Origin of the sequence: Streptomyces sp. NPDC021622, assembly GCF_040640795.1 — a bacterium.
Taxonomy (GTDB): Bacteria; Actinomycetota; Actinomycetes; order Streptomycetales; family Streptomycetaceae; genus Streptomyces.
Genome location: NZ_JBFACK010000014.1, coordinates 1 through 115,343, shown reverse-complemented (window position 1 = coordinate 115,343; position 115,343 = coordinate 1). Strand labels below are relative to the sequence as shown.

Genomic DNA, 115,343 nt, shown 5'->3' with positions numbered 1-115,343 from the left:
TCGCTCGCCGAGATGGACGTCGACACCGTCCGGTACTACCTGGGTCTCATCGACCGGCACTGCCGGAACTTCTACGTCAACAACCCGGTCGGCAAGTACATGGACAAGAGCCTGGACGGCCACGCGCGCGGCGAGCAGGCGATCGCCAGGGCGATGAGCCCGGGCCTCCTGACGGACGTCATCGACGTCAACGACAACCGTGCCGTGGCGGCGAAGGCCCCCGAGTTCACGGCCGCCTACCGCCCCCATGACGGCTGGACGTGCGCAGCCGACACCTGGGCCGTTCCCTACACCTGGTACTGGCAGGCGCTGTTCCAGAAGCAGGAGCCGAAGCACTGAAAGCCGACCGCACAACGGGAGTTGACCGGTGACGAACGAATCGATCGGAGGCGGTATGGAGGCACGTCGGACGACCTGCGCGATAGCGGGTGCCGGGCCTGCCGGGATGATGCTGGGGATGCTGCTTGCCCGGGCCGGTGTGGAGACCGTGGTCCTGGAGAAGCACGCGGACTTCCTGCGGGACTTCCGCGGGGACACCGTGCACGCGTCGACGTGGCGGCTCATGGAGGAGCTCGGACTCCACGACGCGTTCGTGAAGTTGGCGCACCAGCGGATCCATCACATTCAAGTCGAGACCGACGACGGCACCTTCACGCTGATGGACTTCCGCAGGCTGCCGGGCAAATTCAAGTACATCACCTTCCTGCCGCAGTGGGACTTTCTCAACTTCCTTGTGGAAGAAGCGGAGAAGTATCCGAACTTCCGGATCCTGCGCAACAGCGAAGTGACGAGCGTAATCGACGACGGCGACCGGGTCACCGGGCTTCGCTACCGCGATGCCGACGGTGAGCACGAGCTGCTCGCCGACCTCACCGTGGCCGCCGACGGCAGACGGTCCGCGCTGCGCGAGACCGCGAAACTGACGTCACGCGTCTTCGGCTCGGGCATGGACATCCTGTGGTTCCAGCTGTCCAAGAAGCCCGGCGACCCGGGCGGCATGGTGGGCCGGCTCTCCGACGGTCAGCTGGTGGTGCGCATCGAACGGCAGACCCACTGGACGGTCGCGTACACGGTCCGCAAGGACGGATACGACGAGGTGCGCGGGCGCGGTCTGGACTGGTTCCGCAAGAACCTGGCCGAACTCACGCCGTTCCTGGCCGACCGGGTCCACGAAGTGGAGTCCTGGGACGACATCAAGGTGCTCGACGTACAGATCGACCGGCTCGACCGCTGGTGGCGGCCCGGACTGCTCTGCATCGGGGACGCCGCCCACACGATGTCGCCGATCATGGGCGTCGGGATCAACCTCGCCCTGCAGGACGCCGTCGCCGCCGCCAACCGCATCGCCGAGCCGCTGCGCGACGGCAAGCTTAACGACGAGCACCTGGAGAGCGTGCAGAAGCGCCGCACCATGCCGACCGTGGGCACTCAGCGCATGCAGCGCTTTCTGCAGGGCCGCTTCCTGGAGCCGTGGGTCCGCGGCGAAGGAAAGTCCACCACCCCCCTCCTGCTGCGCATCCTCAAGCGCCTGCCCGCCCTCCAGGCGGGACCCGCGCGGACCATGGCGATCGGCATGCGCCCCGAACACCCCATACCGGCGCTCCGCAAGCAGCCGGCCCTTCACCGCCCCACCGCGACGAACGGAGAGTGACACATCGTGCGTGTAATGATGACGATTACCCCTGGTACCGGCCACACCTACCCCATGGTCCCGCTGGCCTGGGCCCTGCAGATGGCGGGCCACGAAGTGCTCGTCGTCTCGTGCGGCCCCGGTCTTGAGATGGGCAACGCCGGTGTGCGCACCGTGGACGTCTCTCCGGGGCTCTCCCTGGGGATGATGCAGGGCAAGCTCGCCGCCAACCACCCCGAACTGGGCGCGAAACTCGCCCAGGAGGCCCTGGACGCCAACTATCTGGACATCATCGGCTCGGCGGTCGCCGCCGCGCTCAGGCTGCAGCCGCAGATGGTCGAAGGGATGATCCGCACCGCCGAACAGTGGCGACCGGACGTCATCGTGCACTCCCCGCTCCTTGCCCCCGGTCTGGTCGCCGCGGCCAAGCTCGGCATCCCCGCGGTGCAGCACGAGTTCGGCTTCGTACGGCCGTCCGGGAAGATCATGCGCAAGGCCTACCCGGACCTCTTCGAGAAGCACGGTGTGGAGCTGCCCGAGGTGCAGGCCACCATCGACATCACACCGCCGAGCATCCAGGCGCCCGAGCCCGACTCCTGGATGATGGGATTCGTCCCGTACAACGGCAGCGGCGCCCTGCCCGAGCCCATCTTCGACTTCCTCACCAACGCGCCCGCCAAGCCGCGTATCGCCATCACGCTCGGCAGCGGACCCGCCCCCGAGGAGGCCGCGCTGATCTTCCGTCAGGTCCTTGAGATGGCACCGAAGACGGACGCCGAGTTCGTGATGGTCGTGCCCACGGTGGACCTGGAGCCGTTCGGGCCGCTGCCCGACAACGTCCGCTCCTTCGGCTGGGCGCCGTACAGCTCGCTGATGGCCCACTGCTCGGCGGTCATCCACCACGGTGGCCCCGGCTCCGCGCTCGGCGCGATCGCCAACGGCGTCCCGCAGGTGATCCCCGACTTCAAGGGCCTGGCCCGGCCGCTCATCGCGGACACGATGGTCCAGCGCGGCCTCGCCCGCGTCGTGCCGCCGGAGGAGATCGGCAAGGAGCTCGTGGAGTCGCTGCTCGCGGACACGAAGCTGCCCGCCGCCACGAACGAGGTGCGCGAGGAGATCAGGAACATGCCGAAGCCGCACGAGGTCGTCGACCGCCTGGCCGCGCTCGTCGAGGCGGGGAAGTAGGGCGCACCGGATGACGATGTACGCGAACGCGACCGAGTGGCAGCGTGCGGTGGAGTCCGCACGCACCATCTACGACATATCGCCGCTGTACGAGGCGATCTATCTGGGCCGCGGCAAGGACTACAAGGGCGAGGCCGACGCCGTCGCCGAGCTCGTCAGGGCCCGCAACCCCGAGGCGCGGGACCTGCTCGACGTGGGCTGCGGGCCCGGCAACCATCTGCAGTACTTCGCCGCGGCGTTCGACCACGTGGAGGGGGCCGACCTCGCCGAGGCCCAGCTCGCCTCCGCGCGCGGCCGGCTTCCGGACGTGCCGGTGCACCGGGCGGACATGCGGAACTTCGACCTGGGCCGCCAGTTCTCGGCGGTGACCTGCCTGTTCAGCGCCATCGGCAACATCAGCGGCACCGACGAACTGCGGGCCGCCGTGCGCAGCATGGCGCGGCATCTGCGGCCCGGCGGCGTCCTGGTGATCGAGCCGTGGTGGTTCCCGGAGACCTTCACCGCGGGGCACATCGGGAGCGACAGCTTCGTGCACGAGGGGACGACGATCTCGCGCGTCTCCCACTCCGTGCGGTGCGGCGACAGCAGCCACATGGAGGTCCACTACGTCTTCGCCCGGCCGGGCGAGGGCATCTGGCACTTCGCCGACGAGCACACCATGGCCCTGTTCCCGCGTACCGAGTACGAGACGGCGTTCGCCGACGCGGGTCTCAAGGCCGAGTTCCTCGACCTGGGCAACTCGGGTCCAGGAGTCTTCGTCGGCACCCTCGAATCCGGCACTCCCGGATCCGGCACCCTCGAAGGGAGCTCCCGTGATGGACGTTCGTGAGCTGAAGATCGCCGGCGCCTTCCACTTCGTGCCGCAGAACTTCGCCGACGCCCGGGGCCATCTGGCCTCGCCGTACCAGGAGGCCGCCTTCAAGGAGGCGACAGGACACACGCTGTTCCCGATCCGCCAGACCAACCACAGCCAGTCACGCCGCGGCGTGGCCCGCGGCGTCCACTTCACGACGACGCCGCCGGGCATGGCCAAGTACGTCCACTGCTCGCAGGGCAGCACCCTCGACATGGTGGTGGACGTGCGGGTCGGCTCCCCGACGTTCGGGCAGTGGGAGTCCATCGTGCTCAACGCCGAGCACCCCAGCGGGATCTATCTCCCCGTCGGCGTCGGGCACGCCTTCGTCGCCCTGGAGGACACGGTCATCACGTACCTGCTGTCCGAGGGATACAAGGCGGAGAACGAGAAGGCGGTCTCGGTGCTCGACCCGCCCCTCGGCCTGCCCGTCTCGGACGACGAGAACCTCATCCTCTCCGAACGGGACCGGGTGGCACCCACGTTGGCCGAGGCCGCGGAGCTGGGACTGCTGCCCGACTACGAGACCTCGCTGAGGGTGGAGAGGTCGCTGTACGAGAAATACGAGAAAGGGGCGGACGCATGAGCGCAGGACACGACGGACAGGCGCAGCAGCGGCCGCTGGTGACCGTGCTCGGCGCGTCGGGCTTCGTCGGCGCGGCGGTAACCCGCGAGTTCGCGCGCCGGCCGGTGCGGCTGCGCCTTGTGTCCAGAAGCCGCGCGGCCGTCCCGCAGGACGCCGTCGCCGACATTGAAGTGCGTACGGGAGATCTGACCGAACAGGCGGCGCTCGCCGACGCGGTCGAGGGATCCGACGTGGTGATCCATCTGCTCGCGCACATGTCGACCGACGCCAACTGGCGGGGCGCGGGCTCCGCGGCCGAGAAGGTCAACGTCGGCACGATGCGCCGGCTCACGGAGATCCTGCGCCCGGGTCCTGACGGCCGTCCGGTCACCGTGATCTACGCGGGGACGGCGAGCCAGGTCGGTCTCTCCGCCACGACCCGCGTCGACGGCTCCGAGCCCGACGAGCCGCAGAGCTCTTACGACCGTCAGAAGCTGGCCGCCCAGCGGGAGTTGGAGGCGGCGACCAGGGCGGGGCACGTGCACGGGTTCACCCTGCGCCTGCCCACCGTGATCGGCTGTGTGCCAGGGCGTGAGGGGTCCAAGGGCGTGGTGGCCGCGATGATCGGGCGTGCGCTCGCGGGCGAGTCGATCACCATGTGGCACGACGGATCCGTACGCCGTGACCTGCTGCACGTCGAGGACGTGGCCCGCGCCTTCGCGGCGGCCGTCGACCACGGACACGAACTGGTCGGCCGCCACTGGATGATCGGCAGCGGGCGCGGCGAGCCGCTCGGCGCGGTTTTCGACCGGGTCGCCAAGCTCGTGTCGGCCCGCACCGGCCAGGAACCGGTGGACGTCCTGACGGTGCCGCCGCCGGAGTACGCCGAACTCGGCGACTTCCACAGCATGGAGATCGACTCATCGGCCTTCCGCGGCGTGACCGGCTGGCTGCCGCGGCTGACCCTGGACGAGGGCCTTGAACGCACGGTCGACGACCTGCACCGGTCGGCGTCGAGCGCGGCCGCGAACAGCGCGGGGGGAAGCGAAGATGCCTGACCGGACCTGGCGGATCGAGGTGGACCGGCGGCTCTGCGCCGGCACCGGGCTCTGCCTGGGCACGGCGTCCGGGCACATGCGCCTTGACCGGGGGCGGGCCCGTCCCGTCGAGGCGCTCGTCGCCCCGGACCAGAGCGTGGCGGACGCCGCCGCGACCTGCCCGATGGAGGCGATCACCCTGCGCGACGCCGCGACCGGCGAGCTTCTCGCCCCGGTGCGTTGATCGCGCGACCCACCGGAGCACGGCGGCCCGGCCGCCGTGCTCCGCACCGCCGGCCACCGATGGCGTCCCGGCGAACACACATCACCGGCCCACAGGGCGAGTGCGGAGGCGAAAACTCATGACCATGTCCGTCTGGGCTTACCAAGACGAGTACGCGGCCGAACGCGACGACATCCTGGAAGCGGTCGACTCGGTGTTCTCGTCCGGGCGTCTGGTGCTCGGCCCGAGCGTGGAGAACTTCGAGGGGGAGTTCGCCGGCTATCACGGCGCCGCGCACTGCGTCGGCGTCGACAACGGAACCAACGCGGTGAAGCTCGCGCTCGAGGCGCTTGCCATCGGGGCGGGCGACGAGGTGATCACCGTGTCCAACACGGCCGCGCCCACCGTCGTCGCGATCGCGAGTACCGGGGCCACCGCGAAGTTCGTGGACATCGACCCGGCGACGTACTTGATGGACACCGCACAGCTCGCGTCGGCGATCACCGAGCGGACGCGGTGCATCGTGCCGGTCCACCTCTACGGGCAGTGCGTGCCGATGGCGCCGGTCAAGGAGATCGCCGCGGCGCACGGCCTGGCGGTCGTGGAGGACTGCGCGCAGGCCCACGGCGCACGCCAGGGCGGCAGGATGGCGGGCACCTTCGGTGACGCCGCCGCGTACTCCTTCTACCCGACGAAGGTCCTCGGCGCGTACGGCGACGGGGGAGCGGTCCTTACCTCACGGGCGGACGTCGACCGCAACCTGCGGCGGCTTCGCTACTACGGGATGGAGGAGCGCTACTACGTCGAGGCGCTGCCCGGCCACAACAGCAGGCTCGACGAGGTGCAGGCGGAGATCCTGCGCCGCAAGCTGCGGCGGCTCGACGGCTACATCGCCGCCCGGCGCGCGGTGGCCGACCGCTATGCCGATGCGCTGGGCGACACCTCGCTGGTCCTGCCGGCCACGGCCGATGGCAACGACCACGTGTACTACGTGTACGTGGTCCGCCACCCCCGGCGCGACCTCGTCATCGAGCGGCTGCGCGAGCACGACATCGAGCTCAACGTGAGCTACCCCTGGCCGGTCCACACCATGGCGGGGTTCGCCGGCACCGAGTCGGCCGACGTCTCGCTGCCGGTCACCGAGCGGTACGCCAAGGAGATCTTCTCGCTCCCGATGTACCCCTCGCTCGGCGTCGAACGGCAGGACCAGGTCATCGACGCCCTGCGCAAGGTCCTCGACGAGGTGGACTCCATCTGATCCCCTGCGCGCGGACGCCCGACGAGCGGGTGCCCTGTTCACCACGGTGAACAGGGCACCCGCTCGCTGTTGTTGGGGGGACGGTCGCGTTACTACACGGCGACGGCCACGTCGTCGGAGCCGTCGAGGGCCTCGAAGTGGCTCGGGCGCCCGTCCCGCTGGACCTCACGGCCGATCTGCTCCGCCGCCGTGCGGTGCATCAGCTCCCAGCCGCCGTCGGCCCTGCGCAGCGGCACCGAATGCCACGGCGTGGTCCACGCGTCGGCCGCGCCGAGCAGCCGGATGCCGAACTTGGCCTCGCCGCGGTTCTGCGGGTGGATGGAGAGACGCACCGTACGCGGGTGGTGCTCGGCGATCAGCTCGCCCCAGGCCCGGCTGCGCCGGATGACCTCGTAGGCACGCTTCCGGGCATCGCGCTGCAGGGCCGACTTGGTGCCCTCCCAGCCGGCGGTGTCCTCGACCATGAAGCGGGTGATGCCGCGATACATCCGCAGCGTCGACTCGTCGACACGGACCTCGGCCCGCAGGTCCTCGATCGTCGGCGCATAGCGGTCGGTGGTGGCCATGCGCTTCTCGTCGTACGACAGCGTGGTGCCGTACACGTCACGCAGATCGAAGGTGGCCAGGTGCTCGGCCATTCCCTCGCTGCTGATCATGTCGCGCAAGGCGTCGCCGTAGGCGTCGATGTGCTCGTCGGGGACGCCGATGACATCGCCGAAGATGTGCCCGTCGGAGCAGATCAGGACGCGGGCGCCCGGTGCGTACACCTTCCCGATCCGGGCGCACAGCGAGTCCAGGAAGCGCAGGGCGAGCAACTCGCCCTGGTCCGGCAGGTGGTTGAAGACCTTCGCGGTGTTGGGAGATTTGCACGGGAAGCCCGGCAGGGTGAACAGCACCGGTTCACCTCGGCCGACGAGCCCCGATATCTGAAGGAGCTGTTCGGGGAACGCGTCGGTGGTGTCGAGCTCGGCGTCGGCCTCGACGGTACGCCGATGCGGAAGCAGCAGGGACAGGATCTCGTGGGTGATCTGCCGGGTCTCGGCGGATTCGGACTCGAAGAGGGAGGAGGAGGCAGAAGGGGACGCAGAAGAGGAGGCAGAGGACACTGTGTGCTCGCTTTCTGGGGCTTGTGTGCTGGCTGAGAGGAGCGGTGCGGATCCGGTCAATGCCGCACCGGGCAGCCGGAGGCGGCGGGCGGCGGATCCTGCGGCCCGTAGGCGACGGGAAGTTCGTTGACGCCGCGCGCCAGTACGGCGGAGATCCAGACCAGCGAGGCGTCGTCGACGGCGAACCGCAGCTGCGGAAGGCGGGTCAGCAACGCCTTGATGGCGATCTGGAGTTCGATACGGGCCAGTGAGGCGCCGGGGCAGAAGTGGATGCCGTGGCCGAAGGCCAGATGCGGGTTGGGGCTGCGGTCGAGGTCGAGGGTGTCGGCGTCGGGGAAGCGCTCCGGGTCGCGGTTGGCGGCGCTCAGCGAGACGATCACCGAGTCGCCGGCCGGGACGCCCGTGCCGTGCAGGTCCGAGTCCTCGGCGAAGAACCGCCAGGTGGTCAGCTCGAACGCGCTGTCGTAGCGGAGGAGTTCCTCGACGGCACGCGCCGGCAGGCCCGGGTCGTCATCCCCCGATCCGTCGAACGCGGCGCGCAGGCGCCGGAGTTGCTCCGGGTGGCGCAGCAGGGCGATGAGCGAGGTGGTGATCTGGTTGGTGACCGGTTCCTGTCCCGCGACCAGGAGCTGGAAGACGATCGAGTCCGTCTCCTCCTTGCTGATCGTGCCCTCGTCGCGCGCCGTGACCAGCGCGGTGAGCAGGTCGTCGCCGGGGTTGCGGAGCTTCTCCTCCGTCACCTCCGCGATATAGGCCTGCAGACCGCGCAGCCGGCCCTCGTAGGCGGGGCGCCCGGGATCGGAAGGACCGACCGGCTGCACGACCTTCCCCCAGTCGCGGTCGAAGCGCCGCGCCAGGTCGGCCGGAAGGCCGATGACCTCGGCGAGCACCCGGAAGGGGAAGTGGGCGGCGAACGCGTCGACCACGTCGACGACACCGCTCACCGGCGCGTCCGCGCCGGGGCGGCCGACCGCCGCGTCGAGCAGCTCCGCCGCGATCTCCTCGATCCGGCCGCGCATCCGCTCCATGGCACGCGGCGCGAAGGCCTCGGTGACCAGGCGCCGCATCACGGTGTGCTTCGGCGGGTCCTGGTGCAGCAGATGAGCCTGGAGCTGCGAGTGCTGCGGCTCGGGCATGATCGCCGCACGCGAGCGCCAGGCGTCGTTGCCGAGGTCGTGGTTCTTGCCCAGACGGTCGTCGTTGAGCGCCTGGTGGGCCGCCGCGTAGCCGGTGACCAGCCATGCGTCGACGCCGCTGGGGAAGTGCACCCGGTGCACGGGTCCCTCGTCGCGCAGCTTGCTGTAAAGCGGATAGGGGTCGGTCTTGTACTCAGGGCCGTACAGGGGCAATGGCTCGGGAAGAGACATGGGTGTGCTGGTTCCTTCCGGGTGGGGTGACCTGCCGCGGACGTGCGGCGGCCGAGACTGTGTGTGGGGGGAAGGAGGGGGGAACAGAGAGGCAGGGAAGGGCAGTTGACGCAGTTTCAGCCGTCGGCGTGCCGCCTGATCTCGTCGAGGAGTTCGGCCTGCCGCAGCGTGCCGATGTCCGGCGTGGTTCCTGAACGCACGGCCGCCACCCACGCGCGCACCGTGGCGGCGACCTGGTCCTCCGCGTCGAGCCGTATCTCTTCGGTGCCGGAGGCGCGCTGCAGACGCACCAGCGGGCGATGGTCCGCGGGCGGGGTGAACGCCTGGTCCAGGACGATGCGGCCCTCGCTGCCCCAGAGTTCGTACGTCGACGCGTACGCCTGCTCCAGGCCGAACGACAGATGGGCGAAGACCCCGGTCGACGTACGCAGCAGCGCGGCACCGGAGGTGTCGACCTCGTACCCGGCGGCCTGCGACAGGGCCGCGCCGCACACCGTAAGACCGTCACCGAGCAGATGCAGCGCGGCACGCACGGGGTACACGCCCACGTCCCACAGCGCCCCGCCCCCCAGGTCCGCCCGGTACCGGATGTCGTCGGCGGGCCGCGGCGGCACGGCGAACACCGCACGCAGGAACCGCGGTTCACCGATGACCCGCTCGGTGTGCACCAGTCCGCGCACCGCCGCGTGCTGGCCGTGGTGGAGGAACATCACGTTCTCCATGAGCACCAGGCGGCGGTCGCGGGCCTCGGCGAGCAGTTGCGCGGTCCGCTGCGCACTCGTGGTCAGCGGCTTCTCCGCGAGGACATGCTTGCCCGCACGCAGCGCCGCGGCGATCCACTCCCCGTGCAGGGCGGCGGGCAGCGGGATGTACACCGCGTCGATGTCGTCGCGGGCGAGCAGCGCCGCGTACCCGTGCACGGGCCGGCAGCCGTGCAGGGCCGCGAACTCCCGTGCGCGGCCCGCGTCCCTGCTGGCGACCGCCGTCAACTCGGTCTCGGGCAGGGCCGCCAGGGCGGGCATCAGACGTCGCCGGGCGACGGAGGCGCAGCCGAGCACACCGACCCGTAGCGGAGCCGCCCCGGTGGGGGCGGCGGTCATGCGGTGGGAGCGATCGTGCGGAGGCAGGCGAGCAGCGTGCGTGCCTGCACGTTGAGGTAGTGCCCGTGCTGCACGAGCGATGCCAGCTGATCGGGCGTCACCCAGTGGAACCCGGCCGGGGGATCCGTCGGCGCCTGGGTCTCGTCGGCGAGGACGACGCGGTAGCGGCTCTCGGCGTTGAGGAACCGTCCGCCCTCCTCGGAGTGCACCGCCTCGTACAGCACATCGGACGCGGTGGCGGTGACGACGGTGCCGAGGAACGCGGGGCGCTGCTCCTCGGGCAGGTGCGCCACGTTGCCGGGGATGCACTGCACCGTGGGCCCGAGCTCGACGGTGTCGAGGAACCCGCCCTCGACGCGGGCCGCGACAAGGACATGCAGCACGCCGTCGAACCGGCGGGCCACGAACGCGATCTCCCCGGTGTCCACGGGCTCGAACAGCGGCTGTGTCCAGCGCGCCACCTCACGGTTGCCGGCCTCCACCGACAGCGCCACCACCCGGAAGAACCGCTGCTCGGCATGGGATATCGCCCACTTTGAGCACTCCCAGCCGGGAACGTCGCGCAGCGCGCCCCGCTCCGCGGTGACGACATGCCGGCTGCGCTCCGAGCAGAACCAGGACATCAGGTCGGCGTCCGGGTGCAGCGCGCTGCTCTCCGCGCCCGCGCCGCCCGGAATGCAGGCGAGCACGGTGCGCGAGTCCATGTTGACGACGTTGTCCCACCGCAGCAGTTCATTGAGCTGGCCGAGGCTGAGCCAGCAGAAGTCCTCGTGGTCCGGGACGTCGCCGATGGCCTCGACGATCACATTGCGGTTGCTCTTGCGGTAGAACCAGGAACCGTGCTCCGACTGCAGCACGTCGGTGAGCACCCGGCCCCGGTCGGGCTGGGTGAAATACTCCAGGTACCGCACGTCCGAACCCTGGTGCACCTTGGTGTAGTTGCTGCGGGTGGCCTGGACGGTGGGGGAGAGCTGGAGCAGGTTCGGGTTGCCCGGCTCCATCTTGGCCTGCATGAGGAAGTGCAGGACCCCGTCGAACTCCTTGGCGAGGATGCCGAGGATGCCGACCTCGGGCTGCCGGATGATCGGCTGGTGCCACTGTTCGGTGCCCGCGTCGCCGGTCACCGTGACGTGCAGCCCTTCCACGCTGAAGAAGCGGCCGCTGCGGTGCACGAGATTGCCCGTACCCTCCTGGAACGTCCAGGCGTCGAGCGCGGCGAACGGGATGCGCTCGGTCCGGAAGGCGTGCGCCGCGCGCCGCCCGCCGAGCCAGTGCGCGAACTCGCCCGTGGGCAGCATGGTGCCCGGCGATGCCGTCGAGAGGGCGAGCCGGCCGGCGAGGGTGTGGTCGATCCGCCGGACCAGGCGCGGGCCGGAAATCTGTAGGGATTGCATGGGGAGGACTCCTGACGTCCCTGGCAGATGGAGCGCGGCATGGAGCCTGCGCGGGTCGCGTGGTCGCGGGTCAGCCGTGCGTCGCGGTGAACTCCCGGATCGACTGGACGACGTACGCGAGCATCTCCTCGGTCAGACCGGGATAGACCCCGATCCAGAACGTCTGCTCGGTGATGATGTCGCTGTTGGTGAGGTCCCCCGAGATGCGGTGCTTGGTGCCGATGTAGGCGGGGTGGCGGGTGAGGTTGCCCGCGAAGAGCCGCCGGGTGCCGATCTTCCGGCCTTCCAGGAAGTCGACCAGCTCGGCACGGCTGTACGGCGCGTCGGGTTCGACGGTGAGGGCAAAGCCGAACCAGCTCGGGTCGGATCCCTCGGTGGCGCGGGGCAGCACCAGATGGGGCACGCCGTCCAGGCCGTCGCGCAGCTGGCGCCAGTTGCGGCGCCGCGCGGCGCAGAACTCGTCGAGCCTGCCGAGCTGGCTGAGACCCAGGGCCGCCTGGAGGTCGGTGCCCTTCAGGTTGTAACCGACGTGCGAGAAAATGTACTTGTGGTCGTAGCCCTCCGGCAGCGTCCCCATCTGGTAGTCGAACCGCTTGAGGCAGCGGTTGGTCTCCCCGGGCTCGCACCAGCAGTCACGTCCCCAGTCGCGCAGTGACTCGACGAGGCGCGCGAGGACGAGGTTCGAGGTCAGTACGCAGCCGCCCTCGCCGGTCGTCAGATGGTGCGCCGGGTAGAAGCTGACGGTGGACAGATCCCCGAAGGTGCCGGTGAGCTGCCCGTGGTGGAGCGAGCCGACCGCGTCGCAGTTGTCCTCGATGAGGAACAGCTCGCGCTCTTCGGCGAGTTGGGCGAGCTCGGCGGCCTCGAAGGGGTTGCCGAGCGCGTGGGCGATGAGGATGGCCCGGGTCCGGGGGCCGATGGCCTGCCGCACCCGGTCCGCCGTGGTGTTGTACGTGCCGAGGTCCACGTCGACGAAGACCGGGACCAGACCGTTCTGCAGGATCGGGTTCACGGTGGTCGGGAAGCCCGCGGCGACCGTGATGACCTCGTCGCCGGGCCGCAGCCGGCTCTCCTCCAGCTGCGGCGACATCAGGGCGGCCACCGACAACAGGTTCGCGGACGAACCGGAGTTGACCAGATGCGCCTTGCGCCGGCCCATCCAACGGGCGAAGGACGACTCGAACTTGCGGGAGCTGCGCCCCGCCGCGATCCGCATCTCCAGCGCGGCCTCCACCAGAGCTTCCCGGTCCTCGGCCGCCAGGACGGCGCCGGACGGCCAGATCTCGGTGACGCCAGGGACGAACGGCTTCAGGTCCTGGGCCTCCTGGTGGTACTTGCGCACCGACTCCAGGATGAGCTCCTTGCGCTGACCCATGGGATCGCCCTCTCCTTGCGTGTGGGCCATGTCAGCGGCCTTCCGGATCGCTGTACTTGGACGCCTTCCACCAGGCCGGGTTCTCGCGGTACCAGTCGACGGTGGCCGCCATGCCCTCCTCGAAGCCGATGCGCGGGGCGTACCCGAGCTCCTCGCGGATCTTGGTGTCGTCCAGGGCGTAGCGGGCGTCGTGGCCCTTGCGGTCCGTGACGTGCCGGATGGCGGAGCGGTCGGCGCCGCACAGGTCGAGCAGCAGGTCGGTGACGGCGAGGTTGGTGCGTTCGTTGCCGCCCCCGACGTTGTAGATCTCGCCGGCCCTGCCGCCCTGAAGCACGAGGTGCACGGCCCGGCAGTGGTCGTCGACGTGCAGCCACTCCCGCACGTTCAGACCGTCCCCGTACACCGGCACCGGCAGGCCCTCCAGGAGATTGGTGACGAAGAGCGGGACGAGTTTCTCCGGATGCTGGTGGGGCCCGAAGTTGTTGGAGCACCGCGTGATGGACAGGTCCAGGCCGTGGGTGTGCCAGTACGCGCGGGCGATCAGGTCGGAGGCCGCCTTCGACGCCGCGTACGGGGAGTTGGGCTGCAAGGGCCACTCCTCGGTCCAGGAGCCCTCGGCGATGGAGCCGTACACCTCGTCGGTCGACACGTGCACGACCCGCTCGACCTTGGTGGCGATGCAGGCCTCGAGGAGGTTCTGGGTGCCGCCCACGTTGGTGCGGACGAACGGGGCGCCGGACTCCACGGAGCGGTCGACGTGCGACTCGGCGGCGAAGTGCACCACCGCGTCATGCCCGGGGAGCACGTCCATCAGGGTGTCCCGGTCGCAGATGTCGCCGTGGACGAAGTCCAGACGCGGGTCGTGCGGGGGGAGGTTGTCGCGGTTTCCCGCATAGGAGAGGGCGTCGAGGGCGGTCACCCGGGCGCCCTCCCAGCCGGCGTAGCCGTCGTTCAGGAGAGTGCGTACGAAGTGCGAGCCGATGAATCCGGCCGCGCCGGTCACCAGGATCCTCATGCCGTCCTGCCTTCTCGAGTGGGTCGTCGTGAGTTCTGCGAAGGCATCAGACGGCCACCTCGACCCCGGCGTGGTCGCCGATGACGATCCGGTGGCGCGGGCCCTTGTCCGCGGCGGTCACCGACGCGGCACGGCCGATCAGCGAACCCCCGATGCCGTGCACGCCGGTGACGCTCGAACCGTCGAGGACGATGGAGTCGCGCAGGCCCGTGTCACGCAGTACGCAGCCGCTGCCGACCGAGGTGCAGGGCCCGATGCTGCTGTCCTCGACGAGGGTGCCCGCGCCGATGACAACGGGTCCCTCGATGCGGGAGCGCACCACGCGGGCGCCGCTCTCCAGGACGACGGCGCCGATCAGTTCGCTGTCGACCACGTCCGCGTCGCCGGTGTCGGGCCGCAGGCCTTCGAGCACCTTGCGGTGGCACTCGAGGACCTCCTCGACGTCGCCGGTGTCCTTCCAGTAGCCGTCGTACTCGATCGCCTGGACCGGGGTGCCGCGCCCGACGAGCTCCTGGACGGCGTCGGTGATCTCCAGCTCGCCGCGCGGGCTCGGCACGATGGCGTCGATCGCGTCATGGATGACGGAGGTGAAGAAGTAGACGCCGATCAGGGCGAGATCGCTGCACGGCTCCTGCGGCTTCTCGACGAGCGCCAACACCCGTCCGTCCTCGTCGAGTTGGGCCACCCCGAAGGCGCGCGGGTCGGGCACCTTGTGGACCAGGATCTGGGCGGCGGGGCGGCGGGCACGGAATCTGGCGGCGGCGTCCGCGATCCCCGACGGCAGCATGTTGTCCCCGAGGTACATCACGAAGTCGTCGTCGCCGAGGAAGTCGCGTGCCGTCGTGACGGCGTGCGCGAGACCCCGGGGCGCGTCCTGGCGCAGATAGGTGATGCGGACGCCGAACCGGGAGCCGTCACCGATGGCCGCGGCTATCTGGTCGCCGCGATCGCCGGTCACGATCCCGATCTCGGTCACGCCCAGATCGCGGATGTTCTCCAGGACATAGGCGAGCACGGGCTTGTTGGCGATGGGGATGAGCTGCTTGGGCATGGAGTGGCTGAACGGCCTGAGGCGAGTCCCGGACCCGCCCGAAAGCACCAGTGCCTTCATGAGAGATTCTCCCGGCTTTCGGCGATCTTGCGTAGGCGGTGGCGCATGCCGCGTCGACCTCGGTGCGGAGGTGGGCGGGAGCGCTGCGGAAGTGTCGGCCGGAGGGTCGGGGCGGCGAACGAAGCGCGTGCCCGCCCGGGATGCCCATGCGGCGTGGAGGCGGGAATGGCCGTCCACGGCTGGGCGCAGATCACCGACGATGGCCGAGTATTCTTGGCGGCCCGCTTTTCCGTCAAGGACGTTCAAGTTCAGCCCTGAGCGGCCCCAACAGCCTTGAACAGCAGGCCAGTTGGTTGTTCGACCTTCATCTTCCCGGGCCGCGGCATTCCCGTAGGGTGATCAACCATGATGGCCGCACGGGGGGGTGCCGTCCGGTTCGGTGTCCTGGGGACGCTCGAGGTGTGGGACGGAGAAGAGAAGCTGCGCCTTGGCGGCCAGCGGTCGCACGGTGTGCTGGCCGCTCTGCTGCTCGAGGCCAACCGGATCGTTCCGATGTCCAGGCTCGTGGACGCCGTATGGGAGTGGGCACCGCCCGCGACGGCGGAGCACCAGATCCGTAAGGTCGTCGCCGACCTGCGCTCCCGCATTCCGGGCGGACAGCACTTCCTGATCACCGAAGGACCCGGATACCGGATCGTCGTCGATGACGATCAGCTCGACCTCACCCGCTTCGACAAGTACCTGGCCCTCGCGCGCCGTTGCGAGGACATCGACGACGAGGTCGCCGTCCTGGAAGCGGCCCTGAGCCTGCACCGGGGGCGCGTGCTCCCGGACAGCCGCACCCCGCTCCTTGAGTCCGCCGCGACCGCGGTGGAGGAGCGGCTCCTCGGCGCACGTGAGCGGCTGCTCGAGCTGCGCGTCGAACAGGGGCGCGCGCACGACGCGGTGGGCGAGCTGCGGAACCTGGTCGCCGAGCATCCGCTGCGGGAGTCCCTGAGCGCTCTGCTGATGGTGGCGCTGTACCGGGTGGGCCGGCAGGCCGACGCACTGCGCGTCTACCACGACCTGCGTACGCTCCTGGCCGAACAGCTCGGCATCGACCCCGGGCCCGAGGCCGACCTGCGTCATCAGCAGATCCTGCGCAACGAGCCGGATCTCTACGATCCGGCGCCCCAGGCCCCGCGGCCGCCGATCTCCGAGGCGCCGCTCAAGGAGCCGCGGTCCCTGCCGCACGACCTGTCCGACTTCACCGGCCGGCAGGCGGAGATGCGGTGGCTGTTCTCCAACGTCCCGGACGGCGTCGACGAGCCCACGAAGGTCATCACCATCGACGGGATGGGCGGCAGCGGCAAGAGCACCCTGGCCGTGCACGCCGGACACCGCCTGGCAGGACGCTTCCCCGACGGCCAGATCTTCCTCGACCTGCACGGCTTCACCCCGGGCTTCGAACCGGTGGCGCCGCGCACCGCCCTCGCCACCCTGCTCCGGGCGATCGGGGTGCCGGGGGAGCGGATCCCGGACGACCTCGCGGACCGGGAGAGCCTGTGGCGCGGCATGACCGCGGGGCGACGCCTGCTGCTCCTGTTCGACAACGCCGCGACCTCGCACCAGGTGCGCCCGCTGATGCCCGGCGGCCCCGGCTGCCTGGTGCTCGTCACCAGCCGCTCCCGCCTCGCCGGGCTCGACGGGGCGGTGCCGCTGCCGCTGCCCCTGCCGACACCGGCCGACGGGCTCGCGCTCCTGAGCGGGGTGCTCGGCCGTGAGCGGGTGCTCGCCGAACCGGAGCCCGCGGCGGAGCTCGTCGCCCTGTGCGGGCAGCTTCCGCTGGCCCTGCGGATCGCCGCGTCCCGGCTGCGCAACCGCCCCCAGTGGACGATCGCCTCCATGGTCGGCCGCCTTGCGGGCGAAGTGCCCCGGCTCGGCGAGCTGGTGGCCGAGCACCGCAGCGTCCGCGCGGTCCTCGAGCTGTCGCGCGCCTCGATGCCCGCACGCCACCAGCAGCTCTTCGGGCTCCTCGGGGTGCACCCGGGCACGGACTTCGACGGACATACGGTGGCAGCGCTCGCCGAACTTCCGCTGGGTTCGGCGGAGTTGCTCCTCGAGGATCTGCTCGACGCCCGGCTGCTCATCCAGCGCACCCCGGGCCGCTATGTCTTCCACGACCTGGTGCGCTCACTGGCCCGCGACGTCGCGCAGGTGGACCCCGCGACGGCCCATCGCGCGCGGACCAGGCTGCTCGACTACTACCTCTGCGCCGCCGACGAGGCCGCTTCGGTGATCCAGCCGGACCGCGAGCGGCTTGGCGTCGAGCTCTCCCGCCGTCCCGATGTGCTGCCGCCGCTGCCGGACCGGGAGGCAGCACTCGCCTGGTTCCAGACGGAACGGGCCAACCTCCTCGCGGCCCTTGTCCACGCGGAGGAGGCCGGTTTCGACGCGCATGTGGCCAGGCTGCCGCAGACGCTCACCCCCTATCTGCGCGTACGCGGCCACGCCGAGGACGAACTGGACGTGCTGCACCGGGCCGTGGCCGCCGCCCGCCGCATGGGCGACGCGGAGCTGGAGGCCGAGGCGCTGACGAACCTGGCAACGCCGTACTGGTACTTGGGGCGCGTCAAGGAAGGCCTGGCGTGCGCGCAGGAGGCGCTGGCCATCGCCGAGCGCCTGGGGGACAGCCTTGCCATCGCGTTCTGCCTCAGCAGGATCAGCCTGTTCCACAACACGATGGGTGAGTACGAGAACGCCATCCTGTTCCTGCACCGGTCCCTGGTGATCTTTAGCCGGGCGGGCGCGCGCAGGGAGGAGGGCGCGGCCCTCGCCTCCCTGGGCGAGGCCCAGTTCGCCCTCGGCCGGCACGGCGAGGCGCTGCAGACCAGCCGGCTGATGATCCTCAACAGCAGGCGGATCGGCGACCCGTACGGCGAGATCGTCGGTCTCACCGGCGAGGCCACCGCGCATGCCGAGGGCGGCGCGTACGAAGTCGCCCTTGAGCGCCTCGCCGAGGCGTCCGTGCTGGCCCGGCGCTATGCGACGCCGTACGGCCAGGCATCGGTCCTCGCCCGGTACGCGGACGTCTACCGCCGCCAGCGCAGGCACGCCGAGGCGCTGGTGGCCGGACATGCCGCGCTCGAACTCCTGCGCAGCCTCAGCCGTCCGGCCGTCACGGCCTTCGTCCACAACGTCATCGGCGCGGTGCACCGCGACCGGGGCGAGTGCGCCCTGGGCGAGGGGCACCACCAGCAGGCCCGGCAGCTCGCCCAACGGATCGGACTGCGGCGGGAGTTGCTCATCGCGCTGGACGGCATCGCGCACGCCAGAGAGGGCGAAGACGGCTTGGATCCGGCCGAGGACGGGGCCGCGGGCGGGCCGAGCAGCGTGCCGGGCCCCAGCAATTTCCCCAGCCGCGCGGGCTGAATCGGCTCGCGTCGTTCAACCGGGTATCAGCCGCAGTCGAACGCGCGACTCGACGGCTATATCGAGGCATCTCCGGCGAGGCGATCCCACGCTCTCTTCATGGTCGAACGCACCGGCGGAAGAAGGTGTCGGGTTAGGGTCGAGACGTTGGTGAGAATGAGTTCTGAGAGGCGGATGACGACCTTAGCCGGGTTCTATCAGCATTTCGCGTCCGGGCCGGGCGGAGTTCCGTACACATCGGCTTCGGCGCCTTCTTCCGGACATTCATTCTCGGTCCGATCACACCCCGGATCCAAAAGCTCCGCCTGAGAATCCGGCGGACATCGGACAGAAGAGCTTGGTGACCTCACATTGTCTTCATTGACGAATACACGCATGCCCGCCCGCAGGGCGGTGGTGGTCGGCGCGGGACCGGTGGGCTGTCTCGCCGCCCAGATCCTCGCGGCACGCGGCTACACCGTCGAGGTGTACGAGAAGCGCCCGCACTACGTGACGAGCGGACTGCGCTACGACGGCCGCACGATCAACCTCTCGCTGTCGCCGAGGGGCGTCGACGCCCTTGACGGCAAGTGCTCCCGTGCCGAACTGGCCGGGCTCGTGGTGCCGATGGACAGCCGCGCGCGGCACGGCCTGGACGGCGAGGTCAGCGTCGCGGGGTACGGACGTGACGACTGGCAGACCCTGTCGATCGACCGCAACGACCTGAACCTGCTGCTTATGAAGAACGCGGACGCCGCGCCCGCGGTCCGGTTCACCTTCGAAACGGAGTGCACGGGGGTCGACTTCGGCGCCCGGCGGGTCTCCTTCGTCGACCGGTCGGGCCGGGCGCGGCACGCCGACTACGACCTGCTCGTCGGCGCCGACGGGACCCACTCCGCGGTCCGCGGGCACCTCGCCGAGCAGGGTCTCACCCAGAGCAGGCAGCAGCAGGTGGGGGCCGAGTACCGGGAGGTCACGATCCTCGCCGAGGGCGGCGAGGGTGCCGAGCCGCGGCCCTCGTCGGCCATCCACATCTGGCCACGCGACGGCTACTTCATGGTGGGCCTGCCGAACCGCGACGGCTCCCTGCGCTGCACGCTCGTACTGCCGCGGGACGGCGCGCTGACCTTCGCCGACCTCGCTACGGACGAGGCGGTGCTCACCCTCCTGCGGCGCGACTTCCCCGACGAGGCCGACCGGATCCGCCTCGCCGAGCCCGATCCTTCGCGGGCGCCGGTGAGTTCGATCTCCGTCGTGACCTGCTCCCCGGTCGTCCACGACGGCTCGGTCCTGCTGCTCGGCGACGCGGCGCACACCGTCGCGCCGTTCCTCGGACAGGGCGTCAACCTCGGCCTGGAGGACTGCGCCGTACTGGAGCGGCTCCTGGAGAAATGGCCGCAGGACCAGGGCGCGGTCCTTGCCGAGTTCCAGCGCGAACGCGTACCGGAGCACGAGGCCGCTTCGGCCCTCTCGCTGGCCAACTACGTGGAGCTGAGCGGCACCGGACCGGCCCCCGGCCGTTCCGACGTGCCCCCGCTGCCCGCCCTGGTCAACTTCGTCAGCCCCAGCTACCAGGAAGCACTCGACATCTACTCAGGCGAACGCCGCGCACCCGGGGCGATCGCACAGCAGCAGCCGACCGGAGGGTGAACCACGACGTGAGCACGACTCAACGCTTCGCGAAGGTGTTCCACTGGCGGGACGACGAGACCGAGGCACAGGGCTGGCTCGTCATCCACAGCCTGGAGGGAGGGGTCTCCGGAGGGGGCCTCTTCATGCACCCGAACGTCACGCTGTCGGAAGTGGCCGACCTCGCGGCCACCATGACCCTGAAGAACACCTTGCAGCGCCCGCAGTTCGGCGGCGGCAAGGGCGGAATCCGGTTCGACCCCACAGCGCCGGAGGCCGAAGGCGTCCTGCGCCGGTTCATGATCGCGCACCGTGACGTCATCGCGGAGGAGTGGAGCACCGGGGCCGACCTCTACACCAGCAGGGAGGCGATCGAGCGCATCGCGCGGGAGGATCTCGCCCTGCCGACGGCGTTCGTCGCGATGGCCCACACCCTGGCCCGGTACGCCGGAATCCCCTCGCAGGCGCAGGTCGTTCCGCAGCGCCTCGCGCTGCCCTGGAACGACCACGCCACGGTCGACGAGGCCGCCACAGGACACTCCGTCGCCGAGGCGATCCGCCTGTCGGCCGGCGGCACACCGCGCGTCGCCATCCAGGGGTTCGGCAGCGTCGGATCGAACGCGGCGCACTCGCTCACCTCGCGCGGCATCGGCCTCGTCACGGGCATCTGCGAGAAGGACGGCTTCCTGATCGACCCCGACGGAATCGACGTCGAGGAGCTGCTCCGCCGCCGGGCCGCCGACCAGGGCGGCGAGAAGCCCTTCGGCGACCTCGTACAGGACAATCCGCTCCGCGGATGGAAATGGGTTCCGCGAGGTGCCGACCAGCCCGACGAGGAATTGCTCGTCGATTTCGTCGCCGCCGCCGCACCCGAAGTGCTCACGCCCTGTGCGACCCGGTACGCACTCACCGACGCGGTCATGCAGGAGTTCGTGAAGAGTTCCGGGCAGGTGGTGGTCTGCGGGGCCAACAATGCCTTCGCCACCGACGAAGTCCGTTCGTACTGGAACCGACAGGGCATCACCATCATTCCGGAATGGGTGTCCAATGCGGGCGCGGCGATTCTGTTCGGTGAACTGATGAAGACAGAACGATCCGATCAGGAGACGATGCAGTCGATATTCACGTCGATCACCGAGCGGATCGAAGAATTTCTTATCAACCATGGCCTGCACGTGAACAACCGGAAGAGGACACAGGCTGATGCGCAAGAACAAGACGCTTGAGCTGATCCGCCAGGGCAGCCCTGCGGTCGGCACCTGGCTCCAGCTGCAGAACGTGAACTCGACCAGACTCCTGGTCGCGCAGGGCTCGTTCCGCTGGATGCTCGTGGACTTCGAGCACACGCCCATCGACCACACCACCGCCAGCCACATCTTCGGCGTGATCGCCGATCTCAGCGGCGGCGAGATCACCCCGATCGCGCGGGTCGCGGCGGGCACGGTCGACCACATCAAGCACGCGCTCGACGCGGGCGCCCAGGGTGTGATCGTGCCGATGGTCAACTCCGCGAAGGAGGCGGCGGACGCGGTGCGCTTCGCCCGCTTCCCGCCCAAGGGCGAGCGCGGTGGCGGCGGCATGGTGCCGCACGTCGGCTTCGCGACGAGCGGCCCCGGCTACATCGCCGAGGCCAACGACGAGATTCTCGTCGGCGTCCAGATCGAGACCACCGAGGGCCTGGCGAACATCAAGGAGATCCTCGACGTCGAGGGCATCGACCTGGTCTTCATCGGCCCCAACGACCTCCATCTGTCGCTCGGCCTGCCGGCGAAGTTCTGGAGCGAGGAGCCGGCGTTCCAGGACGCCGTGCGCACGGTGGCCGACGCCTGCCGCGAGGCCGGCGTGCCGCTGGGCACCCTCTGCCGTGACGCCGCCAGCGTACGGAACCGGATCGAGGGCGGATTCACCTTCCTCGGCCATGCCAGCGATCTGCATTTCATGCTGACCAAGGCGGGCGAGGAATACGGCGCGCTCCACGACATCAGTGAGCCGGCGAGCACCTGGTGCAACATGGTGAACCTCGACCGTCTGCCCGATTCGCTGCGCGGCGTGCCGCGTGACTGAAACCCGACCGGAAAACAACAGGAAGGCGACGAGCATGGTCAACAGGGTTGTAGTAGTGGGCGGCGGCACGTCCGGCTGGATGAGCGCCAGTTATCTCAAGGCCGCGTTCGGCGACCGAATATCGGTCACCGTCGTGGAATCCGACCGGGTGCCCACCATCGGCGTGGGCGAGGCCACTTTCAGCACCGTGCGCCATTTCTTCGAGTACCTGGGACTCAAGGAAACCGACTGGATGCCGGCGTGCAACGCCACCTACAAACTGGGCATTCGCTTCGAGAACTGGGCCGAGCCGGGCAAGCACTTCTACCACCCCTTCGAGCGGCTCCGCGTCGTCGACGGATTCCCGCTGACGGACTGGTGGCTCAAGCAGCGTCCTTCGGAGCGCTTCGACGTCGACAACTTCGTGATGGCGCAGATGGGCGACAACCTGCGCTCCCCGCGCCTGCTCGACGGCACGCTCTTCGAGCAGAGCAACGGTGACCTGGGTCCTGACGGTTCCGTGTTCAAGTCCACCCTCACCGAGCAGGACACGCAGTTCCCGTACGCCTACCAGTTCGACGCCGCGCTGCTCGCGAAGTACCTGACCGAGTACGGCGTGAACCGCGGTGTCCGCCATGTCGTCGACGACGTGGTCGAGACCAAGCTCGACGACCGCGGCTGGATCACTGCCGTCGCCACGAAGGACCACGGCGACCTGGAGGCCGACCTCTTCATCGACTGCACCGGGTTCAAGGGCCTGCTCCTGAACGAGAAGCTGGGCGAGCCCTTCGTCTCCTTCCAGGACACCCTGCCCAACGACCGTGCCGTCGCGCTGCGCGTCCCGCAGGACACGGCCAAGACGGGCATCCGTCCCTACACCACGGCCACCGCCCAGGAGGCCGGCTGGATCTGGACGATCCCGCTCTTCGACCGCATCGGCACGGGCTACGTCTACTCCAGCGACTACTGCGATCCCGAGGAGGCCGAGCGCACGCTGCGCGAGTTCGTCGGCCCGGACGCGGCGGACCTCGAGGCCAACCACATCCGCATGCGGATCGGCCGCAGCCGTAACTCCTGGACGAAGAACTGCGTGGCCATCGGCCTGTCCAGCGGCTTCGTCGAGCCGCTGGAGTCGACCGGGATCTTCTTCATCCAGCACGGCATCGAGCAGCTGGTCAAGCACTTCCCGCAGGAGGACTGGGCGACCCAGCTCCGCGACTCCTACAACACCGCGGTCAACCACTGCATCGACGGTGTCCGGGAGTTCCTGGTGCTGCACTACCGCGCCGCGAAGCGGAACGACACCAAGTACTGGCAGGACGCCAAGAACCGTGCGGTGCCCGACGCCCTTGCCGCGCGCATCGAGCAGTGGAAGACCAAGATGCCCGACGCGGAGACCATCTACCCGCACTACCACGGCTTCGAGTCGTACTCCTACGTCTCGATGCTCCTCGGTCTGCAGGGGCTCCCGCTGCGCGCGCCCGGCGCCCTTGACCTGATGGACGGTTCGGCCGCGGCCGAGGAGTTCGAGCGGGTGCGCGCCACCTCGCGCGAGCTGGTCCAGAACCTGCCCAGTCAGTACGACTACCTCGCCCAGGCCCACTGACACACGGACCCGGCCTTCGGCCCCGCGGCACCCGACCGGTGCCGCGGGGCCGGTCATCGACATATCGACGGAAGGGAACCCGGTGATGCCGGGATGATCGCACACAACGCCCAACCGGCAGCCTCACTCGCCCCCGAGGAACTGCGCGCGCTGATGGCCGGATTCCCGACCGGAGTCACGGTGATCACCGCCTTCGACGCGGCGGGGCGACCCTGGGGGATGACGTGCTCGTCCCTGTGCAGCGTCACGCTCCGGCCGCCGACGCTCCTGGTCTGCGTCAGGAACGGAAGCCCGACCCTCGCCGCCGTACTGGAGGGGGGCCGGTTCGCGGTCAACCTCCTCGATGACGCCGGACGTCCGGCCGCCGAACTGTTCGCATCGGGCGCGGCGGACCGCTTCGACCGCGTGAAGTGGGAGGACGCCCCCGGTGGCGGCGGCCCGCATCTGCCGCACGACGCGCACGCGGTGGCCGACTGCCGGGTCCTGAAGACCGAGACGATCGGCGATCACACCGTGGTCTACGGGCACGTGGAGCAGTCGGTGACGTTCTCGCCCGCCCCGCAGCCGTTGCTCTACGGCCTGCGCAACTATGCAGTCTGGCCCGCGCCATGACCGGCAGACGGGCCGACCGGGAGGTGGCCGTGAAGGCCAAGAAGGTCCGTACCGACCTGGCCTGGTTCGGGGGCGAGCCCGCCTTCGCCGACGACATCAGGGTGGGCACGCCGAACGTACCGGCCAAGGAGCGCTATCTGGAGCTGGTCGGCGAGGCCATCGACCGCCGGTGGCTGAGCAATCTCGGCCCGCTTGTGCAGGAGTTCGAGGGTCTGACGGCGGAGCGGACCCTGCGCCGGCACAACACCGCGACGGGCAACGCGACCGCCGCGCTGCAGGTCGCGGCGAAGGCGTGCGGCGTCACCGGGGAAGTCATCATGCCGTCGTTCACCTTTGCGGCGACGGCCCTCGCGATGAGCTGGATCGGCCTCACGCCGGTGTTCTGCGACATCGACCCGGAGACCGGCACGCTGGACCCCCTCTCGGTCGCCAAGGCGGTGACCCCTCGCACGGGCGGCATCCTCGGCGTCCATCTCTGGGGCAACCTCTGCGACTTGACCGGACTCGACGGCGTGGCCAGGGACGCGGGCGTGCCGCTTCTCTACGACTCTGCGCAGGCGTTCGGCTGCCGGCCCCTGGCGCCGGCCCCCCAGGGGGCGGCGGAGGTGTTCAGCTTCCACGCGACGAAGATCCTGAACACCTTCGAGGGCGGGCTCGTCGCCACCGACGACGACGAGATCCACGCGCGCGTGCGGTCGATGCACAACTTCGGCTTCGACGACGCGATGGAGGTCGCGGGACCGGGGACGAACGCGAAGATGAGCGAGTCGTCGGCGGCGATGGGCATCGCGTCCGTCGAGTGCCTCGACGACACTCTGAGCACCTACAGGTCGCTCCATCTGCGCTACCGGGACGGCCTGGACGAGGTGCCCGGCGTCACCCTGATCGAGGCGCCCGCGGGGCAGACCCACAACCACCAGTACGTCGTCGTACGGGTGGACCCGGGCGCGGCAGGCCTTGACCGCGACCGTCTCTTCGACATCCTCGGCGCGGAGAACATCCGCACCAAGAAGTACTTCGCACCGGGCTGCCACCGCATGCCGCCCTACCGCGACGACGCCGTGCACACACCGCTCGACCTGCCGGCGACCGAGGAGCTCGCGGGGCGTGTGCTCGCCCTGCCGATCGGGCTCTCGGTGGCGCCGGACGACGTGGACCTGATCTGTGACGTGATCGCGGCCGCGGTCCGCCACGCCTAGCGGACCGCGGCCCCCGGGTCAGCGCGACTGCCGCCGCTCGGCGGAGCCGACGTCGGCCACGAGACCCTCGATGTGCTCGGCGGCGCGGCGGGGCCCGTTCTGCGCGCGGTACTCCTCGCCGAGCTGCCGGGCCCGCTTGCGGAAGCCGGGCTCGGTGAGCACGCGCCGTACCGCCGCCCGCAGTTGGGTCTCCAGGTCGTCGCCCTCCTTGAGGTGCACACCGGCGCCGGACCAGCCGACGTGGGCGCCGACCTCGTTCTTGTCCTCGGTGGCGGAGGCCACGACGAGCGGTACGCCGTTGCTCAGGGCCGCGGTGACACCGCCGTACCCACCGTTGGTGACCAGGAGGTCGGCGTGCGGCAGGAGATGGTGGTACGGCACGAACCGCTCCACCCGTACGTTCTTCGGCAGCGGGCCCAGGTCGAGCTGCTCGGGCGGCACGCCGGTGGTGGTGACGATCAGGGCGTCGAGGTCGGAGAGCGCGCGGATCGCGGGCAGCAGCAGCCGCTCGGGTTCATTGGCCACGGTGCCCTGCGTCAGGTGCACCACGGTGTCGTACGCCTTCAAGTCGTCCCACCAGTGCGGAGGTTGGAACTCATCGGTGGGCTCGCCGGTGATGGGGCCGACGAAGCGGGTCTGGGGGAGCAGGTCGCTGCGGGGGTACTCGAAGGACGGCACCGTCCCGAGGAGGTAAAGCGACGGCATGCGGATGATGTTCTCGAAGGCGCCGGCGTCGATCCGCTCGAGGCCCACCTGGGCACGCGTCTTGTCGGCCTCCCGCCGCAGCTCGCGCATGATGATGTGGTCCCCGGTCCACTTCAGCATCCGGTTGCGCAGGCGCCCGAGGACGGTGGCGCTCGGCCGCAGGCCCATGCCGAACGGCGCGGTGTCCCGGCTGCTGAGGGTGTAGATCGACGTGGCCATCCAGACCAGCGGAATTCCTGTCTTCTCGCTGAGGAATCCGCCGGCGTACGTGGTCTCGTCGGTGACCACCACGTCGGGGCGCAATTCCTCGGCCAGCGCCGTCAGATCCCGGAGTTGGTCGGGTGCGGTGCCGAAAAACACGTCACGGAAGACGGCGACCATTCCCTTGGTTCCGGTGAGACCTTCGTGGTGGGGGAATGCCTCGTCGTGCGTCATTCCGCCGTAGTCGAATCCGGAGACGATCGGAGAGAACCGGGCGCCGGTCTTTTTGACGCGTGCCTCGAATGCCTTCCCTGTGTACCAGGTCACTTCGTTTCCACGGCGCACGAGTTCCTTCACCACATGCATCATCACATTGACGTGGCCTTCGGCCGGCGCCGTCGCCACGAGGATATTCACCACGGTTTTGCCCCCACTTTTTCTCGGCCGATCGTCACTATGTGCGGAACGTTAACCCAGCGGGCGATCGCTCAGGACTGTTCGTTCAGCGGGTGCCCGCGGGCCCAACTGGCCGGAAAGGGCGGGCGGTCTGCCCAGGTCTTGCCGGATGTGCTACCAATAGGTTGTCAGCCAACACATTGCCAGCCAACGCTGGGGCTGTGAACAGGAAACCGGTAGACCCCGACCCACCGAGCGCAGTCGAGGACAAGGACAAGCATGACTATCTCGAACGAAGCATCCCGCCTGGCCGGAGCGCTGAGCCGCGCCGTGGCAGGACCGGTGCTGCAGCCCAACGACACGGGATTCGCCGATGAGTTGGCGAGTTTCCAGCTCGGTCTGCGGCACCGTCCCGACCTCGTGGTCGGGGCGCGGGATGCCGACGACGTCCGGGCCGTCGTGCGCTTCGCCGGCGAGAACGGGGTTCCGCTCACCGTGCACAGCACCGGACACGGGATGCGCCTGGCCGCCGACGGCGGGATCGTGCTGACGGTGCGTCGGCTGAACGGCGTCGTGGTCGACCCCATCGACCGCACCGCCCGTGTCGAAGGCGGCACGTCCTGGGGCGATGTCGCGGCGGCCGCCGCGCCGCACGGTCTGGTGCCGCCCAGTGGCAGCATGGCGAGCGTCGGTGCCGTCGGCTACACCTTCGGGGGCGGGATCAGTCTGCTCGGCCGATCGGACGGCTGGGCAAGCGACTTCGTCCGTTCGTTCACGGTCGTGACCGCGGACGGCGAGGAGCGCCAGGTCGACGAGAACGACGTCGAGACCTTCGCCCGGCTGCGCGGCACCGGACCCCTGCCGGGCGAGGTCGTCACCGCGATGACCATCCGCCTGCTGCCCGAAGGCGCCCTGCAGGGCGGCGGATTGACCTTCGACATCGGGGCGTCGGACGCAGAGGGCGACTCCGCGGTGCTCCACGCGTTCCGCGAGTGGACGGCGGGCGCGCCCGACGAAATCACCTCCACGCTGCGGGTGATGGCCTTCCCCGACGGCGACTTCCTGCCCCCGCCGCTGCGCGGCCGGCGTATCGCGCGCGTCGCGATCGCGATGCGCGGCACGGCCGATGACGCCGACCGTCTGGTGGCTCCGCTGCGCAAGGCGGCGGAGACGATCGAGGACACCCTGGCGCCGATGCCGTTCACCGAATCGGCCCGTGTGCACGCCGAACCGGACACCCCTGGCCCGTACATCGGCGAGAACGTCCTGATCGACACGCTCGACCCGACGGCGCTCGAGACCCTGGCGCAGCCGAACGGCCACACCATGGTGATCACGAACATCCGTCACCTCGGCGGTGCGCTCTCCCGTACGCCCAAGGTCCCGGACACCGTGCGCGGGCGCGACGCCCGCTACCTCGTCGCGGCGATCTCCCCGGTGGACCCGGAGGTGTCGGTCTCCGACCCGTCCGCCGCCCACGAACAGGCAAGCCCCGCATGGGCACTTGAACCGTTCGTCCCCGCACAGGTCGGCGTCAGCCCGGCCTTCACCGTCGGGCCGCGCGGCAAGAACTGACACCGCCACGCAGGAAGAAGCTCCGGTCGCAGTGGGTGATCCCGAACGACACCCACTCCGGCCGGAGCTTCGTCGTGTCCGCGGCGGCGCGGGCGCGGTACCGGGGCGGGAGAGCGTGCGGTAGCGGGGCGGGAACGGATGGGGAACGGGCTGGTAGCGGCGCCCGGCAGGGTGTCCGTACAGCACCGGAACCACTGCCAGGGGGATGTTCGCCAATGCTCTCCACGTCCTTAGCGTCCGCCCGCACATCCACCGCCGCCCGCGGCACGTCCCAGTCCCCCCAGCGGATCGCCCAGAACCTGGTCGCGCTCGGACTGCTCTACGACGAGCTGGCCAACACCCTCACCCACGCGCCGTCCCGCAGGACCGCGGGGAAGGTGCGGGAACGGGGCACACCCGGCATCCCGCTCAACACCCAGGTCCTCGACATCAGGAGCGACATCCGTACGGTCCTGACGAGTTGGGCCGCGCTCGTCTGCGAGCAGCGGAGCGTCCCGGCCCCGGCCCGCGACACCTCGGCGCTCACCGCCTTCCTCGTCGGCCACGCCGACTGGCTGACCGGGCACGAGGCGGCGCAGGACATCGCCACCGAGACGGACGACCTGGTGCGGCTCGCCTGGTCGGCGCTGTCCGACCGCCGCGACGGCAGCGTGCCCGTCGGCACCTGCGTACGGCCCGGCTGCGAGGGGGAGTTGGTGGCACACCTCTCCCCGCGCACGCCCACCGGGCGGGCCGCCATCGTCTGCTCCGCGGACCCCGCACACTCCTGGCGGCCGGACGCCTGGCACACCCTGACCTCGCCCCGTCCGCGTACCGCCCAGAGCGTGGGGCTCACCGCACAGGACATCTCGGCGGGCTGGCAGATCGCGTCCGGCACCGTGTACTGGCTGGCCAACACGCATCAGTGGCGGCGACGCAAGGACGGGCGGCGCGTTCTCTACGACCGCGACGACGTCCTGACCACCATGCGGTCCCGCGACAAGGTGGTGACCGCCCCATGACGTACTACACGACGGCACGAGAGCCGCTACAGATCGACACCGTCCTCTTCGACCTCGACGGCACGCTGGTGGACACCCTCAGCGACATCGAGGAGGTCGTCAATCGCGCACTGGGCGAACACCGGCTGCCCGCCCTGACCCGCTCCGAGGTGAGCGAACGGGTCGGTGAAGGCGGGACCGCGCTCGTCGAGGCGTCGATGCGCAAGAGCCGACGCGACCACGACCCCGCGCTGGTGGCGCGCGTGTACCAGGCCTACCTCGCCGGGTACGCGCGTCAACCGGCTGCCAGGGCACGCCTGTACCCCGGGGCCGATGCGCTCCTGCGCCGGCTGCGCACGGCCGGAGTCCGGGTCGCCCTCTGCACCAACAAGTCCCGTCACGTGACGGCGCCGCTCCTCGCCGCGGTCGGGCTCGACACCTGCTTCGACGCGGTGGTGACCGGCGACGGCCCCGAGCGCCGCAAGCCCGCCCCCGACCCGCTGCTCAGCGCGCTGAGGCTGGTCGGCGGCTCGTCCGCGCTGATGGTCGGCGACAGCGTCTACGACCTGCGCGCCGCACAGGCCGCGGGCATGCCCGTCGCCTGGGTCAGTTTCGGCTACGGCACGCACCACGGCGCCGCACCGCCGGACCTGGAACTAGACGGCCTCGACGACCTGGAGACGGCCGCACGAGCGGCCGGCATCCACGTCCGGGCCGCCTGAGGCCCCCCGAGGCATCACACCTCACGCCCGCCCTGCACCGGCCGCCGTGCATCGGGTGTCTTGCGCCGGGCGTCTTGGGCTGGCCGTTGTGTGCCGGGGGTCGTGCACCGGGGGTCGTGCACCGGGCGTCGTGCACCGGGCGTCCTGCACTGGCCGTCCTGCACTGGCCGTCCCGCACCTGCCACCCCGTACCCGCCACCCCGTACCCGCCACCCCGTACCGACCGTCCCACACCGGCCATCCCGCACCTGCCGTCCCGCACCGAGCGTCTTGCACTGGCCGTCCTGCACCGGGCGTCCCGCACCTGCCATCCCGCACCGACTCCCTGGACCGGCCGATCCGCACCCGTCACCCCGCACCGACCGCCCTGCACCGGCCGTCCCGCACCCGTCACCCCGCACCGACCGCACCGCACCCCACACCCGCCACACACAGGATCGGCTATCGACGTGAGACTCACAGAAGAGACCGCGGAGTCACGTGATGTGTCTCCCCAGGCCCTCCCCGCCCCCGCCGATGGCGACGCGCCTGCCGACCGCCGGACGGTTCTTCGGCGTCGGCGCGTCGGATACGGGCTGCTCGTCGTGGTGCCGGCCGTCGCCGGTGTCCTCGCGCTGGTCGAGGCGGGACGGGGCGGGGACGGGGGCGGCGGGGGCGGGCACGGTCCCGGGGCCTCCACCACCGCGGTGCTGCTGCTCGCCGCGGCGGCCGTACTCGTTGTGGCACGCGGCGCCGGAGCGCTCGCGGAGCGGCTCGGCCAGCCCCGGGTCATCGGCGAGATCTGCGCGGGACTCGCCCTGGGGCCCACGCTCCTTGGCCGGCTCGCGCCGGACGTGTTCTCGTGGATCTTCCCGAAGCCGGTGGTGACGGGGCTCGACGCACTGGCCCAACTCGGCCTTGTCCTCTTCATGTTCGGCGTGGGACAGGAACTGTCCCAGGCACGCGGGACGGCCCGCGAGGCGCAGGGCGCGCCGCTCGTGACCCTCGCGTCCTTCCTGGTCCCGTTCGCGACCGGGGCCGCGCTGGCGCTGTGGCTGTTCCCGCGCTACGAGGGGGTCTCCTCCGAACCCACCGCCTTTGCCCTGTTCCTGGGCTGCGCGCTCAGCGTGACCGCCTTTCCCGTGCTCGCCCGCATCCTCGCCGACCTCGGACTTCTGGGGAGCAAGACGGGCCGGCTCAGCCTCTACGCCGCGGCGGTCGGTGACGGCGTCTGCTGGCTGGTGCTCACCGTGGCCCTCGCCCTGGCGCAGGGCGACGGGCCGGGTACGACATGGCAGACACTGCTGCTCTCGCTCGTCGCCACGGCGGTCCTGCTCGGTCCGGTACGGGCAGGCCTCAAGAGGGTGCTCGAAGGACCCTTGGGCCGCTCGCCCGCCGCGGTCCTCACGCTGTGCACCGCGGGCGTGGCCGTTTCGGCCGGTCTCACGGCGCAGCTCGGCATCCACCAGCTCATCGGGGCGTTCCTCTTTGGCCTCGCCTGGCCGACCACCTTCCGCGGACAGTCCGGCGAGGCGCAGTCGGCCGCCGTCCACACCTTGGCGCAGCTCCTTCTCCCGTTCTTCTTCCTGGGGTTCGGCCTCTCCCTCGACCTCGGTGCACTCTCCCTCGACTGGGGGAACGTGCTGCTCCTGTGCGGGATGCTCGTCGCCGCCATGCTCTCCAAGATCCTCGGTGCGGGCCTCGCGGGATGGCTGTCCGGCCTGACGCGTACGGACTCACTGGTGCTCGGCGTCCTGATGAACACGCGCGGCCTGACCGAACTGGTCGTGCTCGGCATCGGGCACCAGGCGGGAGTGATCGACGACCAGCTGTTCGCGGTGCTCGTGCTCGTCACCCTCGTCACGACGGCCATGACAGGGCCGGGGCTGCGGCTGATACAGGCGGTCGTCCGAAAGTAAACCTTGACCGAGGCTCGCCGAAGTCTATGGTCTGGACTAATCGGCCACCGTGCACATCCGGCCACGGCCGCCCCACGAGAGCACTTCACGCCGCACACCCCCACGAAGCACCGCCGTGAAGGAGTACGCATGGACAGAAAGCGGAAGACCGCCGCCGCGATCGGCGCGGGCCTGGCACCGGTCCTCGCCCTCACCCTGCCGACCGGTTCGGCCAGCGCGCACGGGTACGTCAACGCGCCGGCGAGCCGTCAGGCGCAGTGCGCCGCGGGCACGGTGGCGTGCGGCGAGATCAAGTACGAACCGCAGAGCGTCGAGGGGCCCAAGGGGCTGCGCAGCTGCAGCGGCGGCAACGCCAGGTTCGCGGAGCTCGACGACGACAGCAAGGGCTGGCGGGTCAGCGACGTCAGCAGGACGCAGACCTTCACCTGGACGTTCACCGCGCGGCACCGCACCGCGAACTACGAGTACTTCGTCGACGGCACGAAGGTCGCCACCATCGACGGCGGCAACCAGCAGCCTCCCGCCACCGTCTCCCACCAGGTCAATCTGGGCAGCGCGACCGGCAGGCACAAGGTGCTCGCCGTGTGGAACATCGGCGACACGTCGAACGCCTTCTACGCCTGCATCGACGTCAACATCCGCTAGACACAAGGGCCGTGACGGTCAGCCAGCCCCCCCTGGCACCTCCGCATCGCACCTTTCCCGTCACGGCCCTATGAACCGACACCCCCTGTCGCTACCCTCCGCCGCATGATTTCCACGGTGGTCTGGGGCACCGGCAACGTCGGCCGCGCGGCCATCCGTGCCGTCGACGCCCATCCCGCGCTGAAGCTCACGGCCGTCCTTGTCCACGATCCCGGCAAGGTCGGCCGCGACGCGGGCGAACTGAGCGATCTCGCCGTCGAGTTGGGAGTGACGGCGACCGACGACATCACGGCGGTGCTCGCCGCGGGCCCCCGCGCAGTCGTCTACGCGGCGTCGGGCGACATCCGCCCCGACGAGGCGCTCGCCGACGTCTGCAGAGCGATCAGGGCAGGTGCGGTGGTCGTCACGCCGGCGCTCTACGCCCTCTACGACCATCGCAGCGCCCCGCCCGAGCTGCGGGACCCGGTGCTCGCCGCCGTCGCGGACGGCGGCGGCTCCCTGTTCGTCTCCGGCGTCGACCCCGGCTGGGCCAACGACGTACTGCCCCTCCTTGTCAGTGGGCTCGGCAGTACCGTCGACGCGATCCGCTGCCAGGAGATCTTCGACTACTCCACCTACGACCAGCCCGAATCGGTCCGCTACCTGGTCGGCATGGGCCAGCCCATGGACTACGAACCGCTGATGCTCGCGCCCACCGTCCCGACGACGGTGTGGGGCGGGCAGCTACGGCTGATGGCCAGGGCGCTCGGCGCCGAACTCGACGAGATCCGCGAGTCGTTGGAGCGCCGCGCGCTCGACGCCACGGTGCACACCCGGACGATGGGCGAGTTCGCTGCGGGCACCCAGGGCGCGGTCCGCTTCGAGGTGCAGGGCATCGTCGACGGCTTACCCCGCATCGTCGTCGAGCACATCACCCGCATCCACCCCTCCTGCGCACCGGACTGGCCCGCACCGCCGGACGGTTCCGGCGTCCACCGGGTGATCATCGAGGGCCGCCCGCGCATCGAGGTCTCGGTCGAGGCCGCCGACGAGGGCGAGAACCGGTCAGCGGGCGGCAACGCCACCGCGGTCGGCCGCCTGGTGAACGCCGTCGACTGGCTGGCAGACGCGGAACCGGGCCTGTACGACGCACTCGACGTACCGCTGCGCCCCGCGGCGGGCAAGCTCGGCGGCAGCGACCTCAAGAGGAGCAGGCCATGATGATCGACATCCCCGAGGGCCAGGACCCGATCGGCTACGTATGGGGCGAACTGGTCCCCGGCATAGGACCAGCGGCGGCAACCTTCTCCCTCTCCGTCTACGAACACACCACCCTGGAATTACGGGAGTTCGAGGCCGCGCGGCTGCGCATCGCGCAGATCAACGGCTGCCTCTTCTGCCTCGACTGGCGCACCGAGAGGGACGGGCACAAGGTCGAGGCGGAGTTCGCCGACGCGGTGACCCGCTGGCGGACCACCGACGCCTTCGACGACCGCACCCGGCTCGCCGCCGAGTACGCGGAGCGGTACGCCCTGGACCACCACGGCCTCGACGACGATTTCTGGACACGCATGACCGCGCACTACACCCAGCGCGAGATCGTGGAACTGACGATGAGCATCGGCGCCTGGCTCTCCTTCGGCCGCCTCAACCACGTACTCGGCCTCGACACGGTGTGTGTGCTGCCGGGGCACTGAGGCGGCCCCTGCCGGACAGACTCAGGCATGCAGCGTGGGCCGGTAGATGAGTTCCTGGATGTGGCCGTCGAGGGTGTGGTGCTCGATCAGCTCGAGGTCGAAGTCGGCCGCTCCACGGAAGACCGGGTCGAGGCCGGTCTGGCCGGTGATCACAGGGAACAGTGTCACCTGGACGCGGTCGACCAGGCCGGCGGCCATCAGCGCCCGGTTCATCGACAGGCTGCCGTGCGAGCGCAGCGGTACCGCGGACTCCTCCTTGAGACGGGCGACGACGTCGACGGCGTCGCCGTTCGCGACGTTCGCATCCGGCCAGTCGAGAGGGCCCTCCAGCGTGGTCGACACCACCGTCGCCGGCAGGTTCCGCATGCGGGTGACCCATGGGTCGCGCACCTCCGACTCCTCGGTGCTCGATGCCAGCATCTGCGCGAACGCCCGGTACGTGTTGGCGCCGAAGACCATCCGCTGCTCCTCTTCGTACAGGGCGAGGCGGTGGTCGAGGAGTTCGGGGCCCTGCTTGCCCCAGTAGCCGGTCCATGTGCCGCCGGCGCCGCCGAAGCCGTCGAGGCTGGAGAAGACGTCGAATGTGTAGGTGGCGGTCATGGTGCTCTCCTCGAGTGGAGCGGGTCAGGTCATGAGCAGCTGTTTCCTTGCCAGAGTCACATCGAAGTCCCCCTTCGGATACCGCGGATCCAGCGCGTTCAGATGTTCCAGGAGCAGCTTGCTGATGGCCCAGTTGCGGTACCACTTGCGGTCCGCCGGGATGAGGAACCACGGGGCGTGCGTCGTGGAGCAGCGCTCCAGGGCGATTTCGTACGCCACCCGGTAGGCGGGCCACACGGCGCGTTCCTCGATGTCGCCCGGGTTGAACTTCCAGTGTTTGTCGGGGTTGTCGACGCGTTCGAGCAGGCGGCGGCGCTGCTGTTCGTACGAGATGTGCAGGAAGCACTTGATGACCGTGACGCCGTCGTCGGCCAGGGAGCGTTCGAAGCGGTTGATCTGGCCGTAGCGGCGGCCCAGTTGGCTGCGCGGGACCAGGTCGCGCACCCGGGCGATGAGGACGTCCTCGTAGTGCGAGCGGTCGAAGATGCCGATCTCGCCGGGGTGGGGGAGCGCCTGCATGATGCGCCACAGGAACGGGTGGTTCAGCTCCTCGGCCGTGGGGGTCTTGAACGCCTTGATGCGGCAGCCGGAGGGGTTGAACAGGCCGATGACGTGCTTGACCGTGCCGCCCTTGCCGCTGGTGTCCATGCCCTGGAGGACGAGCAGGACGCGGCGGCGGTCGCCCGCCGTGCTCGCCGCGTAGAGCCGCTCCTGGAGGTCCGCGAGGCGCTCACCCATCTGGGCGGTGGCCCGGACTCCTGCTGCCTTGTCCGCGGGTCCTGCCGGGGTCGCGGCCGCGTCGTACGCGGAGAGGTCCACGCGCTCGCCCTCGGGGATCCGCAACAGCTCGCGCAGCTGGGCGGGGGGCTTCCTCGCTCCCTCACCCCGCTTCTTCTTCGTGCCCTTCGTGTCCTTCGTGCCTTTCTTGGTCTTCGCCACTGAGCGGTCCCTTCCGGTGGTCTTCCCCGATCGTGCGACGCGGGAGCCGGGGCCCGCCACTCAGCTTGAGCCTTGTCGGGCAATCCAGGACCCCCTGAGGGCCTGCGCGCAGGATTCCGTACCCGCATGGCCGGGCCCCGGAAAACCCGGTGCTCGCGCCGGACCGGCCCCTACGATGAGCATCGCCGGTCACTGTCGGGGGAGAGGAACAGGCGTGGAAGTCAACGTCACGTTCGGCGACGGCACGGCCGGCACGGAAGCGGACGGCGCCGAATCGGCCATGTCGCTGTCCCGCTGGCTCATGGCGGAGCCCGAACTCCGCGGCCACGCAAGGGTTTCCACCGGGGCGACGCGCGGGGCCCGCGGCCACATGGGCGACGGTCTGGAACTCGTCAACGTCGTACTCGCCAACAGCATCGCCCTGGCCGGCCTGATCACCGCGGTCGCCGCCTGGCGCGGCTCGCGGCCGCGCCCGCCGCAGGTGCGCCTCGAACGGGACGGCGTCGTGGTCACGTTGCGGGACAGCTCCCCGGAGCAGGTCGAGCAGATCCTGCGGATGTGGAACGCGACCGCCGCGCCCGCGCCCGTCGCGTCGGACGGGGACAGCGAGTAGCCGTGGCCCTGCTGTCGGACCCGGCCCGCTCCGAGGCCGTCCTGATCGGCGTCCACACGTACGCCAACCTGGAGAATCTGCCCGCCGTCGCCCAGAACCTGGAGGGGCTGCGCGAGGCGCTGACCGACCCCGGTGTGTGGGGACTGCCCGACGAGGCCTGCACGGTGATCGCCCAGCCGGACGGTGTGGGCGACATTCTCGACACCGTCCGGGAGAAGGCGCGCCGGGCCGAGGACACCCTGCTCGTCTACTACGCCGGCCACGGTCTGACGGACCCGCACACCGACGAGCTGTATCTCGCCATGCCCGGATCGGACCGCGAGCGCGAGTACACCTCGCTGCGCTACGAATACCTGCGCCGGGCCGTCCTCGACCAACAGGCCCACGCCCGGCGCACGGTGGTGATCCTCGACTGCTGCTACAGCGGCCGCGCCCTCCTCGGCAAGATGAGCGCGAGCACGCACATCGCCGACCAGGCCGTGGTCGAGGGCACCTGCCTGCTCACGGCATCCGCGGAGACCCGCCCCGCGCTGTCCCCGCCCGGCGAGCGGTACACCGCGTTCACCGGCGAGCTCATCGCCACCCTCACCGGGGGTGTTCCCGACCGGCCCGACCCGCTGGACATGGACACCCTCTACCGGCATGTGCACCGCACGCTGGCCGGCAAGTCCCGCCCGCTGCCGCAGCAGCGCAACCGCAATCTCGGCGGCTTCATCGCCATCGCCCGCAACCGCGCGGCGACGCCGACACCGCCACCGCCCGTCGTCGGGCTGAGCGAGGCCGAGAAGCGACTGGCCCAGATGGAGCAGCGCTCGGAACAACTGCGCCTGGAGAACGAACAGTTGAGGCTGGAGGCCGAGCGCCGCGCCCGCGAGACGGTGGAGACCGCGCAGCGCCTGGCCAGTGCCGTGACGGCTACGGCCGAGCCGGGGTTCGAGCCGTTCTGGTTCGCCGTGCCGGTGCCGCGTCCGCTCTTCGGCGAGGACGGCTCGCTCCAGCCGGTGGCGGAGCTGCTGCCGGGCACCTGGTATCTGGCCTTGGAGCAGCGGGGGATGGGCCTGGTCGCACGGAGCGACGACGGCAAGACGCGGGGGTTCATCCTCGACCTCGCGGGGATCCAGCGGGGCGACGCCGACTCGTACACCGCCGCCGCGGAGTCGGGCTCCCCGCAAGGAACGAAGGCCGCGGCGGACGCGAAGAGGCGTACCGAGGAGACCGTGCGCGCGGCCGAACGGCTCGCCGACGCCGTGGCCGCGGATCCGGATCCGGACTTCGAGATGTTCTGGTTCGCGGTGCCGGTGGCGCGTCCGCTGATGAGTGACAGCGGGGCCCTGGAAGTCGTGGGGGAGTTGCTGCCCGGCACGTGGTACCTGGCCGTCGAGCGACGGGGGCAGGGGCTTCTTGCGATGACGCAGGAGGGCCGCAGGGGTTTTCTGCTTGATACGTCGGGCATTCAGCGGGGCTGAGTGCTCCGCGGGCAGTGCGGTGATGTGTCTGCGGGTCGGTGGGGGTTGGCCGCGCAGTTCCCCGCGCCCCTTACGGGGCGGGGCCCGTCCCGCCGGTGTTTCTTGCGAGGCCCATTGACACCCCGGCCCTGTGCCTCGAAGCTCCATGACGCCCCGTGGTAACGCTAACACCGGGCTGACACGCACCTGAGGGAGCTGCCCATGTCAGGTAGTCGTCAGGACGTCGACCGGCGTGCCCTCCTCGCCGCGGCCGCCGCCGGTGCGCTCGCCGCGGCCTGTGGAACCGCCGAGGGCAAGCCACCGGGCAAGGTCGCCGTGCACGGGGACAACGCCACCTGGGCCAAGCCGATGGCCGCCGCGGGCAAGGCCATGAAGTCGGTCGCGGGCATCGAGCTCGTGCCCGAGGTGATCGCGTCCCTGGAGTCGTTCGAGCAGGTCGTGCGGTCCTCGCTGCGGACGAGCAAGACGCCCGACATGCTCAAGTACTGGTCCGGGTACCGGCTCCAGGACCTCGCGCGCACCGGCGGAGTCGTCGACCTGACCGAGCAGTGGGACCGTGCGGTCGGCAAGGGCTGGGTCGAGCCGTCCCTGCGCCCCGCGTTCACCTACCGCGACCGCGTCTACGCCCTGCCGATGAACCTCGCGTACTGGGTGTTCTTCTACAACCCCGAGGTGTTCGAGAAGCATGACCTGGAAGTCCCCGAGACCTGGGACGACTTCCTCGCCGCCTGCGACCGCCTGAAGAAGAACGGCATCACGCCCCTGCACGGCACGGCCGACGGGCGCTGGCCCTCCTTCATCTGGTTCCAGGAGGTGTTGAGTCGTCAGGACCCGTCCTTCTACCAGGACTTGATGAACGGCCGCGAGCGCTACACCGACCCGCGCGCCGAGCGGGCCCTGCGCACCATCGCGTCCTTCTTCGACAAGGACTGGTTCACGCCCATGGACCTGAACCACAACGACGCGGCCGCACAGGTGGTCCAGGGCAAGATCGGCATGGTGCCCTGCGGCACCTGGCTCGGCTCGACTCTCGTCGGCGCGGGCGGCAGGCCCGGCAAGAACGTCGACGCCTTCGTGCTGCCCATGGCGACGCCACGCGCCCGCCCCAGCGTGATCTTCGAGTCGAGCGCTTTCGTCTCCACGGTCAAGGGCCCCGACCACGAGGAGGCGCGGAAGGCCGCCGGTGCCTGGCTGCACCCCACTGTCATGAAGGCCTTCTCGCACACCCTCCAGGACGGCTGTCCCAACCCGAAGGTCGCACCCGCCAACCCGGTCATCGACGGCCTGGCCCGCAAGGTACGCGGCGACAAGCTCTGGCTGCTCAACCGCTTCTGGGAACAAGGGCCTCCCGAACTGGTCGAGGCGACCGTCGACGATCTGGCGGGCTTCCTGCTGAACCCGCACTCGTACCGCAAGGTCCTTCGGACCATGCAGGAGCGCGCCGACGAGGCCTGGAAGGTGTGGCGGGAGGCGGAGGAGACATGACCGAGATCGTGACCACCGCGAAGGCCGCGGGAAAGCCCTCCGGGAAAGCGGTACGGACCCGTCGGCGAGTGCCCACCCGCACTCCGCACCAGGCCGTCGCGGAGAGCGGCAGGTACGGCAGGCCGCTCGCCGCGCTGCCCTGGGCGCTGCCCGCCTTCGCGCTCGTCGGCGTCCTGCTCGTCTATCCCTTCTTCCGCAGCGTCTACGGCAGCTTCTTCGAGGACAACGGCTTCACGAGCAGCTTCACCGGCTTCGACAACTACGCGCGGCTCGCCGACGACCCGATCTTCGGCCGCTCCCTGCTCAACACCCTGCTGTGGGTCGCCGGGACACTGCTGCTGCCCGTCCTTGCCGGCCTCCTCATCGCCGTCGCCACCCACCGGATGCGCTTCGGCGGCCTCGCCCAGCTCGTCATCGTCCTGCCGTACGCGATCTCGGCCGCAGCCACCGGCGTCCTCTGGTACTTCATGCTGAACAGCCAGGGCGCGGTCAACCAGATCCTGCGCGCGGTGGGCCTCGACTCATGGGCGCAGGCCTGGCTGCTCGAATGGCCGCAGAACACCCTCGCGATGATCGTGGCGAGCACCTGGCAGGCCACCGGGCTCAACGTCGTGCTCTTCGCCATCGGTCTTCGCGCCATCCCCAAGGACACCGTGGAAGCAGCCGAGTTGGACGGCGCGACCGGCTGGCGGATGTTCTGGTTCGTGACGCTGCCGCAGCTGCGGGCCGTCACGGTCGTGGTCGTCGGCATGGCCGTCGTCAACAGCCTCAAGGCCTTCGACATGATCTGGCTGCTCACCAAGGGCGGCCCGTCCCGCTCCTCCGAGACCCTCGCCCTGAGCATGTACCGCGAGGCGTTCCGGCTCTTCCACGTCGGCTACGGCTCCGCGATCGCGCTCGTCCTCTCGGTGATCGTCGTCGCCTCGTCCTGGATGTATCTGCGCCGCCAGATGCCCGAGTCCGCCGCCCGGGCCTGACCCGGCCCCGAAGAGGAGACCCTCATGGGACGCACAGTGCGCAATCTCTTCGTCATCGGCTGTGTGGTGTGCTGGCTGATCCCGCTCTACCTGCTGATCGTCAACGCGCTGACCCCGGCCACGGAATACTCGGGCGAGCCCGCGTGGACCCCGCAGGGCTTCGACATCGCCGACAACCTCAAGACCGCCTGGAGCGACGCGGGCATCGGCGACAGCTTCCAGTCCTCGCTCCTGTACGCCGTGGTGTGCGGGGCGGCGGCGGTGCTCGTCGCGGCCATGGCCGCTTTCGCCGTGGTCGTGCTGCCGATCCCCAGGCCCGCCTTCTGGTTCTGGCTGATCTACTCCGGCACGCTCTTCCCGCTGCAGATGTTCCTCGCCCCGCTCTTCGGCCTCTACGCCGACGCCAATCTGTACGACACCCGGCTCGGCCTGATGATGGTGTACGTCGCCTGGGCCATCCCCTTCGCGTTCTTCCTGATCCGCAATCAGATGACCACGATGCCGCCCGAGATCACCGAGGCGGCGCTGATCGACGGCGCCTCGATGGGGCGGATCTTCTGGCGCATCCACGTACCGCTGATGAAGGCGGGTCTCGGCGCCGCCTTCATCTTCCAGTTCAGCGCCGTCTGGAACGACCTGCTGCTCGGCATCACCCTCAGCCGCAGCCCCGAGGTCCAGCCGGTGATGGCCTCCCTGAACGCGCTCTACAACGCCTACAGCTCGGCGGGGCCGCCCGTCATCCTGGCCGGCGCGCTGATCGTGTCGCTGCCCACGCTCCTCGTCTTCCTGGTGTTCCGCGGCCTGTTCCTGCGCGGCGTCACCGCATCAGCCCGCTGACCCGACCACCCTCCGGGAGAGATCCGCATGACGACACGGGCCCTCGTCCGCACCACCGACTGGGACAACGACCGGATACGCGACAGCCTGCGAGCCGGCGTGGTCAGCGCCGAAGGACCCCTGGGCGGGGGCGTGTTCAGGCTGACGGAGGAACCGCTGATGCGGCGCGCGGGCGACGGCTCCCTCCTTCAGTCCCTGCGTGTGGAGCCGGTCAACGGGGCCGATATTCCTGCCGAGTTGAGCGTGCGCACGGAATCGGGAGCCGCGCTGCGAGTGGAGCGCGTCGCCGGGCCCGGCCGTTCGGTGCGGCTTCTCGTCCCCGCCGTAGAGACGGCGACCCGCGTCACCGTCGGCCTCCCGCGGGGGCAGGGCGGCATCGACGTACGCATCACCCCCCAACGCCAGTGGACCATCCACCTCGTCCACCACTCCCACCTCGACATCGGCTACACCGACCCGCAGGGCCGCGTCCTCGCCGAGCATCTCTCCTTCCTCGACTCCTGCCTGGAGCTCACCCGGGCCACCGACGACTGGCCCGCCGAGTCCCAGTTCCGCTGGTGCGTCGAGTCGTTGTGGTCCTTCCGGCAGTGGGCCGACGCCCGGCCCGCCGAACAGGTCGATGAGTTCGTACGCCGGGTGCGCGAGGGACGCATCGAGCTGACCGCCCTGCCGTTCAACCTGCACACCGAGACCTGCTCCACGGACGAGCTGCACGAACTCCTGCGCCTGGCCCACGACATACGCGACGCGCACGGCGTCGACTTCACCTCCGCCATGCAGACCGACGTGCCCGGAGCGGTCGTCGGCCTCGTCGACGCCCTCGCCTCCGCCGGGGTCAAGTACCTCTCCGTGGCGCACAATTGGGCCGGGCGCTCGGTGCCCCACCTGGTCGGCGGGGAGAAGCTGCCCCGGCTCTTCCGGTGGCGTGCGCCCAGCGGCAACAGCGTCCTGGTCTGGGTCACCGACACCCCGCACGGCCTCGCCTACATGGAGGGCCCGCTGCTCGGCTTCGACACCGACTACGCCGACGTCGACGACCTGCTGCCGGCCTATCTGACCTCCCTCGCCAGCAACCCGTACCCCTACCGCGGCGGCATCTTCGGCTGGGCCATGGACCACGCCGAGATCAAGCGCGAGCCCTACCCCTGGGACGTCCTCCACCTGCGCGTGCAGGGCAAGTTCGGCGACAACGCGCCGCCCCGCCGCATCATCGCCGACACCGTCCGCCGCTGGAACGAGACCTGGGCCCACCCCCGGCTGCGGCTCTCCCGCAACGAGGACTTCTTCACCGACGCCGAGGCCAGGCTCGGCGACGCCATCCAGACCTTCGAGGGCGACTGGACCGACTGGTGGGTCGACGGCGTCGGCTCGGGAGCGCGACCGCTCTCGCTGGCCCGCACCGCCCAGTCCGTGGTCGCCGACGCCCAGACCATCGGCACGTTCGCGGGAGTCCTCGGCGCCACGGGGGCCGAGGAAGACACCCGCGACGCCGCCGGGGTCTACGAGGCGGTGTCGCTCTTCGACGAGCACACCTGGGGCGCCGGCGACCCATGGACCCACGGCGACGAGGGCGGGCACTCCGGCGAGCACCAATGGCACTGGAAGTACGGGCAGGCGACGCGCGCCCACGACGACGGCCACGCACTCCTCGCCCGTGCGAGCGCACGGCTCGGGCAGCGGCTCGCGGTGTCGCCGGGTGCCGTGGCGACGTATCACGTGATCAACACCTGCTCCTGGCCGCGCACCGATGTCGTCAGCGTGTTCCTGCCGGAGAGCAGCGTGCCCCTGGACCGCCCGGTGGCCGTGCACGACGCGCGGACCGGCCGCAGGATCGTGCACGAGGAGCAGCCGCAGACCAACGACGACCACCGGGACGCCGGACGGTTCCTGGTGCTGCGGGTGGACGAGGTGCCGCCTGCCGGGTCCGTGCGCCTGGACATCACGGCCGAAGCGGCACGGGGCGTCGGGGCGGGGCAGACCGGCGTGGCGAAGGGCGGCGGCTCGGCGTGTCTGGGCGGGGCGATCGGCGTGGCGCAGGCCGCCGGTGTGAAGGTGACGCCTGTGCGGGGTCCTGCGGGTGGTTCGGCGCGGGAGGGTCGGGCCGCCGATGGGGCGCAACCCGCCGTCGAGAAGGCCGCCACCGGCTGGAATCCCACCGGCGGTTCGGAGCGGGACGACCCCGCCGAGAGTGCCGCCGCCGCTCTCGCCCGCGTCGACCCGACGCTCCTGGAGAACGAGCACCTCGCCGTCCGCGTCGACCTCGCGCACGCCTGCATCGCCTCCGTCATCGACAAGTCGACCGGCCGCGAGCTCGTCCGCCAGGATGCCATCGTCGGCTTCAACGGCTACCTCCACGACAGCTACACCACCGCCGGGGCCTTCAACCACAACTCCAGCCGCACCACGGCATCCGACCGCCTCGAACACCTCGGCAGCCGCGCCGTCGCCCCGCCCGCCGCCCTCATCGCCCGCCGCTCCACCGCGACCGCCGAATCGATCACGTACGAGACCCGCCCGGCCGGAGCCAACCGGCTGCGCACCACCCTCACCCTGCCCGTCGGCGTGCCCCGCCTCGACATCGAGAACCGCCTGGACAAGGACGCGACCCTGGGCAAGGAGAGCGCCTACTTCGCCTTCCCCTTCTCCTTCGACGACCCGGCCGTACGCATGGAGGCATCCGGCGGTCTCACCGGCAACTCCCTTCCTGTGGTGCCGGGTTCGGCGCTGCACATGCGGGCCGTGCGCCGCTGGGTGACCCTCGCGGACGACGGGCTCGCGGTGGCCTGGTCCACACAGGACGCGCCGCTGGTGCAGTTCGGCAACATCGCCCTGCCGTACGCGCCCTTCCCCAAGACGATGGGCCACGACGAACCCGCCACCGTCTTCTCCTGGATCCACAACAACCTCTGGGACACCAACTTCCCCAGCGAGCAGGGCTTCGAGTTCACCTACCGCTACAGCCTGGCCTGCGCCGTCTCCGCCGACGGGCTCGGCCCCGCCACGGCGGCGGCCTGGAGCCGCCCGCTGCGCGCCGTGCGGGCCAGGGGGCCGGAGGGCGGCGGGCAGGCTTCCCTCGCCTTCGCCGACCTCGGCGACCCGCGGATCCGCCTGGTCGGCGCCACCGCACCGGGCCCCGGCGAAGTCCTGCTGCGGCTGCAGTCCTTCGCCGAGCAGCCGGTGGACTGCCCCGTCCGCGTCCACTTCCCGGTGGCTGCGGCGCACCGGGCGGACTACTTGGGCGCAGCGGGCGAGGAACTGCCCCTGATGGACGGCGAGTTGACCATCACCCTTCCCCCGCTCGGCACCGCCGCCGTGCTTTTCGTACGTCCGTGAACGAAGGAGCATGCGTGTACCGGCTCGACCCGCGTTACGCCCCGGCACCGGGGACCGTGCTGACCGCCGGCTGGCAGGCCGTGGCGGCCCAACTGCCGCCCGGCCCCGCGATCGTCGCCGTCGAAGGTCCGCCGACCGCCGACTGGGCGACCATCGCGGCACGGCTGACCGCGGAAAGCCTGGCCTCCGTCCGTACTCTCGACATCCGTACGCACTACGCGCCGCCCGCCGAGGTGCGGCGCCGCACCATGAACCCGGCCGACACCGCGGACCCGTACTACTGCCGCCTGGCCGAGAACCCCCTAGGAGATCTCTTCGACCAACTGCCGCAGACATCACGTCTCTTGAAGGATGGCGCGCTCCTGATCGTCTACGGCCCCGGCGCCTCGCTCATCGCGCACGACGTGCTCTGGTACGCCGATCTGCCCAAGCGGTACGCCGAGTCGGCCGTGATCGCCGGGACGGGCGGCAACCTCGGACTGCCCGGTGAGCGCGCCGAGTTGAAGCGGCTCTTCTACGTGGACTGGCCGATGCTCGACCGCCACCGTGACGGCATCGCGGACCGCCTGGACGGCTGGCTCGACGTGCAGGACCCCGGGCGCCCCGTGTTCCTCGACGGCGACGGCCTGCGGACCTGCTACGCCGACCTCTCGCGCCGCCCCGTACGCACCCGGCCCTTCTTCAACTCGACGCCCTGGGGCGGGCATTGGGGCCAACGCGAACTCGGCTTCAACCCTGGCGGGCGCAACACGGCCCTCGGCTACGAACTCATCGCGCCCGAAGCGGGCATCCTCATCGGGCACGGCCCCGACACCCAGGCGGAAGTGCCCTTCCAGCTGCTGTGCGTGCTCCACCCCGAGCAGGTCCTCGGCCCAGAGGTGCACGCCCGCTTCGGCACCTCCTTCCCGATCCGCTTCGACTACCTGGACACGGTGGGCGGCGGCAACCTGTCGGTGCACTGCCACCCCAAGGAGCCGTACATGCGGGAGCGGTTCGGCTGGGCGTACACACAGCACGAGACGTACTACATGACGCTCGGCAGCCCCGACACCCGCGTCTTCCTCGGCCTGCGCGAGGACGCCGACCTCGACCTCTTCCGCAAGGAGATCGAGGAGGCCGCGAACGACGGGGTGCCGATGGACCCCGAGGACCACGTCCTGACGTTCCCCGCCGAGCAAGGGCGCCTCTTCATGATCCCCGCGGGCACCCCGCACGCCGGCGGCGCGGGCAATCTCGTACTGGAGATCAGTGCCACCCCCTACCTCTACAGCCTGCGCTTCTACGACTGGCTCCGCCCGGACGCGGACGGCAAACCACGCCAACTCCCTTACGAACACGGCCTCGCCAACCTGGAGACCGAACGGCGCGGTGACGCCGTCGCCCGCGATCTGGTGCAGGAGCCGCGCGTCCTGCGGCGCGGCGACGGCTGGCGCGAGGAGCTGCTCGGCGCCCTGGACGAGATGTTCTACGAGGTGCGCCGCCACACCCTCGCCGCGGGTGCCGCCGTGGCCGACCACACCCGGGGCCGCTTCCATGTGCTGAACGTGGTGGCGGGCGATGGGATCGTCGTCGAGACGGCGGCGGGGGACCGGCACGCCCTCTCGTACGCCGAGACGCTGACGGTTCCCGCGGCGGTCGGCGCCTACCGGCTCGTGGCGCCGCGCGGCCCGGCGAAGGTGGTGAAGGCGCTGGTGCGGGAGCCCAACGATTCATGACGGCCGTTCTGGAGATCGGCGGCACCCATGTCGCCGCCGCGCTCGTGGAATCGGACGGCGCGCGAGTGAGCCGCCGCGCCAGTCGGCCGCTGGACCCGCGGGGTTCCGCCGAGGAGATACTCGGCGCGGTCGTCCGGTGCGCGGGGGAACTCCGGGCGCCCGCGGGCCTGGTGTGGGGCGTCGCCGTCCCCGGCCCCTTCGACCACGAGAAGGGGATCGCACGCTTCCGGGGCGTCGGGAAGTTCGACGACCTGTACGGCATAGATGTGCGTTCGGTGCTGCTCGACGGGGTGTGGCCGCGGCCGGCCGACGTGGTCTTCCTGAACGACGCGCACGCGTTCCTCCTCGGCGAGTGGCGCGCGGGCGCCGCGCGCGGCGAGCGGCGCTGTGCCGGGATCACGCTGGGCACGGGCGTGGGGTCGGCCTTCATCGCCGACGGCGAAATCCGCCGCGACGGCCCGGGTGTGCCGCCCCAGGGGCGCGTCGACCTGCTGAAGTGGGCGGGCGCACCGCTGGAGGACACGGTGTCGCGGCGGGCCGTCCTCGCCCGGTACGGCGACCCGGACGCGGACGTGCGCGATGTCGCCGCGCGGGCACGGGACGGCGATCGGCGGTCCCGGCGGGTCCTCGACGAGGCGTTCACCGCTCTGGGCGCGGTCCTGGCGCCGTGCCTGCGCGACTTCCGCGCCTCGTCGCTCGTCGTCGGCGGCTCCATGGCGCAGTCCTGGGACCTGGTCCGCCCGTCGCTCCGGTCCGGACTGGGGGATACTCCGGTGAGGGTACGCAGGGGTCTGCTGGGCGGGGACGCGGCGCTGGTGGGGGCTGCGGGGTATGTCAGCGCGTCGCGCCGCTGACGCCCCCTGTAGGGGACCAAACGGAGAGAGGAACCACGGCCGATGCCCGAGCCGCAGGCGCCAAGAGGAGGCAAGACCACCCTGCGGGACGTCGCGGAACGCGCGGAAGTCAGCACGATGACCGCGTCCCGCGTCCTGCGGGACGACCCCCGCGTCCTGCCCGCCACCCGCGCAAGGGTCCGCGCCGCCGCCGCGGAACTCGGCTACCGCCCCAACGAAGTGGCCCGCAGCCTCCGCCTCGGCAGAGGCACCGGCCTGGTCGGTCTCGTCGTCACGAACCTCGCCAACCCCTTCTACTCACGCCTCGCCCTCGGCGTCGACTCCGTGGTGGCAGGCGACGGCCTGAAGACCGTCATCGGCAACACCGGACAGAACCTGGACAGTGAGCGCGAACTCGTCGCCGACCTCGTGGCCCGCCGCGTCGACGGCATCATCGCGGTGCCCGCGGCCGCCGACCAGCGGCATCTCGCCGCGGCGGCGGCCGATGGCGTACCGGTGGTGCTCGCGAGCCGCCCGCCCGAGGGGTTCTCCGCCGACTGCGTCCTGGTGGACGACTTCGGCGGCGCCCGCGACGCCACCGCCCGGCTGATCGCCAGGGGCCACCGCAGGATCGGATTCCTCGGCTCCCCGCCCGCCGTCTACACCGGCACCGAGCGCCTGCGCGGCTACGCCGACGCCCTCGCGGACGCGGGAATCCCGCTCGACGAGAGCCGCGTACGAGCGGGTCAGACCGAACCGCGCGAGGCCGAGCGCGCCGCGGCCGAGCTGCTGGCGCTGCCCGAGCCGCCGACCGCGCTGTTCTGCTCCAACAACCGCAACACGATAGGGGCGTTCCGCGCCGTCCGCGCGAGCGGCACCGACACCGCGCTCGCCGGCTTCGACGACTTCGAACTGGCCGACGCGCTGGGCCTTCCCCTCATCCTCGTCGCGTACGACAGCGATGAACTCGGCCGCGCGGCGGGCCGCCTCCTCGCCGACCGCATGCGGGAGCAGAAGCCGGACGCCGCGCCCCCCGGCCCGCCACGGCGCATCGTGACGCCCACCAGCCTGGTGGAGTACGGGAGCTGAGGCCTGACCGGTGGAGCCCGGCGGGATCAGGGCCCGGCGGCCCATCGCGTGGGAGAATCCGGGGCGTGGACGCGGGGATCCTCGAGCGGGATCTGCAGCTGGCACGACTGGCCACCGCCGCGGAGGAAGCGGTCGACGGCGCGGGCTCGGTGGCGCTCGTCTTCGGCGAGGCGGGGATCGGCAAGTCGAGCCTGGTGAACGCGCTGCGAGCAGCCCTGTCCCCGCAGGCCCGGGTCCTTGTCGGGCAGTGTGACGACCTCGCGACGCGCCGCCCGCTCGGCCCCTTCAGGGACCTGGCAGGGAGCGTCGGTCCTGACCTCGCGCGGGCGGTGGCCGAGGGCGGCGACCGGCATCGGGTGTACGAGGCGCTGTGGGCCGAGCTGACCGACGGGCCCCGCACGGTGGTGCTCGTCGTAGAGGACGTGCACTGGGCGGACGAGGCCTCGCTCGACGCCCTGCGGTTCCTGGTACGCCGCGTGGACCGGCTGCCCGCCGTCCTTGTACTGACCTACCGCGACGACGAGTTGGACCGCGAGCACCCGCTGCGGGACCTCCTGGGGCAGGTGTCGCGGGCGGCCCGTGTGCACCGCGTCCCCCTGCCGAGGCTTTCCCGTGCGGCGGTCCGCGAGCTGAGCGCCCCGAGCGGCCTCGACCCCGCGCAGGTGTACGCCGTGACATCGGGCAACCCTTTCTACGTCGCCGAGGTCGTCGCGGCGGGCGGCACCGGGGAGGTGCCGCCGACCGTGGTCGACGCGGTCCTCGCCAGGCTGCGCGGCCTCTCCGCCGCCACCAGGGACACCCTGGAGCAGCTCGCCGTGGTGCCGTCCGCGGTCGAGCGCGCCCTCGTCGACGCTCTACTGCCGTCGGGCGTGGACCAGTTGGCGGCGGCGGAACGGCACGGACTGCTCCTTGTCTCCCCCGAGCGCGTCGCGTTCCGGCACGAGATCATCCGCCGTGCCATCGCCGACTCCCTGCCCGCCGCGCACCGCATCCGGCTCGACCGGAACGTACTCGCGGTCCTCGTCGGTCTGCCGGGCGCCGACGCGTCCCGCATCGTCCACCACGCGGCACAGGCGGGGGACCTGGACGCCATCGCGCGGTACGGCCCCGACGCGGCCAGGGACGCCGCACACACCGGCGCGCACCGCGAGGCCGCCGCCCACCTGCGCCTCGTCCTGCGGCAGCGGCAGCGCTTCGGCCCGGCCGAACTCGCCGGCCTCCTGGAGCGGTTCGCGGTGGAGAGCTACACCATCGCCGACTCGCAGGCCGCCGTGCGCGCCGAGCGGGAGGCCGTCGAGCTGCGCAGGGCCCTGGGCGACCGCCGTGCCCTGGGCGCCGATCTGCGCTGGCTCTCCCGCATCCACTGGTGGGCGGGCGACGCCGACGCGGCACAGGAGGCCGCCCGCGAGGCCATCGACGTACTCGAACAGGCCGGGGACGAGCGGCTGTTGGCGCTCGCGCTCAGCAACACCGCTCAGCTGCGCATGCTCTCCGACCGGTACGCCGATGCGATCGGCTACGGCGAACGCGCCATCACCCTGGCCCGGCGGACGGACGACGCGGCGATCCTCGCGCACGCCCTGAACAACGTCGGCACCGCCCGCTGGCGCGGCGGGGACCCGCTGGGACGCCCGCAGTTGGAGGAGAGCCTCGCGGTCGCGCTGAAGGCCGGCGAGGCCGAGCACGCCTGCCGCGCCTACGCCAACGTCATCTGGACGCTCCTGGAGAACCTCCAGTTCAGGGAGGCCGACCGGTTCCTCGCGCCCGCCCTGGATTTCGCCGACCGGACGGAGCAGCTGGGGTTCCTCTGCTACCTCCAAGTCGAGCTCGCACTGCGGAAGTTCGCCGCGGGGGCGTGGGACGACGCGGAGCGGTACGCCGGATTCGGTGACGTCGGCGCGTTCCCGCCGGCCCGCTGCCCCGCCCTGACCGTCCTCGCCCGGGTGCGGATCCGGCGCGGCGCACCCGGCGGCGATGAACTCCTCGCACAGGCCGGGCGGATCGCCGCCCGCACCCGGGAGCTGCAGCGCACGGCGCCGGTCGCCGCGGGCCGCGCGGAGGCCGCCTGGCTGCGCGGCGACCACGCCGCAGTGATCGCCGCGGTCGAACCGCTCTACGCACAGGCCCGCCGGCTCGGCGCCGCGCCGTACCGCGCGGAGCTCGGCCACTGGCTCGCCAGGGCCGGGCGGCTCGTGCCCGATGACGGTTCCGGGCATCCGTACGCGCTGCAGGCGGCGGGCCGCTGGAAGCAGGCGGCCGCGGCCTGGCAGGAGGCGGGCTGCCCCTACGAGCACGCGGCGGCCCTGGCGCAGAGCCCGGACCCGGCCGACAAACTCGGTGCGCTCGCCGCACTCGACGCCCTGGGAGCCGTTCCCCTGTCCAGGATCGTCCGCGCCGAGCTGCGGTCGCTCGGCGTGGCCCGGATCCCCCGGGGCCCGCACGCGGCGACCCGCGGCAATCCCGCGGGCCTCACCGGACGCCAACTCCAGGTCGTCCGGCTGCTGATGGAGGGCCTGACGAACGTGGAGATCGCCGGGCGGCTCGTCCTGTCCGTCCGCACCGTCGACAACCACGTCCGCGCGGCCCTGGAGAAACTCGGCGCCCGCAGCAGACGCGAGGTCGCCGCCCGCATCGCGGACCTCGGCCTGCCGCCCGGCGGCGAAAAGTAGGTACCCGCACGCGTGAGCTGGGTGACCGGCACGGATGCCGGGGCCCCGCACCGCGCGTAGAAAGAAGCGCACCGGACTCACGCATCCAGCACGGGGGAGCACATGTCCAAGACGCCCGCACAAGCCGCACGGCATGAACTGATGGCATTCAAAGGGGAGTTGATCGGCCCGGACGACCCCGGGTACGAGGAGGCTGGCACGGTCTACAACGCGATGGTCGACAAGCGGCCCGCTCTCGTCGCCCGTTGCACCGACGCCGACGACGTGGCCGAGGTGATCCGCTTCGCCCGCGAGCACCGCCTGCCGCTCGCGGTGCGCGGCGGCGGCCACCACGGAGCGGGCCTCGGCACCTGCGAGGGCGGCGTGGTCGCCGACCTGTCACCGCTGAAGTCCGTCGAGGTCGACCCGGTGGCCCGCACGGTCCGGGTCGGCGGCGGCTGCCTCTGGGGCGAGGTGGACCGCGCCACGCACGAGCACGGCCTGGCCACGCCGAGCGGCATCATCTCCACGACCGGCGTCGGCGGTCTCACCCTCGGCGGCGGTCTCGGCCATCTCACCCGGCGGTTCGGACTGAGCATCGACCATCTCATCGCGGCCGATGTCGTCCTGGCCGACGGCAGCCGGGTGCGGGCGAGCGCCGACGAGAACACCGACCTGCACTGGGCGATCCGCGGGGGTGGCGGCAACTTCGGCGTCGTCACCTCCTTCCTCTTCCGGCTGCACGAGCTGAGCACGGTCGTCGCCGGGCCCACCTTCTGGCCCGCCGAGCAGGGCGCCGAAGTCCTCGCCGCCTACCGGGAGTTCCTGCCCCGCGCGCCGCGCGAGGTCAACGGCTTCTTCCTGTACGGCACCGTGCCCCCGGCCCCGCCCTTCCCCGAGGAACTGCACCTGCGCAAGGTCGCAGGCGTCGTGTGGTGCCACACCACCGACGACCCCGACGCGGCGGCCCGCGCCATGGCGCCCCTGCTCGACGCGCTGCCCGAACCGGCCCTGCACGCCGTCGCCCCGATGCCGCACCCCGCGCTGCAGTCCATGTTCGACGGGCTCTACCCGCCCGGCGACCAGTGGTACTGGCGGGCGGACTTCGTCGACGAGATCCCGGACGAGGCCGTCGCCCTGCACGCCAAATTCGGCGCCGAGGTGCCGACCATGCAGTCGACGATGCACCTCTACCCCATCGACGGCGCCGCCCACGACCACGCCTCGTCGGACACGGCCTGGAGCTACCGAGGCGCCCGCTGGGCGTGCGTCTACGCGGGCGTCGACCCGGACCCGGCCAACGCGGAGCTCATCAAGCGCTGGACCGTCGACTACTTCGAGGCCCTGCACCCGTACACGGCGGGCGGCGCCTACGTGAACATGATGATGGACGAGGGGCAGGACCGCGTACGGGCGAGCTACCGCGACAACTACGCACGCCTGGCCCGGGTCAAGGCCGCGTACGACCCGGAGAACGTCTTCCGCCTCAACCAGAACATCGAGCCGTCGCCGGTGGACGCCGGGTAACCCCGAAAGGCCGTCCCGACGCGCCCCGGCGCAGGGACGGCCTTAGCGTGACAGCCATGTGCTGGAGCGCGACGGCCGATCTCATGGTGGGCACGGCCGTCTGCGCCGTGGGCGTCGCCTGTGTCGCCCAGGCGGCGCGGCGCCCCCGTGACCTGCCCATGGCCGCGCTTCCGCTGCTCCTCGGCAGCCACCAGATCATCGAGTCCGTGGTCTGGCGCGGCGACGGCGGCACGGGAGCCGCCACCACCGCCTGGGCGGTGATCGCGCTCCCGCTGCTGCCTCTGTGGCTGCCCGTGTCGGTGCTGTGCGTGGCGCCGCCGACCGCCCGCCGCCGGCTCCTCCTCCCGCTCGCGGCGGGCATCGCGACGTCGGCGGTGCTCGCGTACTACCTGATGACCCACACCGTGACGGCCGACATCCGCGGCCACACGGTCGGGTACGGCTTCGGCCTGGCGCATCCGGCACCGGTCGTCGTCGGCTATCTCATCGCCACCATCGGCTCCCTGCTCCTGTCCGGCGACCGGGGCCTGATCCTGTACGGGATCCTGGCCGCCGTCGGAGCCGCGGTGTCCGTGGCGCTGTGGCGACAGGAGTACCTCTCGACGTGGTGCGCGCTCGCCGCGCTGTCATCGGTGGTTCTGCTGCGCTGGGTCAGAAGGCGTCGTCCGCCAGCTCGACGGCCGTCCGGTCAAGACCTTCAAGAAGCGTGAACTGGGCCTCGGTCCTGGGCAGTTCATGGCGGAAGAAGTAGCGGCACGCGCCGCGCTTGCCCTCGTGGAAGGCCTCCGTTCCTGGCACGGCCGCAAGGAACTGCTCCAGCCACATCCAGGCGACGACGACATGCCCGACGGCTTCGAGATAGACGCTCGCGTTGGCCAGCGCCGTCTGGGGATCGCCCGTCGACCACAGCCGCTGGGTCACCTCCACCGCACGCGCCACGGACGCGTCGAGCGCACGCCCGTACCCGGCCGCGGAACCACCCGCGGCGGCGGCGCGGGCGGTCGTCTGCGAGATCCGCTCGACGAGCAGCCGAAGCCCGGCGCCGCCGTCCATGACGACCTTGCGGCCGAGCAGGTCGAGGCCGTGGATGCCGTGCGTGCCCTCGTGGATGGGGTTGAGGCGGTTGTCGCGGTAGAACTGCTCGACGTTGTACTCGCGGGTGTAGCCGTAGCCGCCGTGCACCTGGATCGCCAGGCTGTTGGCCTCAAGGCACCACTGCGACGGCCAGCTCTTCGCGATCGGGGTGAGCACGTCGAGCAGCAGCTTGGCGTCGGCCCGCGCCTGCGGCGAGGTACCGGTCTGCTGTTCGTCGAGCAGCCGCCCGCAGTACAGATTGAGCGCCATCGCGCCCTCCACGTACGCCTTCTGCGCGAGCAGCATCCTGCGTACGTCGGCGTGCGCGATGATCGGGACCTGCGGCGACTGAGGGTCCCTGGCGGTGACCGGCCTGCCCTGCGGGCGGCTGCGGGCGTAGTCGAGCGCGTGCAGATATCCGGTGTAGCCGAGGGCGGTCGCGCCGAGGCCGACACCGATCCGGGCCTCGTTCATCATGTGGAACATATAGGCGAGGCCGTGGTTCGCCTCGCCGATGAGGTGGCCGACGGCGCCGGGCTCGCCGCCCGGCCGATGGGCGCCCTCACCGAAGTTGAGGAGCGTGTTGGTGGTGCCGCGGTAGCCCATCTTGTGGTTGAGGCCCGCGAGCACGACGTCATTGCGCTCACCGAGCGAACCGTCTTCACCGACGAGGAACTTGGGCACGATGAACAGCGAGAGCCCCTTCACGCCGGGCGGGCCGCCGGGAATCCGGGCGAGCACCAGGTGCACGATGTTCTCCGAGAGCTCGTGCTCGCCGCCGGAGATCCACATCTTGTTCCCGAAGAGGCGGTACGTCCCGTCGTCCTGGGCCTCGGCCCGGGTGCGCACATCGGCGAGCGACGAACCGGCCTGCGGCTCCGACAGACACATCGTCCCCAGGAAGCGTCCCTCGACCATGGGGCGTACGAAGGTGTCGATCTGCTCCTTGGAGGCGTGCGCGAGCAGCAGATTGGCGTTGCCCATGGTCAGGAAGGGATACGCCGCCGTGCCCACGTTCGCCGCCTGGAACCAGGCGAAGCAGGCCTGGGCCACCACGGCGGGCAGCTGCCCGCCGCCGATCTCGTGGTCCATGGCACTGGCGAGGAGCCCCGAATCGCCGAAGACCCGCAGCGCCTCCTTCACCTCGGGGATGACGTGCACCCGCTCCCCGTCGAAGGTGGGCTCCTCGGCGTCGTTCTTCTTGTTGTGCGGGGCGAAGTGCCGCGTCGCGATCTGCTCGCTCAGTTCCAGGGCGGCGTCGAAGGTCTCGCGGGAGTGCTCCGCGTACCGCTCCCGGCCGGTGAGCGCGGGCACGTCAAGCCACTCGTACAGCAGGAAGTCGAGATCGCGACGGGACAGGAGCAGGGATGCCATGCGGTTTCTCCATGCGGTGACGGCGGTACCGATGCCGGGGCAGGCAGCCCCGCACCCACGATACTAAGCGCTTGCTTATGGGATCTGTCGAGGGGCGCCTGCGCCGGTCCGCACCTCACTCGCGTACGGCGGCTCGGCGCCCGCCCGCGAGCAGGTGACCGCCGCCGCACGGGCGGCGAAGGCGAGCACCTCCCCCCCCAGGTGCGGCCGGGGGCCGAGGCGAGGGCGCGCGCCGAGAGGAGGTCCCGCTCGGACAGCGCGTGCAGCAGCGCGGCGTTCACGGTGTCGCCGGCGCCGATCGTGTCCACGATGTCGACGCGTCCCACCTGCAAGTCCTGGTGGACGGCCCGCTGATCGAGGCGTTCGTCGACGAGCGGGCGATGCTCACCGAGAAGGTGTATCCCGCTCCCGAGGGGCGCTACGACGTGACGGTGGTCCGGGGCTCGGCGGAGGTGGAGACGCGGGGTTGGGAGTGCGGCCGTCGGCGCTGACCCGGCCCGCGCCGGACGCGGTGCGGCCGGGAGTGCTCAGCCATAAGGCGTTCCGGTCGCTCCCCCTCGCGGCTGACGGCTCGTACGCAGTTCACCGGAAGCCTGGGCAGGGGCGAGCCCCGGTGGGATCCTGCTGCGTAACGCCGAGATCGAGGCGTGAGCGGGGGGTTCTCATGCGGATCCAGCCACGGGCCCCGGCCCTGAGAGCAGGTCTCGTCGCCGTGGCCGTGCTGGTCCTCGGCACGGCAGGATGCGGCAGTGGCTCTGGAACCGGCGACCCGCTGCCCGACCCCGTGGTGCCGTCCGCGTCGGCCGGTTCGGGCGAGTCCCGGTCGAGTTCGGGCGGCGGCGAAGGGGACGACTCGAATGCGTCGGGTGGCGAAGGCGGCGACGACTCGAATGCGTCCGGTGGCGAAGGCGGGGACGACCTCGCGCCGGTGGGCTCTCCGCCGACGGACACGGGGGGCACCCCGGAGCCATCCCCCGAGCTGACCGATCCGCCCTCCGAGACTCCCTGCGAGGGCGTTCCCACGCCCGCCCCGACCTGCCCGCCCTCTCCGGAAGTGACGCCGAGCCCCGTGCCTGGTGTGTCCTGACGCGGTCGACGGTTGAGCCGATGGACAGCAGGGACACACCGGAGTCACCGAGAGGCGAGTCCTCCCGTTCGTCGGTCCCCAGCCAACGCCGCCTTCACCAACGCCGTATCCGCCGACGCCGACAACTCGGGAACACCGCTCGTCCCGCACTTCCCCCGAGTGCGCAGCCCACGGAGCCGAGCGGCAAGGCCGCCGAGATCGCCAACTCCGTGTTCGGCGCGGGCTCGCTCATCCTCGCGCTGATGCTCTACACCGGGTTCGTCCACAGCCGCGCCTACTACGCCTACTTCCACCTCGACGTCTTCTCCGTGGGCTTCGACCCGGTCGAGATGGCGCTGCGCAGCCTTCGGCTCGCCACCTTCCCGGTGCTCATCACGCTGAGCCTGGCCGGCATCCTCCCTCGCCTCCCCGGCCTGCTGCCCTCGCTCGGCCTGCCCGGCCGTATCACCAGGCGCGTCGACGGGGCCGCCCGCGCCGTGGCCCGAGCCCATCTGGCGTTCGTCGCGGCGGGCGTGATCCTGCTGCTCGCGTGGCGCTTCGGCCAGCCCTGGTCGTTCCGGTGGGCCGCACCGCTGCTTGTGGCCGTCGGGCTCCTGCTGGGACAGAGCGGCGCGGCGGGACGAGCCGCCGGCAGCCCGAGCCGGCCGTGGCACCGCGCCGTTCCCGTGATCACCGCGAGCCTGTTCCTGATGTGGGTCGTCGCCCTCGCCGCCGGGGAGTTGGGCCGGCAGGACGCGCGCCACGATGCCGAGCAGCTGGTACGCCGCGTCTCCGTGGTGGTGCTCAGCACCGAGCAGCTGAGCATCCGAGGCCCCGGCCTGAAGGCGGAAGACCTGGGCAAGGACAGGCACTTCCGGTACCGGTACAGCGGCCTGCGCCTGCTCGTCGAGCGAGACCGCCGGCACTATCTGCTGCCGCTGAACTGGCATCACGACACGGACGCCACATACGTCATCGAGGACGACGAGAACATCCGGATCGACCTCTATCCCGGGACCCAGCCCCGCCGTTGAGCGAAGTCGGGACGGCGAGGGCTGAACTAGGGCCGGTACCGCACGATCACGGCGCGGCTGAAGTTCGCGTCGCCGAACGCTCCGAGCTCGGCCTTGCCGACACCCCATGCCTCATCGGTCCCCGGAACCGGGGCGATCTCGGCAAGGCGGAACTTCTGTTTCCTGTCGACCTCGGTGACCTTCCCGGTGATCCCGGTGACGTAGGGCGGCCGTGCGATGCGGCTCACCTTCCCGTTCTCGCCCCGCACTCTCCTGGCGTCGAGGATCCCCGCGGGCAGTGCGTCCGACGTGCTCCACCGCTTTCCGTCCCAGTGCAGAGCGCAGGGCCGGTCGCCCGGAGGCGCGTATCTGGTCCCGGTGTACGGGCCGTACTCGATCCCCATGGCCCACACGTCGTCGGCTCCCCGCGCGACGAGCGTCTGCACCTGCGTCCGGCAGCCGGAAAACCTCGCGTCCTCCGTCTCGACGTCCGGCATCCGCTCCTCGCGCCACTGCCGCCCGTCCCATCGCGCGGCCGCGAGCCGGAGGGGGCGCGGCTTCGGGTGGTCCGGATCCGACTCGTCCGCCTTGTCCGCCGCCGGGTTCGGAACGTTCCCGGCCACCCGGAGATGCCCGCCGGCGGTCTCCGTCGTGATGGCCCGTGCCTCCAATGGCAGCCGGGTGGCGGTCCAGCCGCGCCCGTCCCAGTGCCAGGCCGTCTGCTGCTTGGGATTCCCGAGCGCCCAGACGTCCGATGGCCCGAGCACCGCGACGCCGGCCAAGTCGTCTCCTTCGGGCAGCGCGACACCCCGCCAGCGGGTGCCGTCGAACCGGGCGGCGATCGGCGTGGAGTACGTGCCGGGACCGTGGCTGACGCGCCCGAACAGCCAGGCGCTGCCCGCGCCGGCGTACAGGGCCGGCGAACCGAGCGTGCCGCCGTCGAGTGCGTCACGGAGATCGGAGGACAGGTCGTACCGCTGCCAGCGTGCGCCGTGGAACCGGAGCATCTGCATCCGCGGGCGGGAGCCGCCGGCATCGTGCAGCTCCGCCATGGCCCAGGCCTCGCGCTTCGACACGGCCGCGATGTCGAGCACCTGATTGCCGACCGGGTCGACGTCGGAGACGTACTCGTACGTCCAGGCCCGGTGGGCGGGTGCTTCACCGGTACGGGAGCCACTCGGCGCCGGATCTGCCGGGTGCGGCCCCTGCGTTCCGCACCCGGCGAGCAGCGCGACAACGGCGAGGAGTCCAACCCTGCTGGTGACGCGCGGTATCGGCATGCGCGGGATTCTACGGCGCTGCTCGGCCCGCCCCTGTGCCGTCGCCCCGTTCCCTCAACGGGCCTCCGCCGGCGGGCGGACCGAGTCACGGGCGACCACGGGGCACGTCAGGCGGCGTGCGGCCTGACGGTCCACCGGCTCACCTGCTTCGGAGGCGTCGAGCAGCATGCGGACCGCCGTCGCGCCCATCTCGTGGTGCGGCAGCGCGATCGTCGTCAGGGCCGGGACCAGGTGGCCGGCCATCTGGTCCTGGTCGTCGTAGCCGACCACCGAGAGGTCACCGGGTACGTCGATTCCCAGGCGGGCCGCGGCGAGCAGCGTCCCGGTGGCCACCCGGTCGTTCGCGCAGACCACACCCGTCGGCCGGGCAGGCCCGTCGAGCACCCGCAGCGCCGCCGCGTACCCATCGTCGATCTGCCAGCCCGCGCGGAGCACCCACTCGTCGCGGGCGGTGATCCGGGCGGCCCGCAGTCCGTCGCGGAAGCCGCGGGCCCGGTCCGATGCTGCGATGTCGCCGGTCGAGCCGCCGAGCAGGGCGATGTCGCGGTGCCCCGCCTCGATGAGCACGTTCACCGCGGAACGGCCGCCCTTGCGCTCGTCCGGGACCACCGATGCGTACGAACCGGGCTCGCGCGGCAGGCAGTTGGCGAGCACCGTGCGGGACGGGTCGATGCCGTCGGGCACGGTGGTGCGGCGCATGGACATCGCCGCGTACACGATCCCGTCGACGCGGCGGGCCCGCAGCTCGGCGATCGCCTCCGCCTCGGCCGCCGGGTCGAGGCGGGACTCCAGGAGCAGCACCTGGTGCCCGCGCTCACGGGCCGCCTCCATCGCGCCGGGCACCAGACGGCCCGCGAAGGGGCTCGTCGCGATCTCGTCGCTGAGCAGTCCGATCACCGCGCTGCGCTGCTTGCGCAGCGAGCGCGCCACCTCGTCCGGGCGGTAACCCAGCTGATCGGCGGCCTTCCTGATCCGCGCCTGGGTCTTCGCGGAGAGGTTCCCCGCGGCGCGGCCGCTGAAGACGAAGGACACGGCGGCGCGTGACACCCCGGCAAGCTCGGCGACATCGCGGGCGGTGGGGCGGCTCACGTCGCGTCTCCTCCTGGTGTGTGACTGCGGGCGACAACTGCGGGCAACGATCGTCACGGCCAGTATCGCCGGACGGTCCGGCCATGTCGGGACGCAGGGGGCGCGGCTAGGCTGACGTGGATCAAGGTGGATCACCCGTGCGGTGCATGGAAGGGGGCGGGGAACATCGAGAGCGCCGACAGCGTGAGCAGGGACGCGGGCAGGGACGCGGGCAGGCCCGAACGGCCGACGTCCAAGGACGTCGCGCGTCTTGCCGGGGTCTCGCACACCGCCGTCTCCTTCGTCTTCAACGGCCGGGCCGACGGCAATCTCTCGCCCGCGACCCAGCAGCGCATCCGCAAGGCCGCCGAGCAGCTCGGCTACCGGCCCAACGCCGTCGCCCGCGGCCTGCGCCGCCGCCGAACGGCCGTGATCGGCCTGGTCACCGACCACATCGCCTCGTCGCCGTTCGCCGGGGCGCTGCTGCGCGGCGCGATGGAGACCGCCTGGGACCGCGAGCACCTGGTGCTCACCGTCGACTCCACCGGCGACCCCGCCAAGGAGGACGCGGCCGTCGCCGAGCTCCTCGACCGGCGGGTGGACGGCATCATCTACGCCGCCATGTCCCTGCGCTCGGCCCGTGTCCCCGCGGGCCTGAACCGCACCTTCGCGGTGCTCGCCAACTGCCTTCCCGATGACGGCTCGCTGGCCGCGGTGATCCCCGCCGAACGGTCCGGCGGCCGGGCGGCGGCCAAGCTCCTGCTCGACGCGGGGCACCGCAGGATCGCCCTGGTCGGCGGCCTCGACGACATCGCGTCGGCGGAGCGGCTTCGGGGTTTCCGGGACGCGCTGCGGACGGTGGGGGAGCGCGCGGGCAAGGACCGGATCGTGCGCGGCGGAGGGGAGATCTCCGCCGGGTACGCGGGCGCGATGCGTCTGCTGGACGCCGTGCCCGCCGAGCGCCGTCCCACGGGCATCGTCTGCTACAACGACCGGGTCGCTGCGGGCGTTTTGCACGCCGCGGCCCGGCTCGGCATCGACGTACCCGGCGAGCTTTCGTTGGTCGGCTACGACGATCAGGAGCACATGGCGGGGTTCCTTGCCCCGCCGTTGACCACCGTTGCGCTGCCGCACCGTGCCATGGGGGAGGTGGCGACGGGGCTGCTGCTCGACGCCATCGAGAACGCGGCGCCCCCTGCCGTGGAGGTACGGCGGCTGGAGTGTCCTGTGGTGGTGCGGGACTCGGTGGGGCCGCCTCGTTCGTGAGGGCGCGGGGGTGCGGTCCGACTGCGGGCGCGTTGTGGCTTGTCGCGCAGTTCCCCGCGCCCCTTTGGGGCGCTTCTTGCCGAGGCCCGCTCACTCGTGCCCCGGCGGTGTCACTTGCCAGCCGGTGACCCTCGTGTCTTCTCCGTCGACCGTCAGTTCGGCGACGTCGTCCGGTCGCCGGTACACCCGTTCCGTTGCCACCGCGCGGTCCGCCACGAAGAGTTCGAGCAAGGAGCCGTCGACCAGGATTCGGACGTCAAGTCCGCCTGTCAGGGCGGGAGTTGACGTCAGCGTGATCGGTGCCGAGCCGTCGGGCCGCTCGCGGGGCCAGCCCGTGCGGTCCAGCGTCGCCGTGCCCGCCGCCGGGGCGAGCGTCAGCGTCAGCTCCGCGCCCGACGCGGCCCGCAGCAGCGTGACCGTGGTGGGAGCGAAGGCGGTGACCTCGATGTCGTACGCGAGAGGGAGCGGCGTACGACCACCCGGCTCCGTCACGAACGGACTCGACGCGCGCAGGAGTCGGAGCTCCGGCGCCGGGGCGATGCGTACCTTGCCGTCGGGATGCGTGCCGACGACGCGCGGCGCCGTCAGGACGCCGGACCAGCCCGCCTCGTCCGCCTCCCGCTGCCCCCGCGCCTCCCAGGACCAGCCCCACAGCAGATTCCGGCCCGCATCGGCGTCGTGCAGGACGGCCGGTGCATAGCAGTCCCTTCCCTGGTCGAGCGAGCCGCCGACGCGTGGCGTGAAGGTGGTGGTCAAGTCGCCGTCGCTCGAAGCGATGAGACGGCCCGTCAGGTACGCCGTCGACATGGGCGAGCCGTCCCACAGCGACACCACCAGCGTCCAGTCGCCGCCGTCCCCCTCGTACAGCTGAGGGCACTCCCAGCCCACCGCGCCGCCGTCGAACGCCTTCTGCGCCACCGGATCGTTCCCGTCCACCAGCACCCCGGCGAAGCGCCAGGACTTGAGGTCGTCGCAGTCGTACAGGAGAACCGACGGCGTGCCGTCCGCGTGACCCGCGCCGACCACCGCCCGGCGCCGGCCGCCGTACCGGAAGACGAACGGGTCGCGGAACATCGTCACGTCCAGGCCCGGTGGCGGCCCGGACACCACCGGCTCGGGCAGCGCGCGCCAGGTCGTCAACTCCGGTGAGTCGGGGGCTGCTTGGGCCAGACAGATGGTGCCGAGCCCGGTGTGCGCGTGGTCCACGCCGGTGTAGACGGCGGTGGGGACACCCGCGTCGTCCACCACACAGCCCGACCAGCAGCCCCCCTCGTCCGGGCCGCCCGGTGTCGGGGTGAGCGCGATGGGGTGGTGCTCCCAGTGTGCGAGGTCGGCGCTGGAGACGTGGCCCCAGTGCATGTTCGCGTGCACGGGAGCGTCGGGGTTGTGCTGGTAGAAGAGGTGGTAGCGGCCGCGCCAACGGAAGGGCCCATTGGGGTCGTTGATCCAGTTCGCGGGCGGCCTGACCCGGAAGCGCGGGGCGTGGGCATCGTTCTCGTCGGGTTCGACGCGGTACGTGTTCAACGGTTGACTCCTGCGGATGTGATGCCCTCGCGCAGCGGGCGCTGGCCGACGGCGAAGACGGCGATGGCGGGGATCATGGAGAGCGCGACGCCCGCGAGGACCACGGAGACGGAACCGGTGCCGAGGTTGCCCTGGAGCGAGACCAGGCCGAGCGGCAGCGTGAAGTTGTCGGTCGACGTCTCCAGGATCAGCGGGCGGAAGAATTCGTTCCAGTGGTAGTTGAAGGCGAGGACACCGACGATGGCCAGGCCCGGCGCGGCCAGCGGCGCGTACACCGAGCGGAAGATCCGCCAGGGTCCCGCACCGTCGATCATCGCCGCCTCGCCGAGATCCTTGGGCATGCCGAGGAAGTACTGCCGCATCAGGAACGTCCCGAACGCGGTGGGCCAGGCGGGGATGATCAGTCCGAGCAGCGTGTCCGTCAGGCCCATCGACTTCAGGATCAGGAACACCGGCACGATCGTGACCTGCAACGGCACCATCATCGTCGCGAGGACGAGCCCGAACAGCGGCTTCTTGAAACGGAATTCGAGGCGCGCGAAGGCGTATCCGGCGAGCCCCGCGGTGATCATCTGGCCGACCGCGATAAGTGCCGTCACCAGGGTCGAGTTGAGCGCGAGCAGCCATACGTCGATCTGCGCGAAGACCTGGCCGTACGCCTCGGTCGTCGGCTCGGACGGAATGATCTGCGGGGGCAGGTCGAAGGACTCGGCGGGGGCCCGCAGCGAGGTGGACACGGTCCAGATCACGGGGCCGAGGGTGAGCAGCGCGACCACGGTCAGACCGGCGATCCGCGCCCAGGACGACAGGCCGTACTTCATGCCGTACTTCATACGGTTCACAGGGTTCACCCGGCTCACTGGTAGTGGACGAATCGCCGGCTGAGCCGGAACTGGAGTGCCGTGACCGCCAGGATCAGGGCGAAGAGCAGCACGCCGACCGCCGAGGCCTCACCGAACCGCAGCTGCTCGAAGGCGCTCTGGTAGATGACCATCACGACGGTGCGGGTGGAGTCGCCGGGCCCGCCGTCGGTGAGGACGTACGGCTGCTCGAAGACCTGAAGGGCGTTGATGATGCCCACCACCGAGGCGACGAGGAGGGTGGGCGAGAGCAGCGGCAGGGTGACGGCGAGGTGCTTGCGGATGCCGGTGGCGCCGTCGAGCGACGCGGCCTCGTGGATCTCCTTGGGGATGTTGTTCAGGCCTCCGACGAAGAGCAGGAAGGAGAAGCCGAACTGCTGCCAGACGTAGACCAGGACGAGCGCGGCCATCGCGGAGTTCTCGGAGGTCAGCCAGGGGATCGGGTCGATGCCGACATGGCCGAGCAGCCAGTTGATCACCCCGAATTCCTGGTTGAAGAGGTACTTCATGACCACCGAGATGGATGCCGCGGACAGCACGAGCGGGAAGAAGAACGCCGAGCGGAACGCCGAACGCAGCCAGCCGGGCAGCCGGTTGTTGAGCGTCAGCGCGAGGGCCAGTGCGAGCAGCAGCTGCAGGGCGACCGCGAAGAACATGAAGAGGAGGGTGTTGGTGAAGGAGACGAGGACCGTGTCGTCGGTGAAGGCCTCGCGGTAGTTGTCGGTCCCGGCGAACGTCGGCGAGTCGATGACGTCCCAGTGGAAGAAGCTCAGGACGACGGATCCGACGATCGGTACGACGGTGAAGACCAGGACGCCGATGACCGTCGGCGCGAGGAAGAGCGTGGCCAGGAGGCGTGATCCACGGTCCCGGGCGGTGGGCCGGGGCTCCGGCTTCTTGACGGCGGCCGTGGGCTCGGTCGTGTGCTGGGTGGTCGTCATACGTCACGCTCCATGGCCTTCTCCAGATCGCCCTGCAGCCGCCGCAGCGCGGGACGCACCCCGCGCGGATCGGCGAGCGCGGTGCCGGTGTGCTTGAGGAGGAGCTGTTCGACCTCGGCGACCTGGGGCGGTGCCGGGATCGGTCCTGTCGTGGGGAACTTGTCGAGGGTGTCGTAGAAGACCTGCCAATTCGTCGGCCCGGTCTTCTCGTAGCGGGCCGCCTGAACCATCGAACGGCGGGCCGGGGTCGTCTGATTGGCCCGGAAGAGCTCGGTGAGGACGTCCTTGCGCACGGAGTACTTGATGAACTCCCAGGCCGCGTCCTGCTTCTTCGACGTACGCAGGAGCGCATAGCCGGCGGCGCCGAACTGATGGCGCTGCGTGCGCCAGCGTGGGAAGTACTGCACGTCGTAGCCGGTGCGCCGCATGCCAGCGTCGTGCAGTCCGCCCGCCCAGAAGCCGCCCGCCGGGGTGACGCCGACGCGGCCGGTGGAGAAGACACCGACCAGGTTGTCGCCGTTGCCGCCCTCGGGTCGCGAGCAGAGCCGGTCCTGGATGAGCGAGGCCAGGTGGTCGTACACCTCCTCGACGCGCTCATGGGTCGCCTGCGGGGTGCGCCAACGGTAGCCGCCGCCCCGGCCGCGGCCCTGGTCGGCCGGGTAGAAGTCGTTCCACAGCCAGTCGCCGCCGGGGGCCTTGGACTCGACGAGGACGTTCGTGTCGTTGGCGAACAGCCACGGGACGACGCCGCCCCACAGACGGTTGGTCCAGAAGTACGGCGTGAAGTGCGAGCCGCCGGTGCGCTTCATGTCCCGCAGCAGCGCCGTGAAGTCGTCGCGGGTCCAGTCGGGCGGGGGCAGTCCGGCGCCCGCCTTCCGCAGGACCTGGGTGTTGAGGTACATGTCGGCCGCGTTGAACTCGACCGGCAGCTGGTAGAGGCTCCCCTCGTACATCATCGACTCGACCAGCGAGGGATGGACGTCCGCGAAGTACTCGCGCAGCTCGTCCGCGTCGCGCTTCACCCAGTCGTCGAGCGGCACGCCGAGGCGCTGCGCGAAGAGCTGCACGCCCTCGGTGGCGACATAGACGAGGTCGGGTTCGGTGCCCGCGGCGATCTGGGTGAGGATCTTGGCGAAGAAGTCCGACCAGTCGGTGGCCTGGATCGGCAGCAGGCGCAGTTTGATGTCGGGGTGCAGCTTCTGGAAGCCCTCGCGCAGAGCGCGCTGCGCCGCCGGGTCGAAGGCGGAGCCGAGCGTGGCGACGACCAGCGAGTCGCCGTCCCGGCCGGGGATGTCGGCGCCGGTCAGCCGGTCCCAGCTCGCGGCGGTGCCGGCCAGGGCGGCGGCGCCCGCGCCGTAGCCGCCGTAGCGCAGCAAAGTACGCCGGGGGATTGTGAAGTGGGGCGAGTCGGTCATCGATGGGCCTAACTCGTGTTAGTCAATTTCTGTGACCCAGATGATGAGAAGCCTGTTACGCCGGTGTCAACCCCCCTGCGGCGCTTGACCTTTAACGAGTTAGGTCTACAGTCCTGACCCAGCGTGGACCGGCGACGAACGGAGCGAGGTCCCGCCATGAGCCGCCCATGTCAGGAGAGGGACGAGAGACGATGCGTGAGATGACCCGAAGGGCGCTGATCCGCGCCGGAGCCGTGGGCGCGGCGGTGGCCGCGATACCCGCGGGACCGGCCTCCGCCCTGGACCGCAAGTCCGCCAAGCAGCAGGCGAGTTACCGCGCCGAGTACCACTTCACCGTCCCCGACCAGTGGAAGAACGACCCGCAGAAGCCGATCTGGATCGACGGCGAGTACCACTACTACTACCTCTACAACGCCGACTACCTGGCCGGCGGCACGACCACCGGCACGGCCTGGCGCCTGGCCACCAGCACCGACCTGGTCTCGTTCAAGGACCGGGGCATCGCCATCCCCAAGGACACGACCCCCAACGGCGACGTCTGGTCCGGCTCCGCGGTGGTGGACACGCACAACACGGCGGGCTTCGGCGCGGGCACGGTCGTCGTCCTGGCCACCATGGAGCCGGACCAGACCGCCAACACCCAGGCCCAGTACCTCTGGTACTCCACCGACAAGGGCCGCACCTTCAAGAACCACGGCACCGATCCGGCCGTCCCCAACCCGGGCGTGAAGGACTTCCGCGACCCCAAGGTGATCCGCGACGAGGAGCGCGGCCGCTGGGTGATGGTGCTCGCCGAGCACACCAAGGTCGGCTTCTACCACTCCGCGAACCTCAAGGACTGGACGTACGTCGGAGGCTTCGTGAAGGAGGGCATCGGCGTCCTGGAGTGCCCCGACCTGTTCCGCATCACCACCGCCGAAGGCACCGCGAAGTGGGTGCTCGGGGTCAGCGCCAACGGCAAGGCGTCCGGTCTGCCCAACACGTACGCGTACTGGACCGGCGAGTTCGACGGCACCACGTTCACGCCCGACGCGGCAGACCCACAGTGGCTGGACCACGGCTTCGACTGGTACGGCGCCGTCACCTTCGACAAGCACGCCGCGAACGGCACCGTCGACCCGGCCGTGCGCTACGCGGTCGGCTGGCTCAACAACTGGGACTACCCCAACACCACCCCGACCATCGACGCCGACGGCTTCAACGGCACCGACTCGGTCGTCCGCGAGATCACCCTGCACCGCGCCGCGTCGGGCACCCACTACCTGGCGTCCCGCCCCGTCCAGGCCCTGGACCAGCACGTCTCACGGACCGTGGACCTCGGCGACGTGCCGGTCGAGGGTCAACTGGTCCTCGACTACACGGGTACGGCGTACGAGCTGTCCACCGAGATCACCTGGGAACAGCTCACCGGCGCGGGCGTCCAGCTGCGCAGGTCCGCCGACGGCAGCCGGCACATCGACGCGGGCGTGTACGGCGACTACGCGTTCGTGAACCGCCGTGGCGCCGCCAACCCCGACACCTCCGGCAAGTGGCAGGAGAGCAGGACCCCCTTCGACGCGTCGGCCCACAAGGTCACGCTGCGCGTCCTTGTCGACCGCACCTCGGTCGAGGTCTTCTTCGACGACGGCCGCCACACCCACTCGATGGAGGCGTTCCCCTACCTCACGGACACCCGGCTCGCGCTGTTCACGATCGACGGCAAGGCGGTCTTCAGGAACACCGTGATCCGGGAGTTCACCGTCTGAGCGGTCACGCGGTGCCGCGCTGCTGCGGGATCAGGCTCGGCGGCAGCTCTCCCTGCTGCACGTTCACCGTCCTGACCGGCGACGGGACGCGGATGCCCTCGGCGCGGTAGCGCTGGTGGAGCTGCTTGATGAACTCGTGCTTGATGCGGTACTGGTCGCTGAACTCGCCGACGCCCAGGATCACCGTGAAACTGATCCTGGAGTCGCCGAACGTGTGGAAGCGGACGGCCGGTTCATGCTCGGGGAGGGCGCCGTCGACGTCCTTCATGACGTTCTCCACGACCTCCGTCGTGACGCGTTCGACGTGCTCCAGGTCGCTGTCGTAACTGACGCCGACCTGGACCATGATCGACAGGTCCTGCTCGGGGCGGCTGAAGTTGGTCATGTTGGTGCCCGCGAGCTGGGCGTTGGGGATGATGACGAGGTTGTTCGACAGCTGACGCACCACCGTGTTGCGCCAGTTGATGTCGACGACGTAGCCCTCCTCGCCGCTGCTGAGCCGGATGTAGTCGCCGGGCTGCACGGTCTTCGCCGCGAGAATGTGTACGCCCGCGAAGAGGTTGGCCAAGGTGTCCTGGAGGGCCAGGGCGACCGCGAGACCGCCCACGCCGAGCGCGGTGAGCAGCGGGGCTATGGAGACGCCGAGCGTCTGCAGGACGACGAGGAAGCCGATCGCGAGGACCACGACGCGGGTGATGTTCACAAAGATCGTTGCCGAGCCCGCCACTCCGGAGCGGGACTGGGCGAGGGACTTCACCAGGCGGGTGACCACGCGGGCCGCCGTCAGGGTCGCCGCGAGGACGAGCAGCGCGGTCAGCGTCATCGTGACGTTGCGGCCGGTCCTCGGGGTGAGCGGGAGCGCCGCCGCGGCGACCGCCGCGCCGGCGGTTATCGCCGCGCAGGGGACCAGGGTGCGTACGGCGTCGACGATGATGTCGTCGCCGCTCCAGCGGGTCCTGCTGGCCCGTTCACCCAGCCACCGCAGGATGACGCGCAGCAGCAGACCCGCCGCGATGCCTGCGGCCACCGCGATGCCGGCGGCGATCAGGTCGTGCCATGTGAGGGCTCGCTCCATCAGTTCCTTCTCCAGGTTGTGCGGGCGCGCCGGACGTATGTTCGTGTCCGGCGTCGCGAGCGTCATCCTGCCCCATCGGCACGCCGCGGCCGCCGGGGGCCCGCACCTAGCCTGCCGTCAACTCACCAGACGCAGGGCGATGTCCGACATTCCGATGCGGACGCTCTGACCCCAGGTCAGTTCGAGCGCGTCGCTCTCCACCCCGTCACCGAAGGCCACCAGGCGGTCCGACTCGACGGTGACGCGCAGCCGCTCGGCCGCCGCGAGGACCCCCTCCACGCGCGAGGTCCCGGTCGCGGGCGACGGCCACGCCTCCCGCACGAACCAGATGAGCCGCCGCTCGGCGGGTCCCGGCAGCGGCAGTGCGCTCCCGCTCTGCTGCCACAGCGAGCGCAGCCAGCCGGTGGCGCCGGTCCCGGTGCCGACGAGGACACCGGACGAGGCCTGTGCCTCGGGGGTTGCCGTGTCGGTGTCCGGGCCGATGCGGTAGCGGGCGGTCTGGTGTCCTGGCGGGCCCAGGTAGATCTCGTTGAGGGCGAGCAGCCGCTGGGTGTCGTCGGACACGGCCTGGACCATGGTGAGTTCGTCCACGCCGGCTCCGGGCACGAGCGCCGCCGCGAGGAGCTTGGCCGCGTCCGCGCCCCGGTGGCGTACGAGAACCCCGGGATTGCGGCCGGGTTCGGTGTCGATGCCGATGACCGGCTGCCCGGCGAGATACTTCGCCGCGTTGGCGACGAGGCCGTCCTGCCCGACGACCACCACGACGTCCTCGGGCCCGAAGAGGAAGCGGTCGAGGTCGGCGCGCTCCACCCGCGCCCGCCGCCACCGCGCGGGCACGGCGGCCGCCACTTCGGCGAGTGTCCGGTGCGTACGGTGATGCCGCTCGGCCACCTCCTGGATGCTCCGGCCGCGCGATACGAGGAAGAACTCGGCCTGCCCGTGGGTGCCGTGCCGGGCGAGCAACTCCTCGTACTCGGTGGTGCGATGGACCAGGACCGCGCGCGGCGCCAGGCTCATGGGCGTTCACCGGCGCCGTGCCCCAGCCTGGCGAGCAGGCCCGTCAGGACGTCGGGGGAGAGGGTGAGGCTCTCGATGCGGGGGACGTTCTCCGCGAGCCGGGTCGCGGCCAGGGCGTGCAGGGTGGCCGCGTCCACCGCGGAGTGCGCGGCGAGCCAGGCGGCCTGGGCCGCGGCCTTCGCCTCGCCGATGGTGCGCGCCGACTCGGCCTCGGCGCGGGCAAGGCGCTCGGTGCGCTCGGCCTCCGCCTGCGCGCGGACGGCGTCCGCCGCCGCGTTCTCCTCGGCCTCGCGGCGGGCATTGGTGCCGCGCTGCTCCACCAACTCCTCTTCCTGGCGGGCCAGTTCGATGCGGCTGGTGAGCTCGTTCTCCGCGATGGCCTTCTCCCGCTGGACGGCCACGGCCCGCCGTTCGTACGTCGCCCGGTCCGCGTCCTGCTGGATCCGCTCACGGGCCGGCGTGCGCAGCGCCCGCTCCACCTCGGGCTCGGGGCGGATCGCGACGACGCGGACGGCCACCACCTCGATGCCGGTGGCGGGCAGCCGGGGCTCCCCGGCGAGGCCTTCGGAGATCCGCTCGCGGACCGAGGTCACGCCGTCGGCGAGCGCATCGGACAGCGGCGTACGGGCCAGCACGTCGAGGGCGTTCTGCTGGGCGGACTCCGTGAGCAGGGCGGCGAGTTGCTCAAGGGGCGCCCCGCGCCAGGCTCCGGTGCCGGGGTCGACGGCGAAGTCGACGCGGGCCGCCGCGAGCGCCGGATCGCTGATCCGGTACGTCACCGTGGCCTGCACGGTGACGTCCTGGAAATCGGCCGTACGCGCATGGAAGGTGACCGCCAATTCCCGGTCGTCGACCGGTACTTCGGAGATCGCCGCGCTGAGCGCACGGAACCAGAAGCTCAGTCCGGGCCCGTCGTGGACAAGCCGGCCGCGCTTGTGGAGGCGGATGTGGGCGGTGGGCGCGGAGCGCAGATGGTGCAGCCAGAGACGCCTGGTGATGTCGGCCATGATGGAATCCCTCCCCGTTCTCGTCGCATCGACGATATGGGGTTCTCCTGCTTATCGTCAAGGAGATGAAAACAGGGGGGTGGCGGAGGCGATGGACTACTGCTTGCGGCCCACCCCCGCGTACAGCGGCACCGGAGTCCCGTTCCTGACCTCGTCCACGCCGAGCTCCGGATGCCAGTCCGGCAGCCACGCGATGCCGGGGCCACCGCCTGCCGCGTCCGCTCCGGATCGAAGTCGCCCGCCATCTGGGACAGCACCAGATGGCTGCCCGGTGCGAGCGCGGCCATGAACCGCTCCACGATGTCGTACGCGCCGTCGTCGTCGCTGATGAAGTGCATCAGTGAGATCAGCGACAGCGCGCAGGGCCGGCCGAAGTCCAGTACGCCACCGGCCTGTTCGAGAATGGCGGCCGGATCGCGCACGTCCGCCTTGAGGAACTCCGTGGCGCCCTCCGGGGTCCCGGTGAGCAGTGCCTCCGCGTGGGCGAGGACGATCGGGTCGTTGTCCACGTACACGACGCGCGCCTCGGGCGCCGCCGACTGGGCGATGCGGTGGAGGCTGGGTTCGGTGGGGATGCCGCTGCCGATGTCCAGGAACTGGCGTATCCCGGCCGCCTCCGCCAGGTGCCGCGTGGCGCGCTGCATGAACCAGCGGTTGTGCTGCGCACAGTACTTGGTCGCCGGTTCGAGGGACATGATCTGCCGCCCCAGCTCCTCGTCCACCGGGAAGTTGTCCTTGCCGCCCAGGAACCAGTCGTAGACCCGGGCGGAGTGCGGCCTGCTGGTGTCGATCTTCTCTGTGCCGACGGGCGGGATCGCAGACATGCGTCAACTCCCTTGAAGGCGGCGGGCATTCGGGGATACCCGCATATGACTGACGGGTACGCCCGGCCATCGTGCACAGGGCGGTGCACCGCCTTCAAGCGGCAATCGGGCCGCGCAGCAGACTTCCCGCGCCCGGCACGACCGGTGGCAGATTCAGCTCGGTGAGGATCCGGTACGCCGTCGCGGTGGCCGCCGTCAGGACGGGCAGTCCCGCGGCGTCCTCCACCGCCTGGACCGAGGTCAGCGACGGCATCTGCACACACGCGGAGAGGACGAGCGCGTCGGCGCGGCCCAGGTCGAGGCGCTTCCAGTGCTCGCGCAGAGCGGCGGGATCCAGACGGGCGACGGCCAGATTGTCCGGCACCTCCAGGCTGAGAGCGTCCACCACCTCGACGCCCGCGTCCTCGATGTAGTCGACCACCAGCCGGGTCAGCGGCTTCATGTACGGAGTGACGATCGCGACCCGGGACGCGCCGAGCGCCTTGATCCCGTCGAGCAGCGCGCCGGCGCTGGAGATCACCGGCGCCGACGCGCCCTCGGACCGCAGCGCGGCGGAGATCTCGCCCTCCGCCACGCAGTGGTGGCCAGGCCCCTGCGCCATGATCGCGACGAGACAGGCGGTGGCGACCACGTCGGGCCTGGCGTCGGCGAGTTCGAGCGCCGCGCGCTCGGTCTGCGCGTTCATCGCCTTCAGCTGCTCGGGCGTCACATGCTTCATCCGCATCCGGCTGCTGTGGAAGACGAACCGGTCCTGCGGGGCCACGGACTCGCGCTCGCGCAGCATGCGCGGCAGCTCCGTCTCCATCGTCAGGTTCGAGCTGGGCACGATCATGCCGATGTGGTGGTCGGTCGCGGTCGTCGCCTGCACTGCCACGGGTTCCTCCGGTGTCTCCCGTACGCCGATGCGTACGGCTATGAGTCCTCGGCAAGCCCCTCCCAGTGATCGGCGAGGGACGTGAGGAGTTGCATGACCTCTTCGCGCCGCTCGTCGCCGAACGGCTCCAGGAGCCGCTGGTCGAGTTCGCGGGCACGACGGTTGGATTCGCGGAGGATGCGTTCGCCCTCCTCGGTCAGATAGAGCAGCTTGCGGCGGCCGTCGTCGGTGGCCGTCTTGCGCAGGATCAGCCCCCGGTTCTCCAGGCGCCGTGCCACGTCCGCCATCGTCGACGTGTCCAGGGCCACCGCCGACGCCATGGACCGCTGGTCGTGTCCCGGCGAGGCGTCCACGGCCGTGAGCACCGCGAACTGCGGGCCGGTCAGCGTCGGGTCGACCGCACGGATCCAGACCGCGAGATACGCCTGGTACAGGCGCCGGACCTGGTAGCCGGGCGCGGCCGTGAGGGCGGCGGGCGGCCCGGGCTGCGTGTGCGTTGATGTGGAGGATTCGTCAGCCATGGGGCCCACTTAAGCACGGGGGTTGATCGCTCCGGTCGGTCAGGTCAGCATCGGGCGCAAGGCCTCGCGGAGGGCGGCGACGGCCGCCGGCGGGTTGTCCCAGAACAGCATGTGGCCCGCGTCGGGGATCTCGGAGAGTACGGCCGACGGGAGCAGTCGCGCCGCCTCGCCGGCGCCCGCCGCCGTGACGACGGGGCTGTCCGCGCCGTACAGCAGCGCCGTCGGGCCGGGCACGGAGGGCCACCAGTCGAAGAAGTCCTCGGTCTCGAAGCCGCGGTGCGTCGCCGCGATCGCCTCCTCGTCGCAGCCGGCCAGCCAGCGGGCCCGCAGCTCCTGCTCCCTGCGGGGCCAGCGCGGCCACGACAGGGCCACCTCGTCGGCATCCGTGCCGCGCCGCGCCTGGGCGAGCTGGTCGAGGAAGGCCCCCAGGGGCGTCGGATAGGGTCCGCGTCCGGGCCCGCTCATCGGCGGGTCGCCGAGCACCGTGCCGCGCAGCGCCACCTTGCCGCGGACCGCGGTGACCGCGGCGATCCGCGCGCCCATGGAGTGCCCGAACAGCACGGGACGTTCGAGACCGAGCCCGGTCACGACGGCTTCGGCGTCCTCGGCGTACTCCTCCAGGGTGTAGGAGCCGCCGCCGTCGGAGAGTCCTCGGCCGCGCACATCGAGGACCAACGGCCTTACGAGATCGGTCAGTTCACGCGCCACGAAGTCCATCGTGACGGCCGGGCTCGTGATGCCGGGCAGGATCAGGAGCGGGGTGCCGGAGCCGCCGTAGTCGAGGACGTGCAGCCGGGTGGTCCCCGAGCGGACCCAGCGTCCGGTGGCGGGAAGGCCGGCGAGGTCGGCGAGCGCCGACTGCGGCAGACAGCGGTCGTGCGGGGTGGTCATGCGGGGGTCCTCCCGGTAAGGGCGGTGAGGTAGTCGGTGGCTTCCTTGAGGTCGATGACGTCCCCGTACTTGGCCTGGATGTCGAAGAGGCTCGCCTCGTGCGGTCCGTCGGCGCGGTCGCCCACGCATTCACGCGGTACGAGGACGGAGAACCCGCTCTGCACGGCGTCGACTGCCGTAGCCCGCACACAGCCGCTGGTCGTCGCCCCGCACACAAGGAGCGTGTCGCAGCCGAGCCCGGTGAGCAGGGCGGCGAGCGAGGTGCCGAAGAACGCCGAAGCGCCCTTCTTCACCACCATCAAGTCTTCTTCCTCGTACGGCAGTCGGGGATCGAGCGCGACTTCTTCGCTGCCCTCGACCAGCGACCGCATGCCCTGCGCCTTGTGCAGCCAGGTGACCGCGTCGCCCGCGGCCTCGGCGGGCGTATAGGCGATCGCGGTGAAGATCACGGGCACCCCGGCCGGACGGCCGCTCCCGATCAGCTCCCCGACCGCACCCACCACGTCGGTCAGATCCGCACCCGAGGGGAACGCATCCTCGGTGAAGCCGCGCGTGAGGTCGACGACGAGGATCGCGGGGCGGCCGCCGCGGCGTACGGGAGCGCCGAATCCGGCCCGTTCGTAGGTACGTTCCGTCTCCTGGCCGTAGTTCACGAGCTCCTCCTCGGTGCGCGCAGGGCCCGCAGCTCCCGTGCCTGCGCGCCGAGCCGGCCCAGGAGCCAGCCCTCGAAGACGCCGAAGACGAAGGCTCCGGCGACGAGGCCGTACTTGGCGGCGGCGGGGCCGATGAGCATGGACAGGCCGTCGAGTTCGGAGTCCGCGGGCACCGCGGGGCGGCTGGCGTCGGGAGCGACGGAGGGCAGGGGTACGGCGGCCGGTGAACGGTCCTGGTCGAGCAGACTGCCCAGGTTCTGGGCGAACTGCTGCAGGATCCGGTCGGACACCGTGGCGATCGCGCCCTTCCCGAACTGGGCGATCTTGCCCCGGATCACCAGATCCGTGGAGAGCTGGAGCAGCGCGCCCTCGGCGGCCGCGAGCACCTCGAGGGCGACCTCGGCCTCCGCGTCACCGCTCCCGTGGGTGTCGGCCCCGCGCGCCTGGACCCGCAGCCGCCGTCCCGTCGGGTCGACCTCCAGGAAGCGGACCGTGCCCGCGTACGCGGCGCTGACCGGGCCGACCTTGATCTTCACGGAGCCCCGCCAGGTGTCCCCGTCGCGTCCGTCGAGCGCGGCGCCCGGCATGCACGAGGCGACCCGCTCGACGTCGTTCATCAGGGTGAAGACCTCGTCGGGTGAGGCCTTCACCGGAACCGAGTTGGTGAGCTGCATCAGGACTCCTTGGGTCCGCGGGTACAGCGCCGGGCGACGGCGCACCCGTCGATCGCCTCGACGATGGTCTGGTAGCCGGTGCACCGGCAGAGGTTGGCGGCGACGACCTCGCGTATCTCGTCCTTGGTCGCCTCGGGGCGCTCGGCGAGGAAACCCTCGGCGAGCATCAGGAAGCCCGGGGTGCAGAAGCCGCACTGGAGACCGTGGTGTTCGCTGAACGACCTTTGCAGATCGCTCAGTTCACCGCGGTCCGAGAGCGATTCGACGGTACGGATCCGGGCGCCGTCGGCCTGCGCCGCGAATATCAGGCACGCCCGTGCGGGCCGGTCGTCCACCAGGACCGTGCACGCGCCGCAGATGCCGTGCTCGCAGCCGACATGGGTGCCGGTGAGCCGCAGGTCGTGGCGGATCACGTCGACGAGGGTGCGCCGGGGTTCGGTGATCACCTCGTGCTGTTCGCCGTTGACGTCGAGAGTCAGGAGGAGCGCGTCGGTGGTGTTGCCGGTGTCGGTGGTGATGTCGGTCATCGGGAGAGCTCCAGGTTCAGGGCGCGGTGTACCGTCTCCGGGGTGATGGGGGTGTGGTCGAGCTCCACGCCGGTGGGGCGCAGGGCGTCGTTGACGGCGTTGAGCACGGCGGCCGGCGCCCCGATGGTGCCGCCCTCGCCCGCGCCCTTCGCGCCCGTTTCGGTGAACGCGCACGGTGTTTCGAGGTGGTGGATGAGCACGTCGGGGATCTCGTGCGCGGTGGGCACCTTGTAGTCCATGAAGCTGGTCGCCGACGGCTCGCCCTGCGCGTCGTACGTCACCTGCTCGAAGAGCGCGCCCGCGATGCCCTGCGCGATGCCGCCCCTGCACTGCCCCTCCACCACCTGGGGGTTGATGGCGACACCGCAGTCCTCGACGCAGACGTAACGCAGGATCTCCACCTGCCCGGTGCCTTCGTGGAGTTCGACGACGACGCCGTGGGTGGCGTTGGAGAAGGTGCCGTCGCCCAGGACGTCGAAGGTGGCGGTCGCCGAGAGCCCCGGCTCGATGTCCTTGGGCAGCAACTGCGCCTGGAGGTAGGCGACATCGGCGATCTCCTCGTACGTGAGGACCCTGCCGTCGCGGTGCCTTGCGCGCCCGGCGGCGAGCTCCACCGCCTCCGGGTCGGTCTCCCACCGCGCCGCCGCGATCCGGCGCAGCTTGTCGCCGAGCTTCGCCGCGGCGACCCGCACCGCGCTGCCGCCAATGGTGATGGAGCGGCTCGCGAAGGTCCCGAAGCCGTAGGTGACACGGTCCGTGTCGCCCTGATGGAGCCTCACCTTACGGATGTCCAGGCCGAGTTCATCGGCGACGATCTGGGCCATGGTCGTCTCGTGGCTCTGCCCGTGGCTCATGGTGCCGGAGGTGACGGTCACCGCGCCGGTGGTGTCCATCCGCACCTCGGAGATGTCGAAGCCGGGGACGACCCGCATCTTGCGCTGCGCGAAGGCCGCGGAGCCATAGCCGGTGCGCTCGCTGAAGCAGGAGTAGCCGATGCCGATGTGGCGGCCTTCCGCCGCTGCCGCGGACCGCTTCTCGTACCAGCCCTCGTCCTTGACGAGCCGCTCGCACAGATTCAGCGACTCCAGATAGGAGCCCGGGTCGTACGTGATGTTGTTGACGCCCGTGTACGGGAACTCGGTGATGACGTTGCGGCGCCTGATCTCGACCGCGTCCAGGCCCAGTTCACGTGCGGCCCGCTCGAAGAGCCGCTCCATCACCATCACGTACTGCGGCCGGCTCACCCCCCGATAGGGCGCGGTGGGCGCCTTGTTGGTGGCGACCGCGCGGCCGCGCACCCGGTAGGCGGGCACCTTGTAGACGCCGGGCATCTCCGCGGAGGCCATCAGCGGCTCGATGCCCGCCGTGAACGGATAGCAGGAGTACGCGCCCATGTCGCACACCACATCGGCGTCGAGCCCGAGGATCCTGCCCTCCGCGTCGAAGGCCGCGCGTACGTCGTAGTGCTGTTCGCGGGCGAGGAACGACGCGGACAGGGCGTCCTTGCGGTCCTCGATCCACTTCACCGGCCTGCGCAGCCGCAGCGCCGCCGCCGCGGCGGCGATCTCCTCGCGCCCGACGACGCACTTCTGGCCGAAGCCGCCGCCCATGTCGGGCACGACGACCCGGACCGCGCCCTCGTCGAGACGCAGGCATCCCGCGGCCACCGTCCGCACCAGGTGCGGGACTTGGGTGCAGGTCTGGACGACGAGCTGTTCCTCGCGGTCGTCCCAGTGGGCGACGGCGCCCCGTGTCTCCAGCGGCAGTGCGTTCTGCCGTCCGGTCCGCGACTCGACGCGGACGACGTGGGCTGCGGTGTCGAAGATCCCGTCGATGCCGTCCGTGGCGAAGAGCGAGACGTCCACCAGGGTGTTGCGCGCCGCCTCGTCATGGACCAGGGGAGCACCGGCCGCCAGGGCCTGCGCCTCGGAGGTGACAGGCGGAAGTACGGCATAGGCGACCTTGGCCGCTTCCAGGCCGTCCTCGGCGGCGTACGCGTCACGCGCCACCACGATCGCGACGGGTTCCCCGACATAGCGCACCCGGTCACGGGCCAGCACCGGCATCGCGGTCGGCACGAACTCGGTGAGCGGGCGCCCCAGTTGGGCGGTGATGTCGGTCAGGTCCAGGTCGTCGGCCGTGAACGCCGCGACCACGCCCGGCACTTCACGCACCGCCGTCAGATCCACCGATGTGATCTCGCCGTGCGCGACCGTGCTGCGGACGAACTGCGCGTGCAGCATGCCCGGGAGCGCGATGTCGTCGACGAAGCGTCCGCGCCCGGTGAGCAGCCGCGGGTCCTCGCGCCGTGCGACGGACCGGCCGACCAATTGTCCTTGTTCCACTGGCTCGTTCATCGGGACATCGCCTCCTCGCAGGCGCGCTGGACCAGCGTGCGGACGAGCTGTTTGCGGTAGTGGGTGCTGCCGGACGCGTCCGCCGGGGGATCGACGGCCGCGGCCGCCGCGGCGGCGCACTCGGTGAAGGAGCCGCCGCCCGCGAGGACGGCCTCCGCCTGCGGGACCCGCGTCACCGCGGCCGCGACGCCGCCGAGCGCCACCCGCCCGCCGCGCACCGTGCCGCCCTCGACGTCGAGGTCCACGGCGGCGGAGACCAGGGCGAAGTCCCCCTGCCGCTCGGCGAATTCGGTGAGCGCGGCATGCGGCGCCGGGCGCGGGAAGACGAGCTCGACGAGAATCTCGTCGAAGTCGAGCGCGGTCGTGTAGTAGCCGAGGAAGAAGTCCCCTGCCGCGATCCTGCGCTCGCCGCGCGGCCCGCGGACCACGAACTCGGCGTCGAGCGCCAGCGCGAGCAGGCACCACTCCGCGGTGGCGTCGGCGTGCGCGATGCTGCCGCCGACGGTGCCGCGCGTGCGGATCGGCAGATGCCCTATCCACCGCATGGCGTCGCGAAGGACCCCGAAGCCCGCCCCGAGCCGCCCCGCCGGGTCGCGCTCCACCGTGTGATGGGTGGTGAGTGCCCCGATGCGCAGCCCGCCCCCGGCATCCATGTGCAGCCGGTCGAGCTCCCGCAGGCCGCCTATGTCGACCAGGTGCCGGGGCCGGGCGAGCCGGAAGTTCATCATCGCGACCAGGCTCTGGCCGCCGGCCACGACCTTGGCGTCGTCACCCAGCTCGGCGAGCAGCCGGGTCGCACCGTCCAGGTCGCGGGCCCGGTGGTAGGCGAAGGGGGCGGGCTTCATGGTCCTCCTGTCGTACGTACGGTGCGTGCGGGCGCCGGTCAGAGCGCCGCTTGCTCGGTGACCGGCAGCGGCGGCGCGGTCGCCGGGGGCTCCTCCTCGCCGTCCAGGACCCGCCCGTTGGTCTCCGGTGCCGCCACCGCCATCCAGCCGACGGCGACCAGGACGGCCCGCCGAGCACGGCGAACGTCAGCGGAAGACCGAGCACCGGCCACATCAGCGAGCCGAAGATGAGCGGCGCGAACCCGGTGAGCACCCGGCTGACCGAGGACGCCCAGCCGAAGCCGCTGGCCCGCAGCGGAGTGGGGTAGAGCTCGGAGACGTACGCGTACAGGGCGGGAATGGCGAGCTGCGCGAGGAAGCCGAAGACGGCGATCGCCACGACCGAGCCGGTCGGCATGTCCCGCACCAGGGCGAACACCACCAGGGCGGCCGATGCGACCGGAGCCGAAACACCGATCAGCCACTTGCGGCCGACGATGTCGACCAGAGCGGTGGAGACCAGGACGCCGACGATGCCGACACCGCTCATCAAGGTCGTGCTCATGAACGCAGCGGTGTCCCCCTGGCCCTCCTCCTTCAGGATCGAGGGCATCCAGCTCAGCGCCGCGTAGTAGACGAGCATGATCGTGGCGAAGAGCAGCCAGGCGGCGGAGGTGATGCGCGGGCTGAAGCTCCAGATGCGGCGCAGCTGATCGGCCGCGGCGGCCACTGCGCGCGGGCCGTCGTCCGGCACCGGCTCGGGGATGACGTAGGGCTCCACGGAGGCGCCCGTCCGTGCCACCAGATCGTCGATGACCTTCCGGGCCTCGGCCTCGCGCCCCTTCTTCGTCAGATAGATCGGCGACTCGGGGATGCCGCGCCGGGCCCAGAAAAGCAGCAGCGCGGGCAGCACCATCGTCGCCAGCATCCACCGCCAGTTGCCGTCGAGGCCCAGCATCGCCGTGGAGACGAGACCGCACAGGGTCACGCCCACCGGCCACCACGCGTCGAGCGCGGTGAGCACCCGGCCCCGGTACTTGCGCGGCGAGAACTCACCCACCAGGGCGTAGTCCACGGGGATGCAGCCGCCGAGCCCGACACCCGCGAGGAACCGCAGCGCGAGGAAGACCGGATACGTCGGCGCGAGCGCCCCGAGCACCGAGAACAGCGCGAAGATCAGCAGCGTGACGCTGAACGCCTTCTTGCGCCCGATCCGGTCGGCGACCGCGCCCCAGGCGACGGCGCCCACGGCCATCCCCACCAGGTTCGCGGTGGCGATGAGCCCGCGCTCGCTGAGCGAGAGGTCGAAGTGCTTGCCGAGGAGCGGCATGAGGAAGCCGTTCAAGGCGATGTCATACGCGTCGAAGAGGTAGCCGAGGCCGCCGATGATGAAGATCTTTCCCTGGACGTTCCATCTCCAGGGCAGTTCCTGAACGATCTGATCGCCTGTTTTCACGTTCGCTCCAAGAGGGTTCAGCGCGTGAACTGGTAGGAGAACGCGCCAAGATCGGGGTCGTTGAGCGGACTGCCGCCCCACAGCCAGTCGTACGAGAGGTCGGACTCGCCGTCGAAGTCGCGCCGGAGCTTCTCGTCCCTGGCGCGCTGCTCGGGACCGTCGGGGAAGTGGTAGAAGGTCTTGTTCTGCAGCGAGGCGTCCTGGACCATCCCGGCGTGCTTGGCGCGCCGGTCGACATAGCGCCGCAGCGCCCCGTCGATCCCGCCCGCCGTGACCGCGCCCAGTTCCTCGGCGAGCACGGCGGCGTCCTCCATGGCCTGGGACGCGCCCTGCGCCTGGTAGGGGAGCATCGCGTGGCAGGCGTCGCCGAGCAGCGCCACCCGGCCGTCGAGCCATACCGGGTCGCGGCGCCGGTGGTAGAGCGCGAAGCAGGAGACGTCCTCCTTCGCCTTGGACAGCATCGCGGGGACCCGGTCGTCCCAGCCGGGGAAGGCGTCCACCAGGTCCTGCGCGGTGGCCGCGACGGACCACTTCTCGGCGACCTCGTCGGTGCAGGGCACACAGGCCACGATGTTGAGGAACTCGCCGCCGCGGATCATGTAGTGGACCAGATGCCGGTCGGGTCCGTACCAGATGGTGGACTGGTAGCGGTCGACCAGCCAGCGCGTCGCCGGGTCGGCGGAGATCAACTCGCCCGGTATCAGGGCGCGGTAGGCCATCTCTCCGGAGAACTGCAGGGTGTCGGGGGCGTCCATGAGGTCGCGCACCGCCGAGCGGATGCCGTCGGCGCCGATGACGAGGTCGGCGGCGAACCGCCGCCCGTCGTCGGTGACGGCCACCGGGCGCTCGGGGTCCGTGCGGTCGAGCTCGGCGACCTTGCTGGCGGTGTGCAGCGCGACGACCGGTCCCGGGCCCGCAGGGTCGACGCAGGCGTCCATCAGGACGCGGTGCAGATCGGCCCGGTGGTAGTGCCAGTACGGCGCGTTGAACTGGTCCTTGCAGCGCTGCCCGAGCGAGGTCAGGCCGATGACACTGCCGTCCTTCCAGCGCCGCCGCACCTGGTCCAGCGGCTCGGTGTGGATGGCCTCCAGCTGTCGCCGCAGACCGAGGCCGAGCAGGATCCTGCTGGCGTTCGGCGCGGTCTGGATGCCCGCGCCGACCTCGCCGAGCTGCGCCGCCTGCTCCAGCACGGTGACGCGAAGGCCGCGCTGCCGCAGCGCGAGGGCTGCGGTCAGGCCACCGAGGCCGCCTCCGACGACGGTGACTTCAAACGACTGGCTGGACGCCACACTTCCTCCATCTTCCGTGTACGTACGTGCAGTTGGCGCGCGGGTTCAGCGCTCGGTGAGCCGGCCGCCCGTGACGACCTCGGTGTCGTCGACCGCGACCGTGCAGCCGCGCATGGCGATGTCGAGGTGCGCGTACGACTCACGCCCGAGGACCGGGTGGGGCCCGGTGGACCAGAGGAAGTTCCCCGCGAAGGCGCGGGCGTCCATGCCCATCAGGTCGTCCTTGCCGTACATCGCGGTGGCGAACCAGTCGGCGGTGCGCATCAGGCCCCAGCCCATGTGGGAGAGGCTGCGCGCCCACTGGTCGTCGGCGTCGTCGAAGAACGTGGAGAGCAGCTCGGCCTCGGCGCCGCCCGACACCTTCTCGATCTGCCCGCCGGCGATCTGCAGGGTCACCGGCTGCCGCACGTACTCCTTGAAGGGCAGCAGGATGTCGCCCTCGGCGAGCACGATCTGCCCGTCGGAGATCTCCGGCCAGCACAGCACCATCGTGCTCGGCCAGTGGTCCCAGCGGCCCGGGTCGTCGGCGAAGCCGCACTGGAACTCGGGCTTGGAACCGGCGAGTTGAACGGTCAGGTCGGTGCCCCCGTCCGAGGTGACGCGCATGACGGAGGACTGCTTGAGCAGCCGGACGCCTTCGAGCACCTCGTCCTTGTCCGCCTCCTTGGGGAGGTTGCGGATGAGGACGTCGGGTGCGTCGCAGACGAAGATGATGCGGGTGCCCGCGCGCAGGATCTCCTGCTGGACCGGCGCGTGGATGAAGCCCTCGCGGGTGAGGTCGACGACCAGGTCGGCGGATTTCAGCAGGTCCTGCGCGGTGGAGTCGTTGAGCACGGAGACCAGGCCGGGGCCCGCGCCGGTGTGGGTGCTCGGCATCGGCGCGGGGCTGCCGCCGGGCACGGTCGCGGCGATGACATGGGCGCCGCAGGCCTTCGCGGCGCCGAACGCCGCCGCCACGTAGTCGCCGCGGCTGCCCGGCTCGGAGAGCACGACGACGTGCTCCCCCTCGCTCAGCTTGCACAGGCGCAGTTCACGGGTGAAGGCGTCGAGCAGATCGACGGACGAAAGATCGAACACGGGGGATCCCTTCTTTCGGGCTGCCGTGGGCATGCGGGCATACGGGCATGCGGGCGGCACGACTCCGGACACATCGTGCGAGGGGAATGGGGGCTATGAGGGCAGCGCAGGCAGGCCTGACTGGCCCGCCGTACAGGGTCTGAACTGCGGATACGAGGCGGTGGGTGACCGCCCGACTGAGATAATCCGAACACGTACGATCTGCCTTGGCAAGGGGTCGCGCACGGAGTTAACACGGGTGTTTCTCGCTGCTTCCGACGCTGCGAAGGGGGTTCCTAGCCGCGTGTGGATATGAAAGTGTCCTGCGAAATATCCGGGGGCATGCGTCGACCCGCTGGTCAACAGCGCTGTCTCGGCCTCGATCTGGGGTGAAGAAGTGTTGCGTAACGAGACGCGAGGCCATGACCTCGCCTCACTGCGGCGGCTCAACACGACGGTCGTGCTGCGTGCCCTGCACCGCCGCAGCCCGCAGACGCTCGCCGAACTCGCCACCGGCACCGGGCTCTCCCGGCCCACCGTCGAGTCGGCCCTCGAAGAGCTGGCCGCGCACGGCTGGGCGGGGGAGGCCGAGCGCGACGAGGGCGAGCGCGCGCCGGGGCGGCCCGCGCGGCGGTTCCGGTTCCGTGTGGAGGCGGGCAGGGTCGTGGGCGCCGACATCGGGCTGCACAAGATGGTGCTGCTCCTCGCCGATCTCGGCGGTACGGTCCTCGCCGCGCACCACGAGGACATCGACCCGGAGCTGGGCGGAGCCGCGCGGCTCGACCTTCTCCGCAGGGGACTTGAGGCCTTTCTGGACGCGCACTCGGTACGTCGTGACACCGTCCTCGCCCGCTGTGTGGGCGTACCCGGCGTCGTCGACTCCGGCGGCACCATCACTTCCTACGTCATCCCCGAGTGGTCCGGCGTCGGCCTCGGCCGGCTGCTCACCGACGGGCAGTCGGGGGAGCCGGGGGAGCCGGGGCACACGATCGTCGAGAACGACGTGAACCTCGCGGTGCTCGCCGAGCGCTGGCAGGGCGCGGCCACCCTCGCCGGTGACGTCGTCTGCGTCCTGACCGGGCACCGTGTCGCGTGCAGCCTCACCATCGACGGGCGGCTGCACCGCGGGCGGCGCGGCGGCGCGGGTGAACTGGGGCTTCTGCCGCTGCTCGGCATGAACACCGCGCAGGACGCGCTCAGTTGGAAGGGCGCCCGGCGCACCGGCGAGTCCGAGGTGGCGGCGCTCGGCCGTGCCGCCGACACCGGGGACCCGCGCGCCCTCGCCGCCGTCGCGGACTTCGCCGACCGCATCTCGCCGGGCATCGCGGCCCTCGCGCTCGCCGTCGACCCGGAGCTGATCGTGCTCACCGGCGGCGCGACCCCGCTCGGCGGCCATCTCGTACCGCTCATCGAGGACCGCCTTCGCCCGCTGACCCTGCACGTCCCGCGCATCGCCCTGAGCACGCTCGGCGGTCAGGGCGTGGCGATCGGCGCCGTACGCAAGGCACTTGACCAGGTCGAAGCCGGTCTCCTCAGGGGTCCGGCGGCATAGGCCACCCGTGGCAGAAACCGAAGCGGAGGCGCGCATGCGCAGGAGAACTCTGCTGTACGGAGCGATGGCGGCACCGCTGCTCGCCGCCTGCTCCGGCCAGAGCGAGAGCACGGAGACCGGCGGCGGCCGCACCACCCTCTCGTACGGGGTGTGGGACGTGGCCCAGGTGCCGGGACTGCAGAAGGTCATCGACGCCTTCGAGAAGCGGAACCCGCGGATATCCGTGCGCATGGAGCTCACGCCCTGGTCGAGCTACTGGACCACCCTGAAGACCGCGATGCGCGGCGGTACGGCCCCCGATGTGTTCTGGATGAACGCGGTCAACTTCCAGCTGTACGCCTCCAACGGCGTCCTGGAGCCGCTCAGCGGGCACATCAAGAGCGATGCCACGCCCGTGGACCGCCACCCCGAGTCGCTGGTGAAGCTCTACTCCTACCAGGGCACCCAGTACGGCCTTCCCAAGGACTTCGACACGATCGGCCTCTGGTACAACAAGGCGCTTTTTGACAAGGCGGGCATCAAGTACCCGGACGCGACATGGACTTGGGACGACGTGCGCGACGCGGCCGCCGAACTCACCAACCCTCGCGAGCGGGTGCACGGAATCGCCGCCGAAATGGACCGCCAGTGCCAGCTCTACCCGGCCATTCACGGCGCGGGCGGCTACGTCCTCAAGGGCGGGAAGTCCGGCTTCGGCGACGAGCGTTCCATCGAGGGTCTTCGCTACTGGACCGACATGATCGACCGCGGCTGGTCCCCGCCGCAGAGCGCGATGGTCGAGTCCAAGGGTCGCAACCGCTACTGGTCGGAGAAGGCCGCCATGGTCTACGACCTGTCCGCGATGTCCGGGCAGATGTACGCCGTACCCGCGCTCAAGGACCACGGCGGCATCGCCGTCCTGCCCAAGGGCCGCGAGCGGGCCACGATCATCCACGGCCTGGCCAACGTGATCTCCGCCAAGAGTGAGAAGAAGGCGGCCGCCTGGAAGTTCGTGCACTTCATGGCGGGCCGCGAGGCCGCCGAGATCCAGGCGTCGGCGGGCGTCACGATCTCCTCGTACGCCGGGACGCAGGACGCCTGGCTCAAGTCGATGCCCGAGTTCGACCTCAAGCACTTCATAGAGATGCAGGAGTACGCGGTGCCGTACCCGAGCTCGAAGAACACCGCGGTGTGGGAGAACCTCCAGTACCCGCTCCTCGGCGCCGCGTTCAGCGGCAAGGGCGGCATCGAAAGCGCCGCCCGCACGCTCGGCAAACAGATGGACCGGGCCCTGAAGGAGGAGCGCGCATGATGAGCGTCCTGCCCTCCACGGCGGCCGCGAAGGCGGCGAGCCGCCGGGGGACGGCCACCGGCACGGCCCCCAAGTCCCGTGGCCAGCGCGCCGCTTACCTCTTCATCGCGCCGCTCGGCATCGGCTTCGCCGTCTTCTACTTCTGGCCGCTGCTCCAGACCTTCTACTTCAGCTTCACCGAGTTCGGCGCGTTCGGCGGCAACACCTGGACCGGCGCCGACAACTACGTACGCGTCCTCAAGGACGTCACCGTCTGGCAGGCGCTCGGCAACACGCTGATCTACTGCCTCATCGGGCTCCTCGCGCTGCCGCTCGCGATCGTCGTCGCCGCACTCCTCAACCGGCGCGGTCTGCGCGGCGTCGCGGTCTACCGCGCCCTGTACTTCATCCCGTTCGTGACGCTGCCCGTGGCCGTCGGACTCGTCTGGAACTGGCTCTACAACGGCGACTACGGACTCATCAACGAGGTCATCGAGTGGTTCGGCGCGGACCGCCGCTACTGGGTCTCCGACCCATCGACCGCCGTGTACGCGATCGGCACCGTGATGGTCTGGTCGACCACCGGCTACTACTTGATCATCTTCATGGCGGGGATCAAGAACATCCCGCAGGACTACTACGAGGCCGCCGAGTTGGACGGCGCGGGCCCACTGCGCCGCTTCTTCACCATCACGCTGCCGCTGCTCAGCCCGACGATCTTCTTCGCGTCCATCGTCTGCATGATCAACTCGCTGCAGACCTTCGACCTGATCTACATCATGATGGCCGAAAAGAACCCGGCGATCGGCGGCACCCAGTCCGTGGTGAGCCTCTTCTACCAATGGGCCTTCGTCGAGAACGCCCAGGGCGCGGCCGCCGCGCTCGCCTTCCTGCTCATGCTGATCATCGCGGCGCTGACGCTGGTGCAGTTCAGGCTGCAGAAGAGGTGGGTGCACTATGCGTGAGTCCTCGCCCCGTCGGCGTATCAAGGCCGGACGCTTCAACGCCGGACGCTTCAAGGCCGGACGCTTCAACGCCGGTTCGGTCGCCACACACGCGGCGCTGTCGCTCGGCGCGGTCGTGATGGTCTTCCCGTTCCTGTGGCAGCTCCTGACCTCGGCCAAGTCCCTCGCCGAGACGGCAAAGGTGCCCCCGACCTTCCTGCCCGACACCTGGAGCTGGTCGAGCTATGAAGAGGTGTTCACGGCGCTCCCGTTCAGGGAGATGCTGGTCAACAGCCTGCTCAACACCGTGGGCCGGACCGTCGGCCAGCTGGTGTTCTGCTCCCTCGCCGCGTACGCCTTCGCACGGATGCAGTTCAAGGGGCGCAACGTACTGTTCGCGCTCTTCCTCTCCGTCCTCATGGTGCCGAGCTCGCTGCTCGTCCTTCCGCAGTACGACATCATCCAGCGGCTCGGCCTGCTCAACTCCGCGCCCGCGCTCTTCCTGCCCGGCATGTTCAGTGCGTTCGGCACGTTCATGCTCCGGCAGTTCTTCCTCACGCTGCCCAAGGAGCTGGAGGAGGCCGCACGCATCGACGGCGCGGGCTCGTTCCGTATCTTCTGGTCGGTCATGCTGCCGCTGGTGCGTCCCGCGCTCGCCGCGCTGGCCGTCATCACCGCCATGTGGTCGTGGAACGACCTCCTTTGGCCGCTGATCGTCAACACCGACCCGGAGAAGATGCCGATCAGTGCCGGACTGACCTCCCTTGAGGGGCAGTTCGAGACCAACTTCCCCGTGATGATGGCGGGTTCGCTCATCGCGAGCCTGCCCATGCTGCTCGTCTACGTCTTCCTGCAGCGGCACTTCGTGCAGAGCGTCGCGCTCTCCGGCTCCAAGAGCTGACTCCCCCCTTCCGGACATCAGGAAAGGCAACTCCCTTGATGCGACCGCTTCATATCGGCCTGCTCGGCGCGGGCGGCATCGCGCGCGCCCATCTGCCCGGCTGGCTGGAACTGGGTGCGCGCGTCAGCGTGTACACCGTCGACGGATCGGCCCAGAAGCTCGCCGCCGAATTCGAGGGGCGCACAGGGCGCAAGGGGCACGCGGTCACCGCCGTGCCGAGCCTCGACGCGCTGCTCGACGACTGCACCGCCGTCGACATCTGCACCCCCACCCCCACCCACAAGGAACTCGCCCTCGCCGCCGTCGCCGCGGGCCGGCACGTCGTCTGCGAGAAGCCCCTTGCCCTGACCGCGCGGGACGCCGAGGAGATCGCGACGGCCGCCGAAGCGGCGGGCGTCCACCTGCACCCCGCCCATGTCGTGCGCTATTTCCCGGCGTACGCGGCAATGCAACAGGCAGTGCAGCGCGGCGAGTTGGGTGCTCTCGCGGTACTGCGGTTTACGCGGGGCGGGGCGCGTCCGCAGTGGGCGCCCTGGTTCGGCGACCCGGCGAAGTCCGGTGGCGTGATCATGGACCTGATGGTGCACGACATCGACATCGCCCGCTGGATCGCGGGCGACGTGGTCCGGGTGCACGCGCAGACGCGCGGTGTCGAGCACGCCACCGGACTTTGTGGGGTCGCCGAGGTCGTCTCCGCGACCGCCGTCCTCACCCACGCCTCCGGCGCCGTCAGCCATGTCACCGGCCTGTGGGGGCTCGCTGACCAGCGGTTCCGTACGACGTTCCGGATCGCGGGCGCCGATGGACTGCTGCGACACGACTCGACGTCCGTGCCCGGCTACCGCATCACCGCACAGGGAGTGCGCGCGGCCAACGAGGGCATCCCTTCCAGCCCCATGACGGAGAGCCCCTACCTGACGGAGCTGCGGGAGTTCGCGGCGTCATGGGTGGAGGGCGGTGCCGCGCCACGGGTGAGCGCGCGGGACGGCATCGAGGCGGTGCGCATCGCCGAGGCGGCGGTGGAGTCGAGTCGTACGGGCCGCGCGGTGGAGATCCGGACGAACACCAAGGCCAAAGGTGCCGTAGATGCCATAGAGGTCGTAGAGGCCATTCAGGAGGTAACGCGATGAAGGTCGCCGTGCTGTCGTTCGCCCATGTCCACGCGCGCGGCTATCTGCGGCTGCTCGCCCGGATGCCGGGAGTCGAGGTCATCGGCAGCGACCCGGACACCGGGTCGGCCGCGCCGGGCGAGGTGCGGGGGCGTGCCTTCGCCGACGAGCTGGGGGTCGCGTACGCCGACTCGTACGAGGAAGCCTTCGCCTGGGCACCGGACGCGGTGATCGTCTGCTCGGAGAACGCCCGCCACCGTCCGCTGGTCGAACTCGCGGCGTCGCACGGCGTGCACGTCCTGTGCGAGAAGCCGCTCGCCACGACGGTCGCCGACGGCGAGGCGATGCTCGCCGCGTGCCGGGCGGCCGGCGTACGGCTGGCGGTCGCCTTCCCGGTCCGCTTCAGCCCCGCGTACGCGGCGGTGAAGGCGGCGGTCGCCTCGGGCGACGCGGGCCGGGTCCTCACCGTGTCGGGCGCGAACAACGGCGCGATGCCCACCCGCGCGAGGCGCTGGTTCGCCGACCCCGAACTCGCGGGCGGCGGCGCGCTGATGGACCACACGGTCCACATCGCCGACCTCCTGGACGACCTGTTCGGCGACGCGCGCCCCCTCGACGTGTACGCACAGACCAACAACCGCCTCTACGAGGGCGAGGTCGACGCCGAGACCAGCGGTCTCGTCACCGTGACCTACGACAACGGCGCGGTCGCCACGATCGACTGCAGCTGGTCCCACCCGCGTTCCCACCACTCCTGGGGCGGGCTCGAACTCACCGTCGTCGGCGAACGCGCGACGCTGGAGATGGACGCCTTCGACCAGTCGGTGCACGGCTACAGCGAACGCCGACGCCAGGGCCTGGAACTGCCGTTCGGAGCCGACCTGGACGAGCGGATGCTGCGGGCGTTCCTGTACGGACCGCAGGACTCCGGCATGGATGTGGCCGACGGGGAGGGGGGCCTGCGGACGCTGAAGATCGTGGAGGCGGGTTATGCGTCGGCCAGGACGGGGGGTCCGGTGGCGGTTGGCTGACGGGGCCGGCCGGTGATTTCGGAGGAGGGCCCCAGCCGAGGGCGCCCCCGCCGGTGGATCCGGCCGTGACGCGGACGCGGGCCGGTGCGTGAAGGCCCCACCTCGCGCGCCGGCCCGCTCTGCAAGCAGACGCCGTTCGCGTCGCCCGGGTTGCTCAGCCGCCGAAGAGTTGGGTCCAGTACGTGCCCGCCGAACCGCCGCCCGCGAAGCCGACGCCGAGGTGGGTGAAGGAGGGCTTGAGGATGTTGGCCCGGTGGCCGGGACTGTTCATCCAGCCGTCCACCACCTCGGCCGGACTGCGCTGCCCGCAGGCGATGTTCTCGCCTATCGCGCGGTGCGCGCTGCCCGCGGCGGACGCACGGTGCCAGGGTTCGCCGCCGTCCGGCGACGTGTGCGAGTAGAAGGCGCGCGCGACCATGTCCGTGCTGTGCCCCTGCGCGGCCACGGTGAGGAGAGGGTCGGGGGACAGGGCCCGCAGACCGGCCGCCGTCCGCTCGGCATTGGTGAGCCGCAGCACGGCGGAAGCCCAGTCGGCCAGGCCCCGCGGAGTGAGCGGGGTGGCCCACAGCGCCGTCCAGAAGACGTCCCCGGAGCGGCCGTCGACGCACTGGGCCACACCCACTTGCGCGTACGCCCGGTCCAGGACCGTACGCCGCGACTGCTCGCCCGAGAGGCAGTACTCCACGAATTCGGCGGGTGTCCGCGGCCCGGAGACCAGGTGCTCGCCGATGGTCAGATACGCGTACCCGCCCGCGACGACCCGCTGGTAGAGGGACGAACCGTCCGCGTTCTCCGAACTGAGCGCCGACCGCGCCGCCATACCGGCGGCGTGCGTGCTCGCGGCCGCCGTCAGCCGCGCGTCGAGCACGACCGGCGGCGCCCCGGCCTTCCCGCGCGCGGCGTTCACCAGGGGGAGGAATCCGTCCAGGCCGGGAGGCGTGGCGAGGCCGGGCGCCGCTGAGGGGAGTGGCGGAGACGGTGCGTGAGGCGCGGGTGCCGACGGCGGGCGCGGTGGAGGCTGCGGTGCGGGCGGAGCTGGCGCCGGCGGCGCATCGTCCTCCGTCACATCCACCCCGAAGTCCCGCGCCACCCCCGCGAGCCCGTCCGCGTACCCCTGACCGAGCGCACGCAGCTTCCAGACGGGACCCCGGCGGTAGATCTCCGCGAGCAGCAGCACGGTCTCGCGGCCGGGGCGCGGCGGGGTGAAGCGGGCGACGAGCTGCCCGCCGGGACCGTGCACCTGCAGTGCGATGCCGGGCAGCCGCTCCAGGGGAGTGCCCGGATCGGCGGGGCTGACGGCCACGGTGACACGGCTGGCACCGGCGCGCAGGCGCCGCCCGTCGACGGTCACCGTGTTGCCCTGGAGGCGGGCGCCGGACGTCGCGGGTTGGTTGTAGAAGACGAAGTCGCCGTCGCCCGCGACCTTCCCGCTGTCGCCGGTGACGATCACGGACAGGTCGAAGGGACCGGGCACACGCAGGGTGACCGCGCCCTCGGGCAGCGGCACATTGCCGCCGGGAACCAGCTCGTTCATGCAGTGACAACGGCAGGCCGGTGCCGCGAGGTTCCCGGCCACCCCGTGGAGGGAGGCACGTCACGCAGGGCTACCACTGGGGTCTGAGACCGGTTGAGACCGGAGTCGGATCCGCGGCGCACGGGACGGGTATTAGCGTGGGGGCCACGGGAAAGCACAATTCACCGACAGGATCCGAGGTGCCCGGCCGATGGCAAGCCGCAGCGAGAGCCGTACCCAGCTCGTCGAGTCACTCATGGAGCGGTTCCCGCAGGTGCCCAGAGAGGCGGTGATCAAGGAAGACCTGCTCAGAGGCGGCATCGCCTTCGACGAATCGGCGCTCAGCGACAATGAGGACGGCGACGTCAAGCCGAAGTCGTACTTCATCTTCTCCTTCGACCACGGCACGCTTCCCGAGCTCGGCGCCGCGGCCCTGCGCCGCCCGCCCGAGGAGATCGTCCTCACCGGCGGTCCCTACGAACTGCGCCGCACGGTCGTCTCGGTTCGCGTGAACCCGTCCTCGCCGTACCGCGTGGCGGCCGACGACGACGGCGTCCTCGGCCTCTATCTGGACGGCGTGCGCATCTCGGACGTGGGCCTGCCCCCGATGCCGGACTACTACCGGCACACGTTGGAGAACGGCAAGTCGGTCATGGAGGTGGCACCCACCATCCAGTGGGGCTACCTCATCTATCTGACGGTCTTCCGCGTCTGCCAGTACTTCGGCGCCAAGGAGGAGTGCCAGTACTGCGACATCAACCACAACTGGCGCCAGCACAAGGCGGCGGGCCGCCCCTACACAGGCGTGAAGCCCGTCGACGAGGTCCTCGAAGCGCTCGCCATCATCGACAAGTACGACACGAACAAGTCCTCCACCGCCTACACGCTGACCGGCGGCGCCGTCACCTCGAAGGTCGGCGGCAAGGACGAGGCCGACTTCTACGGTCAGTACGCGAAGGCCATCGAGGAGCGCTTCCCCGGCCGCTGGATCGGCAAGGTCGTGGCACAGGCGCTCCCCAAGGCGGACGTACAGCGCTTCCACGACTACGGCGTGCGGATCTACCACCCCAACTACGAGGTGTGGGACCCGTATCTGTTCGAGCGGTACTGCCCCGGCAAGGAGCGCTATGTCGGCCGTGACGAGTGGCACCGCCGCATCCTGGACTCCGCGGAGGTCTTCGGCCCGCGCAATGTGATCCCGAACTTCGTGGCGGGCGTGGAGATGGCCGAGCCGTTCGGCTTCAAGACGGTGGGCGAGGCCATCGACTCCACCGTCGAGGGACTCCAGTACTTCATGTCGCGCGGCATCACCCCGCGCTTCACCACCTGGTGCCCGGAGCCGACGACGCCGCTGGGCAAGGCCAACCCGCAGGGCGCGCCGCTGGAGTACCACGTCCGCCTGCTCGAGGCGTACCGCGCGACGATGGAGGCCAACGGCCTGACGTCGCCGCCCGGTTACGGCCCGGCGGGCCCGGGGAACGCGGTGTTCTCCGTCTCCTCGTTCATGGACAGCCTGCCCGCCGAGGAGGCGGCACCCGAGAAGGTCTAAGGGACTGCCCCCGAGAAGGGTCTAGGGGGTAGCCAGCGCCGAAAGCAGCCGTTCGGCCTCCGCCGTCACCGAGGTGAGGGCGGAGGCGGGGTCGGGCGAGCGGGCCAGGAGCATGCCCGCCTCGCACAGCGCGCCGAACATCATCTGGCAGCGCACGTCCAGATCCCCGTCGCCGAAGTGCCCCGCGGCCGCCGCGGCACGCATCCCGTCGGTCAACACCCGCAGCGTATGGGCGTATTCGATTTCGCGGACGGTCTCCCAGCCCAGGACCGCCGGCGCGTCGAGCAGCACGATCCGCCGGAATCCGGGGTCGAGGCAGTGCTCGAGGAAACGGCGGCAGCCGCGCCGCAGCGCGGACCAGGCGTCGGGTTCCTCGGCCGCGGCGCGCTCCAACTCCGCCGTGATCTCCTCCTGTTCGCGGACGAACACGGAGTGGAACAGGGCCGCCTTGCCGCGGAAGTGGTGGTAGGCCGCGCCCTTGGTGACCCCGGCCTCGGCCGCCACCGCGACGATCGAGGTCGTCGCGTACCCGTCCCGGCCGAAGAGCCGCTGCGCCGCGGTGATGAGCTGCGCGGTGGTCGCGTCGGAGCGTTCCGCCTGGGTGCGGCGGGTAGTTGGGCGCGAGGACGGGGTGGTCACGGTCGGCTCCTTGACGGACATACTCAGGGTACGTAGGTTCCGCACCAGTTGCATACCTTCGGTAGGGAAGCGAGTTGAGCATGACAAAGCCGCTCTTCGCAATCTACGGAGCCTATGGCCACACGGGACGTCTGGTGGCGTCCGAACTCCTGGCCAGAGGCGAGCAGTTGCTCCTGGCCGGCCGTGACGCCGAGGCGCTGCGCGCGCTGGCCGACGAACTCGACGCGGGCGATCGTGTGCGGACCCGCACCGCCACCGTCGACGACGCCCCGGCACTGCGCGAGGTGATGACGGCAGCCGACGTGGTGATCCACTGCGCGGGCCCGTTCGCCGTCACCGGAGCATCGGTCGCGGCGGCGGCCGCCGAGGCCGGCTGCCACTACATCGACCACGCCCTCGAACCCCACCACGTGAAGGGCGTCTTCGACACCGAGCAGGCCACGGCAGAGCGCACCGGCGCCGTCATGATCCCCGGCCTCAGCTTCTACGGCGGTCTAGGCGACCTCCTGGCCGGGGCGGTGGCGGACGGTATCGCGGGCATCGACCGTGTCGTCATCGCGTACGCCGTGCACGGCTGGCGGCTGACCACCGGCGCCAAGAACACCGCGAGCCACCTCTTCGCCGAGACCGAACGCCTCACCTTCAGCGACGGCGCGCTGCACGCGGGTTACGTCGAGCCCCGCAGCGCCGTCTTCCCCTTCCCGCCGCCGCTCGGCCCGCGCACGATGATCGCGCCGTTCCCGTCGAGCGAGGTCGTGACGGTGCCCCGCCATGTCCCCGTACGCAACGTCGACCTGATGCTGAGCAACAGCGCCTTCGAGGCACCGGAAGCCTTCGAGAGCGAGCACATCGGGGCGGCGGAACGGGCGGGCACCGACTTCACCATCGCTGTCCAGGCGATCGGGGAAGGCGGGGAAGGCGGAGGAGGCGGCGCGGCAGGGCAGTTGACGGGCCACGATCTGTGGCGGGCCGGGGCGCTCGCCTCGGTGGAGGCGGCGGTGCGGATCGCCGAGGGCAGGGGGCCGACGAAGACCGGGGTCCTTGCACCCGGTGAGGCGTTCCGGGCGGAGCCCTTCCTGCGAGACCTCGAACGCCTCGGCGCGTTCACCCTCACGCTCGCCGACGTGACGGACAAGGGACGGTGACCGCCATGAGCGGGGCGGATGTACCCATCCTGGTCACCGGGGCGGCGGGCGGCCAACAGGGCTCCACGGGCCGGCACGTCGTACGCCTGCTGCGCGAGCGCGGCCATGCCGTACGCGCCTTCGTCCGCACCGACGACGAACGTGCCGCCGGACTGCGGGAGTTGGGGGCGGAGGTGGTGGTCGGCGATCTGCGCGAGATCACCGACGTCCTCTCGGCGGTGCGTGGGGTACGCCGTGCCTTCTTCACCTATCCCGTCACCGACGGCCTGCTCGAGGCGACGGGTGCCTTCGCGGCCGCGGCGCGGCAGGAGGGGCTCGAACGGGTCGTCGAGGTCTCCCAGTTGGCGGCCGCGCCGGACGCGGGGACGCCGAGGATGCGGCAGCACTGGGTCGCCGAGGAGGTCTTCGACTGGGCGGGTGTCGGGGCGGTGCACCTCCGTGCCGGGGTCTTCTTCGAGAACCTGGACTTCCTGGTGCGGGCCGGCGGCGGACGTGAGCTGGCGATGCCGCTGGGCGCGCCCGACACCGTGCTTCCGCTGATCGCGGGGGAGGACGTGGCGCGGGTGGGCGCCGGGCTCCTGGCGGATCCGCTGCCGGAGGTCTCTTCGGCTGTGGTGCTGCTTACCGGGCAGGTGCTTTCGGTGGGGGAGGTGGTGGAGACGTTCGGCGGGGGCCTGAAGTACGTCGACTCCTCGCCGGAGGAGTGGCGGGAGCGGGCGATGTCTCTGTACGGGGACGCGCATGTGGTGGCGCACCTGGACAAGCTGTGGGAGCTGTTCCGGTTGATAGGGGCGCACCACGAGCTGTACCGGGTGACGGAGGCGATCGAGGGGTACGGGGGGCTGTCGCCGGGGACGTTGCGGGAGTTTGTGCGGGCGCGGAGGGACTGAGGTCTGCCTCCGGCGGTTCTTTCTCAAACGCCGGACGAACTGAGAAGGCTGGCTGCTGCCGGGCAATCGGGAAGGGGGTCCCCCCTGCTCATTAAGAGCTTGGGGGAGGGCGGGAAACATCCGCCGCGAAGCGGCGGGCTTTCGGGAAGGGGCGGGGTTGGGGAATGATCGATCAAATCGCAACCCGAGATCAGCTCAGCCCGATAGCACGAGAACCGTGGAGGAACCCCATGCCGCACACCCCCGTCACCGTGGTAACCGGCGGCAGCCGCGGCATCGGCGCAGCCATCTGCACCCGCCTCGCACACGAGGGCCACCACATCGCCCTCGGTTATCACTCCGACGCCGAAGCGGCGGAGAAGGTCGCCGCCACCGTCCGCGAGGGCGGCACCCGCTGCGTCACCGTCAAGATGGACACCGCCGAAGAGGCGGACGTCGACCGCCTCTTCGAGACCGCCGCCGCGGAACTCGGCCCGGTGACCGGCCTGGTGAACAACGCCGGCGTCGGCGCCCCCGTGGGCCCCCTCGCGGAGGCCGACCCCGCCGCCATGCGCCGCGCACTCGAAGTGAACGTACTCGGCTATCTGCTCTGCGCACGGCGCGCGGTCCGCGACCTGACCCGCACCGGCGACGGCGGCGCCATCGTGAACATCTCCTCCGCCGCGGCGACCCTCGGCGCCCCGGGCGAGTACATCCACTACGCCGCCGCCAAGGGCGCCGTCGACACGATGACGGTCGGCCTCTCGAAGGAGGTCGCCGAGCACGGCATCCGCGTGAACGCGGTCGCCCCCGGCGTCATCTGGACCGAGTTCCACGCCGACCCCGAGCGCCCGGCGAAGCTCGCGGCAGGGATCCCCCTGGGCCGCTCGGGCCGGCCCGATGAGATCGCGGCGGCCGTCTCCTGGCTGCTCTCGGACGAGGCCTCGTACGCGACCGGCACGATCCTGCGCGTGGCGGGCGGAAGGTGAACCAACCGGCCCGCACTCCCGCCGCACTCCCCGAGAGGACAGCTCAGACGATTCAGACGATGTCCTCCGCGATCTCCGCCTGCTCCCGCTCCGATCCGTACGCCGACGGCGTGCTGTAGGAGCGGCGCGCCACGAACCACCACACCGTGGCGAGGATCAGCACCACGGCCAGCGCGATCGACGCGTAGTTCATGGACTTGGCCGTCACCGGTGACACCTGCGGCAGGCAGAACAGGACCGTCACGAACGCCACCCACAGCACCGCGATCCAGCCGATGGGCCTGCTCCAGCGGCCCAGGTTCCACGGGCCCGGCTGGAAGCGGTCGCCCGCGCGCAGCTTCAGGAAGATGGGGATGGCGTAGGCGGGCGTGATGCCGATGACGTTGATGGCGGTCACCGCCGTGTACGCGGTCGCCGAGTAGAGCGACGGCAGCGCGATCAGCGCGGCCAGGCCCACCGAAAGCCACACCGCGGGCACCGGAACCTGCGTGCGGGAGCTGACCTTGCGCCACACCGCGGAGCCCGGCAGCGCGTTGTCACGGCTGAACGCGAACACCATGCGGCTCGCCGCCGCCGTCTCCGCGTTGCCGCAGAACAGCTGCGCCACGATCACGATGAGCAGCAGCGCGGTCGCCCCCGACTCGCCGAGCGCGTCGATCATGATCTGCGCGGGCGGTACACCGGTCTCGCTGCGCTGCGTGCCCGCATAGTCCTGGATCGCGAAGGTCAGCCCGGCCAGCAGGATGAAACCGGCTATCCACGAGGCCCAGATGGCGCGCACGATGCCGCGGGCCGCGGACACCGAGGCGTTGGAGGTCTCCTCCGACAGATGCGCGGACGCGTCGTACCCGGAGAACGTGTACTGCGCGAGGAGCAGGCCGATCGCCGTGACGTAGAGCGGGTTGTCCCAACCGGTGTCGTTGACGAACTCGGTGAAGACGAACGACGGCGACTGGTGGTGGTCCGGCACGATCGCGAGAACGCCCACGATGACGGCGACACCGGCCACGTGCCACCACACGCTGATGGAGTTGAGCAGACTCACCAGGCGTACGTTGAACAGGTTCAGGACGGCGTGCAGCAGCAGGATGCAGAGGAAGATCAGGAAGGTCTTCTCCGGTGTCGGCGTGAAGCCGAACTTCAGGTTCAGGAACGCCCCGGAGAACAGCGCGGCGCCGTAGTCGATGCCCGCGATCGCGCCGAGCAGGCCGAGCAGATTGAGCCAGCCCGTGTACCAGCCCCAGCGGCGGCCGCCGAGCCGGTCGGCCATGTAGTAGAGGGCCCCGGACGTGGGATAGGCGCTGGTGACCTCGGCGAGCGCGAGGCCGACGCAGAGCACGAAGAGGCCGACGCCCGCCCAGCCCCACAGCATCACGGCGGGGCCGCCGGTGCCCAGGCCGAACCCGTACAGGGTCATGCAGCCGGACAGGATGGAGATGACGGAGAAGCTGATGGCGAAGTTGCCGAAGCCGCCCATCCGGCGGGCAAGGACCGGCTGGTAGCCGAGTTCTCTGAGTCTCTGTTCCTCGTCGGGCAGCGGAGCCGAGGTCGCGGATGGGCTCGACGACCAGGTGGTGCGGGACACGGATGTACCTCCGTCGGAGAGCGGGGAGCGGGGAGCAGGGACTGGGGGGGGAGCGGGTGGTGCTGCTTTCGATGGGGCCCGGCGGTGCCCGAAGGCCTCAGCCCGGATCTTGTACGGCGCTCATACAGCGGGTGCGTGCCTGGACGAACGCCTCGGCCGCCGCCTCCGCGTCACCGGGCGACCGGGTGCGGTACGTCCACGGCGCCACGGTGTAGAAGGGGTCGAGGACCGCGAACACCCGTACGGCATCCTGGAATTGGTGTGCGCCCCATAACGCGTGGGCCAGATGGTTGAGGTCGAGCAGCGAGGTCGCCGCGGGCAGCGTGTGCTCGAACCACAGGTGCAGGGCGCGCAGCGCGGACCGGGTCGCGTCGTCGCCGATCCAGTGCAGGTCGAGGGCGCGCTCACTGCCGCCGTCCTTGCGGTACCGCTCGACCCGTACGTACAGGGGAAGTACGTGGAGAGCGGACCCGGCGGGTGCCGAACCGGCCGCCCAGTGCGCGAAGTTGACCGCTTCGGTCAGCGGTCCCGAGGGTCGACGCGCGTAGGCGAACTGCAGCATGCGGTGGTAGGCCTCGCGATTGCCGGGGTCGCGCTTGTCGGCCTCGGCGAGCAGATGCCAGGGTCCGGGGAACAGCATCGGCTCCGGGGCGGGCACCCGGTGCTCGTCCCACCGCTGCCCCTTGTCGAGCTGGGCCAGGGCCAGCAGACAGATCCACGGCACGGGATCCTCCGGAGACGCGTCCGCCATGGCGCCGCACGCCGCGGCCGCCTCGCGCCACAGCTCGTTGGTGTGCCGGTGCCCGGCCCGGTGGGCGCGCAGGGTCCGCTCGACGAGCACCCTGGCGTGCAGGACGGCGGCCGCCTCGCTGAGCGGCTCCTCCTGCTGCCAGGCCCTGATCACGTCGGAACCGGCGACGGCGGCCGCCAGGATCTGCGTGCGCTGCGTCCACAGACCCCAGTCGGGCGTCGCGTCGAGCAGGTTCCGTGTCGACACCCAGCGACCGGTCTTGAGGTCCTGGAGCACGGCGCGCAACTGTTCGTCGTGGCCCGCCGGGTGATAGACGGGGCGGCCGGACTGCATGGGCATGAATCCTCTGCGGGGGAGGAGGGCGGATGGCGGACGGGCGGATGGCGGAATGGTTGATGGATTGAACTGGCTTGCGGCGCAACGGTGTTGCTCGGCGGTCAGTGTAGATCTGGATGTTCTGTTTCCATGGCGGTTCATGGATCTTTTGGGATCGAATTGTGTTCAACTCGGCGCGCCGGTTGGCAATTTGCGTCTCCTTCGGGGCGGAAGAGGGGCCCTTGACGCCCTCGTGGCCGCTGTAGCAGGCTTCCGCGGTGATCACGAATGGCAGCGCTCCGCGCGGCGAGGCCGTCCTCGCCATCGACCAGGGCACGTCCGGCACCAAGGCGCTCGTCCTCTGCCCGGAGCGCGGCGTGATCGGCTCCGGCACCGCGCCGGTGCGCCCGCGCCATCTGCCCGGCGGCCGGGTGGAGGTCGATCCGGCCGCCCTGCTCGCCTCGGTCGTCGAGGCGGGACGCCGCGCCCTGGACGAGGCGGGCGAGCCGGTCGCCGCCGTCGGGCTCGCCAACCAGGGCGAGACGGTGCTCGCCTGGGACCCCGCGTCCGGCCAGCCGCTGACGGACGCGATCGTGTGGCAGGACCGGCGCGCGGAGCCCCTGTGCATGGAACTGGCTCCGTACGCCGATGAGTTGAGGGAGCTGACGGGCCTTCCCCTCGACCCCTACTTCGCCGCACCCAAGATGGCGTGGATACGCCGTCATCTCACCCGGGACGGCGTGGTCACCACCAGCGACGCCTGGCTCGTCCACCGGCTCACCGGAGAGTTCGTCACCGACGCGGCGACGGCAGGACGCACCCAGCTGCTCGGCCTTGACGACGTCGCCTGGTCGCCGAGGGCCCTGGACGTCTTCGGGCTCGGCGGCGAGCGGCTGCCGCGCGTCGTCGACGCCGCGGGCCCGGTCGGCACCACCAAGGCCTTCGGCCCCGAACTCCCGCTGACCGGCCTGCTCGTGGACCAGCAGGCCGCGCTGCTCGCCCAGGACGTCACCGAGCCGGGCACCGCCAAGTGCACCTATGGCACCGGGGCCTTCCTGCTCGCCCAGACCGGCTCGCGCCCGCGCCGCGGCGATTCCGGCCTGGTCAGCTGTGTCGCCTGGCGGCTCGCGGGGGAGAGCAGCTACTGCCTGGACGGGCAGGTCTACACCGCCGCGTCCGCCGTCCGCTGGCTCACCGACCTCGGGGTGATCGCCGGGGCCGAGGACATCGACCCGGTGGGGTCGGCCGTGCCCGACGCGGGCGGCGTCACCTTCGTACCCGCACTCGCCGGGCTCGCGGCGCCCTGGTGGCGCGGCGATCTGCGCGGCTCGATCACCGGGCTCGGCCTCGACACGACCCCCGGTCACCTGGTCCGCGCCCTGTGTGAAGGCATCGCAGCCCAGGTCGTCTCGCTCGCCGACGCCGTGGCCGCCGACCTGGGCGAGCCCCTGACGAGCCTGCGCGTCGACGGCGGCCTGACCCGCTCGGCCCTGCTGATGCAGACCCAGGCGGATCTGCTCCAACTGCCCGTGGAGATATCGGCGTTGCCCGATGTCACCGCGCTCGGCGTGGGTGCCGTCGCGCGCCTGGGCCTGGACCCGAAGCTCGGCGTGCGCGACGTGGTGCCGCGGTGGCGGCCCGCCGCCGTGTACGAGCCGCGGATCGACGCCGGGCAGGCGGCCGAACGCCTCGCCGGCTTCCGCTCGGCGGTCGCCGCGCTCCTGGACCGCGCGCCCGCGCCGACGCCATGACCGCCACCGCCGAGGGGCCGAGATGACCCTCACCACCAAGGGCCCACTCCCGTCCGAGCCCTACGACGTGACCGTCGTCGGCGCGGGCGTGGTCGGCTCGGCCATCGCCCGCGAACTGGCCGCGCACCACCGGCTCCGCGTCGCCCTCGTGGAGGCATCCGGCGATGTCGGCGACGGCACGTCCAAGGCCAACACGGCGATCTTGCACACCGGTTTCGACGCCGTGCCGGGCTCCCTGGAAGCCCGCCTGGTGCGCGAGGGGCAGCGCCTGCTCGCCGCATACGCGGCCGATTCGGGGATCCCCGTCGAGCCGGTCGGCGCGCTGCTCGTCGCCTGGGACGAGGAACAACTGGCCGCCCTGCCCAAACTGTTGGACAAGGCGCGACGCAACGCGTACACGGCGGCCCGCATCATCGACGCCGACGAGGTGCGGGCCCGCGAACCGCACCTGGGGCCCGGCGCCCTCGGCGCGCTCGACGTCCCCGGCGAGTCCATCATCTGCCCCTGGACGACGACCCTCGCGTACGCCACCCAAGCCGTACGCGGCGGAGTGCATCTGCACCTCAACTGCCGGGTGGAGAAGGGCAATTGGGTGGAGTACCCAGCAGGCGGATGCCGTGAGCTCGCCACCTCCCGGGGTGTGCTGCGCACCCGCTACCTGATCAACGCCGCGGGACTGCACACCGACGACCTCGACCAACAGCTCCTGGGTGAGGGCAAGTTCACCGTCACCCCCCGCCGGGGGCAGCTCATCGTCTTCGACAAGCTCGCCCGCGACCTGGTCCGCCACATCCTCCTGCCCGTGCCGACAGCGCTGGGGAAGGGGGTCCTGGTGGCGCCGACCGTGTACGGAAACATTCTTCTCGGGCCCACCGCCGAGGAGTTGGACGACAAGACGGCCACGGGGACGACCGCGGACGGGATCGACACGCTGCGCGCCAAGGGGCGACGGATCCTCCCCGCGCTGCTCGACGAGGAGATCACCACGGTCTACGCCGGACTGCGGGCCGCCACCGAGCACGACGACTACCAGATCCACGCCTCTCCCGATGAGCGCTGGATCACCGTGGGCGGCATCCGCTCCACGGGCCTCACCGCGTCCATGGCGATCGCCGCGTACGTCGTGGACCTGCTCGCCGACGCGGCGGGACCCGAACTTGACCTGACGCACGCCGGTGACCTCGACCCCGTGCGCATGCCGAACCTCGGGGAGGCCTTCCCCCGCCCCTATCAGCGCGCCGACCTCATCGGGACCGACCCCGCCTACGGCAGCATTGTCTGCCACTGCGAACGCGTGACCCGCGGGGAGATCAGGGACGCCCTGATCAGCACCGTCCCGCCCGGTTCGCTCGACGGCCTGCGGCGGCGGACACGGGCGCGGGGCGGCCGGTGCCAGGGGTTCTACTGCGGGGCCGCGGTGCGCGAACTCTTCGACGGGTGGGGCGAGTCGGGGGCGGCGCGATGAGGCGGCAGCGGGCCATCGACGTACTCGTGATCGGCGGCGGACCCGCGGGACTCGCCGCGGCCGGGCGGCTCGCCATGGCCGGCGCGGGCACGGTGGAGGTCCTGGAGCGGGAGGAGCGGGCCGGCGGGGTGCCGCGCCACTGCCACCACCGGGGCTTCGGGCGGTGGGGAGTGACGGGGCCGCAGTACGCGGACCGCCTCGTCGAGGCCGCACTCGGCGCCGGGGCCGCCGTACGGACCGGGGTGTCCGCCACCGGGTGGGCGGGGGCGCTCGTGGTCGACACGACCGGGCCGCACGGCCTGGAGCGGATCACCGCCCGTGCCGTGGTCCTGGCCACCGGGGCGCGGGAGCGGCCGCGCGCCGCACGCCTGGTGCCGGGGACCCGCCCGGCGGGCGTCTACACGACGGGTGAACTGCAACAGGCGGTGCACCTCCACCACCAGCGGATCGGGACCCGCGCGGTGGTCGTCGGCGCGGAGCCGGTGAGCTACGCGGCGCTGACCGCCCTGCGGCGCGCGGGCGTCGAGGTCGCCGCGCTCGTCACCGAGGAGACGCGGCCGCAGGTGGGCCGGGCGCGGGCCGCCTCGGCCAGGCTGGGGCGCCGGGTGCCGCTCCTGACCGGCGCCACGGTCGTCGAACTCCTGGGCAGGGGACGGCTTTCGGGGGTGCGGCTGCGGCACGCCGACGGGCGGCTCGGGGCGATCGCCTGCGACACGGTGGTGTTCACCGGGGACTTCGTGCCCGAGCAGGAACTGGCGCGGCGCGGGGGAGTACCGCTGGACTCCGGGACCCGGGGGCCCGCCGTGGACGGTGCGTTCCGTACGGCGTCGCGCGGGGTGTTCGCGGTGGGCAATGTGCTGCACGCGGTGGAACCGGCGAGGGCCGCGGCGCGCGAGGGCGCGGCCGCGGCGGCCGCGGTGCGCCGCCATCTGGAGGGCGCGGACTGGCCGCCGGCCGCAGGGCTCCCCGTCGAGGCCGTCGCGCCCCTGCGGTGGGTGGCGCCGAACCGCCTGGTACCGGGTGAGCCCCCGGTTGCCGGGGCCCGCTTTCTGCTGCGTACGGCGGAGACCCTGGTCCGCCCTGTTCTGCTGGTCACCCAGGACGGGCGGTGTCTGCACCGGGCGAGGGTGCCGCGGAGGTTGCTGCCCCATGGGGCGCTGCATCTCTCGGGGGCCTGGGTCGGAATGGTCGACGCGGCGGGTGGTGCGGTGCGGATCGGGCTTGGCTGAGGGCCAAGCGCTCCGCTGGGGTCGGTACTGAATCTGCGGGCCGTATGTGGCTGGTCGCGCCCACGCGGCGGAGCCGCATATGTCACAGCCCCGCGCCCCTTCGGGGCCCGCACGCCTCTCCGTGACACGGGAAAGCGGCTCTTCCCCCAGGACCGACCCCCGACTAGACTCCAAAACTAGCAGTGCTAATTTATATCGTGAGACCACCATGTGAGATCAACCGTGACGATCCGGAGCCGTATCGTGCGCCCAGTCCACTTCGCCGCAGCCCGCCGCACCCCCATCGGCAGACTCCGCGGCGCCCTCTCCTCCGTACGCCCCGACGACCTCGCCGCCACGGTCGTACGCGGTCTCGTCGCGAGCACCCCGCAGCTCGACCCCGCCCGCATCGACGACATCTACTGGGGCGCCGCCAACCAGGCGGGCGAGGACAACCGCAACGTGGCCCGGATGGCCGCCCTCCTCGCGGGCCTCCCGGAGTCCGTGCCGGGCGCCACCGTGAACCGGCTCTGCGCCTCCGGCATGGAGGCCGTCACTGCCGCCGCCCGCACCATCGCCGCCGGCGAGGCCGATGTCGTCCTCGCGGGCGGCTCCGAGTCGATGAGCCGCGCCCCCTTCGTGCTCCCTCGCCCGGACGAGGCGCTGCCGCACAAGATGGAGACCTTCGACACCCGGCTCGGCTGGCGCCTGGTCAACCCGGCAATGAAGGAACTGCACGGGGTTCTTGCCATGGGCGAGACCGCCGAGGAAGTCGCCGAGCGCCACGGCGTATCCCGCGAGCGCCAGGACACCTTCGCGCTGCGCAGTCACCAACGCGCCACCGAGGCCCGCAAGAACGGCCGCTTCGACGACGAGATCCTCCCCGTCACGCTGCCCGACGGCACCGTCGTCGACCTCGACGAATGCGTCCGTGAGGACACCTCGTACGAGAAGCTGAGCGGCCTGCGCCCGGTCTTCCGCAAGGGCGGCACCGTCACCGCGGGCAACGCGTCCCCGATGAACGACGGCGCGGCCGGCCTCCTCCTCGTCAGCGAGGAGGCCCTGAACGACCTCGGGCTCGAATCCCTCGGAAGGTATGTCGCCGGTGCCTCCGCCGGTGTCCATCCGGACGTCATGGGCATCGGCCCCGTCCCCGCCACCCAGAAGGCGCTCGCCCGCGTCGGCTGGTCCATCGGGGACGTCCAGGAGGCCGAGTTCAACGAGGCGTTCGCGGCCCAGGCCCTCGCCTGCGTCGACGCCCTCGGCATCGACCCGGACCTGGTCAACCCGACCGGCGGCGCCATCGCGCTCGGCCACCCCCTCGGCTGCTCCGGCGCCCGCATCCTGACCACGCTCCTCCATCGCATGCGCCGCACCGGCGCAGGGCGCGGCCTGGCCACGATGTGCGTCGGCGTGGGTCAGGGCAGCGCGCTGCTCGTCGAGCGCGGCTGAACCCGCGCCGAAACCGGACCGCCACCGCGTCACCCTGCCAAGACCGCAAGACCGCAAGACCGCAAGACCGCAAGACCGCAAGACCGCAAGACCGCAAGACCGCAGGACCGCAAGACCCAAGGCCGCACGGAAACGGAGCACCACCCATGGCCACGTTGTCCCTCGCCTCGATCCTCGCCGAGCCCGCCCGCCGCAGGCCGGACCACACCGCCCTCGTCGAGGGCGAACTCCGGCTCTCCTTCGGCGAGTTGTGGAGTCAGGCCCGAGCGCAGGCCGCGGCGCTCGTGGGCCTCGGGGTCGAGCCGGGGGACCGCGTCGCCCTGATGGCGCCCAACACCGCCGCGTTCCCGCGCGCCTATTACGCGATCCTCGCCGCGGGCGGCGTCGTCGTCCCCGTACACCTCCTGCTCTCCACCGAGGAGGTCGAGCACGTCCTGCGGGACAGCGGCGCGACCCTGCTCCTGTGCCACCCCGCGCAGGCCGAGACCGGCAAGGCCGCGGCCGCCGCCACCGGCGTACGCATGCTCACCCTCGGCGCGGACGGCGAGCTGGACGCCCTGGCGCGCGAGACCGAGCCCCTGCCGACGTACCTCACCCGGGAGGCCGACGACCCGGCCGTCGTCTTCTACACCAGCGGCACCACGGGCGTCCCCAAGGGCGCCGTGCTCACCCACTTCAACCTGGTGATGAACGCGACGGTCTGCGCCTTCGACGCCCACGACGTGCACCGCGACGACATCGCGCTCGGCGCGCTCCCGCTCTTCCACGCCTTCGGCCAGACCGTCTCCATGAACGCCACCTGGCGCGCGGGCGCCACCCTCGTCCTGCTGCCGCGCTTCGACGCGGCGCGGGCCATCGAGCTGATGGCGACGGAGGGCGTCAACACCTTCCACGGGGTGCCGACGATGTACGTGAACCTCGTGGCGGCCGCGGCCGCGGCCGCCGAACTGCCCGCGCTGCGGCAGTGCGTGTCCGGCGGCGCCTCGCTCCCCGTCGCCGTACTCGAACGCTTCGAGGAGACCTTCGGCGTCCAGATCTACGAGGGCTACGGCCTCTCCGAGACCTCGCCCACCGCCTCCGTGAATCAGCCCGTCTTCGGCACCAGGGCCGGCACCATCGGCCACCCGGTGTGGGGCGTCGACGTGGAGATCGCCCGCGCCGAGGTCGAGGGGCGCATCGAGCTGCTCCCGGCGGGGGAGCTCGGCGAGGTCGTCGTCCGCGGCCACAACGTCTTCTCCGGCTACCTGGGGCGTCCGGAGGCGACCGAGGAGGCCGTCGTCGACGGCTGGTTCCGCACCGGCGACCTCGGCACCAAGGACGCCGACGGGTTCCTGGCGATCGTCGACCGCAAGAAGGACGTCATCATCCGCGGCGGCTTCAACGTCTACCCGCGCGAGGTCGAAGAGGTCCTGATGCGGCACCCGGACGTCGCGCACGCCGCGGTGATCGGCCTGCCCGACGACGTGCACGGCGAGGAGATCTGCGCCGTCGTCGTAGCGCGGCCCGGCTCGGACCCCGACGGTGCGGGCATCACCGCCTGGTCCAAGGAACACCTGGGCCGGCACAAGTACCCGCGCCGCGTGGAGTTCACCGACGCGCTGCCGCTCGGCCCCAGCATGAAGATCCTCAAGCGGGAGCTGCGGGCCACCTACAGCAGGGCCTAGGCCGTGTCGTCCCCGGACGATAGATGGGTCTAGCATCTGTTCCTGGCATGGACATATCGCTTTGGGAATTCGCCGCGCTCGCCGCGGCCGCACTGCTGGTCGGCTTCTCGAAGACCGCCGTCAGCGGGGCCAACACGGTAAGCCTCGCCGTCTTCGCCGCGGTCCTCCCGGCCCGCGAGTCGACCGGTGTGCTCCTTCCGATCCTCATCGCGGGCGACGTGCTCGCCGTCCTCACCTATCGCCGGCACGCCCACTGGCCCACTCTGTGGCGGCTGTTCCCGGCCGTCGCGGCCGGTGTGGTCGTGGGCACCGTCTTCCTGATGTGGGCCGACGACACCGGAGTGCGTACGTCGATCGGGGCGATCCTGCTCCTGATGGCCGCGGTCACGCTGTGGCGCCGCCGGGCCGCCACGGCGGACGAGGAGGAGCCCGGCCGCGGCTCCCGCCTCAAGGCTCCTTCGTACGGCGTGCTCGGCGGATTCACCACGATGGTCGCCAACGCGGGCGGCCCGGTCCTGTCGATGTACCTCCTCTCCGCGGGCTTCCGGAAGCTGAGCTTCCTGGGCACGTCGGCGTGGTTCTTCCTGATCGTCAACACCTCCAAGGTGCCGTTCAGCGTGGGCCTCGGCCTGATCGACGCGCACTCGCTGCTCCTTGACGCCGCGCTCGTGCTCTTCGTCCTGCCGGGCGCCTACATCGGCAAGGTCGCAGTGCACCGCATCAACCAGCGACTCTTCGAGCAACTGGTCATCGGCGCGACCGTGCTCGGCGGACTCCAACTGCTGCTCCGCTGACGCGTCTTCGTGCCGACTCGTCCACGGGCTGACGCGTCTTCGGGCCGACTCGTCCACGGGCCGACGCGCCCACGTGCTGCCGCATCCACGGGCCGACGCGTCCAAGGGCCGCCTCGTTCACGCGCTGCCTCGTCCACGGGCCGACGCGCCCACGTGCTGCCGCATCCACGGGCCGACGCGCCCACGCGCTGCCTCGCCCACGCGCTGCCTCGCCCACGCGCCGCCCCGCCCGCCCACGCGCCGCCTCGCCGACGAGGTGCTGGCGGCGCGACGTAGCCTCGGGGCCATGCATGTGCTCGTCCTCGGCGGAACCGCCGAAGCCCGCGCGCTCGCCGCGCGCCTCGCCACCCGGCCCGATGTCCGCGTGACCACCTCGCTCGCGGGGCGCGTCGCCCGCCCCGCCGCGCTCGAAGGTGACGTACGCGTCGGCGGGTTCGGTGGCGTGGACGGCCTCGCTGCCTGGCTGCGCGAGCACCGCGTGGACGCCGTCGTGGACGCCACGCATCCCTTCGCCGCCACGATCAGCGAGCACGCGGTGCGGGCCGCGGCGGCCACCGGCGTCCCGGCGGTCCTGCTGCGCAGGCCCGGCTGGCGGCCCGCCCCGGGCGACCACTGGCACGACGCCGGTTCGCTCGCCGAGGCCGCGGCCCTGCTGCCCTCGCTCGGCCGCCGGGTCTTCCTGACCACGGGGCGCCTGGGCCTCGCCGCCTTCGCGGAGCCGTCCCTGGCCGAACTCCACTTCCTCGTACGTTCCGTGGAGCCGCCCGAGCCGCCGCTGCCGCACCACACCGAGATCCTGCTCGACCGGGGCCCCTACACCGTCGAGGGCGAGACGGCACTGCTGCGCGAGCACCGCATCGACGTCCTGGTGACCAAGGACAGCGGCGGCGCCGCCACGGCCGCCAAACTCACCGCGGCCCGCACGCTGTCCGTACCCGTACTGATCGTCCGCCGCCCGCCGGCACCGGAGGGCGCGCGCGAGCTGCCCGATGTGGCGGGCGTCCTCTCACACCTCAGCCTCGACTGATCGCGCCTCGGCCGTGGCTGATCACACCTCGGCGCCGCGGCTGATCACACCTCGCCCTTGACTGCTCACACCGCGGCCTTGGCCGACCCGAGCGGCCGCTGATTCTCGGGCGAGAGACCGTGCTCCAAGTCCTCCACCAAAAGACGCTTGGCGATCGCGTCCACCGCCCTGATGAGATCCGCGTCGGCGGGACGCCCGCTGTCCTTCTCCACCTGCTCGCCCAGCCACGTCGCCCACGCCTTGCCGATCACATCGGCCTCGCGTTCGCCCGCCCGGGTGTGCGAGAAGAGCATGCCGGAGCGGGTGAGGAAGCCCTCCTCGACCATGCGGTCGAAGACCGGCACCAGGACCTCGGGCGGCACCCGACGCCGAGCCGCGATCAGACTGAGGTTCGCGTGGCCCACCATCCGGTCGAAGAGCGTCACCTGCATCACGGCCCACGCGCCCGCCATGTCGAGCCGGGTGTCGGAGTCCCCGATGACGCGGCGCGCGGTGTCCATGCCGGTCTTGCGAATGATGTTCCCGACGGCCAGTTCGAGGACCTGGTCCGGGGAGCCGCTCGTCGTCGGCGACGCGAAGCCCTCGCCCATGTCCGCCGAACTCATCCGCGCGCTGTCCCGCAGCTGCACCTGCTTGAGGAACAGGGCCACCACGAACCCGATGAGCGCCACCGGCACCGTCCACAGGAAGACGGTGTGCAGCGTGTCGGCGTACGCCTCGATGATGGGCGCGGCCGCGTCCGGCGGCAGATCGTGCAGCCCCTGCGGGCTCTGTGCCGCCTTGGCCACCACGGCGGGGTCCGCGGCGCCCGTGCCGGCCGCGGCGGCGACCCCGTCCTTGAGGTTGGGCTCAAGGGTGTTGGCGTAAATGGTCCCGAACACCGCCGTCCCGAACGAACTGCCCAACGTACGGAAGAAGGTCACCCCCGACGTGGCGGTGCCCAGATCCGCGTACGCGACCGTGTTCTGCACGGCGATCGTCAGAACCTGCATGCACAGACCGATGCCGGTGCCGAGGACGAACATGTACACCGATTCGAGCCACGTACTGGTCTCGCGTCCCATCAGCGAGAGCAGATACAGCCCGAGCGCCATCACCAGCGCACCCACGATCGGGAAGACGCGATACTTCCCGGTCTTGCTCACCACATTGCCGCTGAAGACCGACGCGATGAGCAGCCCGATCACCATGGGCAGCGTCCGCACGCCCGAAACAGTGGCCGAGTCCCCGTCCACGTACTGCAGATAGGTCGGCAGGAACGTCATCGCGCCGAGCATCGCGAAGCCCACGATGAAGCTGAGGATCGAGCAGACCGTGAAGACGGGGTTGGCGAACAGCCGCATCGGCAGCATCGGTTCGGCCGCCCGCGTCTCGACGACACAGAACAGCGCGAGCGCGACGGCACCGCCCACGAACAAGGCGATGATGGTGCCGGAGCCCCACGCGTACTGGTTACCGCCCCAACTCGTCGCCAGAATCAGCGCACTGGCCCCGATCGCGACGAACGCGATGCCGAGATAGTCGATGACGGGCCGCACCGCCGACTTCACGACGGGGATCGTGCGGGCCGCCGCGATCACCACGACGATCGCGATGGGTACGTTGACGTAGAAGGCCCAGCGCCAGGTCAGATGGTCGGTGAAAAGACCGCCGAGCAGCGGCCCGATGACGGTGGCCACCCCGAAGACAGCACCGATGGCACCCTGGTACTTCCCGCGCTCACGCAGCGGAATGACATCGGCGATCAACGCCATCGACGTCACCATCAGACCGCCGGCGCCGATGCCCTGCAGTGCACGCCAGGCGATGAGCAGCGTCATGTTCGTCGAAAGCCCGCACAGGAACGAGCCGGTGATGAAGACGATCGCCGAGATCTGAAAGACGACCTTCCGCCCGAAGAGATCGCCGAACTTCCCGACGAGCACCGTGGCGACGGTCTCCGCGAGCAGATACGACGTCACCACCCACGACATGTGCTCGGCGCCGCCCAGATCCGACACGATGGTGGGCAGCGCGGTGCCCACGATGGTCTGGTCGAGCGCGGCGAGCAGCATCCCCAGCATGATCGTCACGAAGACGACATTGCGACGGCGCTTGTCCAGGACGGGCGGCCCCTGCGCCGGGGCCCCGGCGGCCGGCTGGGCGGTGGTGGTCACACGGCCACCCTCACACCGCCCTTGGGCAGGTGCATGCCGGACCGGGCCGGTCCGGTGACGCCGGACCCCGGAAAGCTCAGTCCAGGTTGCGCCGCAGCAGATACGTGTCCATGATCCACCCCTTGCGCTCACGGGCCTCGGCCCGGAGGGCCTCGATGCGGGGCGCGGCCTCGTCGAGGGGCCCGGAGACGAGGATCTCGTCGGCGGTCCCGATGTAGGCCCCCCAGTAGATGTACATGTCGCCGCCATCGCCATCAGGCCGCCCGGCGTACTGCCGGAAGGCCTGATGGGCGTCGAGCATCACCACGACGTCGTCGACCCCCTCGGGAAATCCACCGTCGGCGAGGCGGCGCCCCGTGGTGATCTGCACCGGCCGCGCGACGCGATTGAGTCCCGTGCGGTGCCGGGCGGCGAGCGATGAGACGCTGCTGATGCCCGGCACGACGTCGTACGTGAAGGTCACCTCGCCCCGGCCGAGCACCTCCTCCAGGATCCCGAGGGTGCTGTCGTAGAGCGCGGGATCACCCCACACCAGGAAGGCCCCGCTCTCGCCCTCGCTCATCTCATCGGCGATGAGCCGCTCATAAATGTCCGCGCGGGCGCTGCGCCAGTCCCCGACGGCGGGGGAGTAGTCGGCGCCGCCCGCCTTCCGGTCCCGCGCCGGGTCCCGCGCCTCGACCACGCGGTACGCGCCGTCGGCACGGTGCTCGTCGAGCAGCCCACGCCGCAACTGCACGAGGTCGTCCTTCTCCCCGCCCTTGTCCAGGATGAAGAACACGTCGCTGCTCTTGAGGGCCTTGACGGCCTGCAGGGTCAACTGGTCCGGGTCGCCCGCGCCGATGCCGATGACATGAATCTTTCGCACGCGGAGAGTCTGCCGCACGGGGTGCGGCGGGGGGTCTGCGGGGTGTGGAGCGGTGGGATGCGACGGGCGTCCTGCGAGGTTCGAGCCGTGGCCTACGTGCTGCTCTCCCCGCCCGGGGCCGCGTCCCCCCGCAGCCGCGGCGCGCACGAGGCCGCGTCCACGGGGGAGCCGCCCTTCTCCACCCGCTCGGCCAACTCCCGCGCCCAGCCGAGCAGTCCGTCCACCGCGATCCCGTAGGGCCGCTCCTCACGCCGCCCCGCGTCCACCGCGGCCGCGCCGCGCAGCAGCAGCCGTGCACCGCCCGTGGCGTTGCCGCGCGCCGCGTGCGTGAGACCAACGGCCAGCTGCGCAAGCCCCTTCCACAGGTCACGCTCGTCATCGGGCCCCGATTTCCAGGCGTCCTCGAAGACCTCGTGTGCGTGAAAGGGCCGCCCGGCGTCCAGCAGGGCCTGGGCCTGCGCGATCGTCTCGTCGGGCGTACGCGTGACCCCCTCGGGCTGCCGCTCCACGCCTTCGGCGCCGTACGGCAACGGCCGCCCGAGCCCGTCACGCGGCCGCGCATTGCGGGCCCGCCCCTCGGCGTCGCGGTCACGGCCAGGTTCATCGGATCGAGGTGCGGAACTCATACGCCGATTGTCCCTCCCCGCACCCCACGACGAGGGAGCGGACCACCCCCGAACGTGGGGTAAAGTTCTGTCTGCGCGATCACGCAGAACACCGCGGGACACGCGCACCGGGACGTGGCGCAGCTTGGTAGCGCACTTGACTGGGGGTCAAGGGGTCGCAGGTTCAAATCCTGTCGTCCCGACAGTGATGTCGGATATTTGCACAGCTCAGGGCTCATCTTCGGATGGGCCCTGAGGCGTTTTCGGGGCAGGGAGCTCATCGGTGGTCCGTTCGCGAGGCCGGTCATGGCGGTTGCGGCGAGCGCCCGCGAACTGCGATGTGCAAGGCGGTTGAGCATGGCCGTAAACGATGCATGGCGTGTGAAGCCACGGAACTCGGGGCGTTTTCGGGGAGTTGCAGGTACATGCTGATGATGGTGAACCTGCTGATCATGATGGTCTTGGTGATGGGGCCATTCTTGCTCGGAGTGGCACGGTACGTGGTGGTGCGGACCGGGCGCCCCGCGTGGCTGCGCCGCATTCTGATCGGCCGCGCGAAGCGCACCGGAGTCGGCGTGGGTGCCATTGCAACCGATGAACTGCATGCCTTTCTGAATGCCAACAAGCGTGTGGAGCTGGAGCATCGGACGGAGGAGCAGGTCCTCCGGGACGACACTCTGGACGGCGCCCCGCCCCGAATGGGGGTCGATCTCGACGCGGGCACCGCGGTAATTCACAGCAAGAAGCTCCCTGAAAATAAAGAATTGAACGATTGACCATAAGATTTCGGCCGATGCGCGGGGCTCGAGGCCCGTTCCGCTCAATGCCCCGGGTTCATGCCACAAGAGCTACACCGTCCAGGGCGTGCGGAAACTGCTGATGCGCCATGGCTTCTCCTGTCAGATCCCGGCCAGGCGGGCCGTCGAGCGGGACGATGAGGCGATTGCCAGCTGGGTGAAGGAGACCTGCCGCCGATCGCCCGCACCTGGGCCCGCCGCAGTCACACCCCCGCCATGACGTCGGCCGGCACGACGGCCGCAAGAGTTTCGCCTGGACCGATTACCGCGACCTGCTGAAGGTCGCTCACACCCGGCTCGGTGGGCCGATCGTGCTCGTCTGGGACAAGCCGAACGTCCATCTGGACCCCAACCCGCTCGAGGGCATCTGGTCGCTGCTGCGGCGCGGCTGGCTCAGCAACGTCGCCTTCACCACTCCCGAGCACCTCATCCAGACCGTCCGCCGGGGCCTGCGCACGATCCGATACCGCAGCGACCTCATCGAAGGATGCCTCGCCGGAACCGGCCTCTCCCGCACCGAGACGACACCACGAGTATGAAGGTCAGTAATCGATGTCCGCGGCCACCCGCGCGAGCCAAGGCGGATTTCCGATGTCGTTGTGATGACAGTCGACGAGATGATCCCTGACCTCTCCGGTGACGAACGGCCGCCACGCCTCAGCGGCCGTGGGGGCGCCATCGGCCCGGCCCTGTGCCGCGGTGAAGAACTCCACGTCACCGGCGAAGACGCCCGCCGTGGGCGATGCCCGGTCGGCGACGAGATGGGCGTGGATGGCCCGGAACAAGCTCTCGAGCCGGCCCTCGTCCACACCCGCCACCGGGTGGTTCGCCTCGCGCAGCACCTGCCGCAGCAGGCCGAAGTCCCCAGGGCTGCCCGCCATCGGTGACGGGTCGACGCCGATCGCCCGCAGGAGGACATCCACCATCTCGTGGTCGTCGACGTCGAACGTCCTCCCCGGCTCCATCGGCCAGGCGTCAAGCAGGACGAGACGGGTCACCCGCTCGCCGGCCTCCTGCAGCCGAACGGCCATGCGGTGCGCGATACGGCCGCCCAAGGACCAGCCGAGCAGTTGATACGGGCCGGTGGGCTGAACGGACCGCAGGTGCTCCACATAGTCACGGGCGATCTCGTCGAGGGAACCAGGAGTGTGGCCGGGTTCGTTGATGCCGCGCGCCTGCAGGCCGTACACCGGCTGGTCCTTGTCCAACGGCTCCAGAAGACCCGCGTACGTCCAGGCGAGGCCGCTGGCCGGGTGCACACAGAACAAGGGGCGACGGCTGCCGCCCGGGCGCAGCGGGAGCAGGACGCCGAGTGCGGCTCCTGGGTCGTCCACGCCTAGGCGGCTCGCCAGGCCGATGACGGTCGGCGCCTCGAAGAGCGTTCTGATCTCCAGTTCGACGCCGAGGGTCGCCCGGACGCGGCTGATGAGGCGGGTGGCGAGCAGGGAGTGGCCGCCGAGGTCGAAGAAGGAGTCGTCGATGCCGACCCGGTCCAGGCCCAGGAGCTCGGCGAAGAGCCCGCAGAGGACCTCTTCATGTGCCGTCCGCGGTCCGCGTGAGGACGCCATCGCGGTGAAGTCGGGGGCGGGTAGGGCCCTGCGGTCGAGCTTCCCGTTGGGGGTGAGGGGCATGGCGTCGAGGACGAGCACGGCTTCGGGGACCATGTAGTCCGGCAGTAGCGCGGACACGAGGCGGCGCAGTTCGGCGCCTTCGATGCTGCCGTTCTCGGTGGCGTCAGGGGCCGGGGTCACATAGCCCACCAACTGTGGTCGGCCGGGCTGGTCCTCGCGGGCGACCACTGCGGCCTGGGCGACGGATTCATGCCGGGCGAGAGCGGCTTCGATCTCGCCTGGCTCGACCCGGATGCCGCGGATCTTCACCTGGTTGTCCGCGCGCCCGATGAACTCGAGGCGGCCGTCGGCCCGCCACCTGACGAGGTCGCCGGTCCGGTACATGCGCGTGCCGGGTTCGCCGAACGGGGAGGCCACGAACCGTTCCGCTGTCATATCCGGCCGGTTGAAGTAGCCGCGGGCCAGACCGGCCCCGGCGATGTAGAGCTCGCCCGGCACCCCCGCCGGAACCGGTGAAAGGGACGCGTCGAGCACATAGCAACGCGCGTTGTCGACCGGGCCGCCGACCGGGATGCCGTCCGCGCCGCGGACCTCCCCGTCGACACGCTGGAACGTCGAGGTCATCGTCGCCTCGGTCGGCCCGTACTGGTTGACCAGGCGCCAGGACGTGTTCAGCTTCGCGGCGTTCTTCACATGCGCCCACGTCAGCGGTTCACCACTGACCAGCCCGATACGCAACTCCCCGTCCAACGTGCCGAAGTCGGTGTCCGCCGACTCCGACAGCGCGTTCACCATGGACGGCACCAGGGAGAGCGCGGCCGTCACCCGCTGCTCCTGAATGACCTGGAGCAGGGCACCGGGATCCTTCGCCTTGTGCGGCGGGACGACCACGACCCTGCCACCGACGGTCAGCGGCCCGAAGATGTCCCGGACCGAGGCGTCGAAGGACATGGACGCGAGGTTCAGGACCACGTCGTTGGCGTCGAGCCGGGCCTCGTCGGCCAGATAGCCCAGGTAGTTGACCACCCCGCGATGCACGGTCATGACGCCTTTGGGGGTGCCGGTGGAGCCGGAGGTGTAGATGACGTATGCCGGGTGGGTGGGGAGGAGGGGGCTGGTGCGTTCGGTGTCGGTGATGTTGTTGGTGCTGTGTGCGGCGAGGGTGTCGCGGACGGTGGTGTCGTCGAGCAGGATGTGTGCGGGGTCTGGGGGCAGGGTGGCTGCGATGTCTCTGGTGGTGATGGTGCAGGCGGGTGTTGCGTCGGTGAGCATGTGGCGGATGCGGTCGGTGGGGTAGTCCGGGTCGATGGGGACATATGCCGCACCCGACTTCAGGACGGCGAGGATGGCGATGACCATCTCCGCGGACCGGGGGATGGCGAGAGCGATGCGCTGTTCCGGGCCCGCGCCACGGGCGACGAGCGAACGCGCCAACTGGTTGGCCCGCTCGTTCAGTTCGCGATAGGTGAGCTCAAGTCCTTCGAAAACCAACGCGGTTGTGTCCGGTGTCCGGGACGCCTGCTGCTCGAACAGGCCGGGAAGCGTCGCGTTCGGTATCGGCTTATCTGTGTTGTTCCAGTGTGTGGTGAGTTGGTGTTGTTCGGTGGGGGTGAGGATGTTGATGGTGTTGATGGGTTGGTTTGGGTGGGTGGTGGCG

The 115,343-nt window shown here is 70.9% G+C and carries 97 protein-coding genes, 1 tRNA gene and 3 pseudogenes (1 of these 101 running past the window's edge); 60 read left to right on the top strand and 41 right to left on the bottom strand.

The features are described from left to right. The 8 genes from AB0G47_RS26725 to AB0G47_RS26690 all read left to right on the top strand — a co-directional run. A protein-coding gene (locus tag AB0G47_RS26725) for a putative sugar O-methyltransferase (RefSeq protein ID WP_360774784.1) crosses the window boundary here: on the top strand, positions 1–339 show its end. 576 nt of this gene lie to the left of the window's left edge; the window shows 339 of its 915 coding nt (coding positions 577–915); its start codon lies off the left edge, out of view; its stop codon occupies positions 337–339. 28 nt (positions 340–367) lie between these two features. Further along, complete coding sequence (locus tag AB0G47_RS26720) at positions 368–1,651, top strand: FAD-dependent oxidoreductase (RefSeq protein WP_360774781.1); 1,284 nt, start codon at positions 368–370, stop codon at positions 1,649–1,651. Positions 1,652–1,666: 15 nt separating this feature from the next. Continuing rightward, positions 1,667–2,815, top strand: a complete 1,149-nt coding sequence (locus AB0G47_RS26715) for a nucleotide disphospho-sugar-binding domain-containing protein (protein ID WP_360774778.1) — start codon at positions 1,667–1,669, stop codon at positions 2,813–2,815. Positions 2,816–2,825: 10 nt separating this feature from the next. Then, positions 2,826–3,644, top strand: coding sequence for a class I SAM-dependent methyltransferase (locus tag AB0G47_RS26710; protein WP_360774775.1), 819 nt, complete (start codon positions 2,826–2,828; stop codon positions 3,642–3,644). Continuing rightward, entirely contained in the window at positions 3,631–4,254 is a 624-nt protein-coding gene (locus tag AB0G47_RS26705) for a dTDP-4-dehydrorhamnose 3,5-epimerase family protein (RefSeq protein WP_360774772.1), read from the top strand. The genes AB0G47_RS26710 and AB0G47_RS26705 overlap by 14 nt, the downstream gene beginning before the upstream one ends. Continuing rightward, entirely contained in the window at positions 4,251–5,291 is a 1,041-nt protein-coding gene (locus AB0G47_RS26700; protein ID WP_360774769.1) for an NAD-dependent epimerase/dehydratase family protein, read from the top strand. Before AB0G47_RS26705 ends, AB0G47_RS26700 begins: the two co-directional genes overlap by 4 nt. Then, positions 5,284–5,514, top strand: a complete 231-nt coding sequence (locus AB0G47_RS26695; RefSeq protein ID WP_360774766.1) for a ferredoxin — start codon at positions 5,284–5,286, stop codon at positions 5,512–5,514. Before AB0G47_RS26700 ends, AB0G47_RS26695 begins: the two co-directional genes overlap by 8 nt. A 118-nt stretch (positions 5,515–5,632) precedes the next feature. Continuing rightward, the gene (locus AB0G47_RS26690; RefSeq protein WP_360774763.1) at positions 5,633–6,751 is read left to right on the top strand and encodes a DegT/DnrJ/EryC1/StrS family aminotransferase; all 1,119 of its coding nucleotides are present in this window, start codon (positions 5,633–5,635) and stop codon (positions 6,749–6,751) included. 92 nt (positions 6,752–6,843) lie between these two features. Here the strand turns inward: AB0G47_RS26690 and AB0G47_RS26685 are convergent, their stop codons facing one another. From AB0G47_RS26685 to AB0G47_RS26655, 7 genes are all read right to left on the bottom strand, one after another. Then, positions 6,844–7,857, bottom strand: coding sequence for an isocyanide synthase family protein (locus AB0G47_RS26685; RefSeq protein ID WP_360774760.1), 1,014 nt, complete (start codon positions 7,855–7,857; stop codon positions 6,844–6,846). Between the two features lie 56 nt (positions 7,858–7,913). Continuing rightward, positions 7,914–9,224 (bottom strand): cytochrome P450, encoded by a 1,311-nt coding sequence (locus AB0G47_RS26680; RefSeq protein WP_360774757.1) that lies wholly within the window; start codon positions 9,222–9,224, stop codon positions 7,914–7,916. 116 nt (positions 9,225–9,340) lie between these two features. Next, the gene (locus AB0G47_RS26675; RefSeq protein WP_360774754.1) at positions 9,341–10,324 is read right to left on the bottom strand and encodes a Gfo/Idh/MocA family oxidoreductase; all 984 of its coding nucleotides are present in this window, start codon (positions 10,322–10,324) and stop codon (positions 9,341–9,343) included. Further along, positions 10,321–11,718 carry an NDP-hexose 2,3-dehydratase family protein gene (locus AB0G47_RS26670; RefSeq protein WP_360774752.1) on the bottom strand — a complete coding sequence of 466 codons (1,398 nt, stop codon included), beginning with the start codon at positions 11,716–11,718 and terminating at the stop codon, positions 10,321–10,323. The genes AB0G47_RS26675 and AB0G47_RS26670 overlap by 4 nt, the downstream gene beginning before the upstream one ends. 70 nt (positions 11,719–11,788) lie before the next feature. Continuing rightward, positions 11,789–13,093 (bottom strand): lipopolysaccharide biosynthesis protein RfbH, encoded by a 1,305-nt coding sequence (gene rfbH, locus AB0G47_RS26665; protein WP_360774749.1) that lies wholly within the window; start codon positions 13,091–13,093, stop codon positions 11,789–11,791. 31 nt (positions 13,094–13,124) lie between these two features. After that, positions 13,125–14,108, bottom strand: coding sequence for a dTDP-glucose 4,6-dehydratase (rfbB, locus tag AB0G47_RS26660; RefSeq protein WP_360774747.1), 984 nt, complete (start codon positions 14,106–14,108; stop codon positions 13,125–13,127). 46 nt (positions 14,109–14,154) lie between these two features. After that, positions 14,155–15,219, bottom strand: a complete 1,065-nt coding sequence (locus AB0G47_RS26655; protein ID WP_360774744.1) for a glucose-1-phosphate thymidylyltransferase — start codon at positions 15,217–15,219, stop codon at positions 14,155–14,157. 345 nt (positions 15,220–15,564) lie between these two features. Between AB0G47_RS26655 and AB0G47_RS26650 the strand changes: the two genes are divergently transcribed. The 7 genes from AB0G47_RS26650 (at position 15,565) to AB0G47_RS26620 (ending at position 25,638) form a co-directional block, all read left to right on the top strand. Further along, positions 15,565–18,570, top strand: a complete 3,006-nt coding sequence (locus AB0G47_RS26650) for a BTAD domain-containing putative transcriptional regulator (RefSeq protein WP_360774742.1) — start codon at positions 15,565–15,567, stop codon at positions 18,568–18,570. 360 nt (positions 18,571–18,930) lie between these two features. Then, positions 18,931–20,199 carry an NAD(P)/FAD-dependent oxidoreductase gene (locus AB0G47_RS26645; RefSeq protein WP_360774739.1) on the top strand — a complete coding sequence of 423 codons (1,269 nt, stop codon included), beginning with the start codon at positions 18,931–18,933 and terminating at the stop codon, positions 20,197–20,199. Positions 20,200–20,207: 8 nt separating this feature from the next. Continuing rightward, positions 20,208–21,404 (top strand): Glu/Leu/Phe/Val dehydrogenase dimerization domain-containing protein, encoded by a 1,197-nt coding sequence (locus AB0G47_RS26640; RefSeq protein ID WP_360774736.1) that lies wholly within the window; start codon positions 20,208–20,210, stop codon positions 21,402–21,404. After that, positions 21,382–22,242 (top strand): aldolase/citrate lyase family protein, encoded by an 861-nt coding sequence (locus AB0G47_RS26635; RefSeq protein ID WP_360774734.1) that lies wholly within the window; start codon positions 21,382–21,384, stop codon positions 22,240–22,242. Before AB0G47_RS26640 ends, AB0G47_RS26635 begins: the two co-directional genes overlap by 23 nt. Positions 22,243–22,276: 34 nt before the next feature. Further along, the gene (locus AB0G47_RS26630) at positions 22,277–23,827 is read left to right on the top strand and encodes a tryptophan halogenase family protein (protein WP_360774731.1); all 1,551 of its coding nucleotides are present in this window, start codon (positions 22,277–22,279) and stop codon (positions 23,825–23,827) included. A gap of 93 nt (positions 23,828–23,920) precedes the next feature. Then, a complete protein-coding gene (locus AB0G47_RS26625) occupies positions 23,921–24,439 on the top strand; it encodes a flavin reductase family protein (protein WP_360774729.1) in 519 nt (172 codons plus the stop codon). Further along, positions 24,436–25,638: a DegT/DnrJ/EryC1/StrS family aminotransferase gene (locus tag AB0G47_RS26620; RefSeq protein WP_360774727.1), complete on the top strand. Its 1,203-nt coding sequence runs from the start codon at positions 24,436–24,438 to the stop codon at positions 25,636–25,638. Before AB0G47_RS26625 ends, AB0G47_RS26620 begins: the two co-directional genes overlap by 4 nt. A gap of 18 nt (positions 25,639–25,656) precedes the next feature. Here the strand turns inward: AB0G47_RS26620 and AB0G47_RS26615 are convergent, their stop codons facing one another. Beyond that, entirely contained in the window at positions 25,657–26,964 is a 1,308-nt protein-coding gene (locus tag AB0G47_RS26615; protein ID WP_360774724.1) for a glycosyltransferase, read from the bottom strand. 255 nt (positions 26,965–27,219) lie between these two features. Between AB0G47_RS26615 and AB0G47_RS26610 the strand changes: the two genes are divergently transcribed. The 7 genes from AB0G47_RS26610 (at position 27,220) to AB0G47_RS26580 (ending at position 34,436) form a co-directional block, all read left to right on the top strand. After that, positions 27,220–28,515: an FAD-binding oxidoreductase gene (locus AB0G47_RS26610; RefSeq protein ID WP_360774721.1), complete on the top strand. Its 1,296-nt coding sequence runs from the start codon at positions 27,220–27,222 to the stop codon at positions 28,513–28,515. Between the two features lie 215 nt (positions 28,516–28,730). Continuing rightward, positions 28,731–29,516, top strand: a complete 786-nt coding sequence (locus AB0G47_RS26605; protein WP_360774718.1) for a hypothetical protein — start codon at positions 28,731–28,733, stop codon at positions 29,514–29,516. Continuing rightward, complete coding sequence (locus AB0G47_RS26600; RefSeq protein ID WP_360774715.1) at positions 29,513–30,217, top strand: HAD-IA family hydrolase; 705 nt, start codon at positions 29,513–29,515, stop codon at positions 30,215–30,217. Before AB0G47_RS26605 ends, AB0G47_RS26600 begins: the two co-directional genes overlap by 4 nt. A 449-nt stretch (positions 30,218–30,666) precedes the next feature. Further along, complete coding sequence (locus AB0G47_RS26595) at positions 30,667–32,115, top strand: cation:proton antiporter (RefSeq protein WP_360774712.1); 1,449 nt, start codon at positions 30,667–30,669, stop codon at positions 32,113–32,115. Positions 32,116–32,244: 129 nt separating this feature from the next. Further along, positions 32,245–32,760 carry a lytic polysaccharide monooxygenase auxiliary activity family 9 protein gene (locus tag AB0G47_RS26590; protein ID WP_266872512.1) on the top strand — a complete coding sequence of 172 codons (516 nt, stop codon included), beginning with the start codon at positions 32,245–32,247 and terminating at the stop codon, positions 32,758–32,760. 105 nt (positions 32,761–32,865) lie between these two features. After that, positions 32,866–33,960 (top strand): dihydrodipicolinate reductase, encoded by a 1,095-nt coding sequence (locus AB0G47_RS26585; protein ID WP_360774709.1) that lies wholly within the window; start codon positions 32,866–32,868, stop codon positions 33,958–33,960. Further along, positions 33,957–34,436: a carboxymuconolactone decarboxylase family protein gene (locus tag AB0G47_RS26580; RefSeq protein WP_360774706.1), complete on the top strand. Its 480-nt coding sequence runs from the start codon at positions 33,957–33,959 to the stop codon at positions 34,434–34,436. Before AB0G47_RS26585 ends, AB0G47_RS26580 begins: the two co-directional genes overlap by 4 nt. A 21-nt stretch (positions 34,437–34,457) precedes the next feature. Here AB0G47_RS26580 and AB0G47_RS26575 read toward each other — a convergent pair whose 3' ends face one another. Then, positions 34,458–35,036 carry a dihydrofolate reductase family protein gene (locus AB0G47_RS26575; RefSeq protein ID WP_360774704.1) on the bottom strand — a complete coding sequence of 193 codons (579 nt, stop codon included), beginning with the start codon at positions 35,034–35,036 and terminating at the stop codon, positions 34,458–34,460. A gap of 24 nt (positions 35,037–35,060) precedes the next feature. Then, the gene (locus AB0G47_RS26570; protein WP_360775127.1) at positions 35,061–35,891 is read right to left on the bottom strand and encodes a PPK2 family polyphosphate kinase; all 831 of its coding nucleotides are present in this window, start codon (positions 35,889–35,891) and stop codon (positions 35,061–35,063) included. A 298-nt stretch (positions 35,892–36,189) separates the two neighbouring features. Here AB0G47_RS26570 and AB0G47_RS26565 point away from each other — a divergent pair, with 298 nt between their 5' ends. The 12 genes from AB0G47_RS26565 (at position 36,190) to AB0G47_RS26510 (ending at position 53,208) form a co-directional block, all read left to right on the top strand. Then, positions 36,190–36,588, top strand: a complete 399-nt coding sequence (locus AB0G47_RS26565; RefSeq protein WP_360774701.1) for a hypothetical protein — start codon at positions 36,190–36,192, stop codon at positions 36,586–36,588. Between the two features lie 2 nt (positions 36,589–36,590). Then, positions 36,591–38,054: a caspase family protein gene (locus AB0G47_RS26560; RefSeq protein ID WP_360774698.1), complete on the top strand. Its 1,464-nt coding sequence runs from the start codon at positions 36,591–36,593 to the stop codon at positions 38,052–38,054. A gap of 201 nt (positions 38,055–38,255) precedes the next feature. Continuing rightward, the gene (locus tag AB0G47_RS26555; protein ID WP_360774695.1) at positions 38,256–39,539 is read left to right on the top strand and encodes an ABC transporter substrate-binding protein; all 1,284 of its coding nucleotides are present in this window, start codon (positions 38,256–38,258) and stop codon (positions 39,537–39,539) included. Continuing rightward, complete coding sequence (locus tag AB0G47_RS26550) at positions 39,536–40,516, top strand: sugar ABC transporter permease (RefSeq protein WP_360774690.1); 981 nt, start codon at positions 39,536–39,538, stop codon at positions 40,514–40,516. Before AB0G47_RS26555 ends, AB0G47_RS26550 begins: the two co-directional genes overlap by 4 nt. A gap of 24 nt (positions 40,517–40,540) precedes the next feature. Next, positions 40,541–41,353 carry a carbohydrate ABC transporter permease gene (locus AB0G47_RS26545; RefSeq protein ID WP_360774688.1) on the top strand — a complete coding sequence of 271 codons (813 nt, stop codon included), beginning with the start codon at positions 40,541–40,543 and terminating at the stop codon, positions 41,351–41,353. Positions 41,354–41,380: 27 nt separating this feature from the next. Next, positions 41,381–44,686, top strand: coding sequence for an alpha-mannosidase (locus AB0G47_RS26540; protein WP_360774685.1), 3,306 nt, complete (start codon positions 41,381–41,383; stop codon positions 44,684–44,686). 14 nt (positions 44,687–44,700) lie between these two features. Next, complete coding sequence (locus tag AB0G47_RS26535; protein ID WP_360775124.1) at positions 44,701–46,401, top strand: hypothetical protein; 1,701 nt, start codon at positions 44,701–44,703, stop codon at positions 46,399–46,401. Continuing rightward, positions 46,398–47,255: an ROK family protein gene (locus AB0G47_RS26530; protein WP_360774683.1), complete on the top strand. Its 858-nt coding sequence runs from the start codon at positions 46,398–46,400 to the stop codon at positions 47,253–47,255. The genes AB0G47_RS26535 and AB0G47_RS26530 overlap by 4 nt, the downstream gene beginning before the upstream one ends. Positions 47,256–47,297: 42 nt before the next feature. Then, positions 47,298–48,323: a LacI family DNA-binding transcriptional regulator gene (locus AB0G47_RS26525; RefSeq protein WP_360774680.1), complete on the top strand. Its 1,026-nt coding sequence runs from the start codon at positions 47,298–47,300 to the stop codon at positions 48,321–48,323. Positions 48,324–48,388: 65 nt separating this feature from the next. Beyond that, the gene (locus AB0G47_RS26520; protein WP_360774677.1) at positions 48,389–50,992 is read left to right on the top strand and encodes an AAA family ATPase; all 2,604 of its coding nucleotides are present in this window, start codon (positions 48,389–48,391) and stop codon (positions 50,990–50,992) included. 102 nt (positions 50,993–51,094) lie between these two features. Continuing rightward, positions 51,095–52,498, top strand: coding sequence for an FAD-binding oxidoreductase (locus AB0G47_RS26515; protein WP_360774674.1), 1,404 nt, complete (start codon positions 51,095–51,097; stop codon positions 52,496–52,498). 56 nt (positions 52,499–52,554) lie between these two features. Beyond that, entirely contained in the window at positions 52,555–53,208 is a 654-nt protein-coding gene (locus AB0G47_RS26510; RefSeq protein WP_360774671.1) for a DUF6629 family protein, read from the top strand. Here AB0G47_RS26510 and AB0G47_RS26505 read toward each other — a convergent pair. Together AB0G47_RS26505 and AB0G47_RS26500 are read right to left on the bottom strand one after the other, a co-directional pair. After that, the gene (locus AB0G47_RS26505; RefSeq protein WP_360774669.1) at positions 53,150–54,946 is read right to left on the bottom strand and encodes an acyl-CoA dehydrogenase; all 1,797 of its coding nucleotides are present in this window, start codon (positions 54,944–54,946) and stop codon (positions 53,150–53,152) included. The genes AB0G47_RS26510 and AB0G47_RS26505 overlap by 59 nt on opposite strands. Positions 54,947–55,021: 75 nt before the next feature. Next, a pseudogene (locus AB0G47_RS26500) lies at positions 55,022–55,266 on the bottom strand (PfkB family carbohydrate kinase); the annotation flags it as partial. On the opposite strand from AB0G47_RS26500, the gene AB0G47_RS26495 reads away from it, so the two are divergent. From AB0G47_RS26495 to AB0G47_RS26485, 3 genes are all read left to right on the top strand, one after another. Continuing rightward, a complete protein-coding gene (locus AB0G47_RS26495; RefSeq protein WP_360774667.1) occupies positions 55,207–55,437 on the top strand; it encodes a GH32 C-terminal domain-containing protein in 231 nt (76 codons plus the stop codon). The pseudogene AB0G47_RS26500 and the gene AB0G47_RS26495 overlap by 60 nt on opposite strands. 173 nt (positions 55,438–55,610) lie before the next feature. Continuing rightward, complete coding sequence (locus AB0G47_RS26490; protein WP_360774664.1) at positions 55,611–56,033, top strand: hypothetical protein; 423 nt, start codon at positions 55,611–55,613, stop codon at positions 56,031–56,033. 20 nt (positions 56,034–56,053) lie between these two features. Further along, positions 56,054–57,046, top strand: a complete 993-nt coding sequence (locus AB0G47_RS26485; protein WP_360774663.1) for a hypothetical protein — start codon at positions 56,054–56,056, stop codon at positions 57,044–57,046. A gap of 26 nt (positions 57,047–57,072) precedes the next feature. Here AB0G47_RS26485 and AB0G47_RS26480 read toward each other — a convergent pair whose 3' ends face one another. After that, positions 57,073–58,305, bottom strand: a complete 1,233-nt coding sequence (locus tag AB0G47_RS26480; protein ID WP_360774660.1) for a hypothetical protein — start codon at positions 58,303–58,305, stop codon at positions 57,073–57,075. 54 nt (positions 58,306–58,359) lie between these two features. After that, positions 58,360–59,394, bottom strand: coding sequence for a LacI family DNA-binding transcriptional regulator (locus tag AB0G47_RS26475; RefSeq protein WP_360774658.1), 1,035 nt, complete (start codon positions 59,392–59,394; stop codon positions 58,360–58,362). Between the two features lie 183 nt (positions 59,395–59,577). Here AB0G47_RS26475 and AB0G47_RS26470 point away from each other — a divergent pair, with 183 nt between their 5' ends. Continuing rightward, positions 59,578–60,639 (top strand): LacI family DNA-binding transcriptional regulator, encoded by a 1,062-nt coding sequence (locus tag AB0G47_RS26470; protein WP_360774656.1) that lies wholly within the window; start codon positions 59,578–59,580, stop codon positions 60,637–60,639. Between the two features lie 90 nt (positions 60,640–60,729). On the opposite strand, the gene AB0G47_RS26465 is transcribed toward AB0G47_RS26470, so the two are convergent. From AB0G47_RS26465 to AB0G47_RS26450, 4 genes are read right to left on the bottom strand one after another with little or no spacing between them, the layout of a single operon-like run. After that, on the bottom strand, positions 60,730–62,163 hold the full coding sequence (locus tag AB0G47_RS26465) for a glycoside hydrolase family 32 protein (RefSeq protein WP_360774653.1): 1,434 nt from the start codon (positions 62,161–62,163) through the stop codon (positions 60,730–60,732). Then, positions 62,160–62,996 (bottom strand): carbohydrate ABC transporter permease, encoded by an 837-nt coding sequence (locus AB0G47_RS26460; protein WP_360775122.1) that lies wholly within the window; start codon positions 62,994–62,996, stop codon positions 62,160–62,162. The genes AB0G47_RS26465 and AB0G47_RS26460 overlap by 4 nt, the downstream gene beginning before the upstream one ends. 23 nt (positions 62,997–63,019) lie before the next feature. Next, positions 63,020–63,964 carry a sugar ABC transporter permease gene (locus AB0G47_RS26455; protein ID WP_360774650.1) on the bottom strand — a complete coding sequence of 315 codons (945 nt, stop codon included), beginning with the start codon at positions 63,962–63,964 and terminating at the stop codon, positions 63,020–63,022. Then, the gene (locus AB0G47_RS26450; RefSeq protein ID WP_360774648.1) at positions 63,961–65,379 is read right to left on the bottom strand and encodes an extracellular solute-binding protein; all 1,419 of its coding nucleotides are present in this window, start codon (positions 65,377–65,379) and stop codon (positions 63,961–63,963) included. The genes AB0G47_RS26455 and AB0G47_RS26450 overlap by 4 nt, the downstream gene beginning before the upstream one ends. A 191-nt stretch (positions 65,380–65,570) precedes the next feature. Between AB0G47_RS26450 and AB0G47_RS26445 the strand changes: the two genes are divergently transcribed. After that, a complete protein-coding gene (locus tag AB0G47_RS26445) occupies positions 65,571–67,124 on the top strand; it encodes a GH32 C-terminal domain-containing protein (protein WP_360774645.1) in 1,554 nt (517 codons plus the stop codon). A 4-nt stretch (positions 67,125–67,128) separates the two neighbouring features. Here the strand turns inward: AB0G47_RS26445 and AB0G47_RS26440 are convergent, their stop codons facing one another. From AB0G47_RS26440 to AB0G47_RS26370, 15 genes and pseudogenes are all read right to left on the bottom strand, one after another. Beyond that, on the bottom strand, positions 67,129–68,199 hold the full coding sequence (locus AB0G47_RS26440; RefSeq protein WP_266873239.1) for a mechanosensitive ion channel family protein: 1,071 nt from the start codon (positions 68,197–68,199) through the stop codon (positions 67,129–67,131). A 117-nt stretch (positions 68,200–68,316) separates the two neighbouring features. After that, on the bottom strand, positions 68,317–69,216 hold the full coding sequence (locus tag AB0G47_RS26435; RefSeq protein ID WP_360774642.1) for a hypothetical protein: 900 nt from the start codon (positions 69,214–69,216) through the stop codon (positions 68,317–68,319). Then, on the bottom strand, positions 69,213–70,223 hold the full coding sequence (locus AB0G47_RS26430) for an SPFH domain-containing protein (RefSeq protein ID WP_360774639.1): 1,011 nt from the start codon (positions 70,221–70,223) through the stop codon (positions 69,213–69,215). The genes AB0G47_RS26435 and AB0G47_RS26430 overlap by 4 nt, the downstream gene beginning before the upstream one ends. Then, on the bottom strand, positions 70,115–71,047 hold the full coding sequence (locus tag AB0G47_RS26425; protein ID WP_360774636.1) for an SAM-dependent methyltransferase: 933 nt from the start codon (positions 71,045–71,047) through the stop codon (positions 70,115–70,117). The genes AB0G47_RS26430 and AB0G47_RS26425 overlap by 109 nt, the downstream gene beginning before the upstream one ends. 94 nt (positions 71,048–71,141) lie before the next feature. Next, on the bottom strand, positions 71,142–71,879 hold the full coding sequence (locus AB0G47_RS26420) for an Asp/Glu racemase (protein ID WP_360775119.1): 738 nt from the start codon (positions 71,877–71,879) through the stop codon (positions 71,142–71,144). 80 nt (positions 71,880–71,959) lie between these two features. Next, complete coding sequence (locus AB0G47_RS26415) at positions 71,960–72,442, bottom strand: MarR family winged helix-turn-helix transcriptional regulator (protein WP_360774633.1); 483 nt, start codon at positions 72,440–72,442, stop codon at positions 71,960–71,962. 39 nt (positions 72,443–72,481) lie between these two features. Continuing rightward, positions 72,482–73,333 (bottom strand): alpha/beta hydrolase, encoded by an 852-nt coding sequence (locus tag AB0G47_RS26410; protein WP_360774630.1) that lies wholly within the window; start codon positions 73,331–73,333, stop codon positions 72,482–72,484. Beyond that, positions 73,330–73,986, bottom strand: coding sequence for an isochorismatase family protein (locus AB0G47_RS26405; protein ID WP_360774629.1), 657 nt, complete (start codon positions 73,984–73,986; stop codon positions 73,330–73,332). The genes AB0G47_RS26410 and AB0G47_RS26405 overlap by 4 nt, the downstream gene beginning before the upstream one ends. Continuing rightward, positions 73,983–74,660: an SRPBCC family protein gene (locus tag AB0G47_RS26400; protein ID WP_360774626.1), complete on the bottom strand. Its 678-nt coding sequence runs from the start codon at positions 74,658–74,660 to the stop codon at positions 73,983–73,985. The genes AB0G47_RS26405 and AB0G47_RS26400 overlap by 4 nt, the downstream gene beginning before the upstream one ends. Then, positions 74,660–75,187 (bottom strand): (2Fe-2S)-binding protein, encoded by a 528-nt coding sequence (locus tag AB0G47_RS26395; RefSeq protein ID WP_360774623.1) that lies wholly within the window; start codon positions 75,185–75,187, stop codon positions 74,660–74,662. The genes AB0G47_RS26400 and AB0G47_RS26395 overlap by 1 nt, the downstream gene beginning before the upstream one ends. Continuing rightward, positions 75,184–77,544 carry a xanthine dehydrogenase family protein molybdopterin-binding subunit gene (locus AB0G47_RS26390; RefSeq protein WP_360774619.1) on the bottom strand — a complete coding sequence of 787 codons (2,361 nt, stop codon included), beginning with the start codon at positions 77,542–77,544 and terminating at the stop codon, positions 75,184–75,186. Before AB0G47_RS26390 ends, AB0G47_RS26395 begins: the two co-directional genes overlap by 4 nt. Then, entirely contained in the window at positions 77,541–78,389 is an 849-nt protein-coding gene (locus tag AB0G47_RS26385; protein ID WP_360774617.1) for an FAD binding domain-containing protein, read from the bottom strand. Before AB0G47_RS26385 ends, AB0G47_RS26390 begins: the two co-directional genes overlap by 4 nt. Positions 78,390–78,427: 38 nt before the next feature. Next, positions 78,428–79,824: pseudogene (locus AB0G47_RS26380) on the bottom strand (MFS transporter). Positions 79,825–79,841: 17 nt separating this feature from the next. Further along, positions 79,842–81,113, bottom strand: a complete 1,272-nt coding sequence (locus AB0G47_RS26375) for an FAD-dependent monooxygenase (protein WP_360774614.1) — start codon at positions 81,111–81,113, stop codon at positions 79,842–79,844. A gap of 45 nt (positions 81,114–81,158) precedes the next feature. Further along, positions 81,159–82,190: a hypothetical protein gene (locus AB0G47_RS26370; protein ID WP_360774612.1), complete on the bottom strand. Its 1,032-nt coding sequence runs from the start codon at positions 82,188–82,190 to the stop codon at positions 81,159–81,161. A gap of 379 nt (positions 82,191–82,569) precedes the next feature. On the opposite strand from AB0G47_RS26370, the gene AB0G47_RS26365 reads away from it, so the two are divergent. The 6 genes from AB0G47_RS26365 to AB0G47_RS26340 are packed head-to-tail and all read left to right on the top strand — an operon-like array spanning position 82,570 to position 88,976. Then, a complete protein-coding gene (locus AB0G47_RS26365) occupies positions 82,570–83,721 on the top strand; it encodes an ROK family protein (protein ID WP_360774609.1) in 1,152 nt (383 codons plus the stop codon). A 34-nt stretch (positions 83,722–83,755) separates the two neighbouring features. Beyond that, positions 83,756–85,012, top strand: coding sequence for a sugar ABC transporter substrate-binding protein (locus tag AB0G47_RS26360; RefSeq protein ID WP_360774606.1), 1,257 nt, complete (start codon positions 83,756–83,758; stop codon positions 85,010–85,012). Beyond that, positions 85,009–85,956: a sugar ABC transporter permease gene (locus AB0G47_RS26355; RefSeq protein WP_360774603.1), complete on the top strand. Its 948-nt coding sequence runs from the start codon at positions 85,009–85,011 to the stop codon at positions 85,954–85,956. Before AB0G47_RS26360 ends, AB0G47_RS26355 begins: the two co-directional genes overlap by 4 nt. After that, on the top strand, positions 85,949–86,836 hold the full coding sequence (locus AB0G47_RS26350; protein ID WP_360774600.1) for a carbohydrate ABC transporter permease: 888 nt from the start codon (positions 85,949–85,951) through the stop codon (positions 86,834–86,836). Before AB0G47_RS26355 ends, AB0G47_RS26350 begins: the two co-directional genes overlap by 8 nt. Before the next feature lie 38 nt (positions 86,837–86,874). Continuing rightward, positions 86,875–87,966, top strand: coding sequence for a Gfo/Idh/MocA family oxidoreductase (locus AB0G47_RS26345; protein ID WP_360774597.1), 1,092 nt, complete (start codon positions 86,875–86,877; stop codon positions 87,964–87,966). After that, positions 87,963–88,976, top strand: a complete 1,014-nt coding sequence (locus AB0G47_RS26340; RefSeq protein WP_360774594.1) for a Gfo/Idh/MocA family oxidoreductase — start codon at positions 87,963–87,965, stop codon at positions 88,974–88,976. Before AB0G47_RS26345 ends, AB0G47_RS26340 begins: the two co-directional genes overlap by 4 nt. A gap of 154 nt (positions 88,977–89,130) precedes the next feature. Here the strand turns inward: AB0G47_RS26340 and AB0G47_RS26335 are convergent, their stop codons facing one another. Continuing rightward, positions 89,131–90,510 (bottom strand): CAP domain-containing protein, encoded by a 1,380-nt coding sequence (locus AB0G47_RS26335; protein WP_360774592.1) that lies wholly within the window; start codon positions 90,508–90,510, stop codon positions 89,131–89,133. Positions 90,511–90,700: 190 nt separating this feature from the next. Between AB0G47_RS26335 and AB0G47_RS26330 the strand changes: the two genes are divergently transcribed. Beyond that, a complete protein-coding gene (locus AB0G47_RS26330) occupies positions 90,701–92,038 on the top strand; it encodes a radical SAM protein (RefSeq protein ID WP_360774590.1) in 1,338 nt (445 codons plus the stop codon). Between the two features lie 21 nt (positions 92,039–92,059). Here the strand turns inward: AB0G47_RS26330 and AB0G47_RS26325 are convergent, their stop codons facing one another. Next, positions 92,060–92,677 carry a TetR/AcrR family transcriptional regulator gene (locus tag AB0G47_RS26325; protein ID WP_360774588.1) on the bottom strand — a complete coding sequence of 206 codons (618 nt, stop codon included), beginning with the start codon at positions 92,675–92,677 and terminating at the stop codon, positions 92,060–92,062. Positions 92,678–92,757: 80 nt separating this feature from the next. Here AB0G47_RS26325 and AB0G47_RS26320 point away from each other — a divergent pair, with 80 nt between their 5' ends. From AB0G47_RS26320 to AB0G47_RS26310, 3 genes are all read left to right on the top strand, one after another. Further along, a complete protein-coding gene (locus AB0G47_RS26320; RefSeq protein WP_360774586.1) occupies positions 92,758–93,822 on the top strand; it encodes a saccharopine dehydrogenase NADP-binding domain-containing protein in 1,065 nt (354 codons plus the stop codon). A gap of 5 nt (positions 93,823–93,827) precedes the next feature. Further along, positions 93,828–94,712 (top strand): NAD(P)H-binding protein, encoded by an 885-nt coding sequence (locus AB0G47_RS26315; RefSeq protein ID WP_360774583.1) that lies wholly within the window; start codon positions 93,828–93,830, stop codon positions 94,710–94,712. A 230-nt stretch (positions 94,713–94,942) separates the two neighbouring features. Continuing rightward, positions 94,943–95,680: an SDR family oxidoreductase gene (locus tag AB0G47_RS26310; protein ID WP_360774580.1), complete on the top strand. Its 738-nt coding sequence runs from the start codon at positions 94,943–94,945 to the stop codon at positions 95,678–95,680. A 52-nt stretch (positions 95,681–95,732) separates the two neighbouring features. Here AB0G47_RS26310 and AB0G47_RS26305 read toward each other — a convergent pair whose 3' ends face one another. Then, a complete protein-coding gene (locus AB0G47_RS26305; protein WP_360774578.1) occupies positions 95,733–97,265 on the bottom strand; it encodes an amino acid permease in 1,533 nt (510 codons plus the stop codon). Between the two features lie 97 nt (positions 97,266–97,362). Then, positions 97,363–98,355, bottom strand: a complete 993-nt coding sequence (locus AB0G47_RS26300) for a hypothetical protein (RefSeq protein ID WP_360774575.1) — start codon at positions 98,353–98,355, stop codon at positions 97,363–97,365. 254 nt (positions 98,356–98,609) lie between these two features. Here AB0G47_RS26300 and AB0G47_RS26295 point away from each other — a divergent pair, with 254 nt between their 5' ends. The 7 genes from AB0G47_RS26295 to AB0G47_RS26265 all read left to right on the top strand — a co-directional run bounded on the left by AB0G47_RS26295 (position 98,610) and on the right by AB0G47_RS26265 (position 107,692). After that, on the top strand, positions 98,610–100,082 hold the full coding sequence (locus tag AB0G47_RS26295) for an FGGY family carbohydrate kinase (RefSeq protein ID WP_360774573.1): 1,473 nt from the start codon (positions 98,610–98,612) through the stop codon (positions 100,080–100,082). 22 nt (positions 100,083–100,104) lie between these two features. After that, the gene (locus tag AB0G47_RS26290) at positions 100,105–101,547 is read left to right on the top strand and encodes an FAD-dependent oxidoreductase (protein WP_360774570.1); all 1,443 of its coding nucleotides are present in this window, start codon (positions 100,105–100,107) and stop codon (positions 101,545–101,547) included. Next, entirely contained in the window at positions 101,544–102,776 is a 1,233-nt protein-coding gene (locus tag AB0G47_RS26285) for an FAD-dependent oxidoreductase (RefSeq protein WP_360774568.1), read from the top strand. The genes AB0G47_RS26290 and AB0G47_RS26285 overlap by 4 nt, the downstream gene beginning before the upstream one ends. A gap of 243 nt (positions 102,777–103,019) precedes the next feature. Continuing rightward, positions 103,020–104,207 (top strand): acetyl-CoA C-acyltransferase, encoded by a 1,188-nt coding sequence (locus tag AB0G47_RS26280; RefSeq protein ID WP_360774565.1) that lies wholly within the window; start codon positions 103,020–103,022, stop codon positions 104,205–104,207. Positions 104,208–104,353: 146 nt separating this feature from the next. After that, positions 104,354–105,871: a long-chain fatty acid--CoA ligase gene (locus AB0G47_RS26275; RefSeq protein WP_360774562.1), complete on the top strand. Its 1,518-nt coding sequence runs from the start codon at positions 104,354–104,356 to the stop codon at positions 105,869–105,871. 47 nt (positions 105,872–105,918) lie between these two features. Beyond that, positions 105,919–106,665 (top strand): sulfite exporter TauE/SafE family protein, encoded by a 747-nt coding sequence (locus AB0G47_RS26270; RefSeq protein ID WP_360774559.1) that lies wholly within the window; start codon positions 105,919–105,921, stop codon positions 106,663–106,665. Positions 106,666–106,951: 286 nt separating this feature from the next. Then, entirely contained in the window at positions 106,952–107,692 is a 741-nt protein-coding gene (locus AB0G47_RS26265) for a cobalt-precorrin-6A reductase (RefSeq protein ID WP_360774556.1), read from the top strand. Between the two features lie 65 nt (positions 107,693–107,757). On the opposite strand, the gene AB0G47_RS26260 is transcribed toward AB0G47_RS26265, so the two are convergent. From AB0G47_RS26260 to AB0G47_RS26250, 3 genes are all read right to left on the bottom strand, one after another. Continuing rightward, positions 107,758–109,848: an MDR family MFS transporter gene (locus AB0G47_RS26260; RefSeq protein WP_360774553.1), complete on the bottom strand. Its 2,091-nt coding sequence runs from the start codon at positions 109,846–109,848 to the stop codon at positions 107,758–107,760. Between the two features lie 76 nt (positions 109,849–109,924). Further along, positions 109,925–110,713 (bottom strand): precorrin-6A synthase (deacetylating), encoded by a 789-nt coding sequence (cobF, locus tag AB0G47_RS26255; protein WP_360774550.1) that lies wholly within the window; start codon positions 110,711–110,713, stop codon positions 109,925–109,927. Between the two features lie 92 nt (positions 110,714–110,805). Then, on the bottom strand, positions 110,806–111,339 hold the full coding sequence (locus AB0G47_RS26250) for a DUF309 domain-containing protein (protein WP_360774548.1): 534 nt from the start codon (positions 111,337–111,339) through the stop codon (positions 110,806–110,808). 108 nt (positions 111,340–111,447) lie between these two features. Between AB0G47_RS26250 and AB0G47_RS26245 the strand changes: the two genes are divergently transcribed. The 4 genes and pseudogenes from AB0G47_RS26245 to AB0G47_RS26230 all read left to right on the top strand — a co-directional run. Continuing rightward, positions 111,448–111,521 (top strand) — tRNA-Pro (locus tag AB0G47_RS26245). A 222-nt stretch (positions 111,522–111,743) separates the two neighbouring features. Continuing rightward, entirely contained in the window at positions 111,744–112,094 is a 351-nt protein-coding gene (locus AB0G47_RS26240) for a DUF6191 domain-containing protein (RefSeq protein WP_360774545.1), read from the top strand. Then, complete coding sequence (locus AB0G47_RS26235) at positions 112,090–112,335, top strand: winged helix-turn-helix domain-containing protein (RefSeq protein ID WP_360775116.1); 246 nt, start codon at positions 112,090–112,092, stop codon at positions 112,333–112,335. Before AB0G47_RS26240 ends, AB0G47_RS26235 begins: the two co-directional genes overlap by 5 nt. Further along, positions 112,325–112,654: pseudogene (locus tag AB0G47_RS26230) on the top strand (IS630 family transposase); the annotation flags it as partial. The gene AB0G47_RS26235 and the pseudogene AB0G47_RS26230, both read left to right, overlap by 11 nt. A gap of 3 nt (positions 112,655–112,657) precedes the next feature. Here the strand turns inward: AB0G47_RS26230 and AB0G47_RS26225 are convergent. Then, positions 112,658–115,343: amino acid adenylation domain-containing protein (locus tag AB0G47_RS26225; RefSeq protein ID WP_360774542.1), on the bottom strand; the 2,686-nt coding region annotated here is incomplete at its 5' end.

What these genes read in the sequence shown, in the direction of transcription:
- AB0G47_RS26715 (WP_360774778.1), top strand. Translation starts at nt 1,667, where the DNA reads ATGATGACGATTACCCCTGGTACCGGCCACACCTACCCCATGGTCCCG.
- AB0G47_RS26710 (WP_360774775.1), top strand. Translation starts at nt 2,826, where the DNA reads ATGACGATGTACGCGAACGCGACCGAGTGGCAGCGTGCGGTGGAGTCC.
- AB0G47_RS26705 (WP_360774772.1), top strand. Translation starts at nt 3,631, where the DNA reads ATGGACGTTCGTGAGCTGAAGATCGCCGGCGCCTTCCACTTCGTGCCG.
- AB0G47_RS26700 (WP_360774769.1), top strand. Translation starts at nt 4,251, where the DNA reads ATGAGCGCAGGACACGACGGACAGGCGCAGCAGCGGCCGCTGGTGACC.
- AB0G47_RS26695 (WP_360774766.1), top strand. Translation starts at nt 5,284, where the DNA reads ATGCCTGACCGGACCTGGCGGATCGAGGTGGACCGGCGGCTCTGCGCC.
- AB0G47_RS26690 (WP_360774763.1), top strand. Translation starts at nt 5,633, where the DNA reads ATGACCATGTCCGTCTGGGCTTACCAAGACGAGTACGCGGCCGAACGC.
- AB0G47_RS26680 (WP_360774757.1), bottom strand. Translation starts at nt 9,224, where the DNA reads ATGTCTCTTCCCGAGCCATTGCCCCTGTACGGCCCTGAGTACAAGACC.
- AB0G47_RS26675 (WP_360774754.1), bottom strand. Translation starts at nt 10,324, where the DNA reads ATGACCGCCGCCCCCACCGGGGCGGCTCCGCTACGGGTCGGTGTGCTC.
- AB0G47_RS26670 (WP_360774752.1), bottom strand. Translation starts at nt 11,718, where the DNA reads ATGCAATCCCTACAGATTTCCGGCCCGCGCCTGGTCCGGCGGATCGAC.
- rfbH (WP_360774749.1), bottom strand. Translation starts at nt 13,093, where the DNA reads ATGGGTCAGCGCAAGGAGCTCATCCTGGAGTCGGTGCGCAAGTACCAC.
- rfbB (WP_360774747.1), bottom strand. Translation starts at nt 14,108, where the DNA reads ATGAGGATCCTGGTGACCGGCGCGGCCGGATTCATCGGCTCGCACTTC.
- AB0G47_RS26655 (WP_360774744.1), bottom strand. Translation starts at nt 15,219, where the DNA reads ATGAAGGCACTGGTGCTTTCGGGCGGGTCCGGGACTCGCCTCAGGCCG.
- AB0G47_RS26650 (WP_360774742.1), top strand. Translation starts at nt 15,565, where the DNA reads ATGATGGCCGCACGGGGGGGTGCCGTCCGGTTCGGTGTCCTGGGGACG.
- AB0G47_RS26635 (WP_360774734.1), top strand. Translation starts at nt 21,382, where the DNA reads ATGCGCAAGAACAAGACGCTTGAGCTGATCCGCCAGGGCAGCCCTGCG.
- AB0G47_RS26630 (WP_360774731.1), top strand. Translation starts at nt 22,277, where the DNA reads ATGGTCAACAGGGTTGTAGTAGTGGGCGGCGGCACGTCCGGCTGGATG.
- AB0G47_RS26625 (WP_360774729.1), top strand. Translation starts at nt 23,921, where the DNA reads ATGATCGCACACAACGCCCAACCGGCAGCCTCACTCGCCCCCGAGGAA.
- AB0G47_RS26620 (WP_360774727.1), top strand. Translation starts at nt 24,436, where the DNA reads ATGACCGGCAGACGGGCCGACCGGGAGGTGGCCGTGAAGGCCAAGAAG.
- AB0G47_RS26610 (WP_360774721.1), top strand. Translation starts at nt 27,220, where the DNA reads ATGACTATCTCGAACGAAGCATCCCGCCTGGCCGGAGCGCTGAGCCGC.
- AB0G47_RS26605 (WP_360774718.1), top strand. Translation starts at nt 28,731, where the DNA reads ATGCTCTCCACGTCCTTAGCGTCCGCCCGCACATCCACCGCCGCCCGC.
- AB0G47_RS26600 (WP_360774715.1), top strand. Translation starts at nt 29,513, where the DNA reads ATGACGTACTACACGACGGCACGAGAGCCGCTACAGATCGACACCGTC.
- AB0G47_RS26590 (WP_266872512.1), top strand. Translation starts at nt 32,245, where the DNA reads ATGGACAGAAAGCGGAAGACCGCCGCCGCGATCGGCGCGGGCCTGGCA.
- AB0G47_RS26585 (WP_360774709.1), top strand. Translation starts at nt 32,866, where the DNA reads ATGATTTCCACGGTGGTCTGGGGCACCGGCAACGTCGGCCGCGCGGCC.
- AB0G47_RS26580 (WP_360774706.1), top strand. Translation starts at nt 33,957, where the DNA reads ATGATGATCGACATCCCCGAGGGCCAGGACCCGATCGGCTACGTATGG.
- AB0G47_RS26575 (WP_360774704.1), bottom strand. Translation starts at nt 35,036, where the DNA reads ATGACCGCCACCTACACATTCGACGTCTTCTCCAGCCTCGACGGCTTC.
- AB0G47_RS26555 (WP_360774695.1), top strand. Translation starts at nt 38,256, where the DNA reads ATGTCAGGTAGTCGTCAGGACGTCGACCGGCGTGCCCTCCTCGCCGCG.
- AB0G47_RS26550 (WP_360774690.1), top strand. Translation starts at nt 39,536, where the DNA reads ATGACCGAGATCGTGACCACCGCGAAGGCCGCGGGAAAGCCCTCCGGG.
- AB0G47_RS26545 (WP_360774688.1), top strand. Translation starts at nt 40,541, where the DNA reads ATGGGACGCACAGTGCGCAATCTCTTCGTCATCGGCTGTGTGGTGTGC.
- AB0G47_RS26540 (WP_360774685.1), top strand. Translation starts at nt 41,381, where the DNA reads ATGACGACACGGGCCCTCGTCCGCACCACCGACTGGGACAACGACCGG.
- AB0G47_RS26530 (WP_360774683.1), top strand. Translation starts at nt 46,398, where the DNA reads ATGACGGCCGTTCTGGAGATCGGCGGCACCCATGTCGCCGCCGCGCTC.
- AB0G47_RS26525 (WP_360774680.1), top strand. Translation starts at nt 47,298, where the DNA reads ATGCCCGAGCCGCAGGCGCCAAGAGGAGGCAAGACCACCCTGCGGGAC.
- AB0G47_RS26515 (WP_360774674.1), top strand. Translation starts at nt 51,095, where the DNA reads ATGTCCAAGACGCCCGCACAAGCCGCACGGCATGAACTGATGGCATTC.
- AB0G47_RS26510 (WP_360774671.1), top strand. Translation starts at nt 52,555, where the DNA reads ATGTGCTGGAGCGCGACGGCCGATCTCATGGTGGGCACGGCCGTCTGC.
- AB0G47_RS26505 (WP_360774669.1), bottom strand. Translation starts at nt 54,946, where the DNA reads ATGGCATCCCTGCTCCTGTCCCGTCGCGATCTCGACTTCCTGCTGTAC.
- AB0G47_RS26490 (WP_360774664.1), top strand. Translation starts at nt 55,611, where the DNA reads ATGCGGATCCAGCCACGGGCCCCGGCCCTGAGAGCAGGTCTCGTCGCC.
- AB0G47_RS26485 (WP_360774663.1), top strand. Translation starts at nt 56,054, where the DNA reads ATGGACAGCAGGGACACACCGGAGTCACCGAGAGGCGAGTCCTCCCGT.
- AB0G47_RS26480 (WP_360774660.1), bottom strand. Translation starts at nt 58,305, where the DNA reads ATGCCGATACCGCGCGTCACCAGCAGGGTTGGACTCCTCGCCGTTGTC.
- AB0G47_RS26460 (WP_360775122.1), bottom strand. Translation starts at nt 62,996, where the DNA reads ATGAAGTACGGCATGAAGTACGGCCTGTCGTCCTGGGCGCGGATCGCC.
- AB0G47_RS26455 (WP_360774650.1), bottom strand. Translation starts at nt 63,964, where the DNA reads ATGACGACCACCCAGCACACGACCGAGCCCACGGCCGCCGTCAAGAAG.
- AB0G47_RS26450 (WP_360774648.1), bottom strand. Translation starts at nt 65,379, where the DNA reads ATGACCGACTCGCCCCACTTCACAATCCCCCGGCGTACTTTGCTGCGC.
- AB0G47_RS26445 (WP_360774645.1), top strand. Translation starts at nt 65,571, where the DNA reads ATGCGTGAGATGACCCGAAGGGCGCTGATCCGCGCCGGAGCCGTGGGC.
- AB0G47_RS26440 (WP_266873239.1), bottom strand. Translation starts at nt 68,199, where the DNA reads ATGGAGCGAGCCCTCACATGGCACGACCTGATCGCCGCCGGCATCGCG.
- AB0G47_RS26435 (WP_360774642.1), bottom strand. Translation starts at nt 69,216, where the DNA reads ATGAGCCTGGCGCCGCGCGCGGTCCTGGTCCATCGCACCACCGAGTAC.
- AB0G47_RS26430 (WP_360774639.1), bottom strand. Translation starts at nt 70,223, where the DNA reads ATGGCCGACATCACCAGGCGTCTCTGGCTGCACCATCTGCGCTCCGCG.
- AB0G47_RS26425 (WP_360774636.1), bottom strand. Translation starts at nt 71,047, where the DNA reads ATGTCTGCGATCCCGCCCGTCGGCACAGAGAAGATCGACACCAGCAGG.
- AB0G47_RS26420 (WP_360775119.1), bottom strand. Translation starts at nt 71,879, where the DNA reads ATGATCGTGCCCAGCTCGAACCTGACGATGGAGACGGAGCTGCCGCGC.
- AB0G47_RS26415 (WP_360774633.1), bottom strand. Translation starts at nt 72,442, where the DNA reads ATGGCTGACGAATCCTCCACATCAACGCACACGCAGCCCGGGCCGCCC.
- AB0G47_RS26410 (WP_360774630.1), bottom strand. Translation starts at nt 73,333, where the DNA reads ATGACCACCCCGCACGACCGCTGTCTGCCGCAGTCGGCGCTCGCCGAC.
- AB0G47_RS26400 (WP_360774626.1), bottom strand. Translation starts at nt 74,660, where the DNA reads ATGCAGCTCACCAACTCGGTTCCGGTGAAGGCCTCACCCGACGAGGTC.
- AB0G47_RS26395 (WP_360774623.1), bottom strand. Translation starts at nt 75,187, where the DNA reads ATGACCGACATCACCACCGACACCGGCAACACCACCGACGCGCTCCTC.
- AB0G47_RS26390 (WP_360774619.1), bottom strand. Translation starts at nt 77,544, where the DNA reads ATGAACGAGCCAGTGGAACAAGGACAATTGGTCGGCCGGTCCGTCGCA.
- AB0G47_RS26385 (WP_360774617.1), bottom strand. Translation starts at nt 78,389, where the DNA reads ATGAAGCCCGCCCCCTTCGCCTACCACCGGGCCCGCGACCTGGACGGT.
- AB0G47_RS26360 (WP_360774606.1), top strand. Translation starts at nt 83,756, where the DNA reads ATGCGCAGGAGAACTCTGCTGTACGGAGCGATGGCGGCACCGCTGCTC.
- AB0G47_RS26355 (WP_360774603.1), top strand. Translation starts at nt 85,009, where the DNA reads ATGATGAGCGTCCTGCCCTCCACGGCGGCCGCGAAGGCGGCGAGCCGC.
- AB0G47_RS26350 (WP_360774600.1), top strand. Translation starts at nt 85,949, where the DNA reads ATGCGTGAGTCCTCGCCCCGTCGGCGTATCAAGGCCGGACGCTTCAAC.
- AB0G47_RS26345 (WP_360774597.1), top strand. Translation starts at nt 86,875, where the DNA reads ATGCGACCGCTTCATATCGGCCTGCTCGGCGCGGGCGGCATCGCGCGC.
- AB0G47_RS26340 (WP_360774594.1), top strand. Translation starts at nt 87,963, where the DNA reads ATGAAGGTCGCCGTGCTGTCGTTCGCCCATGTCCACGCGCGCGGCTAT.
- AB0G47_RS26335 (WP_360774592.1), bottom strand. Translation starts at nt 90,510, where the DNA reads ATGAACGAGCTGGTTCCCGGCGGCAATGTGCCGCTGCCCGAGGGCGCG.
- AB0G47_RS26330 (WP_360774590.1), top strand. Translation starts at nt 90,701, where the DNA reads ATGGCAAGCCGCAGCGAGAGCCGTACCCAGCTCGTCGAGTCACTCATG.
- AB0G47_RS26320 (WP_360774586.1), top strand. Translation starts at nt 92,758, where the DNA reads ATGACAAAGCCGCTCTTCGCAATCTACGGAGCCTATGGCCACACGGGA.
- AB0G47_RS26315 (WP_360774583.1), top strand. Translation starts at nt 93,828, where the DNA reads ATGAGCGGGGCGGATGTACCCATCCTGGTCACCGGGGCGGCGGGCGGC.
- AB0G47_RS26310 (WP_360774580.1), top strand. Translation starts at nt 94,943, where the DNA reads ATGCCGCACACCCCCGTCACCGTGGTAACCGGCGGCAGCCGCGGCATC.
- AB0G47_RS26300 (WP_360774575.1), bottom strand. Translation starts at nt 98,355, where the DNA reads ATGCCCATGCAGTCCGGCCGCCCCGTCTATCACCCGGCGGGCCACGAC.
- AB0G47_RS26290 (WP_360774570.1), top strand. Translation starts at nt 100,105, where the DNA reads ATGACCCTCACCACCAAGGGCCCACTCCCGTCCGAGCCCTACGACGTG.
- AB0G47_RS26285 (WP_360774568.1), top strand. Translation starts at nt 101,544, where the DNA reads ATGAGGCGGCAGCGGGCCATCGACGTACTCGTGATCGGCGGCGGACCC.
- AB0G47_RS26275 (WP_360774562.1), top strand. Translation starts at nt 104,354, where the DNA reads ATGGCCACGTTGTCCCTCGCCTCGATCCTCGCCGAGCCCGCCCGCCGC.
- AB0G47_RS26270 (WP_360774559.1), top strand. Translation starts at nt 105,919, where the DNA reads ATGGACATATCGCTTTGGGAATTCGCCGCGCTCGCCGCGGCCGCACTG.
- AB0G47_RS26265 (WP_360774556.1), top strand. Translation starts at nt 106,952, where the DNA reads ATGCATGTGCTCGTCCTCGGCGGAACCGCCGAAGCCCGCGCGCTCGCC.
- AB0G47_RS26250 (WP_360774548.1), bottom strand. Translation starts at nt 111,339, where the DNA reads ATGAGTTCCGCACCTCGATCCGATGAACCTGGCCGTGACCGCGACGCC.
- AB0G47_RS26240 (WP_360774545.1), top strand. Translation starts at nt 111,744, where the DNA reads ATGCTGATGATGGTGAACCTGCTGATCATGATGGTCTTGGTGATGGGG.